The organism is Vibrio campbellii CAIM 519 = NBRC 15631 = ATCC 25920 (genome assembly GCF_002163755.1).
Taxonomy (GTDB): domain Bacteria; phylum Pseudomonadota; class Gammaproteobacteria; order Enterobacterales; family Vibrionaceae; genus Vibrio; species Vibrio campbellii.
In genome coordinates this window covers 3,170,239-3,253,249 of sequence record NZ_CP015863.1, presented here as the reverse complement: position 1 = coordinate 3,253,249, position 83,011 = coordinate 3,170,239, and the positions used below count along the sequence as shown (strand labels likewise).

56 protein-coding genes, 11 tRNA genes, 8 rRNA genes, 13 pseudogenes and 1 riboswitch (1 of these 89 cut by a window edge) are annotated in these 83,011 nt (G+C 46.8%); of the genes and pseudogenes, 67 read left to right on the top strand and 21 right to left on the bottom strand.

Annotated elements, in window-relative coordinates:
- From A8140_RS00005 to A8140_RS15660, 3 genes are all read left to right on the top strand, one after another.
- Positions 1 to 2,695, top strand: a 23S ribosomal RNA gene (locus tag A8140_RS00005).
- Between the two features lie 87 nt (positions 2,696 to 2,782).
- Positions 2,783 to 2,899 (top strand): 5S ribosomal RNA (gene rrf / locus A8140_RS15665).
- Between the two features lie 84 nt (positions 2,900 to 2,983).
- Positions 2,984 to 3,074: transfer RNA gene (locus tag A8140_RS15660), tRNA-Ser, on the top strand.
- An 844-nt stretch (positions 3,075 to 3,918) separates the two neighbouring features.
- On the opposite strand, the pseudogene A8140_RS15655 reads toward A8140_RS15660, so the two are convergent.
- The 4 genes and pseudogenes from A8140_RS15655 to hemC form a co-directional block, all read right to left on the bottom strand.
- Positions 3,919 to 5,096: pseudogene (locus A8140_RS15655) on the bottom strand (heme biosynthesis HemY N-terminal domain-containing protein).
- On the bottom strand, positions 5,096 to 6,049 hold the full coding sequence (locus A8140_RS15650) for a uroporphyrinogen-III C-methyltransferase (protein WP_418369046.1): 954 nt from the start codon (positions 6,047 to 6,049) through the stop codon (positions 5,096 to 5,098). Before A8140_RS15650 ends, A8140_RS15655 begins: the two are co-directional and overlap by 1 nt.
- Before the next feature lie 244 nt (positions 6,050 to 6,293).
- Positions 6,294 to 7,021, bottom strand: a pseudogene (locus A8140_RS15645) (uroporphyrinogen-III synthase).
- Between the two features lie 2 nt (positions 7,022 to 7,023).
- Positions 7,024 to 7,962, bottom strand: a pseudogene (gene hemC, locus A8140_RS15640) (hydroxymethylbilane synthase).
- A gap of 345 nt (positions 7,963 to 8,307) precedes the next feature.
- Here hemC and A8140_RS25810 point away from each other — a divergent pair.
- The 3 pseudogenes from A8140_RS25810 to A8140_RS25800 all read left to right on the top strand — a co-directional run.
- A pseudogene (locus A8140_RS25810) lies at positions 8,308 to 9,488 on the top strand (class I adenylate cyclase).
- A pseudogene (locus tag A8140_RS26005) lies at positions 9,472 to 10,337 on the top strand (class I adenylate cyclase). Before A8140_RS25810 ends, A8140_RS26005 begins: the two co-directional pseudogenes overlap by 17 nt.
- A gap of 4 nt (positions 10,338 to 10,341) precedes the next feature.
- Positions 10,342 to 10,722 (top strand): annotated as a pseudogene (locus A8140_RS25800) (class I adenylate cyclase); the annotation flags it as partial.
- A gap of 182 nt (positions 10,723 to 10,904) precedes the next feature.
- Here A8140_RS25800 and cyaY read toward each other — a convergent pair.
- Positions 10,905 to 11,220: pseudogene (cyaY, locus tag A8140_RS15630) on the bottom strand (iron donor protein CyaY).
- 74 nt (positions 11,221 to 11,294) lie between these two features.
- On the opposite strand from cyaY, the pseudogene lptM reads away from it, so the two are divergent.
- The 7 genes and pseudogenes from lptM to A8140_RS15595 all read left to right on the top strand — a co-directional run bounded on the left by lptM (position 11,295) and on the right by A8140_RS15595 (position 18,559).
- Positions 11,295 to 11,412: pseudogene (gene lptM, locus A8140_RS26000) on the top strand (LPS translocon maturation chaperone LptM).
- A 60-nt stretch (positions 11,413 to 11,472) separates the two neighbouring features.
- Positions 11,473 to 12,727 (top strand): annotated as a pseudogene (gene lysA, locus A8140_RS15620) (diaminopimelate decarboxylase).
- 10 nt (positions 12,728 to 12,737) lie between these two features.
- A pseudogene (dapF, locus tag A8140_RS15615) lies at positions 12,738 to 13,569 on the top strand (diaminopimelate epimerase).
- Between the two features lie 20 nt (positions 13,570 to 13,589).
- Positions 13,590 to 14,295 (top strand): annotated as a pseudogene (locus A8140_RS15610) (DUF484 family protein).
- Positions 14,261 to 15,202, top strand: a complete 942-nt coding sequence (gene xerC / locus A8140_RS15605) for a tyrosine recombinase XerC (protein ID WP_005533635.1) — start codon at positions 14,261 to 14,263, stop codon at positions 15,200 to 15,202. The pseudogene A8140_RS15610 and the gene xerC overlap by 35 nt, the downstream one beginning before the upstream one ends.
- Before the next feature lie 13 nt (positions 15,203 to 15,215).
- Positions 15,216 to 15,933, top strand: a pseudogene (gene yigB, locus A8140_RS15600) (5-amino-6-(5-phospho-D-ribitylamino)uracil phosphatase YigB).
- A 139-nt stretch (positions 15,934 to 16,072) separates the two neighbouring features.
- The gene (locus A8140_RS15595; protein ID WP_005533639.1) at positions 16,073 to 18,559 is read left to right on the top strand and encodes a bifunctional diguanylate cyclase/phosphodiesterase; all 2,487 of its coding nucleotides are present in this window, start codon (positions 16,073 to 16,075) and stop codon (positions 18,557 to 18,559) included.
- 108 nt (positions 18,560 to 18,667) lie between these two features.
- On the opposite strand, the gene A8140_RS15590 is transcribed toward A8140_RS15595, so the two are convergent.
- Positions 18,668 to 19,264: a tRNA-uridine aminocarboxypropyltransferase gene (locus tag A8140_RS15590; protein WP_005533641.1), complete on the bottom strand. Its 597-nt coding sequence runs from the start codon at positions 19,262 to 19,264 to the stop codon at positions 18,668 to 18,670.
- Positions 19,264 to 20,814, bottom strand: coding sequence for a COG3650 family protein (locus A8140_RS15585; protein WP_005533644.1), 1,551 nt, complete (start codon positions 20,812 to 20,814; stop codon positions 19,264 to 19,266). The genes A8140_RS15590 and A8140_RS15585 overlap by 1 nt, the downstream gene beginning before the upstream one ends.
- 41 nt (positions 20,815 to 20,855) lie before the next feature.
- Here A8140_RS15585 and A8140_RS15580 point away from each other — a divergent pair, with 41 nt between their 5' ends.
- The gene (locus A8140_RS15580; protein WP_005533646.1) at positions 20,856 to 21,326 is read left to right on the top strand and encodes an EVE domain-containing protein; all 471 of its coding nucleotides are present in this window, start codon (positions 20,856 to 20,858) and stop codon (positions 21,324 to 21,326) included.
- A gap of 70 nt (positions 21,327 to 21,396) precedes the next feature.
- Here A8140_RS15580 and A8140_RS15575 read toward each other — a convergent pair whose 3' ends face one another.
- Together A8140_RS15575 and A8140_RS15570 are read right to left on the bottom strand one after the other, a co-directional pair.
- Positions 21,397 to 22,221: a Cof-type HAD-IIB family hydrolase gene (locus A8140_RS15575; protein WP_005533648.1), complete on the bottom strand. Its 825-nt coding sequence runs from the start codon at positions 22,219 to 22,221 to the stop codon at positions 21,397 to 21,399.
- A 171-nt stretch (positions 22,222 to 22,392) separates the two neighbouring features.
- Complete coding sequence (locus A8140_RS15570; protein WP_005533650.1) at positions 22,393 to 23,382, bottom strand: alpha/beta fold hydrolase; 990 nt, start codon at positions 23,380 to 23,382, stop codon at positions 22,393 to 22,395.
- Positions 23,383 to 23,447: 65 nt separating this feature from the next.
- On the opposite strand from A8140_RS15570, the gene rhtB reads away from it, so the two are divergent.
- The 6 genes from rhtB to arsJ all read left to right on the top strand — a co-directional run bounded on the left by rhtB (position 23,448) and on the right by arsJ (position 28,763).
- Positions 23,448 to 24,062 (top strand): homoserine/homoserine lactone efflux protein, encoded by a 615-nt coding sequence (rhtB, locus tag A8140_RS15565; protein ID WP_005430372.1) that lies wholly within the window; start codon positions 23,448 to 23,450, stop codon positions 24,060 to 24,062.
- A 28-nt stretch (positions 24,063 to 24,090) separates the two neighbouring features.
- Positions 24,091 to 25,314 (top strand): EAL and HDOD domain-containing protein, encoded by a 1,224-nt coding sequence (locus A8140_RS15560; RefSeq protein WP_005533652.1) that lies wholly within the window; start codon positions 24,091 to 24,093, stop codon positions 25,312 to 25,314.
- A gap of 102 nt (positions 25,315 to 25,416) precedes the next feature.
- Positions 25,417 to 25,752 carry a metalloregulator ArsR/SmtB family transcription factor gene (locus A8140_RS15555; protein ID WP_005533655.1) on the top strand — a complete coding sequence of 112 codons (336 nt, stop codon included), beginning with the start codon at positions 25,417 to 25,419 and terminating at the stop codon, positions 25,750 to 25,752.
- Between the two features lie 27 nt (positions 25,753 to 25,779).
- Complete coding sequence (locus tag A8140_RS15550; protein WP_005533657.1) at positions 25,780 to 26,781, top strand: ArsJ-associated glyceraldehyde-3-phosphate dehydrogenase; 1,002 nt, start codon at positions 25,780 to 25,782, stop codon at positions 26,779 to 26,781.
- Between the two features lie 11 nt (positions 26,782 to 26,792).
- Positions 26,793 to 27,287 carry a cyclin-dependent kinase inhibitor 3 family protein gene (locus A8140_RS15545; RefSeq protein WP_005533659.1) on the top strand — a complete coding sequence of 165 codons (495 nt, stop codon included), beginning with the start codon at positions 26,793 to 26,795 and terminating at the stop codon, positions 27,285 to 27,287.
- Between the two features lie 258 nt (positions 27,288 to 27,545).
- The gene (gene arsJ, locus A8140_RS15540; protein WP_005533662.1) at positions 27,546 to 28,763 is read left to right on the top strand and encodes an organoarsenical effux MFS transporter ArsJ; all 1,218 of its coding nucleotides are present in this window, start codon (positions 27,546 to 27,548) and stop codon (positions 28,761 to 28,763) included.
- 89 nt (positions 28,764 to 28,852) lie between these two features.
- Here arsJ and A8140_RS15535 read toward each other — a convergent pair whose 3' ends face one another.
- On the bottom strand, positions 28,853 to 29,233 hold the full coding sequence (locus A8140_RS15535; RefSeq protein ID WP_005533664.1) for a cystatin domain-containing protein: 381 nt from the start codon (positions 29,231 to 29,233) through the stop codon (positions 28,853 to 28,855).
- 250 nt (positions 29,234 to 29,483) lie between these two features.
- On the opposite strand from A8140_RS15535, the gene A8140_RS15530 reads away from it, so the two are divergent.
- Positions 29,484 to 30,497 (top strand): acyltransferase, encoded by a 1,014-nt coding sequence (locus A8140_RS15530; protein ID WP_005533666.1) that lies wholly within the window; start codon positions 29,484 to 29,486, stop codon positions 30,495 to 30,497.
- Between the two features lies 1 nt (position 30,498).
- Here A8140_RS15530 and A8140_RS15525 read toward each other — a convergent pair whose 3' ends face one another.
- Positions 30,499 to 30,828: a DUF2500 domain-containing protein gene (locus tag A8140_RS15525; protein WP_005533668.1), complete on the bottom strand. Its 330-nt coding sequence runs from the start codon at positions 30,826 to 30,828 to the stop codon at positions 30,499 to 30,501.
- Between the two features lie 241 nt (positions 30,829 to 31,069).
- Here A8140_RS15525 and A8140_RS15520 point away from each other — a divergent pair, with 241 nt between their 5' ends.
- The 4 genes from A8140_RS15520 (at position 31,070) to A8140_RS15495 (ending at position 34,063) form a co-directional block, all read left to right on the top strand.
- Positions 31,070 to 31,435, top strand: coding sequence for a hypothetical protein (locus A8140_RS15520; RefSeq protein WP_005430355.1), 366 nt, complete (start codon positions 31,070 to 31,072; stop codon positions 31,433 to 31,435).
- A 1,019-nt stretch (positions 31,436 to 32,454) separates the two neighbouring features.
- Positions 32,455 to 33,075, top strand: a complete 621-nt coding sequence (locus A8140_RS15505; RefSeq protein ID WP_005533669.1) for a lysoplasmalogenase — start codon at positions 32,455 to 32,457, stop codon at positions 33,073 to 33,075.
- A gap of 66 nt (positions 33,076 to 33,141) precedes the next feature.
- Positions 33,142 to 33,366, top strand: coding sequence for a YecH family metal-binding protein (locus tag A8140_RS15500; protein WP_005533670.1), 225 nt, complete (start codon positions 33,142 to 33,144; stop codon positions 33,364 to 33,366).
- Between the two features lie 112 nt (positions 33,367 to 33,478).
- Complete coding sequence (locus A8140_RS15495) at positions 33,479 to 34,063, top strand: YhgN family NAAT transporter (protein WP_005430358.1); 585 nt, start codon at positions 33,479 to 33,481, stop codon at positions 34,061 to 34,063.
- A gap of 63 nt (positions 34,064 to 34,126) precedes the next feature.
- Here the strand turns inward: A8140_RS15495 and A8140_RS15490 are convergent, their stop codons facing one another.
- The gene (locus tag A8140_RS15490) at positions 34,127 to 34,393 is read right to left on the bottom strand and encodes a DUF1145 domain-containing protein (protein ID WP_005438504.1); all 267 of its coding nucleotides are present in this window, start codon (positions 34,391 to 34,393) and stop codon (positions 34,127 to 34,129) included.
- A gap of 25 nt (positions 34,394 to 34,418) precedes the next feature.
- Positions 34,419 to 35,018, bottom strand: a complete 600-nt coding sequence (rsmD, locus tag A8140_RS15485) for a 16S rRNA (guanine(966)-N(2))-methyltransferase RsmD (protein WP_005533671.1) — start codon at positions 35,016 to 35,018, stop codon at positions 34,419 to 34,421.
- Between the two features lie 223 nt (positions 35,019 to 35,241).
- On the opposite strand from rsmD, the gene ftsY reads away from it, so the two are divergent.
- From ftsY to glpG, 6 genes are all read left to right on the top strand, one after another.
- Entirely contained in the window at positions 35,242 to 36,462 is a 1,221-nt protein-coding gene (gene ftsY, locus A8140_RS15480; RefSeq protein ID WP_038863380.1) for a signal recognition particle-docking protein FtsY, read from the top strand.
- A gap of 22 nt (positions 36,463 to 36,484) precedes the next feature.
- The gene (ftsE, locus tag A8140_RS15475) at positions 36,485 to 37,159 is read left to right on the top strand and encodes a cell division ATP-binding protein FtsE (protein ID WP_005535654.1); all 675 of its coding nucleotides are present in this window, start codon (positions 36,485 to 36,487) and stop codon (positions 37,157 to 37,159) included.
- Positions 37,149 to 38,117, top strand: a complete 969-nt coding sequence (ftsX, locus tag A8140_RS15470; protein ID WP_005430346.1) for a permease-like cell division protein FtsX — start codon at positions 37,149 to 37,151, stop codon at positions 38,115 to 38,117. Before ftsE ends, ftsX begins: the two co-directional genes overlap by 11 nt.
- Before the next feature lie 175 nt (positions 38,118 to 38,292).
- A complete protein-coding gene (rpoH, locus tag A8140_RS15465) occupies positions 38,293 to 39,150 on the top strand; it encodes an RNA polymerase sigma factor RpoH (RefSeq protein WP_005535656.1) in 858 nt (285 codons plus the stop codon).
- A 413-nt stretch (positions 39,151 to 39,563) separates the two neighbouring features.
- A complete protein-coding gene (gene glpE, locus A8140_RS15455; RefSeq protein ID WP_005535659.1) occupies positions 39,564 to 39,884 on the top strand; it encodes a thiosulfate sulfurtransferase GlpE in 321 nt (106 codons plus the stop codon).
- Positions 39,884 to 40,726 (top strand): rhomboid family intramembrane serine protease GlpG, encoded by an 843-nt coding sequence (glpG, locus tag A8140_RS15450; RefSeq protein ID WP_005430922.1) that lies wholly within the window; start codon positions 39,884 to 39,886, stop codon positions 40,724 to 40,726. Before glpE ends, glpG begins: the two co-directional genes overlap by 1 nt.
- Positions 40,727 to 40,830: 104 nt before the next feature.
- On the opposite strand, the gene A8140_RS15445 is transcribed toward glpG, so the two are convergent.
- Complete coding sequence (locus A8140_RS15445) at positions 40,831 to 41,241, bottom strand: flagellar basal body-associated protein FliL (RefSeq protein ID WP_005535662.1); 411 nt, start codon at positions 41,239 to 41,241, stop codon at positions 40,831 to 40,833.
- Between the two features lie 153 nt (positions 41,242 to 41,394).
- Between A8140_RS15445 and A8140_RS15440 the strand changes: the two genes are divergently transcribed.
- Together A8140_RS15440 and ubiA are read left to right on the top strand one after the other, a co-directional pair.
- Positions 41,395 to 41,934: a chorismate lyase gene (locus tag A8140_RS15440; RefSeq protein ID WP_029388873.1), complete on the top strand. Its 540-nt coding sequence runs from the start codon at positions 41,395 to 41,397 to the stop codon at positions 41,932 to 41,934.
- Positions 41,935 to 42,789 carry a 4-hydroxybenzoate octaprenyltransferase gene (gene ubiA / locus A8140_RS15435; RefSeq protein WP_005535667.1) on the top strand — a complete coding sequence of 285 codons (855 nt, stop codon included), beginning with the start codon at positions 41,935 to 41,937 and terminating at the stop codon, positions 42,787 to 42,789. It begins immediately after the preceding gene.
- Positions 42,790 to 42,877: 88 nt separating this feature from the next.
- Here the strand turns inward: ubiA and plsB are convergent, their stop codons facing one another.
- Positions 42,878 to 45,304, bottom strand: a complete 2,427-nt coding sequence (plsB, locus tag A8140_RS15430) for a glycerol-3-phosphate 1-O-acyltransferase PlsB (RefSeq protein ID WP_005535669.1) — start codon at positions 45,302 to 45,304, stop codon at positions 42,878 to 42,880.
- 368 nt (positions 45,305 to 45,672) lie between these two features.
- On the opposite strand from plsB, the gene lexA reads away from it, so the two are divergent.
- The 3 genes from lexA to dinF all read left to right on the top strand — a co-directional run bounded on the left by lexA (position 45,673) and on the right by dinF (position 48,973).
- The gene (lexA, locus tag A8140_RS15420; RefSeq protein ID WP_005438488.1) at positions 45,673 to 46,293 is read left to right on the top strand and encodes a transcriptional repressor LexA; all 621 of its coding nucleotides are present in this window, start codon (positions 45,673 to 45,675) and stop codon (positions 46,291 to 46,293) included.
- A gap of 234 nt (positions 46,294 to 46,527) precedes the next feature.
- The gene (locus A8140_RS15415) at positions 46,528 to 47,322 is read left to right on the top strand and encodes a class I SAM-dependent methyltransferase (protein WP_005535671.1); all 795 of its coding nucleotides are present in this window, start codon (positions 46,528 to 46,530) and stop codon (positions 47,320 to 47,322) included.
- Positions 47,323 to 47,629: 307 nt separating this feature from the next.
- Complete coding sequence (dinF, locus tag A8140_RS15410; protein WP_038863383.1) at positions 47,630 to 48,973, top strand: MATE family efflux transporter DinF; 1,344 nt, start codon at positions 47,630 to 47,632, stop codon at positions 48,971 to 48,973.
- A 68-nt stretch (positions 48,974 to 49,041) separates the two neighbouring features.
- Here the strand turns inward: dinF and sthA are convergent, their stop codons facing one another.
- On the bottom strand, positions 49,042 to 50,472 hold the full coding sequence (gene sthA, locus A8140_RS15405) for a Si-specific NAD(P)(+) transhydrogenase (RefSeq protein ID WP_080619556.1): 1,431 nt from the start codon (positions 50,470 to 50,472) through the stop codon (positions 49,042 to 49,044).
- Between the two features lie 261 nt (positions 50,473 to 50,733).
- Between sthA and fabR the strand changes: the two genes are divergently transcribed.
- Both fabR and A8140_RS15395 read left to right on the top strand, forming a co-directional pair.
- Entirely contained in the window at positions 50,734 to 51,375 is a 642-nt protein-coding gene (gene fabR, locus A8140_RS15400; RefSeq protein ID WP_005430912.1) for an HTH-type transcriptional repressor FabR, read from the top strand.
- Positions 51,375 to 51,740, top strand: coding sequence for a YijD family membrane protein (locus A8140_RS15395; RefSeq protein ID WP_005430908.1), 366 nt, complete (start codon positions 51,375 to 51,377; stop codon positions 51,738 to 51,740). The genes fabR and A8140_RS15395 overlap by 1 nt, the downstream gene beginning before the upstream one ends.
- A gap of 80 nt (positions 51,741 to 51,820) precedes the next feature.
- Here the strand turns inward: A8140_RS15395 and trmA are convergent, their stop codons facing one another.
- A complete protein-coding gene (trmA, locus tag A8140_RS15390) occupies positions 51,821 to 52,930 on the bottom strand; it encodes a tRNA (uridine(54)-C5)-methyltransferase TrmA (protein WP_005536731.1) in 1,110 nt (369 codons plus the stop codon).
- A gap of 184 nt (positions 52,931 to 53,114) precedes the next feature.
- A riboswitch (cobalamin riboswitch) is annotated at positions 53,115 to 53,315 on the top strand.
- A gap of 58 nt (positions 53,316 to 53,373) precedes the next feature.
- Here trmA and A8140_RS15385 point away from each other — a divergent pair.
- The 3 genes and pseudogenes from A8140_RS15385 (at position 53,374) to murI (ending at position 56,850) form a co-directional block, all read left to right on the top strand.
- Positions 53,374 to 55,248 carry a TonB-dependent receptor domain-containing protein gene (locus A8140_RS15385; RefSeq protein WP_005536729.1) on the top strand — a complete coding sequence of 625 codons (1,875 nt, stop codon included), beginning with the start codon at positions 53,374 to 53,376 and terminating at the stop codon, positions 55,246 to 55,248.
- An 83-nt stretch (positions 55,249 to 55,331) separates the two neighbouring features.
- Positions 55,332 to 56,003: pseudogene (locus tag A8140_RS15380) on the top strand (Dph6-related ATP pyrophosphatase).
- A 40-nt stretch (positions 56,004 to 56,043) separates the two neighbouring features.
- A complete protein-coding gene (gene murI, locus A8140_RS15375) occupies positions 56,044 to 56,850 on the top strand; it encodes a glutamate racemase (RefSeq protein WP_005536727.1) in 807 nt (268 codons plus the stop codon).
- Here the strand turns inward: murI and A8140_RS15370 are convergent.
- Positions 56,813 to 57,268 (bottom strand): RNA-binding protein, encoded by a 456-nt coding sequence (locus tag A8140_RS15370; RefSeq protein ID WP_033000719.1) that lies wholly within the window; start codon positions 57,266 to 57,268, stop codon positions 56,813 to 56,815. The two genes, murI and A8140_RS15370, sit on opposite strands and share 38 nt — an antisense overlap.
- A 553-nt stretch (positions 57,269 to 57,821) precedes the next feature.
- Between A8140_RS15370 and A8140_RS15365 the strand changes: the two genes are divergently transcribed.
- The 12 genes from A8140_RS15365 (at position 57,822) to A8140_RS15305 (ending at position 68,810) form a co-directional block, all read left to right on the top strand.
- A 16S ribosomal RNA gene (locus A8140_RS15365) occupies positions 57,822 to 59,374 on the top strand.
- A 91-nt stretch (positions 59,375 to 59,465) separates the two neighbouring features.
- Positions 59,466 to 59,541: transfer RNA gene (locus A8140_RS15360), tRNA-Glu, on the top strand.
- A gap of 261 nt (positions 59,542 to 59,802) precedes the next feature.
- Positions 59,803 to 62,692, top strand: a 23S ribosomal RNA gene (locus A8140_RS15350).
- 87 nt (positions 62,693 to 62,779) lie between these two features.
- A 5S ribosomal RNA gene (rrf, locus tag A8140_RS15345) occupies positions 62,780 to 62,896 on the top strand.
- 316 nt (positions 62,897 to 63,212) lie between these two features.
- Positions 63,213 to 64,765, top strand: a 16S ribosomal RNA gene (locus A8140_RS15340).
- Positions 64,766 to 64,856: 91 nt separating this feature from the next.
- Positions 64,857 to 64,932: transfer RNA gene (locus tag A8140_RS15335), tRNA-Glu, on the top strand.
- Between the two features lie 2 nt (positions 64,933 to 64,934).
- Positions 64,935 to 65,010 (top strand) — tRNA-Lys (locus tag A8140_RS15330).
- A 30-nt stretch (positions 65,011 to 65,040) separates the two neighbouring features.
- Positions 65,041 to 65,116 (top strand) — tRNA-Val (locus tag A8140_RS15325).
- A 347-nt stretch (positions 65,117 to 65,463) separates the two neighbouring features.
- Positions 65,464 to 68,353 (top strand): 23S ribosomal RNA (locus A8140_RS15320).
- Between the two features lie 87 nt (positions 68,354 to 68,440).
- Positions 68,441 to 68,557, top strand: a 5S ribosomal RNA gene (gene rrf, locus A8140_RS15315).
- Together the 16S, 23S and 5S rRNA genes with 6 tRNA genes alongside form the textbook arrangement of a ribosomal RNA operon.
- 31 nt (positions 68,558 to 68,588) lie before the next feature.
- Positions 68,589 to 68,665, top strand: a tRNA-Asp gene (locus A8140_RS15310).
- A 68-nt stretch (positions 68,666 to 68,733) separates the two neighbouring features.
- Positions 68,734 to 68,810, top strand: a tRNA-Trp gene (locus tag A8140_RS15305).
- Positions 68,811 to 69,387: 577 nt separating this feature from the next.
- Here the strand turns inward: A8140_RS15305 and pssA are convergent.
- Both pssA and A8140_RS15295 read right to left on the bottom strand, forming a co-directional pair.
- Positions 69,388 to 70,728 carry a CDP-diacylglycerol--serine O-phosphatidyltransferase gene (pssA, locus tag A8140_RS15300; RefSeq protein WP_005536636.1) on the bottom strand — a complete coding sequence of 447 codons (1,341 nt, stop codon included), beginning with the start codon at positions 70,726 to 70,728 and terminating at the stop codon, positions 69,388 to 69,390.
- A gap of 71 nt (positions 70,729 to 70,799) precedes the next feature.
- Positions 70,800 to 71,231 (bottom strand): GNAT family N-acetyltransferase, encoded by a 432-nt coding sequence (locus tag A8140_RS15295; protein WP_029388883.1) that lies wholly within the window; start codon positions 71,229 to 71,231, stop codon positions 70,800 to 70,802.
- Between the two features lie 101 nt (positions 71,232 to 71,332).
- On the opposite strand from A8140_RS15295, the gene murB reads away from it, so the two are divergent.
- Positions 71,333 to 72,376 carry a UDP-N-acetylmuramate dehydrogenase gene (gene murB, locus A8140_RS15290; RefSeq protein ID WP_005536633.1) on the top strand — a complete coding sequence of 348 codons (1,044 nt, stop codon included), beginning with the start codon at positions 71,333 to 71,335 and terminating at the stop codon, positions 72,374 to 72,376.
- Positions 72,373 to 73,338, top strand: coding sequence for a bifunctional biotin--[acetyl-CoA-carboxylase] ligase/biotin operon repressor BirA (gene birA, locus A8140_RS15285; protein WP_005536631.1), 966 nt, complete (start codon positions 72,373 to 72,375; stop codon positions 73,336 to 73,338). The genes murB and birA overlap by 4 nt, the downstream gene beginning before the upstream one ends.
- 16 nt (positions 73,339 to 73,354) lie before the next feature.
- Here birA and coaA read toward each other — a convergent pair whose 3' ends face one another.
- Positions 73,355 to 74,278, bottom strand: a complete 924-nt coding sequence (coaA, locus tag A8140_RS15280) for a type I pantothenate kinase (RefSeq protein WP_005536629.1) — start codon at positions 74,276 to 74,278, stop codon at positions 73,355 to 73,357.
- Positions 74,279 to 74,484: 206 nt separating this feature from the next.
- On the opposite strand from coaA, the gene A8140_RS15275 reads away from it, so the two are divergent.
- The 12 genes from A8140_RS15275 to rpoB all read left to right on the top strand — a co-directional run.
- Positions 74,485 to 74,560, top strand: a tRNA-Thr gene (locus tag A8140_RS15275).
- A gap of 52 nt (positions 74,561 to 74,612) precedes the next feature.
- Positions 74,613 to 74,697: transfer RNA gene (locus A8140_RS15270), tRNA-Tyr, on the top strand.
- Between the two features lie 35 nt (positions 74,698 to 74,732).
- Positions 74,733 to 74,807: transfer RNA gene (locus A8140_RS15265), tRNA-Gly, on the top strand.
- Positions 74,808 to 74,820: 13 nt separating this feature from the next.
- Positions 74,821 to 74,896: transfer RNA gene (locus tag A8140_RS15260), tRNA-Thr, on the top strand.
- Between the two features lie 101 nt (positions 74,897 to 74,997).
- On the top strand, positions 74,998 to 76,182 hold the full coding sequence (tuf, locus tag A8140_RS15255; RefSeq protein WP_087490655.1) for an elongation factor Tu: 1,185 nt from the start codon (positions 74,998 to 75,000) through the stop codon (positions 76,180 to 76,182).
- Positions 76,183 to 76,448: 266 nt separating this feature from the next.
- The gene (gene secE / locus A8140_RS15245; RefSeq protein WP_005451121.1) at positions 76,449 to 76,829 is read left to right on the top strand and encodes a preprotein translocase subunit SecE; all 381 of its coding nucleotides are present in this window, start codon (positions 76,449 to 76,451) and stop codon (positions 76,827 to 76,829) included.
- A gap of 13 nt (positions 76,830 to 76,842) precedes the next feature.
- Positions 76,843 to 77,391 (top strand): transcription termination/antitermination protein NusG, encoded by a 549-nt coding sequence (gene nusG, locus A8140_RS15240; RefSeq protein ID WP_005451123.1) that lies wholly within the window; start codon positions 76,843 to 76,845, stop codon positions 77,389 to 77,391.
- A 142-nt stretch (positions 77,392 to 77,533) separates the two neighbouring features.
- Positions 77,534 to 77,962 (top strand): 50S ribosomal protein L11, encoded by a 429-nt coding sequence (rplK, locus tag A8140_RS15235; protein WP_005451125.1) that lies wholly within the window; start codon positions 77,534 to 77,536, stop codon positions 77,960 to 77,962.
- A gap of 4 nt (positions 77,963 to 77,966) precedes the next feature.
- Positions 77,967 to 78,668, top strand: coding sequence for a 50S ribosomal protein L1 (gene rplA, locus A8140_RS15230; protein ID WP_005384683.1), 702 nt, complete (start codon positions 77,967 to 77,969; stop codon positions 78,666 to 78,668).
- Positions 78,669 to 78,961: 293 nt separating this feature from the next.
- On the top strand, positions 78,962 to 79,456 hold the full coding sequence (rplJ, locus tag A8140_RS15225; RefSeq protein ID WP_005533792.1) for a 50S ribosomal protein L10: 495 nt from the start codon (positions 78,962 to 78,964) through the stop codon (positions 79,454 to 79,456).
- 57 nt (positions 79,457 to 79,513) lie between these two features.
- Positions 79,514 to 79,882 carry a 50S ribosomal protein L7/L12 gene (gene rplL, locus A8140_RS15220; RefSeq protein ID WP_005451128.1) on the top strand — a complete coding sequence of 123 codons (369 nt, stop codon included), beginning with the start codon at positions 79,514 to 79,516 and terminating at the stop codon, positions 79,880 to 79,882.
- Between the two features lie 250 nt (positions 79,883 to 80,132).
- Positions 80,133 to 83,011 carry the 5' portion of a DNA-directed RNA polymerase subunit beta gene (gene rpoB / locus A8140_RS15215; protein WP_005533793.1) on the top strand. Its footprint extends 1,150 nt past the window's final position, so the window shows 2,879 of its 4,029 coding nt (coding positions 1-2,879); the start codon lies at positions 80,133 to 80,135; the stop codon falls past the right edge of the window.

Here is an 83,011-nt window from a genome sequence, read left to right as displayed (position 1 = left end):
AACATCTAAGTACCCCGAGGAAAAGAAATCAACCGAGATTCCGAAAGTAGCGGCGAGCGAAATTGGATTAGCCCTTAAGCTTTTTATGCGTCAGGTGAAACTTCTGGAAAGTTGTGCGATACAGGGTGATAGCCCCGTAACCGGCAACGCATTTAAAGTGAAATCGAGTAGGGCGGGACACGTGATATCCTGTCTGAATATGGGGGGACCATCCTCCAAGGCTAAATACTACTGACTGACCGATAGTGAACCAGTACCGTGAGGGAAAGGCGAAAAGAACCCCTGTGAGGGGAGTGAAATAGAACCTGAAACCGTGTACGTACAAGCAGTAGGAGCACCTTCGTGGTGTGACTGCGTACCTTTTTTGTATAATGGGTCAGCGACTTATATTCAGTGGCAAGGTTAACCATCTAGGGGAGCCGTAGGGAAACCGAGTCTTAACTGGGCGTTCAGTCTCTGGATATAGACCCGAAACCAGGTGATCTAGCCATGGGCAGGTTGAAGGTTGAGTAACATCAACTGGAGGACCGAACCGACTAATGTTGAAAAATTAGCGGATGACTTGTGGCTAGGGGTGAAAGGCCAATCAAACCTGGAGATAGCTGGTTCTCCCCGAAAGCTATTTAGGTAGCGCCTCGGACGAATACTACTGGGGGTAGAGCACTGTTAAGGCTAGGGGGTCATCCCGACTTACCAACCCTTTGCAAACTCCGAATACCAGTAAGTACTATCCGGGAGACACACGGCGGGTGCTAACGTCCGTCGTGGAGAGGGAAACAACCCAGACCGCCAGCTAAGGTCCCAAATTACTACTAAGTGGGAAACGATGTGGGAAGGCTCAGACAGCCAGGATGTTGGCTTAGAAGCAGCCATCATTTAAAGAAAGCGTAATAGCTCACTGGTCGAGTCGGCCTGCGCGGAAGATGTAACGGGGCTAAGTAGTAAACCGAAGCTGCGGCAATGCACTTTAGTGCATTGGGTAGGGGAGCGTTCTGTAAGCGGTTGAAGTGTGTGTGGTAACGCATGCTGGACGTATCAGAAGTGCGAATGCTGACATGAGTAACGATAAAGGGGGTGAAAACCCCCTCGCCGGAAGACCAAGGGTTCCTGTCCAACGTTAATCGGGGCAGGGTAAGTCGACCCCTAAGGCGAGGCCGAAAGGCGTAGTCGATGGGAAACGGGTTAATATTCCCGTACTTCTTACAATTGCGATGGGGGGACGGAGAAGGCTAGGTGGGCCTGGCGACGGTTGTCCAGGTTCAAGTGCGTAGGCTGAGAGATTAGGTAAATCCGGTTTCTCTTAAGGCTGAGACACGACGTCGAGCTACTACGGTAGTGAAGTCATTGATGCCATGCTTCCAGGAAAAGCCTCTAAGCTTCAGATTGTAAGGAATCGTACCCCAAACCGACACAGGTGGTCGGTAGAGAATACCAAGGCGCTTGAGAGAACTCGGGTGAAAACTAGGCAAAATGGTACCGTAACTTCGGGAGAAGGTACGCTCTCGACGGTGAAGTCCCTTGCGGATGGAGCTATTGAGAGTCGCAGATACCAGGTGGCTGCAACTGTTTATTAAAAACACAGCACTGTGCAAAATCGTAAGATGACGTATACGGTGTGACGCCTGCCCGGTGCCGGAAGGTTAATTGATGGGGTTAGACTTCGGTCGAAGCTCTTGATCGAAGCCCCGGTAAACGGCGGCCGTAACTATAACGGTCCTAAGGTAGCGAAATTCCTTGTCGGGTAAGTTCCGACCTGCACGAATGGCGTAATGATGGCCACGCTGTCTCCACCCGAGACTCAGTGAAATTGAAATCGCTGTGAAGATGCAGTGTACCCGCGGCTAGACGGAAGACCCCGTGAACCTTTACTACAGCTTGGCACTGAACATTGACCCTACATGTGTAGGATAGGTGGGAGGCTTTGAAACTAGTACGCCAGTATTAGTGGAGCCGTCCTTGAAATACCACCCTTGTAGTGTTGATGTTCTAACGTCGACCCCTTATCGGGGTTGCGGACAGTGCCTGGTGGGTAGTTTGACTGGGGCGGTCTCCTCCCAAAGCGTAACGGAGGAGCACGAAGGTGGGCTAATCACGGTTGGACATCGTGAGGTTAGTGCAATGGCATAAGCCCGCTTGACTGCGAGAATGACAATTCGAGCAGGTGCGAAAGCCAGTCATAGTGATCCGGTGGTTCTGAATGGAAGGGCCATCGCTCAACGGATAAAAGGTACTCCGGGGATAACAGGCTGATACCGCCCAAGAGTTCATATCGACGGCGGTGTTTGGCACCTCGATGTCGGCTCATCACATCCTGGGGCTGAAGTCGGTCCCAAGGGTATGGCTGTTCGCCATTTAAAGTGGTACGCGAGCTGGGTTTAGAACGTCGTGAGACAGTTCGGTCCCTATCTGCCGTGGGCGTTGGAAGATTGAAGGGGGCTGCTCCTAGTACGAGAGGACCGGAGTGGACGAACCTCTGGTGTTCGGGTTGTGTCGCCAGACGCATTGCCCGGTAGCTAAGTTCGGAATCGATAACCGCTGAAAGCATCTAAGCGGGAAGCGAGCCCTGAGATGAGTCTTCCCTGATACTTTAAGTATCCTAAAGGGTTGTTCGAGACTAGAACGTTGATAGGCAGGGTGTGTAAGCGTTGTGAGGCGTTGAGCTAACCTGTACTAATTGCCCGTGAGGCTTAACCATACAACACCCAAGGGGTTTTGATGGACTCAAAGCAAGAACAAATTGAATGTGTAAGAACTGAAACAGCTTTCCGAATTAAAGAATTTGCTTGGCGACCATAGCGATTTGGACCCACCTGACTTCCATTCCGAACTCAGAAGTGAAACGAATTAGCGCCGATGGTAGTGTGGGGCTTCCCCATGTGAGAGTAGGACATCGCCAGGCTTTAATATCGCTTTTAGATAGATCTAAAGGCAAAACTAAGAATTAGCATCATTAGTGTAAGACTAAATTTTAGTAACAATTTGTGGAGAGATGGCTGAGTGGTTGAAAGCACCGGTCTTGAAAACCGGCATACGTTAATAGCGTATCTAGGGTTCAAATCCCTATCTCTCCGCCACTATTAAGAAGCCTCGCTAGAAATAGCGAGGCTTTTTCATTTCTGACGTTTGAGAATTAGACGGGATTTGCATTAAATCTCAAGTCAGTCGCGACTTAGGGTTAGTCGTCCTCGAACTCAGTCACTACAAAGAAAGCCTGTTGAGAAACCAACGGTTTTCGTCGTTTCTAGTGCTGGTAAATAAATGAAGTGACTTCCTAACCGAGTGCAGTTCCAAACTAGCGCTGCTGCTCTCCACTCAATAAGCTGTCCAGGGTTTAGCCGTACCTTGAGGCTTTCTATTTTCTTTGCCTTGTAGGGTTATAGAAACTGCCCTCTAGCGAAAGTGATTGAACTTTCCCCTTATTATTCCTCTCTATATCGACGCAGTGTTTCTTTTAACAAAAGAGCGTTTCTACTCACCTGTAGCAATCATGTGTATTAGAGCGTCTGAACGCCTTCTGATACTTGCTGTCGATTTGCTTTATCTTTTATTAACAAACGCTATCCAAGCGCAGTATGGGGCTCTCACATCGAATAAGTGCATAACATTACTCCTAGTTACTTCTTTGGTCATCACTACGCTTTACTGTGCTCTTGAAGGAGACTTTCCCTCCTAACCATTTAAAACCAATCGTTATGTCTTGCAGAAAGTGATTGCGGTTGCTTCACGTGCTTCTTAGTGACACGAAGAAGAGCAGCTTGGAATGAACGACATAAGCTTTGACGATTATTTCTAATCAGGTGCAGTCAGTAGAGGGAACTCTGCTCTTGGGGGAGTCAGTCGTACGATGATAGGGCATGAAAAATTGTAGGCAATAAAAAAGCCGACAGTAAACTGTCGGCTTTCTGCTTTCTGGGTCGCTTAGTTGTTTTGAACTAGCGTTAGCGCTTTACGAGAGACCTCGTGAGCCGCTTTTGTTAGGTTTTGCTTCTCTAGTGTGTCTGCTAGGTAAGCATAGTCAGAAACGTCTGAGCGAAGTTTTAGCGCAACCTCGAAGTGCTCTTGCGCTTCTTGCCATTTTTCCTGGCGGAAGAAGAAGTGCGCTAATGCACTTTGCGCCGCTGCGTTTTCTGGTTCACGCCTCAAGACACCTTCCAAGAATATGATGGCTGGGTGGCTATCCGGCAGGTTTAGCTCTGGCAGTAATTGGTAGAGCTCTGGTGTTGGGCTCTTCTTCAGTGCTTCTTTGATTACTGTGAATGCTTCGTTATCTGCTTTACGTGAGATGAGCTCGTGAGCAAAACAACCGATCAAATGAGCGTCTCTTTTTACCTTACGCGGCAGCCCGTTCCAGTGTGAGATAAGACTTCACTGCCTTGCTGCTGAGCCACTTCGTGTAGCAAGCCGCATTGTGCTTTCTGAATCAGTTCCGCTTGTTCTTCTCCGTTACCAGTTTGCTTTGCTTAGTTGAGGCATCAGATCGATCAGCGGTTGCCATAGCTTAAGCTGCATGTAAGTGGTTTTTAGCAGGTTAAGAACAATCGAGTTATTCGCGTACTGACCTTTCAGTGCTTGCAGTGTATCGAATGCAGATTCGAATTCGTTATCACGAATGAGCTGTTTCGCGCGAGTCAACTCTACCGCTAGGTGCGCGTTTGCTTGCTGGCTTGCCAGTTCTAGGTACTGGTCACGCTTCGCTTTGTCACCTTGACCTTGCGCAGCTTCTGAAGCCACTAAGTAACACAGAAGAGGCATATCGTGGTGGTTTGCCCAGCGTGTTACTTTCTTCTCTGCGCCTTTCCAGTCACCTTCAAGTAGCTTGATGATGCCTTCGTTGGTATAGCGACGAGAGCGCCGCATTTTGCGCACACTAAAGTAGTTCCAAGTGCTTGAGCTTGCATAAACCACTTTCTTGACCACGTATTCTAGGAAGAACAGCGCCGCCAAGGCAGCAATCACGAAGATCACTAGAGTGGTTACACTCATCTCAATGGTTTTGTTGGCAATTGAGATCAGGACGTAACCTTGCTGACCTGAGAATTGAGTGCCAACGAACAGACGGCACCAAGAACAACAAATAGGAAAATAAGACGAACCATTACTTATCCTCCGTACCTGTCATTGTGGTCACTTCACGACGTAGGCGTTCACGAATCACGTCAGAGAGTTGGTTTTGGCTTTCTAGCTTCGCAGGGTATTCAACTTGAATGTCTTGCTTGCTCAGTTGACTCAGTGTTTTGTTGAATTCTTTCACCGAGTTGTCGTCTTGGTTGAAGAATGCCATTGCCCACTTGTCTGCTGTTTCCAAAGAGGTGGCGTAGATTTCACCTTGCTCTTGATAAACCGCTTTAATTGCCGTCTCTAACTTCGCTTTGATGTTCTCTTTCAAGTAGAAGTGTTGTTGTGGTGACAATAGAGGGATTACGTTGCCGTCACGAGTGCGGAAGGTGATGAAGTTTTTGAGAAGTCTTTCAATGACGTCATCAGGGTTATCTTGCCAGTTTGCAATGTCTTCAGACACTTGTTGTTTCTCTACCGCAGCTGCTTCAGGTAGTAAAGCATTCGCAAGTGGCAGTTTGTCTACTTGCTGTTGTAGTGCAGTGAGGCGCAATACCAAGCCATCACGGTCTATTAAAGGAACAACACGCAGCTTAGTAATGTCGTTTGCCATGGCTTTACGCAGACCGACCAAGCTTGGGTCGTTCAGCGCTGCGATACGTTGGTCCGCGCTTTCCATCAATTGAGTAGCACTTTCTACGTCGTGCTCTAGGAACAATTTACGACCTGCCAGTTTTACTAGGTAGTCAGCTTCTGCCAGTAACCAGTCGTTTGGACGACGACCTTTCACATCAGCGACTGCCAGTTGCAGGCTTTCGATGCTCTTTTGTTGCTGACCCAGTACCACTTCTGCTTTGTGAGTGACTGTGGTCGCTTTTTCAATGGTTTCTTCTTTTACTTGGCTAAGCTCTTGCTTCATTGCTGATTGAGCTTGCTCCAGTTGGCTTTGCAGCTGAGCGATCTGAGTTTGGTATTCAGATTGCTGCTCAAGCATTTTGTAAGTGAGACCGCCACCAAAAATCAGTGATAAGACGATAGCGCCAGTACCCAGCTTGACGCCGCGTTTGCCTTGCTTCTCTTCAAATTCAACTTTGTTTGGTTGTTCTGGCTTGGTTGGCTCAGATTCCTTCTTAGGCGTGTCTTTTTCAGCTAGCGGTGCCGATGTGGTTTTTCGGAAAGGTTTTTATCGTTATTCTTTTGGTCGTTATTTTTACTTGTCATGCCTATATCCTGTGTAGCTAGGGCTGGAGAGCAGCCAGTAATTCTTGGTTGGATGCGCTTCCTGTGCACCTGACCTGAGTGAAGCCCCGTTGAATTGCGATGTCAGCGATTCGCTGACTGGGGATATACAACTCTTGTTGATTAAGCCAAGTCAATTGCTCTGACGTCAATTGGCTGCACAAATAATCCAGTTGTTCACCACTGGTGACGATAATCTGGTCGATTTGTTGGGTTTTCCATAGTGAGACACAGCTTACTGGATCGAATGGGATAAATTCTCTCTTATAGTCTCACTATAGTGAACTTTTGCTCCACGTCTCACCAATGCATCTTTTATCAGCTCTCTACCGCCGTTGCCACGGAGGATCAGAACTGTTTGTTTTTCTACATTGTTTAGCTCGGGTAGCTGCAACAAGTGCTCACTATCACTGACTTGTGGATAGTGTACTTTTTGTTGGGTACATTTGCTTAAATAGTGTGCTGTTTTTTGACCAACGGCAAGGTATACAGCCTGCTTAGACCATGATTTAGCCTGGTTCTGCAAGATTTGCTCCGCGCATTGCACCGCATGCTGGCTAACAGCAATGATGATTTGAGCGGTTTCAATGTATTTGGAGAGTTGTGTGTCGCTGAGATCGGCGACGATGTCGATCAGAGGGTGATGAATTGCAGTTTTGCCGTGCCTTTCGAGCAGAGAGCAAAGCGCCGCGCCTTGCTCTCCCGGACGAGTGACCAACACTGCCATGATTATTCGTGGTCTGCGTACAGTTTGGTTAGGATGTCGCGCGCACCGTTTTCAAGTAGCTCGTTAGCCAGTTGAACACCGAGTGCTTCGGCATCGTTGCGGTGACCACGAATTTCACCACGCACAATTAGGCTGCCGTCTGGTTCACCAACCAGTGCGCGTAGCCAAATGCTGTCACCATCAGTAGTGAGTAGCTACCGATTGGCACCTGACAGCCGCCTTTCAAGGGTGAGGTTCATCGCGCGCTCACAGCGTACGCGATCTGCCGTATCTTGGTGGTTTAGTGGCTCAAGCAGCTTAAGTAGACGCTCGTCATCCACACGACACTCAATACCCACCGCACCTTGGCCTACTGCTGGTAGCGATTGCTCTGGCTCGATAAAGCTACGGATGCGCTCTTCTAGCTCAAGGCGTTTCAGACCTGCTGCAGCAAGAATGATCGCGTCGTATTCACCTGCATCTAGTTTTCCTAGGCGAGTACCTACGTTGCCACGCAGCTCTTTGATAACTAGGTCTGGGCGGTATTCTTTTAACTGACACTGGCGACGCAGGCTACAAGTACCTACAACTGCGCCTTGTGGCAGTTCATCAATGTTGTTGTAAGTGTTAGAAACGAAGGCATCACGTGGGTCTTCACGCTCACAAATCGTCACCAAGCCAAGACCTTCAGGGAAGTCTACTGGTACATCTTTCATTGAGTGCACCGCAAGGTCTGCACGACCTTCAAGCATTGCCACTTCTAGCTCTTTAACGAACAGGCCTTTACCACCAACTTTGGCTAGAGGCGTATCCAAAATGATGTCGCCTTTGGTCACCATAGTGACGAGTTCTACTTCCAAACCTGGGTGAGCGGCTTGAAGTGCGTCTTTTACAAAGTGTGCTTGCCATAGGGCAAGAGGACTTTTTCGAGTTGCAATGCGAATTGGCGTAGATTGTGTCATGGTCTTCTCAATGCTGTTTTAGTTTTGCCTAATCCTACCACTCAACGCGTGAAAATCTTAATGTTAGTTAGTCTTCTCTGAGCGCCATGAATGGAATTACATAACGTTATGGAAATAGTGTGACTGGATTCTCATTTAGACTAAGGACTATTATTAGTTATAGGCGAATACAAGCGACACTACTGCGCTATCAATTTTTGCGACTAGTGTGGGTTTTTAGACCACAACTATTTGCAGGGAAATCTTTACCAACCCTGATGAAAGTGTTAAATTGATCACGTTTTTAATCCGTTTTGGTTTAAAACATCAGCAGATTTTCGTGATTGTTCAACCAAGGAACTTCCCTTGCAGGCTTACACCCAAAAACTTATTCAGCGATTAGATAACCTGAACCAGCAACGAATCGACCGTGCGCTGGCGCTTATGGATTCGCAAAGCCAGCAAGTCTTCCACTTGATTCCTGCCTTGTTGAACTACAACCATCCTGTTATTCCCGGCTACTACGATGCAGACGTCCCTTATGGTGTGTTTGGTCTAGCTGAACGAACTCCAACAACGATTCCTTGATGATACTCAACTGACGATTGGTCAACGCTTAAGACAGCAGAGCAACCTGCGATCTTAGGTTTGTACACCATGGGCAGTACCTCTTCGATTGGTCAAAGTACCTCAAGTGATTTGGATATTTGGGTGTGTATCTCACCGGAGATGGATAACGACCAACGTGAACTGCTGACCAATAAATGCTTGCTGATCACTGACTGGGCACAAAGCCAAGGTGTAGAAGCGAACTTCTTCTTAATGGATGAAGAGCGTTTTCGTAGCAACCGTTCGGAAGAGATGACCGGCGATAACTGTGGTTCTTCTCAGCATTTATTATTGCTGGATGAGTTCTACCGTTCTGCGGTACGTCTAGCTGGACAGCGTTTGTTGTGGCAAATCGTGCCACCAGAAATGGAAGAGTGTTACGACGAGTACGTTGCACAGCTTTGTAAAGATGGCTACATCAATTGTGATGAGTGGATCAACTTTGGTCAGCTTAACCGCATTCCTGCTGAAGAGTACTTCGGTTCGAACTTATGGCAGCTGTACAAGAGTATCGATTCCCCTTACAAGTCCGTGTTGAAAGCGATCTTGCTTGAAGCTTACTCGTGGGAATACCCGCACACACAACTTCTTAGTATCGACACTAAGCGTCGCTTCTTTGCCCACGAGCCGGACTTGTACGGCATGGATGCGTACTACTTGATGCTAGAGAAAGTAACGCGTTACCTAGAGCGAATCCAAGACGACACTCGTTTGGATTTAGTTCGTCGTTGTTCTTACTTAAAACCCATGAAAAGCTGTCTCGTGAACCAGATGTAGGCTCGGTAGCTTGGCGTCGTGAAGCTTTGAGCGACATGATTGCGAAATGGGATTGGGATGAAGCGGTACTGGCGGAGCTCGACGATCGTCGTAACTGGAAAGTAGAGCAAGTGAAAGTAGTGCCATGCACTGCTGGATGCTTTGATGCAAAGCTACCGTAACTTGATTCAGTTTGCGCGTCGTAATGACATTACCTCGGCGATCAGCCCGCAAGACATTAGTATTCTTGCCCGTAAGCTGTACGCGGCATTCGAAGTGCTGCCGGGGAAAGTTACCTTGCTTAACCCTCAGATCTCGCCAGATTTGCACGAGCCCGACTTGAGCTTCATTGAAGTAAAAGAGGGCGGGGTGAACAAGTCAGGTTGGTATTTGTACAAGCAACCACTGATTGCGCACCGTATTCTTGGTCAACCTTGTCTTGAGCACCATGAGTACTTGAGTAAGTTGGTTTCTTGGCGTTCTTCAACGGTTTGATTACCGAGTCAACACGTTTGCACGCGGTGGTGCGTGAAGCGCAGTTAGACATCGATAAGTTCTACCAAATGGTGAGTGACCTACGTAATACCTTCTCGTTACGTAACCGTCGTCCATCGATGCAAGCATTGGGTAGCCCGTGCGAAATTAGTCAGATGGCGATGTTCATCAACTTTGAAAATGACCCAACGGCAGAGCTGTCAGGTCGCTCACTCAAAGTGGACGTGAAGAACACCGATATCTTCAGTTTTGGTCCTGAGCATATTAATTTGGTCGGCAGTGTTGATTTGGTTTATCGCAACTCATGGCACGAAGTGCGTACTCTTCACTTCAAAGGCGAAACCGCGATGCTAGATGCGTTGAAGACCATCCTTGGCAAAATGCACCAAGATGCGATTCCGCCAGAGTCGGTGGATGTGTTCTGCTACGCGAAGAACATGCGTGGCGTGATGCGCAATATGGTTTACCAGCTGTTAGCTGAGTGTATCGACTTACGTTTGAAGCCAGTTGAACCAAGAGAAACGCCGTCGCTTTAAAGCCATGCGTCTTGCTAATCAAACTTACGGTTTGTTCTTTGAGCGTCGTGGTGTATCGGTTCAGAAGCTGGAAAACTCGGTCGACTTCTACCGCAGCATTTCAACCAATAAGCTGAAAGGCTCACCGTTGTTGATGTTGGATCGTGAGCAAGAGTATCAACTACCAGAAGTAGTGGATGGCTTTGCCAGTGAAGGTTTGGTGCAGTTCTTCTTTGAAGACACCGACGATGGTTTTAACATCTACGTATTGGATGAATCAAACCAAGTTGAGGTTTACCACCAGTTTAGTGGCTCTAAAGATGAAATGATTGCGTCAGTGAACAGCTTCTACACCTCGGTGAAAGACGACAGTCGTGTATCGTCGAAGTTTATTAACTTTAACTTGCCGCAGTACTATCAAATTATTCATCCGGAAGAAGGGAATACCTACATTATCCCTTATCGCAACCGATGGTTGCACGCCAACCCGCCCAACCAAAGCGGTGAATGCATAAAACGACCAACAAAAAAGAGCACCTCAGTGCTCTTTTTTCGTTTAGGTGACTGGTCGTCACGAGACTCTTTGGCTTATACCCAATCGATCGCTTCACCAGCGTGCTTTTCGCCACTCTTCTTTCACCATTTCAAATAGTTCCATGCCCGTTTTAGAGCAAGTCCATTTGTTATCCACCAGCTTGAAGTGGAAGCCGCCAGACTTCGACGCCAACCAGATTTCATGCATTGGCTCTTGGCGGTTAATGATGATTTGGCTGCGGTCTTCAAACTCTAATGTCATTACGTTGCCAGTGACTTCGTAATCAATGTCTGCGCCTGATTCATCGATGGATTCTTCGATGTTTTGCATCTGCGCATCCACCAGTTGATGAAATTCAGTATCGTTCATCCGTCTATCCTATTGCTTTTCCTGAGTGTGGTGCGATTATAGGGGGCATTGGTTTAATAATCACGATATGCAAAATGAAAAAATTACTTACGGTGTTGTTTGTGATGGTTGCAGCGACACTTGCTGGTTGCGGTCAATCAGGTTCACTTTACATCCCAGATGACGCTCAGCAGAAACGAGCAGTCACAATAATTAGCCACCCTTAGGGTGAAATCAGGGTTTAGCAGTCGAATTAATTAAGGGAAGCAAATTTTGGATTACTTCAACTATCAGGATGATGGCCCAGCTTTGGGCCGAAGACGTCTCACTCCAAGCTCTTGCCGAGCAACATGGCACTCCTCTTTATGTTTACTCACGTGCAACGTTAGAGCGTCACTGGAATGCGTTTGACAGCGCAGTGGGTCAGCATCCTCATCTTGTTTGTTATGCAGTAAAAGCAAACTCAAACCTTGGCGTATTGAATGCACTGGCTCGTTTGGGCTCAGGCTTGATATCGTATCAGGTGGTGAGCTTGAGCGTGTTATCGCGGCTGGCGGTGATGCGAAGAAGGTGGTGTTCTCGGGTGTTGGCAAAACACCAGCAGAGATGAAACGCGCACTGGAACTGGGCATTAAATGCTTCAACGTGGAATCAGAGCCTGAGCTTGAGCGCTTGAATAAAGTCGCGGGCGAGCTGGGTGTGGTTGCACCGATTTCTCTACGAATTAACCCTGACGTAGACGCAAAAACGCACCCTTACATTTCGACTGGTCTGCGTGATAACAAATTTGGTATCGCTTTTGACCGTGCGCCTGCGGTATATAAATTTGCTCAGAGCCTGCCAAACCTCAACGTGCAAGGCATCGACTGCCACATTGGCTCTCAGCTGACTGAGATTGAACCTTTCATCGACGCTACAGATCGTCTGTTAGCACTGATTGATGACTTAAAAGCGCAAGGCATCAACATTCGTCACTTGGACGTTGGTGGTGGTCTAGGCGTAGTATATCGTGATGAATTGCCACCACAGCCTTCAGACTATGCGAAAGCACTGTTAGGTCGTCTTGAGAACCATCAAGATCTTGAACTGATTTTCGAACCAGGCCGTGCGATTGCAGCCAACGCCGGTATCTTGCTAACGCGTGTGGAATTCCTAAAACACACTGAGCACAAGAACTTTGCGATTATCGATGCGGCGATGAACGATTTAATGCGTCCTGCGCTATACCAGGCATGGCAAGATATTGTCCCGGTTTCACCGCGTGGAGGTGAAGCACAGACTTACGACTTAGTCGGTCCTATCTGTGAAACGGGCGATTTCTTGGGTAAAGATCGAGCACTAGTGCTGCAAGAAGGTGATCTACTCGCGGTTCGCTCTGCAGGCGCCTATGGTTTTTGTGATGTCTTCGAACTACAATACTCGTACCCGAGCGGCGGAAGTGATGGTGGATGGCAACCAAAGCCACCTTGTTCGCCAGCGTGAGGAGCTGACCAGTTTGTGGCAGCTGGAACAGATTCTACCGGAGTAACACACAACAAATGCATTTCCACTTTTCCAAAATGCACGGTTTGGGCAACGACTTTATGGTCGTCGACTGCATCACCCAGAACGTGTTTTTCTCGCAAGATTTGATCCGTCGTTTGGCGGATCGTCACACGGGCGTTGGTTTTGACCAATTGCTCGTGGTTGAAGCGCCTTATGATCCAGAAACTGACTTCCACTACCGCATTTTTAATGCCGATGGCAGTGAAGTTGAGCAGTGTGGTAATGGCGCTCGCTGTTTCGCGCGTTTCGTCCGTTTGAAAGGTTTGACTAACAAATACAGCATCAGCGTCAGCACCAAGAAGGGTAAGATGACTCTTGATGTCGAAGACGATGGTGAAGTTACGGTGAACATGGGTGAGCCTGAGTTCGAGCCGAGCAAGATCCCTTTTAAAGCGAAGCAGAAAGAGAAAACCTACATCATGCGCACAGGCGACAAAACCCTGTTCTGTGGTGCGGTGAGCATGGGTAACCCGCATGTGGTGACCGTGGTCGACGATGTGGATACGGCAGAAGTGGAAACACTCGGCCCGCTATTAGAATCACACGAACGCTTCCCTGAGCGTGTGAACGCAGGCTTTATGCAGATCGTGGATCGCAACAACATCCGTTTGCGCGTGTATGAGCGTGGTGCGGGGTGAAACCCAAGCTTGTGGTAGCGGTGCCTGTGGTGCGGTTGCGGTTGGCATCTTGCAAGGTCTACTGGACGAGAATGTGAAAGTTTCACTTCCGGGCGGTGACTTGCGCATCTCTTGGCAAGGTCCAGGTAAACCATTGTTTATGACTGGCCCAGCAACACACGTATTTGATGGTCAATTGTCGTGCTAGTTGAAGAGCAAGAAAACCAAATCTCAGAAGTTGAAGCGGATGCGCTGACTGCGGAAGTCGTTGCTCAGTATTTAAAAAGACCATCCAGACTTCTTCGTTCAACGCCCAGAATTGGTCGATCGCCTCTCTCTACCTCATGCAGATTTAGGCGCGGTCTCGTTGGTTCATATTCAAATGAACCGTCAGCGCCAGCGAATTGAAGAGCTGGAAGAAGAGATCACCACACTGATGTCTTTGGCAGCGAACAACGATCGCACCTTCTACGAGTTCATGGATCTGCAAGGGCAAATCCTTAAGTGTGGTGATTTCAAGCAAGTCATCAGCACCATTGAACTCAAAGCCAAAGACCTTGGTTTGAAGGCGTATGTGCGTCTATTGAGCCAGTGTGATGCTACGACTCAATTGAGTAAGGAAAGTTACCAACGTTTTGCTACCAACCACTTAAACGGTAAAGAGGCTTACTTAGGTCGTCTGCGTAAAGTGGATCGCGAAGCGTTGTTTGGGGATATGGACGTTCCAGAAATGGGTTCCTATGTGGTGTTACCGCTTGTGAAAAAACAGACGCTTGGCGTACTGGCGTTTTCTAGCGAGGATGGCGGTCATTTCCAACCAGATATGGATACCTTGTTTTTGCGTCACCTATCCTTAGTAGTGGCACATCTCGCTCAAACATTGGTATGGCAAAGTCACGATGACGACAACTCCCAATACTCCTCTGCCAAATAGTCTTCAAAAGCCTCTTGAACGCTTCTACGAATTCCTGCGAAGCGAAAAGGGGCTTAGCCTGCACACCCAACGCAACTACAAACAACAATTGGAAACCATGGCTCACCACTTGGCTGAGATGGGGTTGAAAGATTGGTCGCAAGTCGATGCGGGTTGGGTGCGTCAATTGGCAGGTAAAGGCATGCGTGAAGGCATGAAAGCCAGCAGCTTAGCGACGCGCTTATCTTCTCTACGCAGCTTTTTCGATTTCCTGATCCTACGTGGAGAAATGTCAGCGAACCCAGCCAAAGGGGTTTCGGCGCCACGTAAGCAGCGCCCACTGCCGAAAAACCTCGATGTGGATGAAGTAAACCAACTGCTCGAAGTGAACGAAGACGACCCGCTAGCGGTGCGCGATCGTGCCATGATGGAGCTCATGTACGGCGCTGGTCTGCGTTTGGCAGAGCTGGTAAGTGTCGATGTGCGTGATGTTCAGCTACGCAGTGGCGAATTACGAGTGATTGGTAAAGGTGACAAAGAACGTAAAGTGCCGTTCTCTGGTATGGCAACTGAATGGGTTGGCAAGTGGTTGCGTGTCCGTGGTGACCTAGCCGCGCCGGGTGAACCTGCACTGTTTGTTTCCAAGCTGGGTACACGAATCTCACATCGCAGTGTGCAAAAGCGTATGGCGGAGTGGGGGCAGAAACAGTCCGTTGCGAGCCACATAAGCCCGCACAAACTGCGTCACTCGTTTGCAACCCATATGTTGGAATCGAGCAACAACCTACGTGCAGTGCAAGAGCTATTGGGGCACGAAAATATTTCTACTACCCAAATCTACACCCACTTGGATTTCCAACATTTAGCGCAAGCTTATGATCAGGCACACCCGAGAGCGCGTAAGAGAAACGACGACAAGTCGGACTAACCCAAGGAATCCCATGAAATTCTACCGCCGTATCGCGCCTGTAAAGGCGATGACGTTTGACCTTGATGACACCCTCTATGACAACTACCCGGTGATAGTTCGTATGGAGCGTGAGTTGCTATCTTGGCTTAAACACCATCATACGGCGATCGCTCACATGGATAAAGCCGATTGGTTTGCGCTCAAACAAAGTGTTCTACAGCAGCAACCAGAGTTGAAGAGTGATGTCACTCTGTGGCGCTTAGTGCAACTTAAGCAAGCCTTCTCCCAAGTTGGTTACGATGACGATGCAGCACATTCTGCCGCCCAAGCCGCCGGTAGAGGTTGCTTTGGATTGGCGTAACCGTTTTGAGGTGCCACAGCAAAGCCTCGATGTACTTGCTCAACTGGGGCAAGAAATCCCGCTGGTGGCGATCACTAACGGTAATGTGGATTTAGATAGAATAGGGCTTACACCTTATTTCCAACAAGTGTTTAAAGCAGGACCGGATGGCAGCGCGAAGCCAGCACCAGATATGTTCACCAAAGCGCAGCAGTTTCTAGACTTACCAAGTGAGCACATTCTTCATGTTGGCGATCATCTGGTGACGGATGTTCAAGGTGCAAAACTCTCGGGTTTTGCCGCATGCTGGTTTAATGATATGAATAAAAATGTCATTAATAAGGAAAAAACACGAACCTTACCTGATGTTGAAATCAATAGCTTGCAATCGTTGCTTACGCTTTTGTAATCGCTTTCGCATTAATCCATTCAATCTTACCCCTGACCCTAGCAAAGCCACGTAAAGCCACGTAAATTACTCTCATAACAGTAAAATAACAAAAGTACTTTTCATGTATTTTGGCTTGATGACGGCAGTGGTAGGGTAAATGCGAGCATTCTCTCAACTGGTTCAAAATGTGGATCAGCTTAATGATTTTTTAGTCACTTATCGGTGTTGTGCGGATAAACGTTATTTGGTGCAACTACTATCTACACAATCACGCGATACTGCAACAGAACTCGCTCGGGCAATTCTAGAAAGACTGCCTGATACCCATATCATTGGGCACAGTACGCGCCATGTTATTCTAGAAGGTGAAATTTTCAACCATGGCTGCTTAGTGTGTGTGATGGAGTTTAATCAAACCACACTTACTTCCGCGGTTCAGCATTATTCCTTCTCGCCAGATATTGATGGCTACGACCTCAAGCAAGCCTTAGAACTGCAAGATAGCTCCAAAGCCATTATCAGCTTTTCTGTCCAAATCGAACGACGTGACTACCCCGTGTATCGAGTATTTAATCCTGAAGGTCCGACGGTTTCTGGCGGTTTGGCTCAAGCGATTGATGATGGTTGCTGGGTCCTACATCAAGACCAAGTTTATGATGAAGCGGTTGTGGCGGTTGCTTTACATAGTGACAGCTTGAAGGTGTGGACCAGTGCGTATTCCGAGTGGAACCCTATCGGCATGCCTCATAAGGTGACTCATGCCAAAGGCACGCGCTTGTATAGCTTGGGAGAACTTAAAGCACTTGATGTTTACAAGCACTACCTTGCTGATGGGCACGACCTGACGCTTAATCAGCTGCTGAATTTCCCACTTTATCGCGAATCCATTGGGCGCAAAGAGGTGTGTGCGGTGACCGAGATTCATCCCGATGGCAGCATGAGTTTCGACCGTCCTTGGTGTCTGGGTGATGAAGTACAGTTTTGCTACAACCATCCTTCTTTAACTCTGGAGCAAGTGCGCCATGGGGTGGTAGAGCTTGCTATGCACCAGCCTGAAGCGGTGATGATTTATAACTGCGCATCACGACTCGATTATATTGATAGCAGCGATGAAGTCCGTGCCTTTGCTGATATCTCTAGTACGGCCGGTAGTTACTGCATGGGTGAACTGCATGGTGGGAATGATCATCAAGACATTCTGCACCACAGCCTGACTTACCTTGCGATGCGTGAAGGGGATGAAGTTGACGAGATCAACTTGCCCACACAGGAAATGACTGCTTCGATTTCACCGTTATTTAGTCTGATACGCAATGCGATAGGTGACCTAAATAGCATGAATGTGCACATGGGCTATCAGCTCGACCGCCAAGCGAAGAAGCTAGAAAAAAGTTTTCGTCGAGATAGCCGCACAGGTTTACAAAACCGCGTTGCGCTGCAAGAGCGCTTAATCACCATTAATGCCGATGAGCATCTACTGACACTTAAACTTCTTAATTTCAGCCATATCAACGAAAAGTACGGCTATCGCGTTGGCGACCAACTGTTGAAAGACTTGTCGATGCACTTTAGCAATCGGCTACGTAAACGTCTTGGTAAACCTGCCGCGCTGCAACTCTATAGCATTGGTGTGGGTGAGTGGGCATTCTTATTTAAAGCTGACACTAGCAGTGAGGCGATCAAGCAACACTTTACTCGCTTTGCTGACGCGGTTGAGCAAACCAACTTTGAGCCAAGTGGCTTACGAGACATTGACTACCTCTCGATTTCATTGTGTGGTGGTTTAGTTAGTCGTCGTGATTTTCCAACCGCATCGCCGGATGAATTGCTGCTCAAAGGCATTGAAGCGCGAAGAGCTGGGGTGCGAAGTAATACTCACATCTGTAATGCCAAAGACATTGAGGTCAATGAAGACGTGCGAAAAGAGCAGTTGGGTTGGTTGAGCTGTGTGAGCCGCGCCATTCTCAAACAGAACATCATTACCTACAGTCAGCCAATTGTGCACGCTTACAACCATCGTCCCGCGAGCCAAGAGTGTTTGGTGCGTATCATCGAAGAGGATGGCAGCATCATTGCGCCGGGGCGTTTCTTACCTATCATTTCTGATACGCATTTGTACACACGTTTGAGCCGCCACATGATCCGTTCAACGCTGAATTACATGAAGGACAAACAAGGCGACTTCTCAATTAATTTGTCTCCTCAGGATTTACTCAGCGATAAAACCTTGATGTTGCTTGAACATGCCATTACCCAGCTTAACGACCCAAGACGGATTGGTTTGGAAGTGTTGGAGTCGGAACAGATTAAAGACTACGGCCGAATGATTGAGGTGTGCAGCCACTTTAGAAATTTAGGGGCTCGCATTATTGTTGATGACTTTGGTTCGGGTTACTCCAATATTGATGAGATTCTCAAGTTAGAACCTGAAGTGATTAAGCTCGATGGCAGTTTGATTCGCTACATCGACAAAGACCAAAAACAGCGCAAGATTGCTTCGCAGTTAGTGCGTTTGTGTCAGGTGTTTAATGCCAAGACCGTCGCGGAGTTCGTGCACAATAAAGAGGTGTGCGACATTGCGCAGGACATGGGTGTGGACTATCTGCAAGGTTATTACTTAGGTGAACCGACACGTTTGTTTTAATGTGCTTTGCTCTAATTATGCTTAAGTGCCCTGGAGTTTTGTTTCACGTGAAACAGCAGCCAATAAAAAACGCAGCGTTAAAGCTGCGTTTTTTGATGCTTAAGAGCGCTAGGCTTTGAACTCATGACCACTTTTCTCGGCTTGGAAACGAGGAAGGTATTGCTCGAAGAACGCTAGCATCTGTAGCTGGTTTTGCTCTTCAGCAAGCTGTCCGAGCAATTGAGCAGCAACTTCAAAAGTACATAAGTTGCCTTCTTGTTGATTGCGGCGCAGTTGATACTGGGAATCGGCTTGAGTGGCTAAGCCCATCATCGCGATACCTTCTAGCCATCGGCTTTTATTGATCATTTTGCGCGCTTCTTGCCAAGTTGCATCAACAATGATGTACAGCGGTTGTCTGTTTTGTTGATTACTTTTTTGCTGCACTTGTTCAAGCGTCAAGCTCTCTTCACTAGGGAATAGCAGTACTGGCAGCAAGCTCGGGTTAGCGAGCGTTTCTAATAACTCCGCTGGTGGCGCTTTTCGGTCCCAAACGACTTGACTGACATTCAGTTGGCACTGAGCGAGCAGTTTGCCAGTGTTAGTATCGCGCGTCAGTTCATTAGGGTGCATCAACAGCATCAGCGAGTGTTCACTGCATAACTTAGGCAGCAGTGAACAGATGCAGTTGAACTGGAAGCCACAATGTGGACAAGGCTGCGCCATTACAAGCGCACTCCATCACGAACAGGGCTAATACCATCTGAGAACAAACGCACGCCGCTGACTTGTTCTTTGCTCGCTTTTGGCGCCAAGCTTGGGTTGATTGGGTAACTTACGCCAGTGTATTGCATCACGTGTTGGCTAGGTGTTGCACCGCCGCCGCTCACATTGAAAATCAGATCTCGCCAACCGTGTGAAGTTTGTTGACCGAGCATGATTGGACTTTGCACTAGCGTCATACGGCTATTGAAACGCCACTCTTTCTCGTGGTTTTCGAATATCAGCAGAGTACAACCGCCAGAGCCACACCAATCAAGTTGCACCAGTAATTCTTCATCACCATCGCCATTCAGATCATAGGTCAGCCAACGGTATTGGTTATTGCTTGGGTTGGTTTGATTAATGAAAAAGTAGTTTCGCACCGCCGCATCCACTTTTGAATTAAATTCGGCACTGGATGGCACATCAGCTGCACCAATTGGATCGTTGTTGCGCTCGGCTGCTGGTTGTTCTGTGCCCGAGTTACGCACTGTTGCTGGGTATAGCACTAAACCGCCATCAGCAATGTGATAAACCAAATTGCCCACTTTCTCTTTGACTGCTTTCAGCTGGTTGCCTTCGCGAGTAAACAGGCGCTCGGTCATCAAGCGTTGTTGCTGATGGTGAGTCATCAATACTTGGACTTGCGATGGGCTCAGTTGTTGCCAGTAGCCGCGTTCAATCAATGGCGGTTGCCCGTCTGAATAGCTGTATTTGGTGATGGCACTGTGGTCGCTATTGAGTGTCATCTGTACTTCGAAGCCTTGCGATTGGGTCGACGTCGCGACGTAAGTGTTCACCCACTCGAGTGTTGAATCTACGTTGGCCGCCATACCGCAACCTTGATAGGTTTTATCGCCATGCTCCACTGTTGCCTTCCAGCCGTAGAGAGAGTTGCTCATGGTGTCTGAACACAAGTTCTCGGTCATGCGCAGTTCGCCGTCATTCAGTTGGTATGTTCGCTGACGAGGTTGCAGTTTGCTGCTGTCGATTTCGAGTGTTTGTGTCGACTTACCCATTTGCTGGAACTTGAGTGTGTTGCCTTCAAAGCTGGCTGACCATGATGGCTCGTTACCGAAAACTCGTGTTGGTTTACTGGTTTGTTTACAGCGTTGTGGGTTTTCTGTGGCGAGGAAGTTTACTTGTTCTACTACGAAGTTTGCGTCGAAGTCTGCAGAGAAACCATCAACACCAGGTGGATTGAGGTGACCAATCACTTCTCCATACATGGTTTGATAAGGCTGATTGGTTAATGCGATGGCTCTTTGCACCTGTTGTGGTGACAGTTGCAGCCAGTATTGTTTGTCGCTACCACAAGGTGCGATGTACTGGCTTTCATGCCCAATCACGACTTCACCACGCAGCATAAAGGTTTGAGGTAAGATGGTTTCTGGCTTATCTAAGGACGCAGGCGGAGTCGTTGGTGTGTCTGCATCGGACTGCTGTGGTTGCATGCTACATGCTTGCAGGACCAGCAGTGTGGCTAATGCCACTGGGTTTTTCAAAGCCTTCATGTTATATCTTCCTCATTACTCAATCTGCATCGGATGGCATTATGGCATATTGGTTATTTAAAACAGAACCAGATACCTTTTCTATTGACACGCTTCGAACCCAAAAGGTTTCATGTTGGGAGGGAGTTCGTAATTATCAGGCGCGCAATATGATGCGTGACCAAGTTAAATTGGGCGACTTGGTGCTGATTTACCACTCTTCTTGCAAGAACGTGGGTGTGGCAGGTATTGCCAAAGTGACCCGTGAAGCGTATCCCGATCATTTCCAGTTTGACCTAGAGAGCGATTATTACGACCCAAAATCTGACCCAGAAAATCCGCGTTGGATAATGGTGGATATCGAGTTTGTACGTAAGACTGAGCGCTTGATTCCGTTGTCAGTCATGAAGGCGATGCCAGAGCTAGAAAACATGCCACTGGTGAGACGCGGCAATCGCTTATCGATCATGCCGGTGAGCGAAGAAGAGTGGCAAGCAATCCTCGGCAAAGAGAAGCTGCCGAGTCAGCGATAAAAGAAAAAGGGCTGCATAGTGCAGCCCTTTGTGATTTTGTCGATAATCCGCTGTTAATAGCTAATACAGGTTATAGCAGTTGATCTTGCAGGTAATGTGCAACCGCATCGTCGGCGTTGCTGCCGATCACTTCATTGTTTGGTAGTGCTTTCATCACTTTCTCGTGAGAGGTGCCCATCACCAAGCCTTTACCCGCCATCGATAACATTTCTACATCGTTCATGCCGTCACCAAAGGCGATGGTGTTTTCCAGTGTTAGACCAATAGACTCTGCGACTGCCTTCAACGCATCACCTTTAGAAACGCCAGCGCTCATCACTTCCAGACACCAAGGTGTTGAGAATGCGATGTTTAGTCGATCGCCAAACTGTTCACGTAGCTTAGTTTCGAAGGTAACAAGATGTTCATGGTCTTGCGCTGGATGGGTGAAGAAGATTTTCGCAATGCCGTCAATTGGTGCGTTGTCTTGATCGTACAACTTGTAAGAGAACTCTTCGTGGAAATCACGCAGTTGTTCGTCGTCTTTGTTTAGCAACCAGTCGTCGTTTTGATACATGTGGATAAGTATTTCAGGATCCGTTTTGATCGTGTCGATCACTGGCTGAACCAAATCTTCCGGTACGTTCTGGCTGTACATCTCTTGATCATTCTGGTCGTGCACACGTGCACCATTCGAAGTAATCATGTAAGCCGGAATACCTACCGTGCGACGAATGCTTGCGACGTCTACGTGGTGGCGACCCGTTGCAAAGACAAATGTGTAGCCTTGTTCATGCAGCGCTTTTAGCGTCTCTTTCGAGTAAGCGCTTAGCTGGTGGTTTGGTGCGAGTAAAGTGCCATCCAGATCTGAGGCAACGATTTTGGTGATCTCTTTGCAAGGTAGCGATGTGCTCATGAAGCCCTCGTAAACGGTTCGGATAGAGTGGAACAGGTTGATTGCACACGGAGCGCAGTAGATTGACTAGGTCGTACTGATCCGAGTGCGGGGAACATGATGAAGTTTACGCCAAAATAAGGAGGAAAAAGAGGGTAAATCGCAGACCTCGTATTTCCTCTTTAATTTATTTTATGCGCTTTGAGCACGCATAAAGGAAAAGATAGCGTCCAGAGCTTGGTTACGATACTGGTCTTTTTCGAACAAAATTTCGTGCTCTGCACCAGCAATCGAAACTAGGCTGGCATTAGGGTTGGTCTTACTTAGCTTATCGATAAAGCGTTGCTGCGCGGCGTTACTCACGATGCGATCGTTGCCTGACTGAACCAATAAAACCGGAACTTTAATTTGGCGTGTCAGCAAAATACATTGCTTGGCAGCCATTAAACCTTGCCAAACCCAGCGGGTGCTTGGCCCACCGACTTGCAGCTCGGGTTTGTCACGGTATAAACCACGGAACCAATGATAACGATCGTAGCTTTGGCTAAGTGGGTTATCTTCAAACGGTTTTGGGTAGTATTCTTTATGACCCGGCGCGTAGCTTGGCTTTGTCGAGACTGCCGCTAAGATTTGGCTGACCGGAATCGCGATAGGGCTGAGATACCAAGGTAGGTTGATACCAAACATTGGGGAACTCAGAATCAAACCATCAAAGTTGTGTTCTGGATGCGTTTGCAGGTAGCGCGTAGCGATTGCGCCACCCATTGAGTGAGCAATGATAAAACGCTGTTGGTATCCGCTTAAATCAAGCTGTTGCAGCACCAATTCCATATCTTCAATGTAGTCATTAAAGTCATAGACGTGACCCATGTCTGAGTCTGGAATTAGGCGATCTGATAAACCTTGTCCTCGATGATCAAACGAATACACGTCATAACCTTGTCGATACAGATCATAGAACAGTTCTTGGTATTTCCAGGAAGCTTCAATGCGACCGTTGACGATCAGCACGGCTTTTGTGTGCTCAGGATTGGTGAGTTTGCACCAGTAGATTTTCTTTTTCTCTGTCCCTTTTACAAAGCCTTCTTGGCGCTCTTGCCAAAGTGCTGCGATCGGACCACCTATTGCTTGCTCAAATAAAGTCTCTTGAGTATAAGTCAAAGGTGAATGGTTAATAGCCATTAGTCGATTACCTGAAGATACGTTGCTTACGCGATGTATCATCGAAGAATTATTGAGGAAATGCAATGGATACCCACGTTTGGTTAGCCTATGTGGTAACAGCAATCGTTTTTAGTCTGGCTCCGGGATCTGGTACCGTCAACTCAATCAGTAATGGTTTGAGTTACGGCACGCGCAAGTCATTAGGTGCTATCGTTGGTTTACAAATCGGTTTGGCGATTCATATTGCTCTGGTTGGTGCTGGCATTGGCGCGTTGGTGGCGCAATCGGCAACTGCATTTACCGTGATTAAGTGGGTGGGTGCGGCTTACCTTGTGTGGCTTGGCATTCAAAAGTGGCGTGATACGTCTGGTTTAGTTGCAACCGAAAGCCACAAAGCGATGTCAGGCACTTCTCTGTTGTACAAAGCCATTCTTATTAACCTGACAAACCCAAAATCGATCGTCTTCTTGGTGGCACTGTTTCCACAGTTTATCGATCCAGCGAAAGACCAGCTGACTCAGCTGTTGGTTTTGGGTGTGACTACAGTGACCATTGATGCGTTTGTGATGCTGGGTTACACCAGTTTAGCTGCACAAATGGGACGTTTTATTCGCTCAGATAAGATCATGGGCAAAATTAATAAAGTATTCGGTTCAATGTTCATGGGTTGTGGTGCATTATTAGCGGCAGCTAAGTAACAAATTATAAAAATCACAATAATTTCGAATGAAAAATGCGTATGTCGCCCGCCAGCCTATCTTTAATCGTAAAAGACAGACGCTGGGATATGAGTTGTTGTTCCGTGATGGTGAAAGTAATGCATATCCTGCACACATCGATTCAAACAGGGCGACATACCGATTGATTGTAGAGAATTTTCTCTCTGTCGGAACCAATCCTCTGATTGCATCGTCACGATGCTTCATCAACTTCCCTCAACAGAGCTTGTTGCGTCGGCTACCAAGAAGTTTGCCGAAAAACAAAATCGTGGTTGAGGTACTCGAAACCTGCCAACCGACCGATGAACTGCTTGAAGCCATTCGCGAACTTTACCGTGAAGGCTATTTGATTGCGCTCGATGACTTCACTTTGACTGACGAATGGCGTCGCTTTCTGCCTTATGTTCATATCGTGAAACTCGACATCATGGCGATGGGGCTGAAAAATGCGTGCGATTTAGTAAAGAAGCACACCAAAAAGCGCACCAAATACCACTTTTTGGCTGAGCGGGTCGAAACCGAAGCTGAGTTTGAAGCGACCAAAGAGGCGGGCTTTAAATTCTTCCAAGGCTACTTTTTCAGTAAGCCCGAAGTGATGCAGACTAAATATGTGAGCCCCGAACAAGTGCTGGCGCTTAAGTTATTCAGAGAAGTATGCGTGCCCGATCCAGACTTTGGCCGGATTGAAAACATCATTACCCAAGATGTCACGCTGTCGTATAAGTTACTGCGTTTTGTGAACACACAATCGACTACGTTGGAAGTGACCATCACGTCATTCCGCCAAGCCTTGATTTACCTTGGGCAAGAAAAGCTCAAAATGTTTGTCTCACTAGTGGTAGCGTCTTATATCTCTAGTAGCAAGCCGCGAGAGTTGTACAACTTATCTCTGCAACGCGCTCAATTCTGTGAAGCCATGTCGCGCTATCAACCTTTTGCCCATCTCAACGAGCAGGGTTTTATGATCGGCTTATTGTCGATTCTCGATGCCATGCTCGATTTGTCTGTCGAATCTTTAGTTGGACAGTTGCCGTTAAGTCCTTCCGTGCAGCAAGCCTTGTTGCATCGCCAAGGTGAATACGGCGCGTTACTGGCAATCGAAGAGTGCTACGAGCGTGCCGATTGGGCGGGCGTGGAGCAATTCTCCCAGCAACTCGGTCTTTCTGTCGATGACGTGAAGTCTGAACTTGGCGAAGCCGTGCGCTGGAGCCAGACCTTTTCTGGCGCCTAATCTGATCAAATATTAAACTTTTATTACAGTCGGGCACGATCGCTTGACGGCATCTCAGTTTTAAATAACCATATTCGCATATCCATATATAGGTATGTATTTATGCTTCCACATCAGTTCTTCAAACTTCTTTCCGACGAGACTCGTGTGCGCTGCTTAATGTTGGTGGTTCGTGAAGGGGAAACCTGTGTTGGTGATTTGGCTCATGCATTACAACAAAGCCAGCCCAAGATTTCTCGCCATCTGGCCCAGCTAAGATCGAATGGTATTTTAGTTGATAAACGTCAGGGGCAATGGGTGTACTACGAGCTGTCCGATCAATTACCGGGATGGATGCAAAAATTGATTGATGACTTGGTGGCCTCGAACTGTTTGAAGCAAGAGTACCAAGACGATATTTCACGTTTACAAGACAAAGCTCGTGCAGCGTGCTGTTAACCAGCGAAAGCTTAAAGGTAGAAGATTATGACGATTAAAGTAGGTATTAACGGTTTCGGTCGAATTGGTCGTTTGGCATTACGCGCAGCGTTTGATTGGCCAGAGCTAGAGTTCGTACACATCAACGATGTAGCGGGTGATGCAGCGACGCTTGGTCACTTACTTGAGTTCGATTCAGTTCAAGGTCGTTGGAACCATGCAGTGCAAGTTGAAGGCACAGATATGGTGATCAACGGTAAGCGCATCACGACTTCACAAGAGCGTGATATCGATGCTGTGAACTGGGGTCAATGTGATGTTGTGATTGAAGCAACGGGCGTTCATCGCAAAACCTCATTCCTAAACAAATACCTAGAACAAGGCGTAAAACGTGTTGTTGTTAGCGCACCAGTAAAAGAAGACGGCGTAGCTAACATCGTAGTGGGTGTGAACGACCACATCTTCGACCCAGCGCAGCACCGCATCGTAACCGCAGCGTCTTGTACAACGAACTGTATTGCACCAGTAGTGAAAGTGATTCACGAGAAACTGGGCATTGAACAATCGTCATTCACAACGATTCACGATTTAACCAACACACAAACGATTCTGGATGCGCCGCACAAAGACCTACGTCGTGCACGTGCATGTGGCATGAGCCTAATCCCGACCACAACGGGCAGTGCAAAAGCGATTGTTGAAATCTTCCCAGAGTTGAAAGACAAGATTAACGGTCACGCGGTTCGTGTTCCTCTAGCAAACGCATCGCTGACAGACATCATTTTTGATGTGAAACGTGATACCACGGCAGAAGAAGTTAACGCACTACTGAGAGAAGCTTCTGAAGGCGAGCTAAAAGGCATCCTTGGTTTTGAAGAGCGTCCATTGGTTTCTATTGATTACAAAGGCGACCAACGTTCAACTATCGTTGATGCACAATCAACCATGGTAGTGGGTTCTCGTATGGTGAAGATTTACGCTTGGTACGATAACGAAATGGGTTACGCGACGCGTACTGCGGAATTGGTTCGTAACGTTGGTACGGCATAAGGAGTTGTAAGATGTCTCATCCTACATGGCAATTAGATTTAGAAACGGGCGCTTTGGTACTGACTCCATGTCCTGGTACCAAAGGTGTTGAACTGCAAGCTTCGCTAGAGCAGCTAAAAGCGCAAGGCGTAGAAGCGATTGTTACTGCCCTTGATAATACTGAATTAGCAGCAAAAGACGTGTCTGCATTGGGCGAATTAACCCAACAGTTAGGCATGAAATGGTTCCAAATTGAGATCGAAGATGACTGTGCTCCGGGCGAAGAGTTCGCTGCAAAATGGTCACAAGCGAGTCCTGAACTGCACGCGATTCTAGCTCAAGGTGGCAAGGTTGCAATGCACTGTATGGGTGGCTCTGGTCGCACAGGTTTGTTTGCTGCGCACCTACTGCTAGAGAAAGATTGGGCGCTAGAAGATATCGTACTTGAAGTGCAAGCGCTGCGTCCTGGTGCTTTCACAAAGCCAGTACAAGTTGAGTACATCGAGCGTGTAGCTCAAAATGCTTGATCAGCTTATAGAGCTTTTGGAACATCATGATCCAAAAGCTCTCTTTATGCCGTAATGGCTTCCCAATTTATGTGATTCTTGCTTACTGGTATTGTGCTTAAATTATTGTTTATTAATAAATAATGTTTGGTTGTTTCATCAGTTCTTGTTTCACAATTTAACGCCAGTATTGAGATGGCTCAATGCTGGTGTTCAGGTCATAGAGCATTTGGAACATCATGAACTAAATGCCCTAAATGCTGTACATCTGAGGTCGTTATGATTTCAAAACTAAGCAAAAGTATTCGTCAGTATATGCTTGTGACGTTCAACTATTGGAATTTCACCGTGACGGATGGTGCACTACGTATGCTGGTGGTGCTTTACTTCCATGACTTAGGCTACTCAAGCTTAGCGATTGCTTCGTTGTTTCTTTTCTATGAATTTTTTGGTGTAGTGACCAACTTGGTTGGTGGCTGGCTAGGTGCTCGACTTGGTTTGAACAAAACCATGAACGTCGGCTTAGGGATGCAGATTTTTGCCTTGCTGATGTTGGCTGTGCCCAATGCTTGGTTGACCATTCCTTGGGTAATGGCGGCGCAGGCAATTTCGGGTATTGCCAAAGACTTAAATAAGATGAGTGCCAAGAGCGCGATCAAAACTTTGGTGCCAGACGAGCAGCAAGGTGCACTTTATAAGTGGGTTGCGATCTTAACAGGCTCGAAGAATGCGCTGAAAGGTGCGGGTTTCTTCGTTGGTGGTTTGCTGCTATCGGCGTTTGGCTTCCAAACTTCGATGGTCATCATGGCAAGTGTACTGGCTGTTGTGTTTGTATGCAGTTTGATCTGGCTAGAAGCGGATATGGGTAAGGCGAAGAGCAAACCTAAGTTCCGTCAAATTTTCTCTAAGTCAGAATCGGTGAACATTCTTTCCGCTGCACGTATGTTCCTATTTGGCGCGCGTGATGTGTGGTTTGTTGTTGCACTGCCGATTTATCTTGGCAGCGTGTTTGGTTGGGATCACCTGACGGTAGGCGGCTTCCTTGCGGCTTGGGTGATTGCTTACGGATTCGTTCAAGGTTTTGCGCCTCGTATTACCGGCAAAGCGCAAGGTCGAGTGCCAGATGGCAGTGCGGCTCTGATTTGGGCGGGTATCCTGGCTGTCATCACTGGTGCGATTGCTTATGGCGTGCAAATCGGCTGGCAGCCAGAGCTTGTTATTGTCGTGGGCTTGATGATTTTCGGTGCTGTGTTTGCGGTGAACTCATCTCTGCACTCTTACCTGATCGTTAGTTATGCGAAAGGCGATGGCGTTTCACTGGATGTCGGCTTCTACTATATGGCGAATGCAATGGGACGTTTGATTGGTACGGTTCTATCCGGTTGGATTTACCAAGAAGCGGGTTTAGCTGCGTGTCTGTGGGTCTCTTTTGCTTTCTTAGCGCTAACGACGGTCATCTCTATCAAACTACCAAAAGCCAAAGTGGCGACGGCTTAAATCGACTTACGATTTAGAATAAAAAATGGCTCCGCTTTGGGAGCCATTTTTGTTTTTACGATTCAATATCGCAAATCAGCAAGTCTTGCTTATCGGCAAATGCGGCCTTGTTGTGCAGGTTGCGTCATTTCCATATCACCTTTCAGTGAGCGGTAAACGATGGTGTTCCATACTTCACCATTGTCCATTTCGAATTCAATGGCGTAGTTAAGACCATTCACCACTTGAGTACGTACGCTCAAGATCTCTTTTAGCTTCGCTGTGGTATTCATCTGACCAAGTACAAAATCGAGTGCTTGCTGAGCTTCAGGTGTTACTTCACCTTGTGACCAGCCGCCAGCAAGGTTTTCAGCGCTGCAGATAGGGTTCGCTTCCGGTTGCGATTGTGTTGGTGCCACGGCCTCTTCCTTTTGATTACATCCAGCTAAAGCCACTACACAAACCAGTGACGCTAATAATGCTTTCTTCATAAAGACCTCTCTTAATTATCTGTCCATCATCCTAAAGGAATGAAACGGTTAGATCTGTTTCATATCCGAGAAAGCTTAGGGCTATTGATCCCATTTGTACAATAGGATTTGTCATCAACCATTTTGCAAATCAATGATATTGGTGCGTCATCGTTGAGTTAAAAATAAGCAAAAACAGATTGTTAACTATTTAACCGGATGAAAATTGCCCTATGCTATAGACGTGAAGTTACGCAAATTAGGAAAGGGTATGAGAGAAAGGGTTCTGTTTTTCGACTTATTACGTTGTGTTGCTGCAGTGGCAGTGATCGCTATTCACGTGTTAGCGCCATATCGTAATGAGTTGGGCGTGATTCCATTTGACCAATGGGCAACGGCGGTCGGTGTGAACAGTGTGACCCGTTGGGCGGTGCCGGTATTCATTCTGATCACGGGAGCTTTGATGCTCAGTGATACACGTCCTTTTGAGGCCAAGTACTACGTCAAACGGCGTTTAGGTAAAGTGTTGGTGCCTTTTTTGGTTTGGTCGATGTTTTATGCGTATGTGTCAGGCTGGACGGCTCAAGGCTTTGATTTTTCCACCGTTGAAGAAGTGGTGAGCAACAGTCCGCATCATGCAACTTACTACCATCTTGGATTCTTCTATTACTTTATTCCGCTCTATTTTGTGATTCCGATGTTTCAATGGGTAGTCCGCAATTGTGACGACAGTGTCCTCTATGCGTACTTGGCGGTTTGGTTACTCACTAGCACTTTATTCCTATTCAAAATTGATGGACCGTGGAGCAATCAATACTGGCTTTATATGGGGTATTTACCACTCGGTTATGTGTTGTTTCAGAAAGTCCCACTTAATCGTTCTGTCGTCACGGGGTTTACGGCATTAGGGCTGGTGGCATTGGCAGTGACCTTTACTATGGTGGTGAGCAACAGTTTAGAAGCGGACAAGTACACAGTAGGGCGTTGGTTCTCATACAAAACATTGAACGTGATTCTCGCTGCGTCGATGATTTTTATGCTGTGTCGTTACTTTGGAGAAGGCCTAGCGCCCAAAGCACAGAAAGTGGTGAGTTTTATTAGCCAGCACAGTTTGGGTATTTATCTTCTTCACCCAATTTTCTTGTGGCCGATGAAAGCGTTCGGTTGGTATCAAGGTCATCCAGCATGGGTGATTCCGGTGTGGATTGTACTGAGTGGTGCTGGAGCCTTGGCGATGAGCTATCTGTTCTCTAAGTCCGCCAAGACTCGCTGGTTGTTGCCGTAAATTAGCGGTTTAGGGCGAAGTGCAAGAACTTATCGCCACGGTAGGTCAATGTGCCTTTATCACCGGGATTTAGAGCGTGGTAATAGTGCACACCGATTTGAAACTCGCGTTTTGGCCCAATTGAGCCGCGTTGTACATAAATCCAATATTCTTGATCGTCTTGGCCAGGCTCGGCATTCGGTACTTCTATCGCTTGTTTGTCCAAGATGGTCACTTGAGCACTCTGCTCAGGTGCATCCTCACCAAAGTAATGTTTGCTGTAGAAGCGGAAAAATGCCCATGCGCCAAGCGCAATCAGAGCGAACAGAGCCAAAATAAGTGAGATTGGCATGATAACCTCCAATGTTTCATTGGCGCCTATTTTACAGAACTCCATGATTAAACTATGAGTTGAGATAAATTATTCGTGATCTAGTAAAAGTGTCTTAGATTTTATTCGGCGCACTTCACATTTTATATGCGTTCAAGAGCACAATTTAAAAGGAAATTTGCACCTTTTGGCTCGAAAAAGTTCTAAATTTATAGAAGAATGAAACAACGGACGAAGGAAGGATCAAGTAAGGAGGGTTACGATGTCAGATATTGAGAAAGTAGTCATGCGTACCCGAACGATCGAAAAACTTCTGCGAACGCAATACCACGCAGAAGGGAAAGGGTTACATCAACTGATCACCAGTTGTGAAGAGCGCTTGCCGCATGATGTTGTTGCTAAACTGCGATTTATCGCAACTGTGCGGAATAAGGTTGTTCACGAAGAGGATTACAAGTTGGACGATCGAAAAGGTTTCTTGGCGGCATGTGATGCCTGCGAAAAGGAACTGACGCCGAGGAGTTCACGCTTTATTTGGCGAGCGGCGATTTTGTTAATGGCCTTGATTACGCTTGCTGCACTTGGCTTCTACTACATGCATTGGGACATTCTGGTTAAGCATTTGTAGAACACACAATTTGAATAATAAAAAAGGGACGCGAAAGCGTCCCTTTTTTATTTTAAACAGTAACTTAGTACATCATTGGCAGTGTCATTAAACCAACAACCACTGCAATCATTACCAGCCCTTGTTTTTGAGAAGAAGAAATCATAACACTACCCCTAAAATCATTGATGAACTCGATGTAAATAATATAGCACTGTTTTTGAGCTTTGATCAACTTCAAAGCGGAAAAGTTTTCAAAACTCGAACTTAACTTGGGCGTTTTACCCTAAATTGACTAATAAAACTGTGTTTTTTGTGCTGTTCTTTAAGTGTTCGACTTGTTGTTTTTCTCTTCTTTTTTGTTTTAAGTTGTTGATTTTGATGTGTTAAATATGAGTAATTTTATGCTGGAATAGTGTTTCTTGTTTCAGTGTTGTGGTTGGTGGACTATTTTTGCTGAATTTCTCAAAAGTTGAGAAAAGTTGGTTTTGTGCTAATGAGGCTGACGTAGATGGACGTCTATTTAGTTCGCCTTTTCCTATCTGATGAGAAAATCTCGGTCTCAAAAGGGTTTAGCTTTTAGCTAAGTTATCTAAGTTTATGTTTTTGTGTTTTTTTGTCAGTATGTTTAGCTATATCAGTTAGTTATGTCTGGTTGTTTGAATTTTTACCCTATCTTATTGCTGGCTTAGCAGACATTTGTATTGTCATGAGGTACCTGTTTTAGCTGTTTTAGAGGTCTGAGGATGTAGATTCGGTTTTTGTGTTGATAATTTACCCATAGTGGTTGTATGTCGAACAAATTGACGGTTTGTTTTTCAATTTATAATGGTTGGGGCTTTTGGTGAGATTATCGATAACATCGAGAGTGAGATAGCTGAGCTCAATGGTTGTGAGAAAAACCCTAATCAGTAATTGACTAAGTTACGTCTACAAAATGTTGCGATTCGCTATCAAGATCCAACTTTCATGGATTATGCCTTTACATCAAGACTGGTCTACCTAGACTAGCGGCGAGATTACGTGAAAGGTGTATCGGCATGTGGAGTTGGTTAGCGATAGGGCTATCGGGGATGTATTCCGTGTTGGGGGCAAAACAGTCCAATCCAACGCAGTCTCTGACATTTAAAATCTTTACTCTGCTCTTATTGCTGATTTTAGCAATGACTGAGGGCTCCTCGGCGCCTCACACCTATTGGATCGTTGGTGGTCTAGTGGTATCGATGTTTGCTGATACGCTCCATTCTTTTAAGTCTCGTAAGCCTCTCTATTTTGCTGGTTATCTACTGGCACAAATCTGCTATAGCAAATCGTTCTGGGTTCAGCTCAATGGTGACATTGTTTGGTGGCTATTAGCTCTGCTGCTAGCCGCGAGTATTGTGGCGTTCTTCCTCTTATTGCCACAATTGGATTCGATGGTCTTCCCTGTCGTGATCATGGGGATTATGCTGGTCCAGTTGGCGTGGGCTGCGGGTGAGGTGTGGCTACAAGTGCCTAATTTTGCCAATGCGCTTGGCTTTAGCGGAACTGTCGTGATGATTTACTCCGCCTTGGCCTATGCGATACATGGTTATCGTAAGCCGATGAAACACGCCTATGTTTGGGTGAGCGGCAGTTACTTTTTGGCTCATGCATTAATTGTTGCCTCTATCATTTACTAACTCAGGTCAAAGTAAGCGGTCAGGTTTTAAGTAAACTGGACGAATTCAATTTGATGACTGGAGCCGATGACGACTGAAATTCATGTTCATAACTTACTGAACCTACTTCGTGAAACCCCAATGAATCGTGATGAGCTTGCGGCTCATTTTGGTTCTGAGGCACGCTTTCATACCTGTAAGCTGAATGATCTAGACTTAGATGCATTGCTAGAGTTTTTGCTAAAGCGCGAGAAAGTACGCGAACTGGAAGGTCAGTTTGTCGTAAATATGGTGCGTGTTTGCAATCACTAAATCGCGGCTAACTGATTATTTATGAAGGTGATAGACTCATTTCGCCTTCAGTCATATCTTCACTCAATCACTTTGCTATACTGGCCGCCAATTTCTCCGTCGAGGTCAGAACATGGACATTCTTTCTGCAGCGACCATGCTGTTTCTTATTATGGATCCGCTCGGCAACTTGCCGATTGTGTTGTCCATTCTCAAACACTTAGATGCGAAGCGTCGCCGAAAAGTACTGATCCGTGAGCTAGTATTTGCCTTGATGATTTTGATGCTGTTCTTATTCGCAGGGCAGAGCATCATGAGCTTCCTTCATGTTCAACCTGAAACCTTGAGTATTTCTGGCGGTATCATTCTATTTATCATTGCGATTAAGATGATTTTCCCAAGTGCTGGCAGTATTACCGGGTTAGCCGCAGGTGAAGAGCCATTTATTGTGCCGATGGCCATCCCTATGATTGCCGGGCCTTCGGTGATTGCTGCGCTGCTTTTGCTCTCTTCTCAGCATCCAGACAAGATTATGGAGCTGTCTGCTGCGGTGTTGATCGCTTGGGGCGCCACTTTCTTCATTTTGATGTTTTACAGTTTCTTCCACCGCATTTTGGGAGAGCGCGGCCTGAAAGCGATTGAGCGTTTGATGGGGTTGCTGTTGGTAATGATTTCTACTCAGATGTTCCTAGATGGTGTGAAGAGCTACATGGGTTAAGTCTTTGCCTATCGAATGATACAAAAAAGCTGCTCTCGTGAGCGGCTTTCGTTTATCTGTCAGTTACATCATGTGCTTACGACGAATATCGAGCAGAGCGAAAATACCAAAAATCAAAATTGAGTACTTTTCCCATGCGCTCATCTTAATCTTGTCACCAAACGCGCCGATGAAGATCGCCATTTGCAAACCGTGCATGATGAACAAGAAAGCGGTCATGATGTACAACGCAATCGCTGCTTTGCCCGGGAATGGCATGAAGAAGTTGAGGATCAATACGAACCAGACAAAGGCGATGGCCGCTTTAGCCAGTATCAATAATGCTTTCATTTAACTATCCTTTTAAATTGAGGCTTTAAGCTGGTGAGCGTTCGTACAAGCGGTAACTCACTTGACCTGCGGTTTTCTCGCGGTGCAGGTGCCAGTTTTCTGGTAGCCCAGCAATGTTCAGCTCTTTTTCAGTTTCAATATAAATCATCGCATCTTCAGCAAGCCAGCCGTTTTGCTCCAGCAAGGTCACGGTTTCAACCAATAATCCTTTGCGAAACGGCGGATCGATGAATACTACGTGGTGAGGCGTACCCGGTTGCTGTAAAAAGCTGATCGCATCGGTGTTCACGACTTGAATGTTGTTGGCATTCAAAGACGCGACATTCTTTTGCAGTTGCTGAAATGCTTGTGGGTTTAGTTCAATCATCGTCACTTGATCGGCTTGGCGCGAAGCGGATTCAAAGCCTAAACCTCCCGAGCCGGCGAACAAGTCGAGACACTTCGCCTGCGGCACATCTTGAGCTAACCAGTTAAACAAGGTTTCTTTTACGCGATCCGTGGTTGGGCGTAGGCCTTCTGCATCATGAACAGGGAGCTTTCTGCCTCTCCATAAACCACTAATAATGCGTACAAAGCCTGTTGTTGGCTTTTTTTGTGATGAGTTTTGCTGGCGACGTCTTACCATAGATTTTTTGACCGCTAATAAAGTGATACTATACCCAATCGCCCAAGCTTTGAGCTTGGATACAGCCCAGAATATTCAAGATGACAGAGTGTAACACTAATAAGATTAGATTCACCTAATTGGAAAGTTTTCACAACTTTGTCATTCGCCTTTTCTGTAAAGTTAATATTCTTGTCAGAAAAGAGTCATTAATAGATAAGAAGACAATCTAGGATAGCCCCAGATGACGGAAAAAAAGAAGCGCGGATTACTTTCGTGGCTAGGTTTTGGTGATGAAGAGCAAAGCCAAAAACCGACAACTGAAGAGTCAGTAAAAGAAGAAGCAGCGGAAGCTCCTGCCGCCGAGCAACAACCCACAGAAGAAGTTGCCGAGCAAGCAGAAGAAAAAGCAACAGTTGAAGCTGAGCCGGAGAAAGCCGAGGCTGCCCCAGCAGAAGCAGAAGTAGAAGCAGAAGCAGAAGCAGAAGCAGAACAGCCACAAGTAGCCGTTGCGCCTCGAGTTCAAGAACAAGAAAAGCCAACTGAGAGCTTCTTTGCTCGCCTTAAGCGCAGCCTAAGCCGAACCAAAGCGAACATCGGTGCGGGTTTCTTTGGTTTGTTCAGCGGTAAGAAGATCGACGATGACCTTTTCGAAGAGCTAGAAGAACAACTGCTGATTGCTGATGTGGGTATGGAAACCACAACAAAAATCATCAACAACCTGACTGAAAAAGCCTCTCGTGGCGATCTTAAAGATGGCGAAGCACTTTACGGTCTGCTGAAAGAAGAGATGGCAGAAATTCTTGCGAAAGTAGAACAGCCTCTCGAAATCGACAGCAGCAAAACCCCTTATGTTATCTTGATGGTCGGCGTGAACGGTGTGGGTAAAACCACCACAATCGGTAAGCTGGCTAAGCAATTCCAAAACCAAGGTAAGAAAGTCATGCTTGCGGCGGGCGATACTTTCCGTGCGGCAGCGGTTGAGCAGCTACAAGTGTGGGGCGAGCGTAACAACGTTCCTGTGATTGCTCAGCACACTGGCGCAGACAGTGCCTCGGTTATCTATGATGCGATTGAAGCGGCAAAAGCGCGTGGCGTCGATGTTGTGATTGCTGATACGGCGGGTCGTCTACAAAACAAAGCCAACCTAATGGAAGAGCTACGTAAGATTGTACGTGTGATGAAGAAGATTGATGACTCTGCGCCACACGAGATCATGCTAACGCTAGACGCAGGCACAGGCCAAAATGCGATTAGCCAAGCGAAACTTTTCAGCGATGTTGCCCCTCTAACCGGGATTACATTGACTAAGCTGGATGGTACAGCGAAAGGTGGCGTGATCTTCGCTATCGCTGATCAGTTCGAAATTCCAATTCGCTACATTGGTGTAGGCGAAGGCATCGAAGACTTGCGTCCATTTGAAACTCAAGAGTTCATTGACGCTCTGTTTAGTCGTGAAGAGTAACAAGAGTTAGAGGAAATCAACGGTGATCAAATTTCAGCAAGTGAGCAAAGCTTACCGAGGTGGTCGACAAGCCTTACAGAAAGTCGACTTTCACCTTCGACGCGGAGAAATGGCGTTTTTAGGCGGGCATTCCGGGGCAGGTAAAAGTACCTTGTTGAAACTGATATGCGCGATAGAGCGACCAACGGATGGCAAAATCCACTTCAATGGTCATGACATTACTCGTATCTCAAACAAAGACATTCCGTTTTTGCGCCGCAACATCGGGATTGTTTTTCAAGATCACCGTCTCTTAATGGATCGCAGTGTATTCGATAACGTTGCACTGCCGATGCGCATCGAATCGATTTCTGAAAACGAAATCAAACGCCGTGTTTCTGCGGCGTTGGATAAAACGGGCTTGCTGGATAAAGCCCGTTGTTTGCCAAGCCAACTGTCGGGTGGTGAGCAACAACGCGTTGGTATTGCGCGTGCAGTCGTAAACCGACCAACCTTACTGGTGGCGGATGAGCCGACTGGTAACCTAGATCCTGAACTGTCTAACCGTGTGTTACGACTGTTTGAAGAATTTAACCGTGCTGGCGTAACGATCCTGCTTGCGACGCACGATATCGGGTTAGTGAACACTCGCCCACAATATCGCCATTTTGAATTGAACCAAGGCTTCCTAAGTGAGGTAGAAGACTATGGTAGGTAACAAGCGCACCCAGAAAAAAGGGAAAGGTCGCAGTGCCAAGCGTGCAAATACCGATGGTTTTTTCTCTGTCCATGCAAAACAAGCAAAATCCTCTTTTGGCGCGTTATGGCGTCGTCCTCTCGGTAACATTCTAACCCTAGCCGTGATTTCGGTGGCATTAGCTATGCCAGCATGCTTGTACTTGCTGGGTAAGAACGTGGCGAGTGCAGCGCAAGATGTCGCATCACCGTCTCAAGTTAGTGCTTACTTAGTAGAAGGCATGCCCGATGCTCGCGTGATGGTGTTAAAAGACCAAATTGAGACTTGGCCTTTAGTAAAAGAGGTGGAATATATTTCGCCGCAACAAGGTCTATCTGATTTAAGCCAATACGCCGGCTTTGACCAAGCGTTGAGCTTGTTGAGTGGTTACGCACTACCAGGTGTATTGGTAATTACACCTGATTCTGAGGTGAAGAGCGATATTCAGTCGATTGCCAAGCAAGTTCGTGAGCAACAAGATGTGACTGACGTGAGGCTTGATGAAGACTGGCTAGCACGCCTTGATGCCATCAAAACCCTTGCTGGCATTATTGTCATCACACTGACAATACTGATGTTAGGTGCTGTATTTTTAATCGTCGGCAATACATTACGCTTTAATGTGCTGGCGAACAAAGAAGAGATTCAAACCATGAAGCTGATTGGTGCGACCGATAGCTTCATTCTGCGCCCTTACCTTTACACTGGCATGTGGTTTGGCGTGTTAGGAGCGTGCATCGCATGGCTGGTTACGGCGTTAATCACGGTTGTGATGAACAATGCTGTGGAGCAGCTAGCCTCGCTTTATGATAGCCAATTCCGTTTAATTGGCCTGAGTTGGGATGAATCTCTGCTATTAATTATCACTGGTAGTTTACTGGGCTGTATCGCCGCACGAGTATCCGCGCAGCGTCACCTGAAGGAAATTGAACCAGTTTAGGTGATAAAGGTCTTATAGTTGGAATTTATTAGCACAAGCTAATTTTTACCTCTTGTTTAGACAATTTGTTTATGGATAATTACTCGCCCTTCTTGAAACTTGTTCATTTTGAGTTCAAGATAGCCAAGCTAAATTGCAATGTAATGCTCCAGATCAGAGATTGATGAGGAATTGAATGACAAAAGAAGCGTATCCGATGGCTCTAGTCACGCAAGATAGCCTTGATAGCTATATCCGTTCTGTAAACAGCTACCCAATGCTGACACCAGAAGAAGAGCGTGGGCTGGCAGAACGATTACACTACAAAGGTGAGATAGATGCGGCGAAAGGCCTGATCTTGTCACACCTACGATTCGTTGTTCACGTTGCTCGTGGCTACTCAGGCTACGGCTTGCCAATGGCAGACCTAGTACAAGAGGGCAACATCGGTCTAATGAAAGCGGTTAAGCGTTTCAACCCTGAAGTGGGTGTACGTTTGGTGTCTTTCGCTGTTCACTGGATCAAAGCTGAGATCCATGAATACGTACTGCGTAACTGGCGCATCGTTAAGATTGCGACCACCAAAGCGCAACGTAAGTTGTTCTTCAACCTACGTAAGTCGAAGAAGCGTCTGGGCTGGTTCAACAACGGTGAAGTAGAAACCGTTGCTCGTGAGTTAGGTGTTGAGCCCTCAGAAGTACGTGAGATGGAATCACGTTTAGCGGCAGTGGACTCTACGTTCGATATGCCAATGGACGATGACGACAATTCAAACTCGTACACCGCCCCAATGTTTTACCTAGAAGACAAATCGTCTGATGTAGCGGATAACATTGAAGCGGCAAACTGGGAAACGCACACCAATAACCGTCTTGGCCATGCGCTAGCGAGTCTAGATGAGCGCAGCCAGCGTATTGTTCGCTCTCGTTGGTTAGACGACGACAAAGCGACACTGCAAGACCTAGCTGATGAGTTTGGTGTTTCTGCTGAGCGTATTCGTCAGCTAGAAAAGAATGCGATGAAGAAACTGAAACTTGCTGTTGGTGAGTTCTAACTTTCGCTTCTAATCTAAAGTAAGATTTTCATAGAAAGCCGAGATCATGTGATCTCGGCTTTTTTATTTTCGATCGAAAATCGATAGCGTTTGCGATCTAATTTATCTGTGCTACCTGTGTATAACTCTGTGAAGTAATTATTCATCAACTGTTCGAAAGCCGGACAAAATAAGGCTTTGAGGCAGTTTTACTCTTGGGGATAGTTGTGAATATACACACAGTTAGATCAAGATCATCACTACATATTGTGGATCAAAGGATCCAAATACACTTTATCAACGCAATCCACAGATTTATCCACAAATGGTGCGAATATGTACAGCGTTCAATGCCCTGACTATCTCTGTGTCTAAGTTTGGCTTTGGATAGGTTACAATGGCGTCAATAACGACAAACGACTTAGAGAAAGTAAATGGACCAGTTTCAACACATCGATGTACAGGGTGCTCAAGCATTGCTCGAGCAGAGTGAAGCCAAGCTTGTAGATATTCGTGATCCTCAATCTTTTGCTGTCGCGCATGTAGAATCCGCTTTCCATTTGACCAACGATTCGATCGTTTCTTTCATGAACGAGGTGGAATTCGAACAACCAATCCTAGTGATGTGCTATCACGGCATCAGTAGCCAAGGTGCGGCACAATATTTGGTTAACCAAGGCTTCGAGCAGGTGTACAGTGTAGATGGCGGCTTTGAAGCCTGGCAGCGAGCAGAACTACCGATAGTGAGAAGTTAATGAAGAGATTGGTGACGTTAAATAATCCACGTATGGCGCAAGCTTTTATTGATTACATGGCATCACGCCACATTGATATTCAGATGATGCCGGAAGGCGAGGGGCAATTTGCTCTTTGGCTGACGGACGCGCAGCATGAAATTGAAGTCGAAGCTGAGCTCAAACAGTTTTTGGCCAATCCATCTGCTTCGAAATACAGCGCCGCCTCGTGGGACGTTGCCGATTCGCGTAAGAGCAAATTTCATTACTCCAGCCCGAGTATCATGGGCATGGTGAAGGCCAAAGCTGGGCCAGTGACCTTACTGATCATGGCTGTTTGTACGGTTATCTACTTTTTGCAGATGTTCGGTTTTGGTGATGGCGTGTTTGCTCTGCTGCATTTCCCAGCTTTCGAAGGGCAACAGTGGCAACTTTGGCGCTGGATCAGCCATGCATTGCTGCACTTCTCCGTTACCCACATCGTATTCAACCTATTGTGGTGGTGGCAATTGGGGGGGGATATCGAGCGACGTTTAAGCTCCGGTAAGTTACTGCAAATTTTCCTGATTTCTGCCGCGCTATCTGGTGCAGGTCAGTTCTACGTGGAAGGTGCGAACTTTGGTGGTTTATCTGGTGTGGTTTATGCCTTGCTCGGTTACTTGTGGATCCTTGGTTACCGTTGCCCGCATCTTGGTTTGACCCTACCGAAACCGATCATTGGCTTTATGTTAGTGTGGCTAGTGCTTGGCTTTGTTCAGCCATTTATGGCGATTGCCAACACGGCGCACTTGGTGGGCTTGCTTTCAGGTATGGCGATTGCACTGTTTGATTCTGGTAAACAGAAATACCAACAAGCTTCATAAGTGGATGACTCACGGATACCAACAAAAAGACCGCCAATCGGCGGTCTTTTGTTTATCTGTCTTTCTTTCGTCTTGGAGCCGCTCGTCAGCTTTAGCTGTTCACACTACTGATAGAGGTATTTGGTAAACAGCAAATCAGCAATGATGGTTTTGCCAGTCTCTGGCAACAAGGTTTCATTGAGCTCTTTCACCAAGGTTTTGCGCAGATCTTCACGACCAGACAAAGACTTAATTGTATCTTCAGTTTGCTTCCCCAGAAGCTCAATCACTGCATCGCGGATCAGCGGCTGGTGGTGCTCGATAACGGCAAGGTCTTGTTGGCTCATCACCATGATGTCCATACGTACTTGGACATAACCTAATTTGTTGCCCTTGGTGTAAAAGTTCGTGGTCAAATCGGGTTCGAGCGTAAAGTAGGCTAATTTGGGTGCAGCTTCTTCTGATTCTGCCCAACTTGGTGCTGAAGCAAGTAGACTTAGCGCGAAAATAATTTGGGCTATATAACGTTTATACATATTTCTAACTTTTCTTTCTCTGGATCGCGATATTCGAATCGCTTCAGTCTTGTTACAATAGACCGTCTATAACAAATAACGGAACTTACAGTTTCAATAAGACGGTAAGTTGTTGCTTTATTGTACGCATAAAGCCTCCAATTGAATACTAGTATGAATCAGCCGACATCACTCTATCTTGCTTCTTTATTGGAAGTAGAATGGCAAAACCCCGAAGATTTTGAATTCCCTAACGAATTCGCTCAGCATTGGCTTGAAGAACAGGGCTCTTTGTCACGTCGTTTAGGCCAGCATTGCCAACACTTAACGGTGGAATTGCTGCACAATCAGATCGTCACTGCCAAGACGTTAAAACCGGATGAGAGCCAGCTATTGTCTGAGCAAGATTGCCTACTGAGAGAGGTGATTTTATGTGGTGACAATACGGATTGGGTCATTGGCCGCACGCTCATTCCTCGTTCAACCTTGGTCGATCAACAATATGACTTAGCTCAGCAAGGGGATATTCCGCTGGGCTTAACTGTGTTCAGCGCCGATAACGTTGAACGCGATGCTCTGCAAATGGGATGGGTTACTTTGCCACGGGGACGCTTTTTAGCCCGACGCTCAAGACTGTGGATGAATCACAAACCCATGCTGGTTGCTGAGTTATTCTTACCAAATTCACCAGTTTACGCTAAGGAGAAGGTGTAAATGTCCGCAGACAAAGCCAAAGCATATTGGCAACTGATGCGAATGGACCGCCCAATTGGCTCACTGTTGTTATTGTGGCCGACGGTTTGGGCACTTGTGATTGCCGCCCAAGGCATACCAAGTTGGAATGTACTCATCGTGTTTGTGCTAGGCGTGTTCTTAATGCGTAGTGCTGGTTGTGTGATTAACGACTTTGCCGACCGTAAAGTGGATGGGCATGTGAAACGCACTAAACAGCGTCCTTTGCCATCGGGTAAAGTAACCTCGAAAGAAGCGATTGGTCTGTTTTTGGTTTTGGGTATCAGCTCTTTCTTATTAGTGCTGACCATGAACCCACTGACGATCAAGCTCTCCTTTGCCGGTATCTTTTTAGCGTTCATCTATCCTTTTATGAAGCGTTACACCCATTTGCCACAGCTGTTTTTGGGTTTAGCTTATAGCTGGGCGATTCCGATGGCGTGGGCTGCGCAAACGGGCGAACTGCCTTGGATTGTGTGGTTTGTGTTTTTGACTAACGCTTTGTGGACTATTGCCTACGACACTCAATATGCGATGGTCGATCGCGATGATGATTTAAAAATTGGTATCAAGTCGACAGCTATCTTGTTCGGTCGTCACGATAAGTTGGTGATTGGCGTTCTACAGTTGGTGACTTTGGCGATGCTAGTGCTGCTAGGTCAACACTACGAACTTGGCCAAAGCTACTACTGGACGATTCTGGTTGCTGCTTCTTTGTTTGTGTACCAGCAACATTTGATTCGCCACCGAGAGCGCGATTTGTGTTTTAAAGCCTTCCTCAATAATAACTATGTGGGAATGGTGATTGCGATCGGTCTTCTTATCGCTTTCTGGTAACGGTTTCGTACAAACATTCAGATAGAAAAAAGGCATCCAGTTGGATGCCTTTTGTTTTTAGTCGAGATGAATATCGAGCTTAAGCCAATTATGCTTGCAGCTGGTGGATACTCTCTTCGATGGTCAATTTCACTTCTGGGTAGAGCAAGGCAAAAAGCAGTTTGGCAAATTGCTGTGTCTTCTCAAGATCACAGTTACCATCACAGTCTAAGTATTGTTGCTCTTTCAGCGTATTGAACATTGCAGCAAATACACCTTTGTCGAAGAACTCTGGCGCGTTGATGCCGTGTAGACGTCCCAAACGCTGCGCAATATCTTGGCTCTTTTGCTCAAGGTCAGATTTACCCAGCTCTTGGTCTGCCACAAGTAGGTTCATTGCGATAGAGTAACGTTGCAGTGTTTCGGTGATAGTACGACCTAATAGAACCAATGATTGGTTGTTTGACTGGTTAATTTCCAGCTTGTCGCCATCTTGGCAAATCATCTTCTGCTCAATGAACTCGTTCAAGATCTTCACGACCAACTCGTTCAATTCCTCTTCCTTATAGCTTAAGAACAGCTCTTTTTTCAGGAATGGGTAGATTTGAGCGACGTTGGCTTGAATCTTCTCTACAGTCACGTTGCGCTGACGAATAATCATCTGAGCAATCAGTGAAGGGAGAGCAAACAAGTGAATGATGTTGTTGCGGTAGTAAGTCATCAGAATCGACTGGCTACGATCCAGTGAAATGATGTCACCCATAGTGTCAGTTTCAATCACAAACTTATCAAGTGAGATTGCGTGATCTACCAACTCTTCAGCCGTTTCTGTTGGAACCGTTGAAGTGCTTGAGTATGGGTTGTTCTTAAGTAGCTTCAGGTAGCATTCGATCTGATTAATCAGAGAGTCACGAGATAATGCACGCTGACGAGACGCCAATAGTGCGGTCGCACATAGAGTCAGAGCGTTGGTCGCAGCTGCATCGTTAATGTGCGTCATCATCTTGTTCGCCAGACCATTCACCACAGGGTTCATCCATTGTGGTTTGCTGCCGCCCATATGGTCGATGTCTTTGGTCCACTCTGGCGCGTGTTCATTCAGGTATTGGTTTAGCTGAATCGGCTCACCGAAGTTCACGTAACCAAGGCCAAAGTTGCGCAGCTTACGTAGAGTACGCAGAACAAGACCCGCGTTCTCTTTCTCTTTGCGAGAACCGCGAAGCTCTTTGGCGTAAGTACCCACTTCCATTACGTGCTCGTAACCGATGTAAACAGGCACTAGTGTTACTGGACGGTTTAGACCGCGTAGCATGGCTTGAATCGTCATTGCCAACATACCGGTTTTTGCTTGAAGTAGACGACCAGTACGTGAACGACCACCTTCGCTGAAGTACTCAACCGAGTAACCTTTAGCAAACAGCTCTGATAGGTACTCACGGAAAATCGTGGAGTACAGCTTGTTGCCTTTAAAGCTACGACGAATAAAGAACGCACCACCACGACGGAAGATTGGACCCGCCGGGAAGAAGTTCAGGTTAATACCCGCAGCAATGTGCGGTGGCACCATACCTTCATGGTATAGAACGTAAGAAAGCAGTAGGTAATCCATGTGACTGCGGTGGCATGGCACGTACACGATCTCATGACCATCTTGCGCTAAGCGACGAACGGTCGAAGCGTTGTTGATGTGCAGACCTTGGTACAGCTTGGTCCACAGCCAGCCAAGAATACGATCGCCGTTCTTCACTAAGCCATACGAGAAGTCCGCTGCAATCTCGTCCATGATGTCATGGGCTTCTTTGCGTGCTTTCTCGATAGAAATGCTTTTACTTTGCGCTTCGTCTTCAATCGCTTTTTCAATCGCTGGCGATTTCATCAAGCGTGCAAACAGCACTTGGCGTTGAGGCAGGTTTGGACCTGATGCCGCGAGCTTCTGACGAGAGAAGTGGATACGTGCAACGCGCGCTAGCTTGTGTGCAATAGCGCTGTCGGTACCGTGAGAATCTGCCATGTAACGCAGTGAAACCACTGGGCTAAAGCGCACCAAGCAGTCACGACCTGCTGCCATTACCGCTTTTGCTTTTTGCGGACCATTCATTGGTTGCAGGTACGGCTTGTGGTTTTCTTCTTTACCTGGCTTACGACCCCAAAGCACGGTTGCTGGGATCATTTGCACGTCTAGCTCACTGTCGAGTTTGTGCAGTTCAAGTAATTCAGTAAATAGAGAAACAGACTCACTCGGTACGTCGTTATCATTGCTCATCACGGTCGGACGAGAGGCAATAAACACGTAACGAGTCAGTTTTTTGCCATTGATTTCTAGCGGGTTAAGCGGGTCTGGTAGACCAAGGCTCAAAGCTTGTTTTTGTAGTGTCAGCAAATCCACGTTCGAACGGAACGGTAAGGCGTACACAATCGGTTTCGCTAGGTCGATGTTGAGATCGTCAATCGGATTCGATGGAATTGTGGTGCCCTTTACCATTACCGATAAAGGTAGTTTTAGTAATGAACGTGAAAATGATTGTCCAGAAGACATAAAGTTCACAGCCTCAATAGGTATTCAAACAAGCCTAACCTTATTTCTGCGTCCGCTTTCCCATCTTCTATAGGAAAGGAAATAGATACGGCAATAGAAATAAGCCTAGGCGATAAATTTTAAGCGCAGCAAGGATACCAGAAACTGGTCAAACCTTTTAATTTTATTGAGCGGAAATTAGTCTAACCCCTGGGTTGTTGCTTTCATTAGACGAATTGGTTGTTTCGTGTTTAAAACGCATGTTCGCTTAAGATTTGTGGGTAGGATCTGAAACTGGCGCAAATAAATTAAAAAACAACCAATTGGGTTTTCATTTGTCCATTTACTGGATATACTCACAGTTAACTGTATAAAAAGACAGGTGACATATGAAGCCGTTAACGCCACGCCAACAACAAGTCTTCGATTTGATTAAAAGCAAAATCGAAGACACCGGAATGCCACCAACTCGTGCAGAGATTGCGCGTGAGCTTGGCTTCCGCTCTGCGAATGCCGCAGAAGAACACCTAAAAGCGCTTGCTCGTAAACAAGCGATTGAAATTATTCCAGGCGCATCTCGCGGGATTCGAATCCTACTTGAAGATGCGGCAAACGACGATCAAGGTCTGCCTTTGATTGGTCAAGTTGCTGCTGGTGAGCCGATTCTGGCTCAAGAGCATGTGGAGTCTCACTACCAAGTGGATCCTGCGATGTTCAAGCCAAAAGCAGATTTCTTACTTCGCGTAAACGGCGAAAGTATGAAAGACATCGGTATTATGGACGGCGACTTGCTGGCTGTGCACAAAACTCAAGATGTGCGCGACGGTCAAGTTGTGGTTGCACGTGTTGATGATGATGTGACGGTGAAGCGTTTAGAGCGTAAAGGTTCTACAGTTCTACTGCATGCAGAGAATGAAGAGTTTTCACCGATCCAAGTTGACCTAACATCGCAACACCTGACGATTGAAGGTCTGGCGGTTGGCATCATCCGTAACACTGACTGGATGTAGGTTTCTTACCTCAAGAATTCTAGTAAAGCCCAGCGTTCTGCTGGGCTTTGTGTTTTCTGCACTTTCTATTCCCACTTTTATTTTCTTCAAAGCATATTTCTTTTCTTCCGAGCATAGTTACGCTCGCACTGATTCAGAGCGTTTGGCTGTCGCGTTAAAACTTGCAAGTGATATTGAGATTTATTATCATCTAGTTCCATTTAACCATTTTCTTTTCGGCGCAAGGAAATGCCCATGTCCAAGCCTCAACATCACGTACCCAATCATCTGTTGAAACCGTTGTTTTTGCGTAGCCGCGAAAGCATGGTCGACAATGGTTTGGTGTACGATCCAATCGCCGCAAAAGCGTGTTTGAGCTGCAAGATGGCACCAGATTGTATCAGTGGTGATGTCGATCAGAAGCAACTATTGCACGTGACTTTAACTCAGTTGTGCGATCAGCAGGTTAGTCACTTTCTTCAACAACACTCAGACGCTTGGATCATCAATGTTGGTGCAGGTTTAGATACGCGCTTCTACCGTTTGGACAATGGTCGTTGTCACTGGATTGAACTGGATGTCACTGAGAATCTAGTTTGGCGTCAGCGATTGTTCCACAAAAATGAACGTTACGAGCATCGTTGCGGCAGCGTAGAAGACATGAGTTGGTTAGATGAACTACGCATTCCCGAAAAAGCACCAGTATTGATTCTGTGTGAGATGGCTTTACTCGATTGTGATGAATCACGCGTCGCAACCTTTATCCAAACTCTGGGGCGCCATTTTGTTTCGGCAGAAGTGTGCATGGTATTAGCGGGTGATCTAACCGAAAGTAAATGGGGTCAGAAGCTCGGCTCAGATACGTATGCACATGGTTTTGAAGCACCAGCACAACAAGTACTGCATTGGTTACCATGGGCACAATGGGTGAAAGCTTTCTCGCCATTCGACCGATTCTGCTCACGCTGGAAAGTATGGCAACGTTGGCTAAATAAGATCCCAATGTTGAAGCATCGCCTCACGCCAGTCCTCGTTCACATCAAGTGGTAATTGGATAGGCTCGAGGGTCTGTTTACCTTTTGCGGTTAAATTTTGTTCGAGATAAAAGCGTTTTAATCGTGACGATAGGTTAGCCGCCTAGTCACTCTAAGCAATGACCTATCAACAAAGAGTAAAGCGCTTTTAGCCGAACCCTTGGGCAGCTTTGTGGCTCTCTTGTACTGAGTTACTGTATTTCAAACTTTTCTCTTTTTTGATTGAATAGTAAGAACCCACAAACAGCTGCAAAAATAAGCTCTAAAGGTCAACAGACCCTTAGTACTCAGGTACACTCGCTGATCTAAACAACGAGGTGCCTGTGACAAACTCTATCTTTTCTCCTTTATCGAATCCTCAAGTGCATCGCCAAGTGTTAGCGCTCGCTATCCCTATGGTACTTTCGAATATTACTGTTCCACTCTTGGGCTTGGTTGACGCTGCGGTGATCGGTCACCTTGAACACGCTTGGTATCTAGGCGGTGTTGCGCTTGGTAGCACCATGATCAGTGTGACATTCTGGTTGCTTGGTTTCTTACGTATGTCGACCACTGGATTAGCGGCGCAATCCTATGGTGGTGAAGACCGAAAGCAACTCGCCTTGGTGTTTATGCAAGGCTCACTCATGGCATTGCTGTTTGCGTTAGTCTTCCTTATTGCCCATAACCCGATCGCGGATCTGATATTTGGTTGGAGTGATGCCAGTGCAGAAGTGAAGCACTACGGCATGCAATATTTCTCTATTCGTGTATGGAGTGCCCCCGCAGCGCTGATGAACTTTGTGCTGTTGGGCTGGCTGCTCGGAACGCAAAACTCCAAAGCCCCAATGTGGATGGTGATCATCACCAACGTAACCAATATTGCGCTCGATTTACTGTTTGTGATTGGTTTGGGCTGGAAAGTAGAAGGGGCAGCGCTAGCGTCGGTGATTGCTGATTACTCAGGCATGGCGTTTGGCTTGATGTGCGTATGGAAAACATGGCGTGCACGCCAATTGCCATCCCCTAAGATTCTGCTAACTGATACTCAACATGGGTTAGGTCGGTTCGTAAAACTCAATCGCGACATCTTCTTACGCTCGCTGTGTTTACAAGCTACGTTTAGCTTTATGACTTTCCAAGGCGCGAGCTTTGGTGATGATGTGGTTGCGGCCAATGCAGTATTGATGAGTTTCTTGATGATGATTTCCTATGGCATGGACGGTTTCGCTTATGCCATGGAAGCCATGGTAGGCAAAGCGATTGGTGCCAAAGACCGAGCGCAGCTCAGTGCTTCGTTGATTGGTACTTTCTTTTGGAGCCTGATCATCTGTGTAGGTTTGACTGTAGTATTTGGTTTGGCGGGATCGCACTTGATCGCCATGATCACTTCGATTGAAGCGGTGCAGCAGCAAGCGTCGGTGTATCTGCCTTGGTTGGTGGTCATGCCATTAGCATCGATGTGGTGTTTCCTGTTTGATGGCATATTTGTTGGTGCCACTAAAGGTAGAGACATGCGAAACAGTATGTTCGTAGCGACTTGCTTTTTCTTTGCGATTTTCTTTTTGTTCTCTGGCTGGCAAAACCATGCGCTGTGGTTTGCGATGACCAGTTTCATGGCAATGCGAGGGATTGGACTCGGCGCTATCTTCTTCTATCAATGGCGCAAGGGAAGCTTTCTTGCCTAGTTACACATAAAAAAACAGCAGGTCGACACCTGCTGTTTTTGCTTTTGGATCATGGCAGCCCAATTGAATTAGAATAATCGGTTCAACCCGTTCAGTGCCGCTACGCGATACGCTTCTGCCATCGTTGGGTAGTTAAAGGTGGTATTGACGAAGTATTCAATCGTATTGGCTTCACCTTTTTGTTCCATGATGGCCTGACCGATGTGGATGATTTCCGCGGCGCGCTCACCAAAGCAGTGAATACCAAGAATCTCTTTGGTTTCGCGATGGAAGAGGATTTTCAAGCTGCCGATGTCTTTACCTGCAATCTGTGCACGAGCGAGATGCTTGAACGAAGAGCGTCCCACTTCGTAAGGCACTTTCGCAGCAGTCAGCTCTTGCTCGGTTTTACCTACTGAGCTGATTTCTGGAATGGTGTAGATACCCGTTGGGATATCATCAATCAGATTGCCGTCAGCTTGTCCTTTAGTGATGGCTTGTGCCACGAAACGACCTTGGTCATACGCTGCACTCGCTAGGCTAGGGTAGCCAATCACATCGCCGACCGCATAGATGTGTTCCACTTCTGTACGGTAGTTACCATCTACTTTGAGTTGTCCACGTGAATCACCTTCAAGTCCAACCGCAGGTAAGTTGAGTTTGTCTGTGTTACCCGTTCTACCGTTGGCATACAGTAGGCAGTCGGCTTTCATCTTCTTGCCAGATTGAAGATGCACGATAACACCATCTTCTGTGCCTTCGATTTTCTCAAACGTTTCATCGTTACGAATTACCACGCCACTGTTCCAGAAGTGGTAAGACAATGCATCTGAGACTTCGTTATCTAAGAAAGAGAGCAGGCGGTCGCGAGTGTTAATCAAGTCGGTCTTCACGCCTAGGCCACGGAAAATAGATGCGTATTCACAACCAATCACGCCCGCACCGTAAATGATGATGTGGCGAGGGTCGTGTTTCAGGCTCAAGATAGAGTCACTGTCGTAGATGCGTTCATGCAAGAAGTCGACATCATTTGGTTGATATGGACGAGATCCCGTGGCGATAACAAACTTATCCGCTGAGTACACTTCTTCCGTCCCATCACTTTGCATCACTGCGATGGAGTATTTGTCAATGAAGCGTGCAGTACCAAACAAAAGCGTGCAGGAGTTACGATCATAAAAGCCCTGACGAAGTCGAGTTTGCTTATCAATGACCGATTTCGCATGACCTAAAATGTCAGAAAATGTTGCATGAAGGCTGGTGTTATTACGACAGAATAGAGGATTGCTATTGAATTCGATGATACGGCTAACCGCGTGACGCAATGCTTTGGATGGTATGGTTCCCCAGTGCGTACAACCGCCACCAACACTGCTTTCCTTCTCTACGATAGCGACGTTCAGTCCGGCTTTGGTCAATCCCATTGCCGCCCCTTCACCGCCCGGGCCACTACCAATTACGATCACGTCATAGTGATTAGCATGCGCCATGATGTCTTCCTTGTTATATTTGTTTAACATTGCTGTAGCGGGATTTTAACTCATTTACTCTATTGGGAACATGTCATGCCTGCTAGAGAGTGGAAGTGATCACGCAGAATCGCCCAAAAGAACTAATTGGCATGCTGCATGTCTACTATTTGAAGCGAGAATATTGCAATTGGATGCATGGCAATAGTAACGTGCTCGCCGCTTATCGGTAGATAACGTCGCTTTATACGTGGGGGCGATATGCGTTATATTGAAGCTCTCGTACCCAATAGAAAAAGAGCAAGTTAAAGAATGAAATCGATGGGAATCCGCGCGCAGCAAAAAGAAAAAACACGTCGATCGTTGATCGATGCGGCATTTAATCAACTTAGTGCGGATCGCAGCTTTTCCAATCTCAGCTTGCGTGAGGTTGCCCGAGAGGCAGGGATTGCACCAACTTCTTTTTACCGTCACTTCAAAGATATGGATGAGCTGGGCTTAACCATGGTGGATGAAGGCGGTTTATTGTTACGCCAACTGATGCGCCAAGCGCGTCAGCGTATTGTTAAAGAAGGCAGTGTGATTCGAACTTCAGTTGAAACCTTCATGGAATTCATTGAAAGTAGTCCTAACGTTTTCCGCTTATTGTTGCGTGAGCGCTCTGGCACTTCTTCTGAATTTCGTACTGCCGTCGCTCGAGAAATTCAGCATTTTGCGGCAGAATTAACTGAGTACTTAATGAGCACGGGCATGACCAAAGAAGAGGCGTTTACTCAAGCTGAGGCGTCGGTCACTTTGGTGTTTAGCTCCGGTGCAGAAGCTTTAGATTTAGATCGACGTGAGCGCGATGAACTCGCCGAGCGATTGATCATGCAATTGCGAATGATAGCCAAAGGGGCCTATTGGTATCGCAAAGAACGTGAACGTAACCGATTAAAAGGCGGAATAGAATAATGTCGAATGGAAATAAATCTGAAAAGAAAACGCTGATTTTGGCACTGGTTGCAGGTATGTGTGGTGATGCTTTGTTGTCATGGTTGACCATGAGCGAAGTGTCTTTTTCCATCTTCCCTCTGATTGCACTCGTGCTAGCTGTACAGGCGCTTTACCAAGAATATCTTAACAACCCAGTATCAGAAGATATCCCACTTGTTGGTCTGGCGTGTTTCTTCGTGGGTGCATTTGGTCACTCTGCGTTTATCAAAGCGCAATACCCAGAAGCAGGCTCTAACTTCTTCGCGATTCTGGTTTCAATGATTCTCCTAGCGTGGATCGGTAAGAAACTGGGTTTCATGGAAAAGAAGACCACCGCTGAATAAGCAAAACGAATCCAACAAAAAAGCGAGCCATTGAGCTCGCTTTTTTTATGCCTTAGGCTGGTGGATTACGCTTTACGTTCTTACGCTTTACGTTCCAACAGTACACCCGCTTCCATGTGGTGTGTGTAAGGGAACTGGTCAAACAGAGCAAAACGCGTCACATTGTGGGTTTGACATAGAATGTCCAAGTTCTCTTTCAGAGTATCTGGGTTACAAGAGATGTACATGATGCGCTCGTAACCTTGCACCATTTTACAAGTGTCGACATCCATACCAGAGCGTGGTGGATCGACAAAAATCGTATTGCAGTTGTAGCTCTTCAGATCCACGCCTGCATCTTGTAGACGACGGAATTCACGCTTACCTTCGATTGCTTGAGTAAACTCTTCTGCTGATAGACGTAGGATTTGTACGTTATCAATCTCGTTCGCTGCAATGTTGTATTGCGCAGAAACCACAGATGGCTTCGCTAGTTCTGTTGCAAGTACGCGATCGAAGTTTTGAGCCAACGCCAGAGAGAAGTTACCGTTACCACAGTAAAGTTCTAGTAGGTCACCCGTACTTTCTTGAGTACAGTCAACCGCCCATTCCAACATCTTCTCTGCGACTTTGCCGTTTGGCTGAGTAAAGCTGTTTTCAACTTGTTGGTAGATGTAGCTCTGGCCATTTACGTCTAGCTTCTCGATCACGTAGTCGCGGTCTAAGACAATCTTCATCTTACGAGCACGACCAATGATGTTTAGGTTGAAGCCTTCATCATTCAAACGCTGCTTAAGGGCTTTCGCGTTTTCAATCCACTCTTCATCAAGTTGGCGATGGTAAAGCAGTGAAACCAGAATCTCGCCGCTGAGCGTTGATAGGAAGTCCACTTGGAAAAGTTTACGACGTAGCGATTCGTTGTCTTTCATCGCTTCAACCAATAGTGGCATCAGGTCGTTGATCAGACGGCTTGCTGCTGGGAATTGGTCAACGCGGTATTTCTCACGAGTTTCTTGGTTGAACATGATGTAGTAAAGGTCTTCACCTTCATGCCAAACACGGAACTCAGCACGCATGCGGTAGTGCTGCTCTGGTGATTCAAACACTTCCAGTTCTGGCACGTTGTATGGCGCGAACATATCGTTCAGACGTTCGACTTTTTCAGCCAGTTGTTCTTGGTAGCGTTGTGGGTTTACATCAAGAGTAGCCATGATCTTACCTTTTATGGTGCATTCAATTTAAGAGCGCAGATTTTATTCAATCTCAATAGGATGTCCAGTTTTGTACCCTAATTGATTTAAAGATAGTGTGTTCTGTGTCAGTTGATACACCAATGAACCAAATCGTTACAATTGTCAGGGGTAATATTGGCTGGACAAATAATCAATAGCTTAATAGTATTTGCCCCAAGCTGGTGCTATCTAGCAATCTAGATGGCTGAAATGGGAATCTGGTGGAAATCCAGAACTGACGCGCAGCGGTAAAGGAGAACGAACGCTCAACAAGACACTGCATTAGTTTATGTGGGAAGTCGAGCAAGTAGGTGATGTAATCTCGCTCTTAAGTCCGAATACCTGCCAGCAACTGAGCCACAGCACTGGACTGCTCAATATGAGTAGGGCTCGGTAGGAATTACGCGATTTAGGACAATACAATGAGAAAAACATTTCTTGCGATCACGTGTGCATCGCTGCTTTCACCTACCTTTTATTTACAGGCTCAAGAAGCCTCGGCAGACGAAACGGTTGTCGTTACTGCAAACCGATTCCAGCAAATTGATGGTGCGGTTCTCGCACAAACCGTTACGGTAACTAAAGAAGATATTGAGCGTTTGCAAGCAAACAGCCTGTTTGATGTGTTCCTTACACTACCGAGTGTTGAAGTTGCCCAGTACGGTGGACGTGGTCAATCCGCCTCTATTTATGTGCGAGGGGGTAGTCCATCCCAAGTTCTTGTTTTAGTCGATGGGGTTCGTATGTCTCGTGCGATTATGGGCGGCGTCGATTTTAATCAGTTTCCAATCAACTCTATAGAGCGTATCGACTACATTCGTGGTGCGCGTGCTTCTATTTATGGCTCAGAAGCGATTTCTGGTGTAATCAACATTATTACTCGTGCGAACATTGATAGTGATGCCAGTCATGTGACCGCAGGTTATGGTTCGGACAATCATAAGAAAGGGACGTTTTTTGTCTCTAAGCCGGTAGGTGACGGTAAACACTTTAAAGGTGTTCTAGGCTACGAGAAAACCGATGGTTTCAATGTGAAACCGTTGCCGGGTGTAAATGATGGCGATGAGCACGGCTTTGAAACGCTCAACCTAAAACTAGGCTACCAACAAAACTTTTCTGACAACTTGTCTGGTTACGTTGGGGTGAGTGCTTACAACAATGAGTACGATTACGACAACAGTAGCTATGGTAATCCTGCATGGGGCACGGTTGATAAGCACGAGAAGAAAACCGGTGAAGTAGAGTATGTCGGCGCCGATCTGTCGTTGGAATACAACAAAGACGTTTACTCATCTGAATTGAAACTGGCTTACGGCCAGCAAGACAACTACGACCATAAATCAGGTCAAAGCAAATCAACCGGCGATCACGTTGCTATTGAGCAGTTCAATGCGATTTGGTTGAACTCGTATAGCGTAAACGAAGAGTTGAGCGTTGGTGGTGGTTTGGACTACCGCACAGAAAAGCTCTCTAAGGGCTACATTGCACCAAGTGATTGGGGACCTTCCCAGAGTTACGATCCAGAAAAGAACCCAAGAACCAACTTTGGTATAAGCGCCATTGCTCAATACGCTTATGACGTATGGACGTTAGAAGCAAGTGTACGTAATGACGACAACACCCAGTTTGGTAACAACACCACGTGGCAAACTGCTGCGGGTTGGAGTTTTTACGAAGGTTATGAGTTAACCCTGAGCCATGGTACTGCTTTCCGTGCGCCGAGCTTTGTTGATTTGTATTACCCAGGCTACGAAATGCCAAACCTAAAACCAGAAGAATCAGAAAATACCGAGCTGTCGCTATCTGGTGCTGTATCGATTGTTGATTGGACGGTAACGGGTTACTACAACGAAATTGAGAACATGTTGATTTGGGAAGGAGCTGGCATGCAAAATGTTGGTGAAGCCGAGATCAAGGGTGTCGAACTAGAAGTGAAACTCGATACAGATATCGTATCTCATGAGTTTTACCTAGATTATAAAGACCCTGTTGATAAGTCTGGTGCAGAAGATACCCAACTCGCTTACCGCTCTAAGCGTGGTGCTAAGTGGAACGCTTACGCGACGTTTGACCAATGGACGTTGGGCTCGCAGTATCTTTACCAAGGTGAACGTTTTAATGGCAGCACAAGGTTGCCGAGCTACAGCCTATGGAACTTTACGGCTTCTTACGCCGTAAACCAAAACTGGGATATCAACGCGAAACTAAGTAACGCTTTTGATAAAGATTACGAGATGTACGTGGGCTACGCGACACCAGGGCGCCAGTACTTTGTCTCTGCTGACTACCGCTTCTAATCAAATCTAATAAGACCGCCACATCGGCGGTCTTTCTTATTGTGCATAAAGAAGCTGGTGGAAATAGGTAACGAGGAAAGTTAATGACAAAAGCAAAACGTGTCGTAGTCAGCTGGTCGAGTGGTAAAGACTCTACGCTAACGTTGGAGCGACTCAACGAGAATCCCCTTTATCAGGTGGTTGGCTTGTACATCACCTAAGTGCCTTTCCAAGCGACGCCATTAGAGGTTGTGCAAATGCAGGCAGACTTACTTGGTCTTCCTCTCATTACTATTGAGCTGCCAGAAGTGTTCCCGAGTAACGATATTTATCAATCGACTATCGTTAATGCATTACAAAACAGTGGACTGAATGTAGAAGCGGTCGCGTTTGGCGATATGTTTTGCAATGGTATCGAGGCATACCGCCGCAGTTACATTGAACCAGCAGGCTGGGAGTGCGTCTTTCCGCTATTAGGAGAAAGCAGTCGCGAGCTTGCCGAAGAGATTATTGAGCAAGGTATCACAACGCTGGTGGTTACAACGGATGGAACGCTGCTGGATTCAAGTTATTGCGGTCAGTGGTATACGCAAGAGTTTATCGACAGCCTACCTTCAGCGGTTGACCCCTGTGGAGAGTATGGCGAATTCCATACATTGGTGACATCAACTCCTTCATTCCAAGGACATATAGAATTGACTATGCTTGAAGTGGAAATAGGGGAGCGATTCAGTCATCAAAGATACCAAGCCAAAGCATTGCCAAAACAAATCTAACCAGTATGATCGCCGAGTCTCTAATTTGCAGGTAAGACTCGTGCGAGCATCAAGTAAGAAAAAAGTCCTAGTGTTTGATTCCGGTGTCGGAGGGTTATCGGTCTTCCAAGAAATCCACCGACTTCTGCCACATATGGATTACTTGTATCTGTTCGATAACGAAGCCTATCCGTATGGTGAGCTCGATCAAGATGTGTTGATTACTCGCGTTAATAAGCTGGTGGCAGCGTTGGTCGAAGAGCATCAAGCTGACATCGTGGTCATCGCTTGCAATACCGCAAGTACCACAGTGCTGCCTTCACTGCGTGCTAATCTATCTATCCCAGTTGTTGGTGTAGTTCCTGCGATAAAGCCGGCATCACTACTTGCCTCTCAAGGCGTTGGTTTAATTGCTACGCCAGCGACAGTGACTCGTCAATATACCCATGAACTGATTCGCGACTTTGCTCAAGGTAAACCTGTCGAGTTATTAGGCTCGACTCGACTAGTGGATATGGCAGAAGAAAAGCTGCGTGGTGAAAGTATTTCTCTTTCAGAGCTGGAAAGCATTCTTCTCCCACTGCGTAATAAAGTAGATGTCGCAGTACTGGGCTGTACCCACTTCCCTCTAATCAAAGAAGAAATACATCAAGCATTGGGTGGTGAAGTAACGTTAGTTGATTCGGGTGAAGCCATTGCGCGTCGTGTGAAAGCATTATTGCTTAATGAGATGAAGCAAGAGAGTAGAGAAGAGGGGAGTAAGAAGATTTATGCCAGTGCACCTCCTTGGCAAGAAGATGCACTGAATACCTGTTTGGCGAACTTAGGCTTTAATCCTGTTCAGGTTTACCGCCTTCCGGGTGTTTAGGGTCGTTTGCAATACGCACTTTAAGCGTACGCTCCATATATTCCTTCTCATTAAGTTTAGCGATAGCAGGTTTTGCATCTGCCGCTGCCATCACTACGAAACCAAACCCTCTTCTTTTACCTGTACGCTTATCTTTCATTAAGCGTACCGCGTAAACCTGTCCGTACACAGCAAACAAATCACGAACGTGACTCTCATTAGCCTTATAAGGAAGGTTGCCGACATACAGCGTTTTAGTTGAAGGATCGGAATCCGAAGATTGAAGAACAGGTGTTTTGCTCGAAAGTGAAAAAAGAAAAGCAGTAGCGATAACACCGATAACAAAGCTCAAGGCAGGTGGCACAGGTAACTGAGAGAAGATGATTCCCCCAGTGACCGCCAACCCAGCACACAAAGTCAGATTTTTTTTAGACGTCATTTTGATTACTACATATAGATGATAAAGAGATTGTCTGCCTATTAATAAAATAGACACATGGATCTTACGTATATGGTTGGTGTTTTTCCAACCAATTGCTGTGATATGTCTCAAATGTGACGAAGAAATATGCAGATATAACGCATTTGATGGATTAGTGACCGCTTGGTAAGTTTTTTTCAAAAAAAGGGTTGCGCTCATTTCTGGATTCCCTATACTGCGCATCCACCGACACGGAGTGAGACGAAAGTCACACAGCGAGTCGAAAGAGAGAAAAAAGAATTTGAAAAAATGCTTGACTCTCAAAACGGAAAGCGTAAAATACGCACCCCTAACGACGAGGCGCTGAAGCGGCAAGTTAGTTAAAAAGCTCTTTAAAAATATAGACCTATCAATCTGTGTGGGCACTCGTTGATGATAATCCAATTAGAAGCTTCGGCTTCAAATTAGGTTTCAATGAAACGAAGTGACCATTGAATCGAAAGATTCAGCACAGTCAATTCAAACATTACTTTATGTAATGTTCAGTATTCATTGAGCCGAACAAAATCTTAAATTGAAGAGTTTGATCATGGCTCAGATTGAACGCTGGCGGCAGGCCTAACACATGCAAGTCGAGCGGAAACGAGTTATCTGAACCTTCGGGGAACGATAACGGCGTCGAGCGGCGGACGGGTGAGTAATGCCTAGGAAATTGCCCTGATGTGGGGGATAACCATTGGAAACGATGGCTAATACCGCATAATGCCTACGGGCCAAAGAGGGGGACCTTCGGGCCTCTCGCGTCAGGATATGCCTAGGTGGGATTAGCTAGTTGGTGAGGTAAGGGCTCACCAAGGCGACGATCCCTAGCTGGTCTGAGAGGATGATCAGCCACACTGGAACTGAGACACGGTCCAGACTCCTACGGGAGGCAGCAGTGGGGAATATTGCACAATGGGCGCAAGCCTGATGCAGCCATGCCGCGTGTGTGAAGAAGGCCTTCGGGTTGTAAAGCACTTTCAGTCGTGAGGAAGGTAGTGCAGTTAATAGCTGTATTATTTGACGTTAGCGACAGAAGAAGCACCGGCTAACTCCGTGCCAGCAGCCGCGGTAATACGGAGGGTGCGAGCGTTAATCGGAATTACTGGGCGTAAAGCGCATGCAGGTGGTTTGTTAAGTCAGATGTGAAAGCCCGGGGCTCAACCTCGGAATTGCATTTGAAACTGGCAGACTAGAGTACTGTAGAGGGGGGTAGAATTTCAGGTGTAGCGGTGAAATGCGTAGAGATCTGAAGGAATACCGGTGGCGAAGGCGGCCCCCTGGACAGATACTGACACTCAGATGCGAAAGCGTGGGGAGCAAACAGGATTAGATACCCTGGTAGTCCACGCCGTAAACGATGTCTACTTGGAGGTTGTGGCCTTGAGCCGTGGCTTTCGGAGCTAACGCGTTAAGTAGACCGCCTGGGGAGTACGGTCGCAAGATTAAAACTCAAATGAATTGACGGGGGCCCGCACAAGCGGTGGAGCATGTGGTTTAATTCGATGCAACGCGAAGAACCTTACCTACTCTTGACATCCAGAGAACTTTCCAGAGATGGATTGGTGCCTTCGGGAACTCTGAGACAGGTGCTGCATGGCTGTCGTCAGCTCGTGTTGTGAAATGTTGGGTTAAGTCCCGCAACGAGCGCAACCCTTATCCTTGTTTGCCAGCGAGTAATGTCGGGAACTCCAGGGAGACTGCCGGTGATAAACCGGAGGAAGGTGGGGACGACGTCAAGTCATCATGGCCCTTACGAGTAGGGCTACACACGTGCTACAATGGCGCATACAGAGGGCAGCCAACTTGCGAGAGTGAGCGAATCCCAAAAAGTGCGTCGTAGTCCGGATCGGAGTCTGCAACTCGACTCCGTGAAGTCGGAATCGCTAGTAATCGTGGATCAGAATGCCACGGTGAATACGTTCCCGGGCCTTGTACACACCGCCCGTCACACCATGGGAGTGGGCTGCAAAAGAAGTAGGTAGTTTAACCTTCGGGGGGACGCTTACCACTTTGTGGTTCATGACTGGGGTGAAGTCGTAACAAGGTAGCGCTAGGGGAACCTGGCGCTGGATCACCTCCTTATACGATGATTACTCACGATGAGTGTCCACACAGATTGATACGGTTTATAAAGTAAAAGAGATAGAACATCTCCCAAGATGTTCAACTTAGTGTCCCGTTCGTCTAGAGGCCTAGGACACCGCCCTTTCACGGCGGTAACAGGGGTTCGACTCCCCTACGGGATACCATCTTTAAACATTCTCTCTTGAGAGTTTTTAAAAATGGTTACTTCATAAGAAGTGATTAGCTCTTTAACAATTTGGAAAGCTGACAAAACAATCTTTAAGATTGTTTGTAAAGTTCTCAAAGTATTCTTAATTGAATACTCCAAACAACACATTCAAGTGTTCTTGGAATTTGAGTCCGGCAAAATCGAGTCTGCATCATGTATAAAAATTGCAGACAACTTTGGTGATTTGACTTCAACTCGAAACTCCTTCGGGTTGTATGGTTAAGTGACTAAGCGTACACGGTGGATGCCTTGGCAGTCAGAGGCGATGAAGGACGTATTAACTTGCGATAAGCCCAGATTAGGTAGTAAAAACCATTTGAGTCTGGGATTTCCGAATGGGGAAACCCACTAGCATAAGCTAGTATCGCTGCGTGAATACATAGCGCAGCGAGGCGAACCGGGGGAACTGAAACATCTAAGTACCCCGAGGAAAAGAAATCAACCGAGATTCCGAAAGTAGCGGCGAGCGAAATTGGATTAGCCCTTAAGCTTTTTATGCGTCAGGTGAAACTTCTGGAAAGTTGTGCGATACAGGGTGATAGCCCCGTAACCGGCAACGCATTTAAAGTGAAATCGAGTAGGGCGGGACACGTGATATCCTGTCTGAATATGGGGGGACCATCCTCCAAGGCTAAATACTACTGACTGACCGATAGTGAACCAGTACCGTGAGGGAAAGGCGAAAAGAACCCCTGTGAGGGGAGTGAAATAGAACCTGAAACCGTGTACGTACAAGCAGTAGGAGCACCTTCGTGGTGTGACTGCGTACCTTTTGTATAATGGGTCAGCGACTTATATTCAGTGGCAAGGTTAACCATCTAGGGGAGCCGTAGGGAAACCGAGTCTTAACTGGGCGTTCAGTCTCTGGATATAGACCCGAAACCAGGTGATCTAGCCATGGGCAGGTTGAAGGTTGAGTAACATCAACTGGAGGACCGAACCGACTAATGTTGAAAAATTAGCGGATGACTTGTGGCTAGGGGTGAAAGGCCAATCAAACCTGGAGATAGCTGGTTCTCCCCGAAAGCTATTTAGGTAGCGCCTCGGACGAATACTACTGGGGGTAGAGCACTGTTAAGGCTAGGGGGTCATCCCGACTTACCAACCCTTTGCAAACTCCGAATACCAGTAAGTACTATCCGGGAGACACACGGCGGGTGCTAACGTCCGTCGTGGAGAGGGAAACAACCCAGACCGCCAGCTAAGGTCCCAAATTACTACTAAGTGGGAAACGATGTGGGAAGGCTCAGACAGCCAGGATGTTGGCTTAGAAGCAGCCATCATTTAAAGAAAGCGTAATAGCTCACTGGTCGAGTCGGCCTGCGCGGAAGATGTAACGGGGCTAAGTAGTAAACCGAAGCTGCGGCAATGCACTTTAGTGCATTGGGTAGGGGAGCGTTCTGTAAGCGGTTGAAGGTGTGTGGTAACGCATGCTGGACGTATCAGAAGTGCGAATGCTGACATGAGTAACGATAAAGGGGGTGAAAAACCTCCTCGCCGGAAGACCAAGGGTTCCTGTCCAACGTTAATCGGGGCAGGGTAAGTCGACCCCTAAGGCGAGGCCGAAAGGCGTAGTCGATGGGAAACGGGTTAATATTCCCGTACTTCTTACAATTGCGATGGGGGGACGGAGAAGGCTAGGTGGGCCTGGCGACGGTTGTCCAGGTTCAAGTGCGTAGGCTGAGAGATTAGGTAAATCCGGTTTCTCTTAAGGCTGAGACACGACGTCGAGCTACTACGGTAGTGAAGTCATTGATGCCATGCTTCCAGGAAAAGCCTCTAAGCTTCAGATTGTAAGGAATCGTACCCCAAACCGACACAGGTGGTCGGGTAGAGAATACCAAGGCGCTTGAGAGAACTCGGGTGAAGGAACTAGGCAAAATGGTACCGTAACTTCGGGAGAAGGTACGCTCTCGACGGTGAAGTCCCTTGCGGATGGAGCTATTGAGAGTCGCAGATACCAGGTGGCTGCAACTGTTTATTAAAAACACAGCACTGTGCAAAATCGTAAGATGACGTATACGGTGTGACGCCTGCCCGGTGCCGGAAGGTTAATTGATGGGGTTAGACTTCGGTCGAAGCTCTTGATCGAAGCCCCGGTAAACGGCGGCCGTAACTATAACGGTCCTAAGGTAGCGAAATTCCTTGTCGGGTAAGTTCCGACCTGCACGAATGGCGTAATGATGGCCACGCTGTCTCCACCCGAGACTCAGTGAAATTGAAATCGCTGTGAAGATGCAGTGTACCCGCGGCTAGACGGAAAGACCCCGTGAACCTTTACTACAGCTTGGCACTGAACATTGACCCTACATGTGTAGGATAGGTGGGAGGCTTTGAAACTAGTACGCCAGTATTAGCGGAGCCGTCCTTGAAATACCACCCTTGTAGTGTTGATGTTCTAACGTCGACCCCTTATCGGGGTTGCGGACAGTGCCTGGTGGGTAGTTTGACTGGGGCGGTCTCCTCCCAAAGCGTAACGGAGGAGCACGAAGGTGGGCTAATCACGGTTGGACATCGTGAGGTTAGTGCAATGGCATAAGCCCGCTTGACTGCGAGAATGACAATTCGAGCAGGTGCGAAAGCAGGTCATAGTGATCCGGTGGTTCTGAATGGAAGGGCCATCGCTCAACGGATAAAAGGTACTCCGGGGATAACAGGCTGATACCGCCCAAGAGTTCATATCGACGGCGGTGTTTGGCACCTCGATGTCGGCTCATCACATCCTGGGGCTGAAGTCGGTCCCAAGGGTATGGCTGTTCGCCATTTAAAGTGGTACGCGAGCTGGGTTTAGAACGTCGTGAGACAGTTCGGTCCCTATCTGCCGTGGGCGTTGGAAGATTGAAGGGGGCTGCTCCTAGTACGAGAGGACCGGAGTGGACGAACCTCTGGTGTTCGGGTTGTGTCGCCAGACGCATTGCCCGGTAGCTAAGTTCGGAATCGATAACCGCTGAAAGCATCTAAGCGGGAAGCGAGCCCTGAGATGAGTCTTCCCTGATACTTTAAGTATCCTAAAGGGTTGTTCGAGACTAGAACGTTGATAGGCAGGGTGTGTAAGCGTTGTGAGGCGTTGAGCTAACCTGTACTAATTGCCCGTGAGGCTTAACCATACAACACCCAAGGGGTTTTGATGGACTCAAAGCAAGAACGAATTGAATGTGTAAGAACTGAAACAGCTTTCCGAATTAAAGAATTTGCTTGGCGACCATAGCGATTTGGACCCACCTGACTTCCATTCCGAACTCAGAAGTGAAACGAATTAGCGCCGATGGTAGTGTGGGGCTTCCCCATGTGAGAGTAGGACATCGCCAGGCTTTATTTCCCACTTGCTTATTTAATAAGCAAGTCACCATAAAGTTCTAAATTATTTTAGAGTTTTATGTTGACTTTCAAAGTGGAAAGCGTATTATACGCACCTCGCTTAAGTGCTAAGGCACTGAAAGCCAAGCTCTTTAACAATATAGACCTATCAATCTGTGTGGGCACTCGTTGATGATAATCCAATTAGATACTTCGGTATCAAATTAGGTTTCAATGAAACGAAGTGACCATTGAATCAAAAGATTCAGCACAGTCAATTCAAACATTACTTTATGTAATGTTCAGTATTCATTGAGCCGACAAAATCTTAAATTGAAGAGTTTGATCATGGCTCAGATTGAACGCTGGCGGCAGGCCTAACACATGCAAGTCGAGCGGAAACGAGTTATCTGAACCTTCGGGGAACGATAACGGCGTCGAGCGGCGGACGGGTGAGTAATGCCTAGGAAATTGCCCTGATGTGGGGGATAACCATTGGAAACGATGGCTAATACCGCATAATGCCTACGGGCCAAAGAGGGGGACCTTCGGGCCTCTCGCGTCGGGATATGCCTAGGTGGGATTAGCTAGTTGGTGAGGTAAGGGCTCACCAAGGCGACGATCCCTAGCTGGTCTGAGAGGATGATCAGCCACACTGGAACTGAGACACGGTCCAGACTCCTACGGGAGGCAGCAGTGGGGAATATTGCACAATGGGCGCAAGCCTGATGCAGCCATGCCGCGTGTGTGAAGAAGGCCTTCGGGTTGTAAAGCACTTTCAGTCGTGAGGAAGGTAGTGAAGTTAATAGCTGCATTATTTGACGTTAGCGACAGAAGAAGCACCGGCTAACTCCGTGCCAGCAGCCGCGGTAATACGGAGGGTGCGAGCGTTAATCGGAATTACTGGGCGTAAAGCGCATGCAGGTGGTTTGTTAAGTCAGATGTGAAAGCCCGGGGCTCAACCTCGGAATTGCATTTGAAACTGGCAGACTAGAGTACTGTAGAGGGGGGTAGAATTTCAGGTGTAGCGGTGAAATGCGTAGAGATCTGAAGGAATACCGGTGGCGAAGGCGGCCCCCTGGACAGATACTGACACTCAGATGCGAAAGCGTGGGGAGCAAACAGGATTAGATACCCTGGTAGTCCACGCCGTAAACGATGTCTACTTGGAGGTTGTGGCCTTGAGCCGTGGCTTTCGGAGCTAACGCGTTAAGTAGACCGCCTGGGGAGTACGGTCGCAAGATTAAAACTCAAATGAATTGACGGGGGCCCGCACAAGCGGTGGAGCATGTGGTTTAATTCGATGCAACGCGAAGAACCTTACCTACTCTTGACATCCAGAGAACTTTCCAGAGATGGATTGGTGCCTTCGGGAACTCTGAGACAGGTGCTGCATGGCTGTCGTCAGCTCGTGTTGTGAAATGTTGGGTTAAGTCCCGCAACGAGCGCAACCCTTATCCTTGTTTGCCAGCGAGTAATGTCGGGAACTCCAGGGAGACTGCCGGTGATAAACCGGAGGAAGGTGGGGACGACGTCAAGTCATCATGGCCCTTACGAGTAGGGCTACACACGTGCTACAATGGCGCATACAGAGGGCAGCCAACTTGCGAGAGTGAGCGAATCCCAAAAAGTGCGTCGTAGTCCGGATCGGAGTCTGCAACTCGACTCCGTGAAGTCGGAATCGCTAGTAATCGTGGATCAGAATGCCACGGTGAATACGTTCCCGGGCCTTGTACACACCGCCCGTCACACCATGGGAGTGGGCTGCAAAAGAAGTAGGTAGTTTAACCTTCGGGGGGACGCTTACCACTTTGTGGTTCATGACTGGGGTGAAGTCGTAACAAGGTAGCGCTAGGGGAACCTGGCGCTGGATCACCTCCTTATACGATGATTACTCACGATGAGTGTCCACACAGATTGATACGGTTTATAAAGTAAAAGAGATAGAACATCTCCCAAGATGTTCAACTTAGTGTCCCGTTCGTCTAGAGGCCTAGGACACCGCCCTTTCACGGCGGTAACAGGGGTTCGACTCCCCTACGGGATACCATTGGGTCGTTAGCTCAGTTGGTAGAGCAGTTGACTTTTAATCAATTGGTCGCAGGTTCGAATCCTGCACGACCCACCATTCTTCTCCACGAAGAATTAAAACTTATGTGGGCGATTAGCTCAGTTGGGAGAGCACCTGCCTTACAAGCAGGGGGTCACTGGTTCGAGCCCGGTATCGCCCACCATTCTCTAAGTATTTTTGGATAGGAATTCCAAACCACTTCAGTAAAACGTACGTGGTTAGAATTTTCGTCTCTGAAAGTATTTAGAAAATGTACTTCCTTGTGAAGAAACATAGCTCTTTAACAATTTGGAAAGCTGACAAAACAATCTTTAAGATTGTTTGTAAAGTTCTCAAAGTATTCTTAATTGAATACTCCAAACAACACATTCAAGTGTTCTTGGGTTTTGTCTTACTGTTTAAGTAAAACAAAACATATTTGAGTCCGGCAAAATCGAGTCTGCATCATGTATAAAAATTGCAGACAACTTTGGTGATTTGACTTCAACTCGAAACTCCTTCGGGTTGTATGGTTAAGTGACTAAGCGTACACGGTGGATGCCTTGGCAGTCAGAGGCGATGAAGGACGTATTAACTTGCGATAAGCCCAGATTAGGTAGTAAAAACCATTTGAGTCTGGGATTTCCGAATGGGGAAACCCACTAGCATAAGCTAGTATCGCTGCGTGAATACATAGCGCAGCGAGGCGAACCGGGGGAACTGAAACATCTAAGTACCCCGAGGAAAAGAAATCAACCGAGATTCCGAAAGTAGCGGCGAGCGAAATTGGATTAGCCCTTAAGCTTTTTATGCGTCAGGTGAAACTTCTGGAAAGTTGTGCGATACAGGGTGATAGCCCCGTAACCGGCAACGCATTTAAAGTGAAATCGAGTAGGGCGGGACACGTGATATCCTGTCTGAATATGGGGGGACCATCCTCCAAGGCTAAATACTACTGACTGACCGATAGTGAACCAGTACCGTGAGGGAAAGGCGAAAAGAACCCCTGTGAGGGGAGTGAAATAGAACCTGAAACCGTGTACGTACAAGCAGTAGGAGCACCTTCGTGGTGTGACTGCGTACCTTTTGTATAATGGGTCAGCGACTTATATTCAGTGGCAAGGTTAACCATCTAGGGGAGCCGTAGGGAAACCGAGTCTTAACTGGGCGTTCAGTCTCTGGATATAGACCCGAAACCAGGTGATCTAGCCATGGGCAGGTTGAAGGTTGAGTAACATCAACTGGAGGACCGAACCGACTAATGTTGAAAAATTAGCGGATGACTTGTGGCTAGGGGTGAAAGGCCAATCAAACCTGGAGATAGCTGGTTCTCCCCGAAAGCTATTTAGGTAGCGCCTCGGACGAATACTACTGGGGGTAGAGCACTGTTAAGGCTAGGGGGTCATCCCGACTTACCAACCCTTTGCAAACTCCGAATACCAGTAAGTACTATCCGGGAGACACACGGCGGGTGCTAACGTCCGTCGTGGAGAGGGAAACAACCCAGACCGCCAGCTAAGGTCCCAAATTACTACTAAGTGGGAAACGATGTGGGAAGGCTCAGACAGCCAGGATGTTGGCTTAGAAGCAGCCATCATTTAAAGAAAGCGTAATAGCTCACTGGTCGAGTCGGCCTGCGCGGAAGATGTAACGGGGCTAAGTAGTAAACCGAAGCTGCGGCAATGCACTTTAGTGCATTGGGTAGGGGAGCGTTCTGTAAGCGGTTGAAGGTGTGTGGTAACGCATGCTGGACGTATCAGAAGTGCGAATGCTGACATGAGTAACGATAAAGGGGGTGAAAAACCTCCTCGCCGGAAGACCAAGGGTTCCTGTCCAACGTTAATCGGGGCAGGGTAAGTCGACCCCTAAGGCGAGGCCGAAAGGCGTAGTCGATGGGAAACGGGTTAATATTCCCGTACTTCTTACAATTGCGATGGGGGGACGGAGAAGGCTAGGTGGGCCTGGCGACGGTTGTCCAGGTTCAAGTGCGTAGGCTGAGAGATTAGGTAAATCCGGTTTCTCTTAAGGCTGAGACACGACGTCGAGCTACTACGGTAGTGAAGTCATTGATGCCATGCTTCCAGGAAAAGCCTCTAAGCTTCAGATTGTAAGGAATCGTACCCCAAACCGACACAGGTGGTCGGGTAGAGAATACCAAGGCGCTTGAGAGAACTCGGGTGAAGGAACTAGGCAAAATGGTACCGTAACTTCGGGAGAAGGTACGCTCTCGACGGTGAAGTCCCTTGCGGATGGAGCTATTGAGAGTCGCAGATACCAGGTGGCTGCAACTGTTTATTAAAAACACAGCACTGTGCAAAATCGTAAGATGACGTATACGGTGTGACGCCTGCCCGGTGCCGGAAGGTTAATTGATGGGGTTAGACTTCGGTCGAAGCTCTTGATCGAAGCCCCGGTAAACGGCGGCCGTAACTATAACGGTCCTAAGGTAGCGAAATTCCTTGTCGGGTAAGTTCCGACCTGCACGAATGGCGTAATGATGGCCACGCTGTCTCCACCCGAGACTCAGTGAAATTGAAATCGCTGTGAAGATGCAGTGTACCCGCGGCTAGACGGAAAGACCCCGTGAACCTTTACTACAGCTTGGCACTGAACATTGACCCTACATGTGTAGGATAGGTGGGAGGCTTTGAAACTAGTACGCCAGTATTAGTGGAGCCGTCCTTGAAATACCACCCTTGTAGTGTTGATGTTCTAACGTCGACCCCTTATCGGGGTTGCGGACAGTGCCTGGTGGGTAGTTTGACTGGGGCGGTCTCCTCCCAAAGCGTAACGGAGGAGCACGAAGGTGGGCTAATCACGGTTGGACATCGTGAGGTTAGTGCAATGGCATAAGCCCGCTTGACTGCGAGAATGACAATTCGAGCAGGTGCGAAAGCAGGTCATAGTGATCCGGTGGTTCTGAATGGAAGGGCCATCGCTCAACGGATAAAAGGTACTCCGGGGATAACAGGCTGATACCGCCCAAGAGTTCATATCGACGGCGGTGTTTGGCACCTCGATGTCGGCTCATCACATCCTGGGGCTGAAGTCGGTCCCAAGGGTATGGCTGTTCGCCATTTAAAGTGGTACGCGAGCTGGGTTTAGAACGTCGTGAGACAGTTCGGTCCCTATCTGCCGTGGGCGTTGGAAGATTGAAGGGGGCTGCTCCTAGTACGAGAGGACCGGAGTGGACGAACCTCTGGTGTTCGGGTTGTGTCGCCAGACGCATTGCCCGGTAGCTAAGTTCGGAATCGATAACCGCTGAAAGCATCTAAGCGGGAAGCGAGCCCTGAGATGAGTCTTCCCTGATACTTTAAGTATCCTAAAGGGTTGTTCGAGACTAGAACGTTGATAGGCAGGGTGTGTAAGCGTTGTGAGGCGTTGAGCTAACCTGTACTAATTGCCCGTGAGGCTTAACCATACAACACCCAAGGGGTTTTGATGGACTCAAAGCAAGAACGAATTGAATGTGTAAGAACTGAAACAGCTTTCCGAATTAAAGAATTTGCTTGGCGACCATAGCGATTTGGACCCACCTGACTTCCATTCCGAACTCAGAAGTGAAACGAATTAGCGCCGATGGTAGTGTGGGGCTTCCCCATGTGAGAGTAGGACATCGCCAGGCTTTAAATTTAGACTTAAGGTCTAACCAGTGCGGAGCGGTAGTTCAGTTGGTTAGAATACCGGCCTGTCACGCCGGGGGTCGCGGGTTCGAGTCCCGTCCGCTCCGCCACTTATTTCAAAGACCTCGCTTTTGCGAGGTTTTTTTGAATCTACAATGTGATAAACTGTAGTTTCTACAGGGGTGTAGCTCCAATTGGCAGAGCAGCGGATTCCAAATCCGCGTGTTGGGAGTTCGAATCTCTCCACCCCTGCCATATTCAAGGCTCTGGTCAAAAGACTAGAGCCTTTTTCGTATTTGTATCTTAAGGCCAAAGCAGTGGATTCCCCTGATACTCCAAAACAGCGCGTGTTGGAAGTTGGGGGGCCAGCTCAGTCGAATCTCTGGAACGCCAGCCCGGTCCACTCCTGCGATATTTAAGGCTCTAGCAGAAATGCTGGAGTCTTTTTCGTATATGAAGAAAAGAATACCAGTCTAGTTGAAAGTGCACCTGATTCCCCTAAACCCAAAATAGCGCATGCTGGAAATGTGAATCCCAAGGGGAAAGGGTTTTGTTCATACCCTAATATTCACCCCTTCGAGGAGAGGTATCGACTCAGGGGAGACACTGAAAGCCTTCTTATTTACTCGTTCTAGCTATTTCCCTCTAAAGTAACCCAACGTTATTTCCTTATGAGCCATTAGAGGGGATGCCATAGGGGGAGTTTGTTTATTCGAGCTTATAGACCTTGTTATTCTCTGCGAGTTTTAGTTGCCCTTACCTCCCAGGCTAACAGTAATAAAAAAGCCCAGTACTTTCATACTGGGCTTCGTTATGAATTTAGCTAGACTTCTTAAAGAATACGTTTAAGTACCCCATCAGCTTTGATTCGAGTGATCTTGCGAACTAACTTCTGAACACTTACCGGGTAGTCTTCTACTTTTTCTAGCTGCTTGTAGGTGCAAATAAGCTGAGTATGTTCAAGAATGTTTGCCACTTCTTGTTCAAACTTATCTGTCATCTTGGCGTAGTTATCTTGTACCAATAGACCATTTTCTAGATCCAGTGACCATGCTCGAGGGTTCAAGTTATTACCAGTCATCAGCATGTAGCGCTTATCTACCCAAATGCCTTTTAGATGGAAACTGTTGTTATCGTGCTTCCAAAGGTGAATAGATAGCTTACGAGCAGCAATGCTAGCTTCATTTGCTTTTGCGAAACGACGTAAGTTGAGTTCGTATAGATATGGTAAGCCACCAATAGTCTTAAACTCTTCTTCAGGGGAGATGTAGAAGTCGTTAGCAGTTTTGTCACCAACCACTATTGTTACTTTTACACCACGTTTCATTGCACGTTTAACTTCACGATTAATTGCTTTCGGGAAGTTAAAGTAAGGAGTGCAGATAAAGATTTCGTTCTGAGCAGCAGCAAGTAGCTTAACGATTTGTTGATTGAGTAAATTACGACGCTTACCTAAACCGACTAATGGCGTCACATTCACTTCTTCTTCGCTAGCAATTTCTGGTTCAAACTCATAGTTTGCACGTGCAAGTGAAGAGCGAAGTTGGCGAATGTCAGCTTTGATTTCTTTGGTTTCAGGCTTATCTTTGCCGGCTAAGTCGTTGACTGCAGGATGAGCGATCATTTCGTCTTGAATGAACCTCACCATAGAGTCTGCTAACGTTTTATGCTGAATGACATGGTAGCGGTCGAAACGGTAACGATCGTTGTACTGAAGGTATACGTTGTTCAGGCTTGCACCACTGTAGATCACGGTGTCATCTACGATAAAACCTTTGAGGTGCAGCACACCAAACACTTCTCTACCACGCACTGGAATACCGTAGACAGGAATAGAATGTTGATATTTCTTTGCGAAGGCTTTGTACAGTGCAGCATTACCTTCTGACGACTCTGCGCCAATGAGACCACGTTGCGCTCGGTGCCAATCTACACAGATATTGATGTCCAATCCAGGATTGCGCTGCTTCGCTTCATAGAGCGCTGTGAAAATTTCACGGCCAGCTTCATCATCTTCCAGATATAGAGCGACTAGGTAAATTCGCGACGTTGCTTTGCTGATCGCTTCAAGAAGACGAGTTCTGAAAGTATCTGCTGCATGCAGAACTTCAAAGTCTTCAGGCTTAACTGCGAGACTTGGCAACTGTTCGAATGGGTTCCTACTTACTATCATACCGGTGTGAGTACCTTAATTAAGTGCAATATTGCGAACCTGACATTTTACCAAAGATATGATTTCTCTGGCTACAAAACCACACCCTTTGAGGTGCGAGAAATAATGAATTGCATTGGAATGAGATCTTTACCACTCTCTACATAACGCAAATAAGCCATTTTTAATGAATTGGGAAGCTCTGTGCTCTCGATGGTTTTGAATCCATGTTGTGCGTAATAGTTTTCTAAATGGCTAAAAGCAAAGCAATAGTCGCCATCATTGAAAACTTTGCTTTTGCAATGTTCAAGCAGCGCCCCTCCCACACCTGTCCCCCTATATTCCGGCACAACGAGCATACCGGTTAGTAGGCGTGACTTCTCTACCGTCTTCATTCTTAACAAAGCGACGATACTGTTGTCGATACTGGCTGTAATGATTAGCTCGTCTCGTTTTGCCCGTCCAGCGGGATAATGGGCTTTGTACAACCTCTTAATAAGAGGAAGTTTGATTGGATTTAACACTTCTATGATTAATGAGCTAGGTATTGTCACTGCGGCTAAAAGATAACTAATGTAGAATGTTCACAGTTTAAGAGAATCTCATCAGGCGTTGCAAATCCACTATGGAAATTAAGAAACACGCGAGCCTTAAGGCTTTCCACACATTTGGTATCGAACAAACCTGTGCGTACCTGGCGATTGTTGAGTCAGTAGAGGACGTAAGACAACTTTTCCAAGACCAAGCTTATCAAGACATACCCAAGCTCTTTCTGGGGAAGGGTAGCAACATGCTGTTTACTCAACCTTATGAAGGTATGGTGATCATCAACCGTTTAATGGGTAAAACGGTCACTGAAACCGACGAGCATTACTTATTACACGTTGAAGGTGGGGAAGATTGGCCGAGTTTGGTTGCGTGGAGTGTTGAGCAGGGCATGGGGGGGATGGAGAATCTCGCTCTTATTCCTGGATGTGCGGGTTCTGCTCCTATCCAAAACATCGGAGCTTATGGCCTAGAGTTACAGAGCATTTGTGAGTACGTGGACATTCTTGACCTTCACAGCTTTGAAACAAGGCGAATGACCGCTAACGAGTGCCAGTTTGGTTATCGTGATTCTATCTTCAAGCACGAACTGTATGAAAAGTGCTTTATCACAGCGGTGGGTCTGAAATTGTCGAAGCAGTGGAAGGCGATCAATCAATATGGTCCTTTGCAGAGTATTCCAGAGGATGAGTTAACTCCTCTCGCTATCTTTGAACGTGTTTGCCAAGTGCGTATGGAAAAGCTGCCTGATCCAGCGAAAGTCGGCAATGCGGGCAGTTTCTTCAAAAACCCTGTGATCAGCCAAGATCATTATGATCGCCTAATTCAGCAGCACAGCAATATGGTGGCTTACCCAGCACAGGGCGGAATGAAGGTCGCAGCGGGATGGTTAATAGACCAATGTGGTCTTAAGGGTATATCGGTCAATGGTGCTCAAGTGAATCCATTGCAAGCTTTGGTGTTGACTAATGTTGATAACTGCAGTGCTGATGATGTAGTCGACTTAGCGTCTCTGGTGAAAAAGACCGTTTGGGATAAATACCAGATTGAACTTGAACACGAAGTTCGTTTTATGAATAACAAAGGTGAAACCAATCTAGCTGAGATTGAGGCTAAACAATGAGAAAGGAACACTCTGTAAAGCTGCATATCCTCAAGTCCCTTAGCGATGGAGGTTTTCATTCCGGAGAAGGCTTGGGGCAAGAACTTGGGATTTCTCGAGCTGCTATTGCTAAGCACATTAAAGGGCTAAATGACTGGGGCGTTGATATATACCGTATCCAAGGACGTGGTTATCAGTTAGCACAACCTTTGCATTTACTCGACGAAGAGAGACTTCAAGCTCAATTGGATACTCCTCTCGAGCTTATTTCCGTGATCGACTCTACTAACCAATATCTACTCGATCGAGTCAATGATTCTGTGAAAGGGCGAGTCTGCCTAGCAGAATATCAGGCGAAGGGGCGAGGGCGACGTGGTCGTCAATGGATATCGCCTTTTGGTACAAATTTATACTTATCCATGTACTGGCGTTTGGATGCTGGTATGGCAGCGGCTATGGGGTTGAGCTTGGTTGTTGGCATTGCCGCTGTGGAAGCTATCGAAGAGTTGGGCATTCAAGGCGTTAAACTTAAATGGCCGAATGATATCTACTACCAGGATAAAAAGCTCGCGGGTATCTTAGTGGAAATGTCTGGGCAAGCAGGCGGTGCAGCGCATTTAGTTATTGGTATGGGGCTTAATATTGGTATGCCAGACTTGCAGCCGGACATTGATCAGCCTTGGACAACTTTGAATCAAGTTAGTGATGGTTTTAGTATCGACCGAAATGACCTAGCGCTCAAGTTCATCAAACATTGGAAGATGGCATTAGAAGAATACGAGATGACGGGATTGGCCGGTTTTGTTGAGCGTTGGAATCGTTTAGATAATTTTATTGGTCGCCCAGTGAAGTTATTAATGGGTCCAAGAGAAGTGCATGGCGTTGTGAAAGGCATTGACCAACAAGGCGGTGTTGTTCTAGAAACCGAGAATGGATTGGAGACCTACATTGGTGGTGAGATCTCCTTAAGAAAAACGGAATAGAGCGATCAAGCTAGCATTACTTTCTCAGTGATACTTTATCAACCAAGTGGCTTGGTCCTTTGTGTAAGATAAGATGGGCTCTTTCTCGAGTGGGAAGAATATTATGCTCTAAATTGAGTCCATTAATATCATGCCAAATTTGCTTTGCCTTACTCTTTGCTTCTTCCACTGAGAGCTGAGTGTAATGACTAAAGTACGAGCCAGGCTTGGTAAATGCCCCTCTACGAAACTTCAAGAAGCGCTCTACATACCATTGCTCGATGGTTTCGGTTTCCGCATCCACATAAATAGAGAAATCAAGAAAGTCTGAGACAAACACACGATGAGGATCATGCGGGTAGTCCATACCGCTCTGTAGGACATTTAATCCCTCGATAATAAGTACATCAGGGCGATCTACTTTCTTGCGCTCTTCAGTGATGTCATAAGTAATGTGTGAATAAACCGGGACTTCTAAATTCGGCTGACCGGCTTTTACATCGGAAACGAATTCGACCAAGCGTTTAATGTCGTAAGACTCCGGGAAGCCTTTACGATGCATGATACCTTTCTCTTCCAATATCTTCTTTGGATATAAGAAACCATCCGTTGTTACAAGTGCAACTTTTGGGTGGTTCTCCCAACGTGATAGCAAAGCCTCTAGCAGTCGCGCGGTCGTACTCTTACCAACTGCTACACTGCCAGCGATACCAATAACAAAGGGTGGGGCATGTTCTTCTGTGTTGAGAAATTGCTGAAGTACCGAGTTGCGGCTTTGGCGAGCCTGAACGTACAGATTTAAAAGGCGAGACAAAGGAAGGTAGATCTCTACCGCTTCCTCCATAGTGAGGTTTTCATTAATGCCTTGAAGCGCAGTTAAATCATCTTCAGATAGTGTCATTGGAACAGAATTACGCAATTCTGCCCATTCGGCACGGTCAAATGACAAAAATGGACTCATGGGTCTCTTTTATCCTTGGTTTCATAGAGAGCAAGAACATACAACAAGCTCCGTGCAAAGCAAACGACAAAGCTCGAAAGTTTGCTTTAAAAAGCGAGGTTTGTATGATTTTGCAGCAATTGATTCTAAAAAGTCTAATTTTACGTTTTTTTTTGAAATAGCTATTGCAACCTAGAAAATCATTCAATAGAATGCGCACCACTTATGCCGACTTAGCTCAGTAGGTAGAGCAACTGACTTGTAATCAGTAGGTCACCAGTTCGATTCCGGTAGTCGGCACCATTCTTTCCTGTTTCTTAGAGAAGCAATTGTAGTAAGAATGGCTTAAAATTTTGGAGGGGTTCCCGAGTGGCCAAAGGGAGCAGACTGTAAATCTGCCGGCACTGCCTTCGATGGTTCGAATCCGTCCCCCTCCACCATATTCTTTAGGAAATAGCTCTCAGAGTTACGTGTTGCGGGCATCGTATAATGGCTATTACCTCAGCCTTCCAAGCTGATGATGCGGGTTCGATTCCCGCTGCCCGCTCCACTCTAATTTGAGTGCTGATATAGCTCAGGTGGTAGAGCGCATCCTTGGTAAGGATGAGGTCGGCAGTTCGAGTCTGCCTATCAGCACCAGCTCTCAAAGTTATTTCCTTTTGATATAAGATTTACCAATTATCTTTTTTGGTTGCGTGGTCGATTCGGGCCACCTAAATCCGTACCTAGAGGGACTACTCATGTCTAAAGAAAAATTTGAACGTACGAAACCGCACGTTAACGTTGGTACTATCGGCCACGTTGACCACGGTAAAACAACTCTAACTGCAGCTATCTGTACAACACTTGCTAAAGTTTACGGCGGTGTAGCTAAAGACTTCGCATCTATCGATAACGCTCCAGAAGAGCGTGAGCGTGGTATCACAATCGCTACTTCTCACGTAGAGTACGACACTCCAACTCGTCACTACGCACACGTAGACTGTCCAGGACACGCGGATTACGTTAAAAACATGATCACTGGTGCTGCACAGATGGACGGTGGTATCCTAGTTGTTGCTGCGACAGATGGTCCAATGCCACAAACTCGTGAGCACATCCTACTAGGCCGTCAGGTTGGTATCCCATACATCATCGTATTCATGAACAAATGTGACATGGTTGACGATGAAGAGCTACTAGAACTAGTAGAAATGGAAGTTCGTGAACTTCTATCTGAGTACGATTTCCCAGGTGATGACCTACCAGTTATCCAAGGTTCTGCACTAGGCGCACTAAACGGCGAAGAGCAGTGGGAAGCTAAGATTGTTGAACTAGCAGAAGCGCTAGATTCATACATTCCTGAGCCAGAGCGTGCAGTAGATATGCCATTCCTAATGCCTATCGAAGACGTATTCTCAATCCAAGGTCGTGGTACAGTAGTAACTGGCCGTATCGAACGTGGTATCCTAAACGTAGGTGACGAAGTTGCTATCGTTGGTATCAAAGACACTACTACTACTACATGTACTGGTGTTGAAATGTTCCGTAAGCTTCTTGACGAAGGTCGCGCTGGTGAGAACGTTGGTGCACTTCTACGTGGTACTAAGCGTGATGAAGTTGAACGTGGTCAAGTACTAGCTAAGCCTGGTTCAATCACTCCACACACTAAGTTCGAGTCAGAAGTATACGTACTTTCTAAAGATGAAGGTGGCCGTCACACTCCATTCTTCAAAGGTTACCGTCCACAGTTCTACTTCCGTACAACTGACGTAACTGGCGACATCTCTCTACCAGAAGGCGTAGAAATGGTAATGCCAGGCGACAACATCCAAATGCAAGTTGAGCTAATCGCTCCTATCGCTATGGATGAAGGCCTACGTTTCGCTATCCGTGAAGGTGGCCGTACTGTAGGTGCTGGTGTTGTTGCTAAGATCTTCGACTAATTCTTAACGAATTAACGAATGTCTTCGGAAAATCTTGAATTAGATTTGACGAACCAGTAGCAAAAAGGGCATCATTTGATGCCCTTTTTCTGCACTCAACATTATTTTAGCTGTTTTCTTGTTCAGATTTTGGTTGAGAGCAGAGCAAGATTGGCCAGACAGGCTTAATCTTAAGAGAGTAGCGCTGATTTTTTCAGCGATATGGAGTTTGCCCTGCAACAGCGGGGTTGTTGTCGTCTATATTAAGACTTGTGACAGGTTGGTTTATGAAAGCAAATAATGCTGAAACTCCTGATAGCTCAAACGCAGCAGATACGTTTAAGTGGATTGCCGCTTTCGTATTGGCAGCGGCCGCTGTTGTGGGTAATTACCTGTATGGTGAAATGTCTGTAGTTGTTCGCGCTGCAGGCGTTGTTGTTCTTATTGCAGCTGCCCTTGGCGTTGCAGCAACAACGACTAAAGGTAAAGCAGCGATCAGTTTTGCAAAAGAATCTCGTATGGAAGTTCGTAAGGTTGTTTGGCCTACACGCCAAGAAACTATGCAAACAACACTGATCGTTTTAGCTGTAAGTATTGTAATGGCTCTAGCGCTTTGGGGTATTGACGGCATTATGGTTCGTCTAGTAGCTCTAGCGACTGGGGTATAGAGGGTTTTAATTCATGAGTGAAGCTCCAAAAAAACGCTGGTATGTGGTTCAAGCCTTCTCTGGATTTGAAGGTCGTGTAGCTCAATCTCTTCGCGAGCATATCAAAATGCACAGCATGGAAGAGCTATTCGGTGAAGTACTGGTTCCTACTGAAGAAGTAGTAGAAATGCGCGCGGGTCAGCGTCGTAAATCTGAGCGTAAGTTCTTCCCAGGGTACGTCCTTGTTCAGATGATTATGAACGATGAATCATGGCACCTAGTACGCAGTGTGCCGCGTGTCATGGGCTTCATTGGTGGTACCTCAGACCGTCCGGCACCTATCACAGATAAGGAAGCTGACGCTATTCTTAACCGTCTTGAGAAAGCGAGTGAAGCTCCTCGTCCACGTACTATGTACGAAGCGGGCGAAGTGGTACGTGTTAATGAAGGTCCATTTGCTGACTTCAATGGTACTGTTGAAGAAGTGGATTACGAGAAGAGCCGCCTGAAAGTGTCTGTATCGATCTTTGGTCGTGCAACACCAGTTGAGCTTGAATTTGGTCAGGTTGAAAAACTTGATTAAAAAAACACCTTTTTAAGGGTTGTCTAAGGCGCGAATTATGACTATAATTTCGCGCCTTTTTACTTCTGGTGAAGTAAAAAGTTTTTTCATAAACGGGGAGCTGATCGGTGATTAGCGTTTGTACCCAAACTTAGGAATTATCATGGCTAAGAAAGTTGAAGCTTACATCAAGCTACAAGTTGCAGCTGGTATGGCGAACCCAAGTCCACCAGTTGGTCCTGCACTAGGTCAACACGGTGTTAACATCATGGAATTCTGTAAAGCGTTCAACGCGAAAACAGAATCTCTAGAGAAAGGTCTACCTACTCCTGTTGTTATCACTGTATACAACGACCGTTCTTTCACGTTCGTAACTAAGACTCCACCTGCTGCTGTTCTTCTTAAGAAAGCTGCTGGCGTTAAGTCTGGTTCAGGTCGTCCAAACACTGAAAAAGTTGGTACTGTAACTGACGCTCAAATCCAAGAAATCGCAGAAACTAAAGCTGCTGATATGACTGGTGCTGACATCGAAGCGATGAAGCGTTCAATCGCTGGTACTGCTCGTTCAATGGGCCTAGTGGTAGAGGGTTAATAAGATGGCTAAACTAACTAAGCGCATGCGCGTAATCCGCGAAAAAGTTGACGTAACTAAAGAGTACGAAATCAACGAAGCTGTTGCTCTTCTTCAAGAACTAGCTACTGCTAAATTCGTAGAGTCTGTTGACGTTGCTGTTAACCTAGGCATCGATGCTCGTAAATCTGACCAGAACGTACGTGGTGCAACTGTACTGCCTCACGGTACTGGCCGCGAAATCCGCGTTGCAGTGTTCACTCAAGGTGCAAACGCTGAAGCAGCTAAAGAAGCTGGCGCAGACATCGTTGGTATGGAAGATCTTGCTGAGCAAGTTAAGAAAGGCGAAATGAACTTCGACGTAGTTGTTGCTTCTCCAGATGCAATGCGCGTTGTAGGTCAACTAGGTACTATCCTAGGTCCTCGCGGTCTGATGCCAAACCCTAAAGTTGGTACTGTAACTCCTAACGTTGCTGAAGCGGTTAAGAACGCTAAAGCTGGTCAGGTTCGTTACCGTAACGACAAAAACGGCATCATCCACACTACTATCGGTAAAGCAAACTTCTCTGCTGAGCAGATCAAAGAGAACCTAGAAGCTCTTCTAGTTGCTCTGAAGAAAGCTAAGCCATCTTCAGCGAAAGGTACTTTCCTGAAGAAAGTAAGCATCTCTACTACTATGGGTGCTGGTGTTGCTGTTGATCAGGCTAGCCTGAACACTCAAGCATAATTTATTTGCTTAGGCGCAAAATTTGTATATAATTTTGCGCCTAATATTTGTGGTTGGGGCTGAACATTGGTTCTTTGAACTGTCTCCTAGTTCGAAATGAATTAAGACCCAGTCTCCGTCCAAGACCGTAGGTGTTTGTTCTCAAGACAAACTTAATCATCCTACGTAGATGGTGCCCGAACTGACAGAAAGCTCTATGTAAATAGTTAACTTTCTTCTGGGAATGCACCTCAATAGCTCTCACTGTCGTGATGATAGTGAGTGGTGTAACGACAACCAGGAGTAAATCCAAGATGGCTTTAAACCTTCAAGACAAAAAAGCAATTGTTGCTGAAGTCAACGAAGCTGCCAGTGGTGCACTTTCTGCAGTTGTAGCTGATTCTCGTGGCGTTGAAGTTGGCGCGATGACTTCTCTACGTAAACAAGCTCGCGAAGCGGGTGTTTACATGAAAGTCGTGCGTAACACTCTAGCACGTCGTGCGGTTCAGGGTACAGACTACGAGTGTCTAACTGACACTTTCACTGGTCCTACTCTAATCGCGTTCTCTAACGAGCACCCAGGTGCTGCAGCGCGTCTTTTCAAAGACTTCGCTAAAGAGAACAAAGATTTCGAGATCAAAGCTGCTGCATTTGAAGGCGCTGTAACTGACGCTGAAGTACTAGCAACACTACCAACTTACGACGAAGCAATCGCACGCCTAATGATGTGCATGAAAGAAGCTTCTGCTGGCAAGCTGGTACGTACTATCGCTGCTATCCGCGATCAAAAAGAAGAAGCAGCGGCTTAAGCCTTGCTTTTTACTGGTTGCAAAATAAACTTATTGTTGACTTAAAAGAGAATTGTTATGTCTATTACTAACGAGCAAATCCTAGACGCAGTTGCAGAAATGTCTGTAATGCAAGTTGTTGAACTAATCGAAGCTATGGAAGAGAAATTCGGTGTAACTGCTGCTGCTGCAGTAGTTGCAGGTGGCGCAGCAGGCGGCGAAGCTGCAGCTGAGCAAACTGAATTTGACGTAATCCTAGAATCTGCTGGCGGTAACAAAGTTGCTGTAATCAAAGCAGTACGTGGCGCAACTGGCCTAGGTCTTAAAGAAGCTAAAGCTCTTGTAGACGGCGCTCCAGCACCTCTTAAAGAAGGTGTTGACAAAGCAGAAGCTGACGCACTTAAAGCTCAGCTAGAAGAAGCTGGTGCAACTGTTGCTGTTAAGTAATTATTGCATAGTTTCTTAGCCTAACGGCTAATTGGCTGGTGGTTTTTTAACCACCGGCCTTTTTGCGCTGTAGGGTATAGGCGAATTTTCCCGCTGTTTAAGCGCCTGTCCCCGAGCAAAAAACATTTCATTCCTACGCAATGAAATGTCACTACAGTAAACAGCTATTTAGTCACTGTCCCTTACCCCCCTTAAGTAACTAGGAGCGGGCGGACAGTTTGGGTCACTTATCAGCGAGCTGAGGAACCCCATGGTTTACTCTTATACCGAGAAAAAGCGCATCCGTAAGGACTTTGGTACTCGTCCACAAGTTTTGGACATTCCATACCTGCTATCGATCCAGCTCGATTCGTTCGACAAATTCATCGAACAGGATCCTGAAGGTCAATACGGTCTTGAAGCTGCTTTCCGTTCTGTATTCCCAATTCAGAGCTACAACGGCAATTCTGAGCTGCAATACGTTAGCTACCGTCTTGGTGAGCCAGTTTTTGACGTTAAAGAATGTCAAATCCGCGGTGTAACTTACTCAAAGCCACTACGCGTAAAACTACGTCTAGTAATCTTTGATAAAGACGCGCCAGCAGGTACTGTAAAAGACATTAAAGAACAAGAAGTCTACATGGGCGAAATTCCGCTTATGACAGACAATGGTACCTTCGTAATTAACGGTACCGAGAGGGTTATCGTATCCCAGCTGCACCGAAGCCCAGGCGTGTTCTTCGACAGCGATAAGGGTAAGACCCACTCTTCAGGTAAAGTTCTATATAACGCACGTGTAATTCCTTACCGTGGCTCATGGTTAGACTTTGAGTTCGATCCTAAGGATAACTTATACGTACGTATCGACCGTCGTCGTAAGCTACCAGCTTCGATCATCCTTCGTGCACTTGGTAAGACGTCAGAAGAAATTCTAGATATCTTCTTCGAGAAAGTGAACTTCGAAGTGAAAGACCAAACTCTACTAATGGAGTTGGTTCCTGATCGTCTACGTGGTGAAACTGCGTCATTCGACATTGAAGCGAACGGTAAAACTTACGTTGAGCAAGGTCGCCGCGTTACAGCTCGTCATATCCGCCAACTAGAAAAAGATGGCGTTGATCACATCGAAGTACCAGTTGAGTACATCGTTGGTAAAGTTGCATCGAAAGATTACGTCAACGAAGCAACAGGCGAGATCATTGTTAACGCTAACCAGGAAATTAGCCTGGAAGCACTAGCGAACCTATCTCAGGCTGGCCATAAATCACTAGAAACGTTGTTCACCAACGATCTAGACCACGGTCCATTCATGTCAGACACACTACGTATCGACAGCACTGTTGATCGTATTTCTGCATTGGTAGAAATCTACCGCATGATGCGCCCTGGCGAGCCACCAACAAAAGAAGCTGCAGAAGCACTATTCGAAAGCCTATTCTTCTCTGAAGAGCGTTACGATCTATCGACTGTTGGTCGTATGAAGTTCAACAGCTCTATCGGCCGTGAAGATGCTCAAGAGCAAGGCACACTTGACGAGCTAGACATCGTTGAAGTGATGAAGAAGCTTATCGCGATCCGTAACGGTAAAGGCGAAGTGGACGATATCGACCACCTTGGCAACCGTCGTATCCGTTCTGTAGGCGAAATGGCTGAGAACCAGTTCCGTGTAGGTTTAGTACGTGTTGAGCGTGCAGTTAAAGAGCGTCTAAGCCTAGGCGATCTTGACGCAATCATGCCTCAAGACCTGATCAACGCGAAACCAATCTCTGCAGCTGTTAAAGAATTCTTTGGTTCTTCACAGCTTTCACAGTTCATGGACCAAAACAACCCGCTATCAGAAGTAACGCACAAGCGTCGTATTTCTGCATTGGGTCCTGGCGGTCTAACTCGTGAACGTGCTGGCTTCGAAGTACGTGACGTACACGTAACTCACTACGGTCGTCTATGTCCTATCGAAACGCCGGAAGGTCCAAACATCGGTCTGATCAACTCTCTATCTGCGTTTGCGCGTTGTAACGAGTACGGTTTCCTAGAGACACCATACCGTCGCGTTGTAGATGGCGTTGTAACAGACGAAGTAGATTACCTATCTGCAATCGAAGAAGGCCAATTCGTTATCGCACAGGCTAACGCTGCGCTAACTGAAGACGGCGGTTTTGCAGATGAGCTGATCACAGCTCGTCAAAAAGGTGAATCTGGTCTACACCCTCGTGAGCACGCTCAGTACATGGACGTTGCGACAAACCAGGTTGTATCTATCGCTGCATCGCTTATCCCGTTCCTAGAACACGATGATGCGAACCGTGCATTGATGGGTGCGAACATGCAACGTCAGGCAGTTCCAACACTTAAGGCTGACAAGCCTCTAGTTGGTACTGGTATTGAACGTAACGTAGCAGTTGACTCAGGTGTAACTGCAGTTGCTAAACGTGGTGGTGTAATCCAGTCAGTAGATGCTTCTCGTATCGTTGTTAAAGTGAACGAAGAAGAGCTAGTACCAGGTGAAGCTGGTATCGACATCTACAACCTGACTAAATACACACGTTCTAACCAGAACACATGTATTAACCAGCGCCCATGTGTGATGCCAGGTGAACCTGTATCACGCGGTGACGTTCTTGCTGATGGTCCTTCAACAGACCTTGGTGAATTAGCGCTTGGTCAAAACATGCGTATCGCGTTCATGCCTTGGAACGGTTACAACTTCGAAGACTCGATCCTAGTATCTGAGCGCGTAGTTCAAGAAGACCGCTTCACGACTATCCACATTCAAGAACTTACTTGTGTGGCGCGTGATACTAAGCTTGGTTCTGAAGAGATCACAGCGGATATTCCAAACGTAGGTGAATCTGCTCTGTCTAAACTAGACGAGTCAGGTATCGTTTACATCGGTGCTGAAGTTAAGGGTGGCGACATCCTAGTTGGTAAAGTAACACCTAAAGGTGAAACTCAGCTAACGCCTGAAGAGAAGCTACTACGTGCAATCTTCGGTGAAAAAGCATCTGACGTTAAAGATACTTCACTACGTGTACCTAACTCTGTTTCAGGTACGATTATCGACGTTCAAGTCTTCACTCGCGATGGCGTAGAGAAAGACAAGCGTGCGCTTGAAATCGAGCAAATGCAGCTTAAAGAAGCGAAGAAAGACCT

Bases quoted from the DNA above. Each gene is read 5' to 3' on its own strand.
- A8140_RS15650 (WP_418369046.1), bottom strand. From the start codon at position 6,049: ATGCTTGAGCAGCAATCTGAATACCAAACTCAGATCGCTCAGCTGCAA.
- xerC (WP_005533635.1), top strand. From the start codon at position 14,261: ATGACGACAACTCCCAATACTCCTCTGCCAAATAGTCTTCAAAAGCCT.
- A8140_RS15595 (WP_005533639.1), top strand. From the start codon at position 16,073: ATGCGAGCATTCTCTCAACTGGTTCAAAATGTGGATCAGCTTAATGAT.
- A8140_RS15590 (WP_005533641.1), bottom strand. From the start codon at position 19,264: ATGGCGCAGCCTTGTCCACATTGTGGCTTCCAGTTCAACTGCATCTGT.
- A8140_RS15585 (WP_005533644.1), bottom strand. From the start codon at position 20,814: ATGAAGGCTTTGAAAAACCCAGTGGCATTAGCCACACTGCTGGTCCTG.
- A8140_RS15580 (WP_005533646.1), top strand. From the start codon at position 20,856: ATGGCATATTGGTTATTTAAAACAGAACCAGATACCTTTTCTATTGAC.
- A8140_RS15575 (WP_005533648.1), bottom strand. From the start codon at position 22,221: ATGAGCACATCGCTACCTTGCAAAGAGATCACCAAAATCGTTGCCTCA.
- A8140_RS15570 (WP_005533650.1), bottom strand. From the start codon at position 23,382: ATGGCTATTAACCATTCACCTTTGACTTATACTCAAGAGACTTTATTT.
- rhtB (WP_005430372.1), top strand. From the start codon at position 23,448: ATGGATACCCACGTTTGGTTAGCCTATGTGGTAACAGCAATCGTTTTT.
- A8140_RS15560 (WP_005533652.1), top strand. From the start codon at position 24,091: ATGAAAAATGCGTATGTCGCCCGCCAGCCTATCTTTAATCGTAAAAGA.
- A8140_RS15555 (WP_005533655.1), top strand. From the start codon at position 25,417: ATGCTTCCACATCAGTTCTTCAAACTTCTTTCCGACGAGACTCGTGTG.
- A8140_RS15550 (WP_005533657.1), top strand. From the start codon at position 25,780: ATGACGATTAAAGTAGGTATTAACGGTTTCGGTCGAATTGGTCGTTTG.
- A8140_RS15545 (WP_005533659.1), top strand. From the start codon at position 26,793: ATGTCTCATCCTACATGGCAATTAGATTTAGAAACGGGCGCTTTGGTA.
- arsJ (WP_005533662.1), top strand. From the start codon at position 27,546: ATGATTTCAAAACTAAGCAAAAGTATTCGTCAGTATATGCTTGTGACG.
- A8140_RS15535 (WP_005533664.1), bottom strand. From the start codon at position 29,233: ATGAAGAAAGCATTATTAGCGTCACTGGTTTGTGTAGTGGCTTTAGCT.
- A8140_RS15530 (WP_005533666.1), top strand. From the start codon at position 29,484: ATGAGAGAAAGGGTTCTGTTTTTCGACTTATTACGTTGTGTTGCTGCA.
- A8140_RS15525 (WP_005533668.1), bottom strand. From the start codon at position 30,828: ATGCCAATCTCACTTATTTTGGCTCTGTTCGCTCTGATTGCGCTTGGC.
- A8140_RS15520 (WP_005430355.1), top strand. From the start codon at position 31,070: ATGTCAGATATTGAGAAAGTAGTCATGCGTACCCGAACGATCGAAAAA.
- A8140_RS15505 (WP_005533669.1), top strand. From the start codon at position 32,455: ATGTGGAGTTGGTTAGCGATAGGGCTATCGGGGATGTATTCCGTGTTG.
- A8140_RS15500 (WP_005533670.1), top strand. From the start codon at position 33,142: ATGACGACTGAAATTCATGTTCATAACTTACTGAACCTACTTCGTGAA.
- A8140_RS15495 (WP_005430358.1), top strand. From the start codon at position 33,479: ATGGACATTCTTTCTGCAGCGACCATGCTGTTTCTTATTATGGATCCG.
- A8140_RS15490 (WP_005438504.1), bottom strand. From the start codon at position 34,393: ATGAAAGCATTATTGATACTGGCTAAAGCGGCCATCGCCTTTGTCTGG.
- rsmD (WP_005533671.1), bottom strand. From the start codon at position 35,018: ATGGTAAGACGTCGCCAGCAAAACTCATCACAAAAAAAGCCAACAACA.
- ftsY (WP_038863380.1), top strand. From the start codon at position 35,242: ATGACGGAAAAAAAGAAGCGCGGATTACTTTCGTGGCTAGGTTTTGGT.
- ftsX (WP_005430346.1), top strand. From the start codon at position 37,149: ATGGTAGGTAACAAGCGCACCCAGAAAAAAGGGAAAGGTCGCAGTGCC.
- rpoH (WP_005535656.1), top strand. From the start codon at position 38,293: ATGACAAAAGAAGCGTATCCGATGGCTCTAGTCACGCAAGATAGCCTT.
- glpE (WP_005535659.1), top strand. From the start codon at position 39,564: ATGGACCAGTTTCAACACATCGATGTACAGGGTGCTCAAGCATTGCTC.
- glpG (WP_005430922.1), top strand. From the start codon at position 39,884: ATGAAGAGATTGGTGACGTTAAATAATCCACGTATGGCGCAAGCTTTT.
- A8140_RS15445 (WP_005535662.1), bottom strand. From the start codon at position 41,241: ATGTATAAACGTTATATAGCCCAAATTATTTTCGCGCTAAGTCTACTT.
- A8140_RS15440 (WP_029388873.1), top strand. From the start codon at position 41,395: ATGAATCAGCCGACATCACTCTATCTTGCTTCTTTATTGGAAGTAGAA.
- ubiA (WP_005535667.1), top strand. From the start codon at position 41,935: ATGTCCGCAGACAAAGCCAAAGCATATTGGCAACTGATGCGAATGGAC.
- plsB (WP_005535669.1), bottom strand. From the start codon at position 45,304: ATGTCTTCTGGACAATCATTTTCACGTTCATTACTAAAACTACCTTTA.
- lexA (WP_005438488.1), top strand. From the start codon at position 45,673: ATGAAGCCGTTAACGCCACGCCAACAACAAGTCTTCGATTTGATTAAA.
- A8140_RS15415 (WP_005535671.1), top strand. From the start codon at position 46,528: ATGTCCAAGCCTCAACATCACGTACCCAATCATCTGTTGAAACCGTTG.
- sthA (WP_080619556.1), bottom strand. From the start codon at position 50,472: ATGTTAAACAAATATAACAAGGAAGACATCATGGCGCATGCTAATCAC.
- fabR (WP_005430912.1), top strand. From the start codon at position 50,734: ATGAAATCGATGGGAATCCGCGCGCAGCAAAAAGAAAAAACACGTCGA.
- A8140_RS15395 (WP_005430908.1), top strand. From the start codon at position 51,375: ATGTCGAATGGAAATAAATCTGAAAAGAAAACGCTGATTTTGGCACTG.
- trmA (WP_005536731.1), bottom strand. From the start codon at position 52,930: ATGGCTACTCTTGATGTAAACCCACAACGCTACCAAGAACAACTGGCT.
- A8140_RS15385 (WP_005536729.1), top strand. From the start codon at position 53,374: ATGAGAAAAACATTTCTTGCGATCACGTGTGCATCGCTGCTTTCACCT.
- A8140_RS15370 (WP_033000719.1), bottom strand. From the start codon at position 57,268: ATGACGTCTAAAAAAAATCTGACTTTGTGTGCTGGGTTGGCGGTCACT.
- pssA (WP_005536636.1), bottom strand. From the start codon at position 70,728: ATGATAGTAAGTAGGAACCCATTCGAACAGTTGCCAAGTCTCGCAGTT.
- murB (WP_005536633.1), top strand. From the start codon at position 71,333: ATGGAAATTAAGAAACACGCGAGCCTTAAGGCTTTCCACACATTTGGT.
- birA (WP_005536631.1), top strand. From the start codon at position 72,373: ATGAGAAAGGAACACTCTGTAAAGCTGCATATCCTCAAGTCCCTTAGC.
- coaA (WP_005536629.1), bottom strand. From the start codon at position 74,278: ATGAGTCCATTTTTGTCATTTGACCGTGCCGAATGGGCAGAATTGCGT.
- tuf (WP_087490655.1), top strand. From the start codon at position 74,998: ATGTCTAAAGAAAAATTTGAACGTACGAAACCGCACGTTAACGTTGGT.
- secE (WP_005451121.1), top strand. From the start codon at position 76,449: ATGAAAGCAAATAATGCTGAAACTCCTGATAGCTCAAACGCAGCAGAT.
- nusG (WP_005451123.1), top strand. From the start codon at position 76,843: ATGAGTGAAGCTCCAAAAAAACGCTGGTATGTGGTTCAAGCCTTCTCT.
- rplK (WP_005451125.1), top strand. From the start codon at position 77,534: ATGGCTAAGAAAGTTGAAGCTTACATCAAGCTACAAGTTGCAGCTGGT.
- rplA (WP_005384683.1), top strand. From the start codon at position 77,967: ATGGCTAAACTAACTAAGCGCATGCGCGTAATCCGCGAAAAAGTTGAC.
- rplJ (WP_005533792.1), top strand. From the start codon at position 78,962: ATGGCTTTAAACCTTCAAGACAAAAAAGCAATTGTTGCTGAAGTCAAC.
- rplL (WP_005451128.1), top strand. From the start codon at position 79,514: ATGTCTATTACTAACGAGCAAATCCTAGACGCAGTTGCAGAAATGTCT.